This window comes from Leucobacter chironomi DSM 19883, from assembly GCF_000421845.1.
In the GTDB taxonomy this organism is placed as follows: Bacteria; Actinomycetota; Actinomycetes; order Actinomycetales; family Microbacteriaceae; genus Leucobacter; species Leucobacter chironomi.
The window spans coordinates 1-81,325 of record NZ_ATXU01000011.1 but is presented as its reverse complement, the minus strand read 5'-3'; the positions used below and the strand labels follow the sequence as shown (position 1 = coordinate 81,325).

Sequence of the window (81,325 nt, the reverse complement as noted above, 5' to 3'; positions counted from 1 at the left end):
GTCCATAGCGACAGGGGATCTCAATTCCGAAGCAGGAAGTTCCTGCGCACGCTGAACCGTCACCGCGTGGTTGGGAGCATGGGAAGAGTGGGCTCGAGCGGGGACAACGCGGCTATGGAGAGTTTCTTCGCGCTTCTGCAGAAGAACGTCCTCGACCGCCGGTCCTGGACCACCCGCGAGCAACTGCGCATAGCGATCGTCACCTGGATCGAGCGAACCTACCACCGCCGACGTCGCCAGGCCCGTCTGGGGCGCTTGACGCCCATCGAGTTCGAGACCATCATGAACACGACCGTCGCACTGGCGGCGTGACTAGGAACTGTCACCTATTCGTGCAGCAGACCCCTTCGTGGTTCTGGGGCTCGATCCGGTTCTCACGCTCTTCTCGTGGTTCAGCGGGCTCGCAGTTGCCGCACTGCTGTCTCTCTATGTGCTCGCGTCAATCGGCACCCTGCGATACCTCCGGCGTTCGGCTGACGCCGTGCCGATCTGGCAGTCCACGATCGCGCCGCTCCTGGCGGCGATCGGCTTCGGCGGGTTCCTCCTGCTCGTCATCGGGAATTTCACCGAACTCATCGGGGACTCCGTCGTTGTCGCCGCCGTTCTACTCGCCGCTGTCCCCGTAGCTTTTGTGGTCGGAATGCTCGCGGATCGTGGGGCGTCAGAGCGATCGTCATCTCGATCTCGCACCGAAGTCGTCGGCTGATGGCGCGGCGGCGGCGCGCTCCTTTGCGGATCGAGCTCCTCGCTCAGCGCCGTCATCCGCCACCGCGCGGAGCCCGCTCCGCCCGTAGCTCCGCTATTCCACGCGGAGAAGCGCCTGAACGCGCTGCACGCCCTCGAGCAGCGCCGCGTCGGCGAGCGCATAGCTGAAGCGGAGATAGCCCGACTGTCCGAAGGCCTCGCCGGGGATTGCCGCCACCTCGGCCTCGGAGAGTATGAGATCGGCCAGCTCGAGCGAGGTGGTCGGAGTGGTGTCGCGAATCTCGCGCCCGAGAGCCGCCGAGACGTCCACGTACGCGTAGAACGCCCCCTCGGGAGTGGGGCAGTGGAAACCGTCGATCTTGTTGAGCTCCTCGACGATCACGCGACGGCGTCGATCGAAGGCTCTGCGCATCTCCTCGACGGGCTCCTGGGTGCCGGTCAGCGCCTCGATCACGGCGCGCTGAGCGATGTTGTTCACATTCGAGGTGAGGTGCGACTGGAGGTTGGCCGTAAGTTTGATGGCTGCGGGCGGACCGACCATCCAGCCGAGGCGCCAGCCGGTCATGGCATAGCTCTTCGCCACGCCGTTGACGAGGATCGTGCGATCCCGCAGTGCCGGGACGGCCTCAGCGATCGACACGGCGCGCACGCCGTCGTAGACGAGGTTCTGATAGATCTCGTCCGAGACCACCCAGAGGCCGTTTCGTTCGGCCCACTCGCCGATCGCCCGCGTCTCCTCGGGCGAGTACACGGCGCCAGTGGGGTTGGAGGGCGAGACGAAGAGCAGTACCTTGGTGCGCTCCGTGCGCGCGGCCTCAAGCTGCTCCACGGTGACTTTATATCCCTGGTCGGCGCCCGCGAAGACATCGACGGGAACCCCGTCTGCGAGTTGGATCGCCTCCGGGTAGGTGGTCCAGTAGGGGGAGGGAACGATGACCTCGTCTCCCGGGTTGAGCAGCACCTGGAATGCTTGGTAGACCGCCTGCTTGCCGCCGTTCGTGACGATGACCTGCGAGGGTTCCGCGTGCCAGCCCGAATCCCGGGCGGTCTTGGCTGCGATCGCTCCACGGAGCTCCGGAAGCCCGGTCGCGGGGGTGTAGCGGAAGTTTGCAGGGTTATCGAGTGCAGTGCGTGCGGCCTCCACGATGTGGGGAGGAGTCGCGAAGTTTGGCTCGCCCGCAGCGTAGCTGATGACGGGGCGCCCTGCGGCTTGGAGTTGTTTGGCTTTCGCATCGACCTTGAGGGTGGCCGATTCGGCGATTCGACTGATCTTCCGGGACAGAGAGAAGTTGCTGCTCACACCTTGATCCTAGGCGCCGAGGAGTGGGCTTGGAGCCCCAAAATCACAAAAATGAACCGCTGGACCACTGATTCACAGGAGGGGTTCAGGAACCGATGCCGATGCTGCTCGCGGAGACGGGATCGTTCAGCCCTTGCAGCTCGCGCGCTGCCGTTAGCAGGGTTGCCACTTTCGTGGCTGCGGCTATCGCGAGCTGGCCGAGCTGCCGCGCGTTCTCGGGAGTGATGCGGTAAGTGGGTCCGCCGATCCACAGCGCGTACTTCGGCACTTCGTCGATGAGTACCGGCGCCGCCACGGATGCGGCGTCTCGCTCGAGCGCGCCGTAGAGCCAGGCGTAGCCGTGCACGCGAGCGGGTTCGAGCGACTCGATGAACAGGTCGAGCTGATTCAGATTGTCCTGCGGGTAGTGCGGAAGCAGGAGTGCCCGCACCTCATCGGGGCCCCGGTAGGAGAGCAGTGACTTGCCTGTCGAGGTGAGCCAGGGCGGTTGTATCCGCGGCGTCTGCTTGAGCGTCTGCCCGATGATCGAGGGCCCCGCGTTCTGCATGAGTACGACGACATCGCTGCCCTGGAGCATGTCGAAGCCGGTGGTTTCGCCAGTGGCCTCGGAGAGGTCGGAGAGGATGTCCCGGATAGCGCGGATCGTGCCACCCTCGGTGAGCAGTCCGCCCACGATCGAGAGAGCTCCGATCGAAATGCGTGTGCGCTTGGTGTCCTCGTCGGTGAACAGGATCCCCTCGTCTTCGAGCGTGCTGATGATGCGGAAGCACGAGGCCTTGGGCACCTCAGCCAAGCGCGCGAGTTCGCTGAGGCCGATGCCGTTGGGGTAGGTCGAGACGACGCGGAGCACCTTCACGGCGCGGTTGAGTAGACCGTCGCCCTTCTTCAGGTCTCGATCGCTTGCATGGGGGCTTGAGGTGGCCATTTTTGAACTATATCCCAGAATGCGGTAAATCAAGACGTCGGTTCACTTTCGCCTCGTCCGGTGGCTCCGCGTTCTGCGTCGAACTCCAGGCGAGGGTGAGCAGGGCCTCTGCGATGCGGGCATCCTCCCGGCCGCCGGTGAACCTCAGCGGCACGGATCGAGTGACGATCGTCCTCTCCGATCCGTGCTCGCCGGATCCGCCGGGCTCGTCCGATTCGCGGTCGAGGTCGTCGACGGGATCGACGAGCCACCCGTCGAGCAAGCCGCCCGAACCCCTGGCGCCGTAGAATTCGCGCACCCCGAGCGCCGAGCACTCGACTCCCGCTGCGGCTAGACAGCGATCTGCCCAGCCGCGCACCGGCCTGCCCCCGATGATGGGGGAGACGCCGACGATGGGCGCACGAGCCCCGACCACCGCCTCGCGCACTCCCGGCACCTCGAGTATCGGCGTGATCGACACGATGGGGTTGGACGGCGCGACGATGATGAGGTCGGCCTCCTCGATAGCCGCGATCACGCCCGGGGCCGGTCGCGCGGCGGCGGCTCGCGGATACTCGAAGCGCTCCGGAACGGGGTCCGCTCGGAGGCGTACCCACCATTCCTGAAACGAGAGCGGTCCGTCCGGAAGCCGAACGATTGTGGGTGAATCGTCATCCGTGACCGGAAACACTCGGGCCGAGATGCCGAAGTCGTCGAGGAAGCGCTGGGTGACCCGGCTGAGAGGCATGCCGGAGGCGAGCATCTCGGTACGGATGAGACTGTGGCCGAGATCAAGGTCGCCGAGGTGGAACCACGCCGCTTCGGGGAGATGGCGCTCGATCTGGTTCGCGATCCGCGCGGAGTCCCCCGCCCGGCCCCACCCTCGATCGGCGTCGCCGAGCTCGCCCAGGTGATAGGTCACCGAATCGATATCCGGTGAGACGCGAAGCCCGAGATGGGAGAAGTCGTCACCCACGTTCACGATCGCGGTGAGCTGGAGCGAGGGGTCGGCGGTGCGGCGCCAGGAGTCTATTGCGCGAGCGCATCGGGCCCCGCCGACTCCGCCGGAGAGCAGCACGATTCTCATGAGCTCGCCTCCAGACGAGCTGCGGCGCCACCCGCTCCGCGGTACTCGAACCCCCACGAAGCCGGGGCGTCGCCGAACGGAGCGAAGGGCACGCCCTCCACGTCCCCGTGTTCGCTCGTCCAGGTGAAGGCATCAGCAGACGGGGCCGCATCGGGGTAGCGGAGCGAGAAGGAGAGCCCTCCGTCGGATCGCTCCGTCGCGTCGACGGCCACATCGAGGTGCCGCATGATCGATTCCCTGGTGAGCGTCTCCGCGGTGGTTCCGACTTCGCGCACCGTCCCGTTCTCGAGGAAGCCGATATGGGTGGTGACGTAGCTCGCGATGTCGAGGTTGTGCAGGCTCGCGACGAATGCGGTGCCGTCAGATGCCAGCTCCTTGATCAGCAGCGCGATGTCGCGGATCGCGGACAGGTCGAGGTGATTCGTGGGCTCGTCGAGAATGAGCAGGCGAGAGCCCTGTGCGAGCGCGCGAGCGATGCGCGCCCGCTGGCGCTGCCCTCCGGAGAGCTGGGGGAGTGGAACGGCGATGAGCTGATCGAGACCGCAGCGCTCGATGGCGGATCTCACTGAGTCGGTATCGCTGGGGGTGAACGACTGCAGCAGACCGCGGAAGGGTACCCGGCCGAGCCGTACGTACTCGAAGACGGTGAGCGGCGGCGTCGTGCCCGCCTCCTGGGGCACGATGGCCACAAGCTTCGCCCACTCGGCGCGGGAATGTGCGGCGAGAGGCTTGCCGTTCCAGCTCACTCGCCCGCTGTCCGGGGTGAGATAGCCGGACAGCACGCGCAGCAGCGTGCTCTTTCCGGACCCGTTGCGCCCGAGCAGGCCGAGCACTTCACCGGGTTGCACCTTGAGTGCCGGCGCATCGAGCCCGAATCCGCGATCCCGGGCAAGACGCAGGCGTGTGGTGGTGAGCGTCATGCGCCGACCTCCCGTTTCCGAAGCATGAGCACGGCAAAGATTGCGGCGCCGAGAATGGATGTGGTGATGCCGACCGGCAGCTCTTGGGGCGCGACCACGGTGCGGGAGAAGGTGTCTGCGAGCACCAGCAGGAGCGCGCCGGTGATCGCCGAGAGCACGAGCAGACTGCGCTGCGAGAGGCGCAGGACGCTGCGCACGATGTGCGGGACGATGAGACCGACGAACCCGATGGCTCCTGAGACCGAGACCATGCCGGCCGCGAGCAGTGAGGCGGCGATGAGTACGCCGGCTCGCACGCGTCGAACGTCGAGACCGAGAGAGTGGATTTCCTCATCGCCGAGGAGCAGTATGTCGAGCAGCCGGGCGACGATCACCAGCGCGCCGCCGAAGATCAGGAGGGAACCCGATGCGACTCCGGCGCTTTCCCACGTGACGCTGCTCAGCGATCCGAGCAGCCAGTGCAGCACCTGACGGTAGCTGTCGTTATCGCGGGACAGGAAGATGGTGAGGGAAGTGAAGGCGCTGAAGATGGCCGTGACGGCGACTCCGGCGAGAATCACGCGGGTGGCTTGCGCGTCGCCCCGCATCCTCCCGAGCACGAGCGTCGCGGTCAGCGCGAGCAGGCCGCCCGCGAAGGCCGCGAAGGGGAGGGCCACTGCGAGCCCGCTGAGGATCACGCAGACCGCGCCGAAGGATGCTCCCGAGGAGATGCCGAGCAGATACGGTTCGGCGAGCGGGTTGCGCAGCGCGGTCTGCATCGCGACGCCCGCCATGGCAAGCCCGGCTCCGACGAGCGCTGCGGTGAGCACTCTCGGGATGCGCACCTGGACCAGGATCGTCTCATCGGGCCCCCAGTCGGCGATCGGCGTCGACATCGCCGAGGGGAGTGCGCTCATCGGGATCTGCACGGCTCCGACAAGCGTGCCCAATACGAGTGCGCCGAGCAGCAGGATGACGAGGATCGCGCCGTGCATGAGTGCACTGCGGGTCGAGGCGGCTTCGGAAGGTGCGGAGCCCGTCCGTTCACTCGTCATCGCGCCGGGTGCGCGCGCTGCTCGGCGGATCCTCATCCGCGTCGCGCGATCTCGATTGCGCCGGCGGCGATCGTCTCCACGGCGTCGACGTTGCGCACGCCGGCCTCCGTCGTCGCGAAGTCGACCGAGATGTAGTTCCCCTCTCTGACCGCTCGCATGCTCTGCGCAGCCGGATGCGCTTCGATGCGCTGACGCTTCGCCTCGGCGCTGTTCCAGGGGCTGTTGACGAGGACGATGACATCGGGATCGCTCGAGACGAAGGCCTCCCACGACATGCTCAGCCAGCTCTCCGCCTGATCGCCTGCTGCGTTGTCGAGACCCGCTGCCTCCATGATCATGTTGGGCGTTCCTGTGCCACCGCCCACGAAGGGGGTGTCCTCGCCGGAGCTGTACCAGAGAGCGGTGAGCGGCTCGGCGACGCGCTCGATCCCCGTCAGCTGCTCGCGCTGCTCGGCGATGAGCGATTCCGCGCGCTCGGGAACCTCGAAGATGTCGCCGATCTCGGTGAACATCTCGAAGACATCGTCGAAGGTCACCGCGGCAGGCGTCTCCTCTCCGAAATCGCAGGCAGCGGGTGAGATGTAGCTGCGAATGCCCATCTCCTCGAGCTGGTCGCGGGTTCCCGGCCCCTCGGCCGATAGGTTGGACGCCCAACCTGCAAAGACGAAGTCGGGTTGGACGCTGAGCAGCAGCTCCCGACCGGGAACCTGATCGGAGAGCTCGGTGACGGACCACCCCGCGGGAGCGAGCGATTCGGGCACCGTTCCGTCGAGGAACGCCGAGCCGACGATGCGATCTTCGAGACCGAGCGAGAGAAGCAGTTCGAGCGGTGTCGACTTGATCGTCACGACGCGTTCGGGCGTCGGATCGGTCTCGAGGGTCGTGTCACAGTTCTCCAGCGAACTCGCGGCCTCGGAACCGCTCTGTCTCGCAGGCTCGCCGGGCGCCGCTCCGCCGGCGCAGCCGCCGAGTGCGGCGACGGAGACCAGCGCGAAGATCAAACCTAAACTGAACCGATGGTTTACTTTTTTCAAACCGTGCCGCCAATCATCAACTAAAACGATTATTCATTGATTGTTCAGCAGTGTGCCGAGGCAGTCAACCCCCTGATACTCTGCGAAATATGCCCATGAGGCGGCTGTAGTGAAGGGGTGGCCCGAAAGTGACCCCTCGGTTTATTTTCAGATAAGGCTTGATTTTTTTCCGGACCACGGGTTCACTTATGCGTATACCCACTCGCATCGAGACCACTAGGAGAAGTACATGGAGCTGCAGGTTCGCAAAATCGTTCGCCACGTCGAGGAGCTTCGCGAGGAAAACGGGATCGCGCTCGAGCGGCCTCATCGCATTGCGTACGTGGCTGCCATCATCAAGAATCCGTTCGGCACGGACGGCTACGTCGAAGACCTGGTCTCGATTGCCGACGAGCTCGGAGAGAAGATCGGCGAACTCGTGGGCCCGGCTTGCGTCGAGCTGCTCGACGATGAGGTGGAGGTGTTCGGCAAGGCCGCGCTCGTCGGCATCGCGGGCGAGACCGAGCACGGATCGGCGCTGATCCACAATCTGCGCTTCGGCAATGTCTTCAGGCAGGCGGCCCAGGGCACCGAGCTGCTGCCCGCAGCCGAGAAGACCGGCCTCATCGCGACCCCCATCGACGTGCCGCTCAAGCACAAGACCGACGCGAAGACCCGCTCGCATCATCAGAGCTTCACGCTGCGGATCGAGGACGCGCCGAGGCCCGACGAGATCGTGGTCGCGTGCGTCGCCGGAAACCAGGGTCGCCCGCTCCAGCGGCTGGCGACTTTCGGTGCCGAGGCGCCGGTGGAGATCGGACAGCAGTGACACCCGCGAACCAGCGGCGACAGAACGAGAGGACAGAGGCGTGAACGCAGCAGCGTGGAGCAAGGACGAGGTCGTCGAGGCGGATCGCGAGTACGTGATCCACTCCTGGTCGAAGCAGGGCGGGCTGAATTCCCGGGCCATCGCCGGCGCACAGGGATCGTGGTTCTGGGATTACGACGGCAACAAGTTTCTCGACTTCCAATCGCAGTTGGTGAACAGCAATCTCGGTCACCAGCACCCGAAACTCGTCGCCGCGATCCAGGAGCAGGCGGGAAAGCTCTGCTACATCGGCCCGAACTTCGCGGAGGAGTCGCGTGCGCGCCTCGCCCAGAAGCTCGCCGAGATCACCCCGGGCGACCTCAAGATGAGCTTCTTCACCACCGGAGGCGCGGCGGCGAACGAGAATGCGCTGCGTCTCGCCCGTCACGTCACCGGCCGCAGCAAGGTCGTCGCACGCTACCGCTCCTACCACGGGGCGACGGCCGGTGCGATCTCCGTGACCGGTGATCCCCGCCGCTGGCAAGCCGAGCCGGGGATCTCGGGCGTCGTGCGCATGCTCGACCCCTACTCCTACCGCTACCCGGATCGGGGCGAGGGTTCGGCCGTCTACGAGGGCGGGCCGCATCTCGAGGAGATTCTGCAGTACGAAGACCCCTACAGCGTTGCGGCGGTGATCCTCGAACCGGTCACCGGCACCAACGGCCTAATCTATCCCGGGGAGAACTATCTCCGATCCATCCGCGAGGTGTGCGACAAGTACGGGATCATCCTCATCTTCGACGAGGTCATGGCCGGCTTCGGTCGCACGGGAGAACTCTTCGCCTGCAACCACTGGGGAGTCGTGCCCGACATCCTCATCACGGCGAAGGGCTTGAACTCCGGGTACGTACCGCTCGGCGCGATGACCGTGTCGGCGAAGATCTCGGACTGGTTGCAGAACAACAAGTTCTGGGGCGGCCTCACCTATGCGGGCCATCCCCTCGCGTGCGCCTCGGCCCTCGCCTCGCTGCAGATCATGGAGGAGGAGGACATCGTGGCGAACTCGAAGCGCCAGGGCGAACGTCTCGGCGCGGGGCTCGCCGAGCTCGCGAAGCGGCACGAGTCGATCGGAGACATTCGCGGGCGCGGACTGTTCTACGGCCTCGAGCTGGTGCGCAACCGTGAGACGCGCGAGCCGCTCGTGCCCTTCAACGCGGTCGGCGAGGCCGCGGCCCCGATGCAGCGGATCGTGAAGGCGGGCATGCAGAAGGGGCTCTACCTCTCCGCGAACTTCAACGTCATGCGTCTCACCCCTCCGCTCGTCATCAAGGATGACGAGATCGATTTCGCTCTCGAGGTGCTCGACGATGTGCTCACGCTCGCGGATGAGGAAGTGACGCCATGACCGGCGGGGCGCCGGGGCACCGCACGATCCTCATCTCGGGCGGCACCGTGGTGAATGCCGAGGGCTTCGTCCGCGCCGATGTGCTCATCTCCGGTGAGCGCATCGTCGGGATCGGTGTCGACCAGGGCTGGCAGGCGGATGAGGTGATCGATGCGACGGGGAAGTACATCATGCCCGGCGGGATCGATGCCCATACCCACCTCGAGTACCCGATCGACGGCTTCACCACGCGCACCTCCGATGATTTCGCCACCGGTTCGGTAGCGGCGGCCTTCGGCGGGACGACGATGTTCATCGACTTCGTGAAGAAGCACCCCGAGCAGTCGCTGTTCGAGACCTTCGTGGATCGTCGGGCAACCGCCGAGCAGAAGAGCATCATCGACTTCGGTCTGCACGCGATCGTGCCCCCGCTCGCGCAGCAGCCGGATGTGCACGAGGACCTGCGCCGCCTGCACGCGACGCAGGGCGTGAGCAGCTGGAAGTTCTTCATGGCCTACCCCGGCACTCAGATGGTGGAGGACGACGAACTCCTCGCGGGCATGGACCTCGCGCGCGCACTCGGCGCCCTGCCCATGGTGCACGCCGAGAACGGGCACATGATCAACCGGGCCGTGCAGCGCCTGCTGGACGACGGCAACACCGCCGAGGTGTTCCACGCCGAGGCTCACGGCCACGCCTCCGAGGCCGAGGCCGTGCACCGGGCGATCGTGCTCGCAGAGGAAGTGGGTACGCCGCTCTACGTGGTGCACGTGTCGAGTCGGCTCGCTGCGGCGGAGATCGCGAGCGCGCGGTCCGAGGGCCTGGAGATCTGGGGCGAGACCTGCCCGCAATACCTGCTCACCGCCCGCGAGGACTACGAGCATCTCGGGGATGAAGCCGCAGGCTACATCTGCTCGCCTCCGATTCGAGAGCGGGAGAACCAGGACGACCTGTGGCGCTACCTCTGCGCCGACGGCCTGTCGACGCTCGCGACCGACCACGCGGCATTCTGCATGCATCAGACCGAGGATCTGCCCCCGCAGAAACTGCGATCTCCCGGGTACTTCCCGAAGACCCCGAACGGTGTCCCGGGCCTCGAAGATCGCCTCATGGTGGTCTGGGAAGCGGGTGTCGCGAGCGGTCGCATGGATATGTGCCGCTTCGTCGAGGTGACCTCAGCCCGACCCGCGAAGCTCTTCGGGCTCTACCCGCAGAAAGGCACCGTCTCCGTCGGCGCCGATGCCGACCTCATCGTCTGGGATCCCGCAGCGGATCACGTGATCACCTCGGACGGATCGCACTCCCGCACCGACTACAACCTGTACGAAGGCATGCGCGTCACAGGCCTGCCCGTCACGGTACTCAGTCGAGGCCGGATCCTGATCCGCGATCGTGAGCTCCAGCCCGAAGCGCGGCAGACGCGCGGACGGTATCTCGAGCGAGGCCCGGCGCAACTCTACTGACCCCTACGTTTCTCAGTGCTCGCACTGAACCCTGGACGCGAGTCGGCGTCCACCAGAGAAAGGCACAGCATGAAAATCCCACTTGGCATCCACGTCGGCGACCGTATGACGCTCCCCGAGACCTGGGAGGTCGCGGAGTACACCGACGCGAAGGGCTTCGACTCGTTCTGGGTCGCCGAGGGCCGCATGGCTCGAGACGGCATCGTTCCCGCAGCGATCGCGGCGGCGCGCACCAAGCAGATCCGCATCGGCACCGGCGTCGTGAACAACAAGAGCCGCAACGTGGCGCTCATGGGCGTGACCTTCAAAACGCTCGACGAGGTGGCACCCGGACGTGCGATCCTCGGCATCGGCGCGTGGTGGGAGCCGCTCGCGACGAAGCTCGGGTCCCCGATCCGCAAACCCGTCGCTTCGATGCGCGAGTACATCACCATTCTCAAGCAGCTCTTCAACAATGAGACCGTGACCTTCGACGGCGAGTTCTACAGCGTCGACGGCATTCGCTTCGACAGCATGTACCGCGAGAACACCGAGGTGCCGGTGCCGGTCTACGTCGGTGCCGTCGGTCCGCGCATGCTCGAGCTCTCGGGAGAGATCGCCGACGGCGTGCACATGGACTTCCTCCTGCCGCCCTCCTACCTCGTGGGAGCCAAGCAGGCCATTGACGCGGGCATCGCGAAGCGCACGGACGGCAAGACCGAAATCGATCTCACCCAGATCATCGCCTGCAGCGTGGACGACAAGGATCCGCAAGAGGCCATCGACGCGTGCAAGGCCTTCCTCACGCTCTACCTCATGCAGCAGCCGCACATTGCAGCGCACTCGGGCGTCGAGCCCGAGCTGGTCGAGCGCATTCAGGAAATCGCCGGTTGGCCCGCGACGAAGGCGGACATCAAGCGGGCGATGCAGCTGGTGCCCAACGAGCTCGTGCAGAACGTCACCGCGTGCGGCTCAACCGACACGGTGGTGCAGAAGCTGCTCGAGTACCGCGAGGCCGGAGTGCGCGTTCCGGTGATCTCGACTCACGGCGATCACCACCAGACCCTCGTGAACATCACCGAAGCGCTCTCCTAGGAGGTACTCATGACGATCGCGATCGTAGGGGGCACCGGCCCTCAGGGAAGCGGAATCGGGTTGCGTCTCGCGCTGGCGGGCGAGGAGGTCATCCTCGGCTCGCGCGACGCGGCCAAAGCCCAGGCGGAGGCGGATCGCCTCACCGCGGAGCACTCGCCGGAGGGGCGCCTGTCAGGCGCGGGCAACGCCGAGGCGGCGGAACGGGCGGAGACGGTGATTCTCGCCGTACCCTACCGGGGTCACGACGAACTCGTGACCGCGCTCGCCCCCGTGCTCGCGGGCAAGCTCGTCATCAGCTGCGTGAATCCGCTGTCATTCGACAAGCTCGGACCCGTCGGCGCCGAGATCCCGGACAAGAGCGCGGCCGAGGAGGCGGCGCGGATCCTTCCGGAGAGCACTCTGGCCGGAGCCTTCCATCACCTCTCCGCCGTCACCCTGCACCGGGTCGACCATGATCTCAGCCACGAGGACGTCCTCGTGTGCGGCGACGATACCGCCGCGAAAACCGAGGTCATGAGGCTGGCTGAGAAGGTCACCGGCGGCCGTGGGATCGACGTCGGAGCACTGCGTCTCGCAAGGCACCTCGAACCGTTCACCGCGGTGCTCATCTCGGTGAACAAGAGATACAAGACCAACGCCAGCGTCTCACTGACCGGAATACGGAAGGACTGAACATGAAACTTGCGGCACTTCAGTTGCGCGCCACCGGAGATCGCGACGAGACGATCCGGCGAGCGGCAGAGCTCATCGACGAAGCGGCGGCTCGGGGAGCGCGGGTGGTGCTCATGCCCGAGTTCTTCGCCATTCCCTTCGTCCAGCCCGAGCCCGACCCCGGCTACGTGAAATGGGCCGAGCCGGTGGGTGGCCCGTCGAACGAGATGTGCGCGCGCAAGTCGGCGGAGCACGGCATCACGATCGTCTCCTCCTTCTTCGAGGGCACGAACGTTCCCGGCATCTACCACAACACCTCGGTCACCTTCGTGCGCGGCGAGGCCCGCCAGGTCTATCGCAAGTCGCACCTGCCCTTCTCCAACGGCTTCCCGGAGAAGTTCTACTTCCGGCCCGGCCAGGAGCCGCCGTCGGTCGTCGATGCGGGCGACGTGAAGCTCGGCACCATCATCTGCTACGAACGGCACTTCCCTGAGCTCTCGAGAACGGTCGCCCTCGACGGCGGCGAGGTGCTCTGCGTGCCGGTCGCGTCGGCTTCGGCGCCGATGAAGGAGGTGTTCCAGCTCGAACTGCGAGCCCACGCCGCCTTCAACCAGTTCTTCGTGATCTGCTCGAATCGTGTGGGGCTGGAGGGAAGCAAGGACTACTTCGGTCTGAGCGCCGTATACGGCCCCGACGGCACCGTGCTCGCGCAGGTGCCCGATGGTGAGGAGGGTGTCGCGGTCGCCGAGGCCGATGTCGAGGGCATGCGCGCCTCGCGCATGCGACGCCCCTTCTTCCGCGATCGTCGCCCCGAGCTGTACGGCGCGATAATCGAAGAGCGAACAGAGGGAGCGAAATGATGAAGACGCAAGCGGCGGCGATGCTCGAAGCCGGAAATGACTGGCAGATCGTGGAACTCGATCTGCAAGAGCCGCGGGCCGGAGAGGTGCTCGTCGAATTCACGCACGCCGGGCTCTGCTTCTCCGACGAGCATCTGCGGCACGGCGGTCTCGGCGACATTCCCGTCATCGGCGGCCATGAGGGGGCCGGTATCGTTCGCGGTCTCGGCGACGGCGTGACGAGCGTGCAGCTCGGGGATCACGTCGCGGCCTCGTTCATCCCGACCTGCGGCAAGTGCTACTGGTGCTCGAACGGGCGCGCGAACCTCTGCGCCGAGGCGGCGAACAGCCCGGGCCAGGCGGATCCCGACAGTTTCCGGTTCTCGCTCGACGGGGACGCGATCCCCGCCAACTGCGGGCTCGGAACCTTCGCCCGCTACGCGGTCGTATCCGAGAACTCGCTGATCCGCGTGGATCCGGAGATCCCTCTCGCGGCGGTCGCCGTGGCGAGTTGCGGTGTGCTCACCGGCTGGGGCGCCGCAGTGCACGCCGCGAAGGTGCAGCCCGGCTCCGTGGTGCTGGTCCTCGGGGCCGGCGGTGTCGGCGTGAACGCGATCCAGGGCGCGAAGCTCGCCGGGGCTCGCGAGATCGTCATCGTCGACACCAACCCGACGAAGCTCGAGTTCGCCGAACAGTTCGGGGCGACCCGCATGTTCACCTCGATGGACGACGCGAAGGCCTTCCTCCTCGAGGCGAACCCCGAGGTCGCCGGAGCCGATTACGTCATCGTGGCGACCGGCAACACGACGGCCGGGATTGTCGGCGCGGCCTACGACGTGCTCGGAACTCGGGGCACCCTGGTGCTCGCCGGGATGTCGCAGGATGTGAACGACAAGAACGTGCAGCTTCCGGGCACCCAGATGATCTTCCGCGAGCAGACCGTGAAGGGCACCATCTACGGCTCCTGCAATCCCCGCAGGGACGTGCCGATGATCATGGATCTGTACCAGCGCGGGCTCATCAAGCTGGATGAGCTCGTGTCGCAGACCTACACGCTCGAGGACATCGAGCAGGGTTTCTCCGACCTGAAATCCGGAGTGAACCTGCGCGGAGTGGTCGAGCATGCGCCGATCGACGCGCAGCGAGCAGAGAGTTGAGACTGAAAGATGCATAAACAGACACTCTTCATCGGCGGCAAATGGCAGGACGCCGCCGATCGGGAACGATTCTCCGTGCACGACTCGAACACCGAGCAGGTCTTCGGCTCCTTCCCCCTCGCCACCGAGAGCGACATCGATGCGGCGGTCGCCGCCGCACGAGGCTCGCTCGATGACGCCGGGAGCTGGGGCGGGTACTCCGCATATCAGCGCGCAGCGGTGATGCGCAGATTCGCCGACGCCATCGAGCGCCGCCGGGAGGAGGTCGGCCAGCTCATCAGTCGCGAGGTCGGCACCCCCATCGCGCGCTCGACCTACAGCAACGCCGACACGGCCGCGTCGCTTCTGCGCTTCTACGCGAGCGTCATCGAGGACACCTCGATCGAGGATCTCCGGCCCGCCGCGACCGGATACTCGATCGTTCGTCGCGAGGCCATCGGCGTGGTGGGCATGATCGCTCCGTGGAACTATCCACTGAGCACGCTCTTCTTCAAACTCGCCCCTGCGCTGGCTGCCGGCTGCACCGCCGTCATCAAGCCTGCGAGCTTCACCGCGCTCGATTCGTACATCATCGCCGAAGCGGTGATCGAGGCGGACATGCCGCCCGGCGTCATCAACATCGTCCCCTGCTCGCGCGATACGGGCGACTACCTCGTCGCGCACCCCGGGATCCAGAAGATCGCGTTCACGGGGTCGACCCCGGTCGGGCGGAAGATCGGCCGCACCTGCGGCGAGACCCTCAAGCCCGTGACGCTCGAGCTCGGAGGCAAATCGGCCGCGCTGCTTCTCGAGGACGTGCCGCTCGAAACCTTCATCTCTGATCTCGCCGACCTCAGCTTCTCGAACAACGGTCAGACCTGCACGAACAATTCGCGTCTCATCGTGCCGGAATCCCGCTACGACGAGATCGTCGACGCGATCGCGACGGAAGTCGCTTCGTGGCGAGTGGGGGATTCGCTCGACCCGGCGGTCGAGATAGGTCCCGTGGTGAGCGCGGCCCATCAGCAGTCGCTCGAGAACTACTACGAGATCGCGAAGCGCGAGGGCGGCCGTGCGATCGTCGGAGGATCTCCGCTGGACCGAACCGGGTTCTTCGTGGCGCCATCGGTATTCGCCGACGTGACGCCCGAGATGACGCTGTTCCGCGAGGAGCTCTTCGGCCCCGCCATCTCCATCACCCGGTACAGCGGAGACCCGGACGAGGGGGTTCGGCTCGTGAACGATTCGGAGTACGGTCTGTCGGGCGCCGTGTACACGGCGGACGAGACAGTCGGCCTTGAACTCGCTCGGAGGCTCGAAACGGGGACAGTGTGCTTCAACATGTACAACTTCGACATCGGGGCTCCCTTCGGGGGCAGGAAGAACTCGGGCATCGGCTTCGAGCTCGGTGCCGAGGCGATCATGGCCTACCTGCACTTCAAGACGATCTTCGCTCCGACCGTCCCGGCCGGTTTCTGATGCGCGTCCGAGCCGGACGGCACGAGGCTCTCGGCGAGGCGTGGTGATGCCCCGGCCGCTGCTGATCCACCCGGTCGAGGGTCTTCCCGAGTTCGCGCCGGGCATGTCGATCGCGGCAGAGATCGTGAGAGCTCTCGACGGGTGCGAGCAGCTCTCCGGTCTCTGCGACGGCGATGTGCTCGTCGTGACGAGCAAGATCGTCTCCAAGGTCGAGGATCGATTCCTGCCGGCTTCGGAGAAAGCCGCCGCGATCGCGGCCGAGACGGTGAGGGTGGTGGCGAAGCTGCCCGGCTCGGGCGCTTCGGCGATCGTCGAGAACCGCCTCGGTCTCGTCATGGCGGCTGCGGGCATCGACGAGAGCAACGTCGCGGGCGAGCGTCTGCTGCTGCTGCCCGAGGACCCGGATCGCTCTGCCGCACGCATCGCGGAGGAGCTCGAAGGACTCACGGGCAGGATTGTCGGCGTTGTCGTCAGCGATACCGCGGGCCGGGCGTGGCGCATCGGGCAGACCGATATGGCGATCGGCGCGGCTCGGGTGCAGATGATCGACGATGTGCGAGGCGGAGTCGATGCGAACGGGAAACCGCTCGTCGTGACGCAGCGCTGCGTCGGGGATGAGATGGCCGCAGCCGCGGATCTCGTCAAGGGGAAGGCTTCGAATCTCCCGGTGGCGGTCATTCGTGGGCTCTCCCAGCACGTCGGTGTGCGGTTCGTCGAAGGAGCGCGTTCGATCGTTCGCGCTCCGGAGGAAGATCTCTTCCGCATGGGTGCGAACGAGGCGATCGCGGAGGGAGAACGTCGCGCGCGGGCAGTGCGCGACGTGTGATGCGCGATGGGCGGCGGGGGGAGCTGGCGGGCGGTGGTGCCCCTGCGCGCGTTCGAGCAGGGGAAGACCCGCCTGCGCAGCTCCGGCCACGATCCGGCGGTGACCGAGCTCGCCCGGCTGCTCGCGCTGCGGACGATAGCCGTGCTCGAGTCGGTGCCGGAGATCTCCTCGGTGCTCGTCGTCACCGATGAGACGGGCGAATCCTTCGCGGCGTCGACGAAGACGTCGGTGCTGCGCGAGTCGCGGCCTGCGGGGCTCAACACCGCAGTCGAACGGGGGCTTCTCGAGCTGGGATACGGCGCGAGGAGGGCGTCCGCGGATCCGGTGAGGATCCTCGTGCTCCACGCCGATCTTCCGCTCGTCGAACGGGGAGAGGTCTCGGACGCCCTGCTCGCAGTCGAGGAGCTCGGAGCGGATGCGTTCGTCGCCGACGAATCCGGTGCGGGCACCACCGCGCTCGCGTTCTTCGGCGGCGCATTCCGCGCCCCGAGATTCGGCCCGGGCTCCGCGCTGCTGCATCGACTCCATGGATTCGCCTCGCTGGATCTTCCGCGCGAGCACGGGATGCGACGCGATCTCGATACCTGGGAACAGGTTTCGACCTACCTGCGCTCGCCACAGCAGGCGGCGGTCGGCGAGCTGCTCGCGAGAGCCGAGCGGAGCGCTCTCGCTCACGAAACACGCTCCGAGGCGTCTCCGGCGCACCTCGAACTCAGCAGCCGATCCTAAGTGAACCGATAGTTCTGTTCTCTTGGGTGGCGCCGTGTTTCGGTCTTGTTACTAATGAATAAAAGATATTCCGTTGCGCCGACAAAGGCGCTATTGTAAACAGAACCAACGGTTCAACTACGGGAGTTGTAATGACGCAATCAGTTACGCAGACGATGTCTGTGTCGCTTGAGCAGGGAAAACCCCGCAGCTCCGCTGCCGGGCTGCGGAGAGCATTGAGACCGATCTACCGTTTCGTTTTGATCACACTCGGTGTGCTCATCGGCTTCTCACTGCTCTGGGAGGGCTACAAGGCCCTCGGGCAGCTGACCGGAGATCGGATTCCGTTCACCGGTATCCCGCTTCCGATCTCTTCGAGTGATGCGGCAATGCCGCACATCTCCACGATCATCGGAGCGCTCTTCGCGCCCGTGTCCGGCGCCGGCAGCGCCACGCTGCTGAGCTATCTTCTCACCGAGCTCTCCGTGACGCTCCGCGAGTCCGCTATCGGCGTCCTCATCGCCACGGTCATCGGATGCCTGCTCGCCGTGGTGCTGCGAGAGGTGAAGATCATCGAGCGGGGCGTCCTGCCCTGGCTGGTGATCTCCCAGACGATCCCCCTGGTCGCCCTCGCTCCGATCATCGTCGTCTGGATGGGGTCCGCGGGTCTCCCGAGCTGGGTGGCGGTCTCCGTCATCGCGGCCTATCTCTCCTTCTTCCCGATCGTCATCAACATGATCACCGGACTGAACAGTCCCGATCCGGTGCAGGTGGAGCTCATGCGATCGGTCTCCGCGTCGCGGACCCAGGTGCTCTGGTGGCTCCGATTCCCATCGGCACTACCGTATCTGTTCATCGGCCTGAGGCTCGCGGCGATCTCCTCGGTCGTCGGCGCGATCGTCGGCGAGCTCTCTGCGGGAACGGGCCTCGGCATCGGCCGGGCGATCCTCACGGCCGCCTATTACTTCACCAACGCACCCGAGAATCTCTTCGCTGCGGTTCTCGTCGCATCGCTCGGAGGCATTCTCTTCGTGCAGATCGTCGCATTGATCGAGTTCATTGTATTGAGGAAGAGGAACACGAATGGCTAGCGCAATCTCCATCCAGAACGTCAGCAAGACGTTCCACGTATCGGGAAAAACGATCCCCGCGCTTTCGGACGTCAGTCTCGACATCGAGCAGGGCGCCTTCGTCTCACTGCTCGGACCCTCGGGGTGCGGCAAGAGCACGCTGCTGCGCGTGATCGGCGACCTCCTCGACGGTGACGAGGGATCGGTGCAGGTTCTCGGCAAGGAAGCCAGGAGGAGCCGAAAGGATCGCGATTACGGCATGGTATTCCAGCAGCCGGGTCTCATGGATTGGCGCACGATTCAGAAGAACGTCGAACTGCCGATGCAGGTGGCGGGAGTGGGGAAGGCCGAGCGCGCGGCGCGGGCGAAGGATCTGCTCAAGCTCGTGCGTCTCGACGGCTTCGAAGAGCACCGGCCGAGGCAGCTCTCGGGCGGCATGCAGCAGCGGGCCGCCATTGCGCGCGCGCTCTCGTTCGAGCCGAAGATCCTGCTCATGGACGAGCCCCTCGGCGCCCTCGACGAGATGAACCGCGAGCACATGCAGCGAGAGCTGCTCCGCATCTGGCGGGAGACCAGCACCACCATCGTCTTCGTCACCCACAGTGTGTCGGAAGCGACGTTCCTCTCCACCGAGGTGGTCGTGATGTCGCCCCGACCCGGCCGCATCGCGACGCGGATTCCGATCGATCTCCCCTTCCCTCGCACCGACGATACCCGTTCGACCGAGAGGTTCTACGAGGTCGAAACCCAGGTGCGCGAGGCGCTCCACGCAGTGCTCGAGCCGACGGTTACGGGTGTGTGATGAGCACCGCAACTCAAGTCATCGGCCTCAGGCCGACCTCGCGTGGACGCGCGCGTCCGGGAAAGTTCGTCTCCACCATCGCACCGCCCCTCGTCGTCGGAGTCATCGTGCTGCTCGGGTGGGAGCTGATCGTTCGACTGGCCGAGATCCCGCAGTTCATCCTTCCTGCGCCGAGCGTGATCTTCGCGCGGTTCGTGAGCGATTTCGGCATCATCATCTCCGCGTCCCGGGTAACCGCCATCGCGGTGGTCGGCGGCATTCTGCTCGGCTCGGTGCTCGCGGTGATCACCGCGTTCATCGTGAGCATCTTCGAGCGATCCTCCAAGGTCGTGCTCGTGATCGTGTCGGTGATCAGCTGTGCTCCGATCGTGGCTCTCGCCCCGATCTTCAACGCCTGGTTCGGTGCGACCAACCTCTTCTCGAAGATCGCGATCGCCGCGATCATGGTCTTCTTCCCCGTCATGGTGAACACGACGAGCGGTCTGCTCTCGGTGAATCCGCTGCACGCGGAGCTCATGCAGTCGCTCGGAGCGAGCCGCTGGCAGACCCTGCTCTTCGTGCGGATCCCCGGCGCCCTTCCCTCGCTCGTGGACGGGCTGAAGGTCGGTGCGTCGCTCGCGGTCATCGGCATCATCGTGGCTGAGTACTTCGGCGGCACCGCGAACGCCCTCGGTGTGATGATCGCGAACTCCGCCGCCATCTCCCAGTTCGCGCTGACGTGGGCGGCGGTCTTCGCCGCGAGTGCGCTCGGCATCCTCGTCTATCTCGGAGTGCTGCTCCTCGAGCGCCTCATCATCCCCTGGAAATCCTCCCAATGATTCGACACACACACTCAATGCAGTTCCCTCTGTGAAAGGACTCTCTTATGAAGTTCACGAATGGGCTCAGAACGCTCACCACCATGGGCGCGGTCGCCGCGCTCGCCATCGGACTCGCTGGTTGCAGCGGGATGTCGGATACGGGCTCGGGCGGGCAGTCCAAGCCCGCCAACGAGAACTGCGAGAGCGTGGACAAGGTCACGGTCGTGCTGCAGTGGCTGACCCAGGCTCAGTTCGCCGGCTACTTCGCCGCCGATGACAAGGGCTACTACGCGGATCAGTGCCTCGAAGTCACCATCCAGGAGGGCGGCACGAACGTCGTCCCGAACCAGGTGGTCGCCTCGGGCAACGCCGAGTTCGGTGTCAGCCTGCTGCCGCGCAGCCTGGCGTCGCGCGAGGAGGGCGCGGACATCAAGCTCATCAGCCAGATCTACCAGAACAACAGCTACCTGCAGGTCGCCTGGGCGGATTCCGGGTTCACCGAGCTCGCCGATCTCAAGGGCACGACCCTCGGCGCCTGGGGCGGCGGAAACGACCTCACCCTCCGCGCCGCGCTCGCGGGGTCGGGCATCAACATGGACACCGACGTCAATGTGGTGCAGCAGCCGTTCGACATGTCCCTGCTTCTGAACCGTGAAGCGGATTCGGTGCAGGCCCTGACCATCAACGAGTACGCGCAGCTGCTCGAGACGGTGAATCCCGAGACCGGTGAGCTCTACACCGAGGACGACTTCACCATGTTCAACCTGCAGGAGCTCGGCTACAACACCCTCGCCGACGGAGTGTACGCCCAGGGCGCCTGGCTCGAGGACGAGGCGAATCAGGACATCGCGGCCCGGTTCCTGGCTGCGAGCTACGAGGGTTGGGCCTTCTGCCGCGACAACGCGCAGGAGTGCGTCGACATCGTGCTCCAGCGGGGCAGTGCGCTGGGTGCGACGCACCAGCTCTGGATGATGAACGAGGTGAACAAGCTGATCTGGACCGACAACGGTACGCCGATCGGCACCGTGAACCCCGAGGACTTCGAGCGCACCGTGGAGATCGCGATCGACGGCGGCACGTTGAAGAACCCGGCGAGCGAGAGCGACGTGGTCGACAGCTCAGCCCATGATGCCGCGCTCAAGTTGCTCGCCGACACCGACGTCGACGTCATCGGGGCAGGGTTCAAGCCGATCAAGGTCACCCTCACCGAGGGTGGCAAGTAGCAGTAATCAATCCGAGTCCGGCAGCCCATCGGCTGCCGGACTCGGAAGGGAGGACGACCCATGAGTCAGCGTCGAGCGTCGACCGGGATCACTGTCGCGTGCGCGCAGATGGATCCCGAGCTCGGAGACATCGAGGGCAACATCGATCGCACCGAGCGGGGCATTCGCGAGGCGGCTGCTCGCGGTGCCGAGCTGGTCGTGCTCCCCGAGTGCGCAAGCGGAGGCTGGGCCTTCGCTGACAGAGGCGAGTCGGAGCGGGCGGCGCAGCCGCTCGTCGGCGGCCCGACGATCACGGCGTGGCAGAAGCTGTCGGCCGAACTCGGCATCTGGGTCTGCGGTGGGTTCGGGGAATCCACCGCAGACGGCGCCCTCTACAACAGCTCGGTACTCATCGCCCCGGACGGGGTGAAGAGCCTGTACCGGAAGGTGCACCTCTGGAACACCGAGAACCTCGCCTTCGATTCCGGCGATCTCGGCTATCCGGTTGTGGAGACGCCCTTCGGTCGCGTCGGTATGCTCATCTGCTACGACGCCTGGATTCCCGAGAGCTTCCGGAGTCTCGCGGTGCAGGGCGCCGACCTCGCGCTCGCGCCGAGCGACTGGGTTCCGAACCCCCACCAGCCCGCCGACATGCCGCCGCTCGCCCACGTCATGGTCACCGCAGGGGCGCACAGCAATCAGATGTACGTCGCCGCTTCGAGCCGGTTCGGAGTGGAGCGCGGGCAGGAATTCATCGGCCGGAGCGCGATCGCCGATCACACGGGGTGGCTCCTCGCAACGGCCGGCGATGCGGAAGAGGTCATCACCGCGAGCATCGATCCCGTCGGCTCGCGGGAGCAGCGGCGCAACGATCCGTTCAACCGTCCGCTCGGGGATCGCAGGATCTCCCAGTACTCCCTCGGCGAGGTCGAGACCGGTCTCGCCTGACCAGCCCCCGAGCTCTTGCCGCGACACCGGGGCTGACGCGCGGCGCTATGTCGAGGCCGATGGTTCAGAGTCGGGAGAAGAAACCTCTCTGGTGTCCCGTGAGCCGCTCACCCCCGATCAGAACAGAGCTCGAGAGCCGAGCACGCGCAGCTCGGCTCACCAAGAGCTGAGACATCCTCCCTGCTCGCGATCATGTCGGAGTGTGCGCCCGGTGCGTCTTCGGATGCTCGCCCGTCTTCGCTCCGGCGATCGAGCCCGGGGCGGGGCGGAAGGTCTTGCGGTACTCACCCGGGCTGACGCCCACGGACTGCCCGAACTGCGCGCGGAAGTTGCTCGTGGAGGAGAAGCCGCACTGGGCGGCGATGCGGTCGATGGTGTGATCGGTGGTTTCGAGAAGTTCCTGCGCGTGGCGCAGTCGCACCCCGGTCACCCACTGCATGGGAGACTGCCCGGTTTCGTCCGTGAAATGTCGCGCCAGCGTGCGCGTGCTCAATCCCGCGACTCGGGCGACATCGGTGAGCGTGAGATCCTCGTGGGCATGATGCTCGATCCAGGCGAGCACGGGCTCCAGGGTTGCGGTCTGGTAACTGGGGCGGTTGCGGAGAATGTATTGCGCCTGCCCGCCGGAGCGGTGCAAGGGGGCGACTGCCAGACGGGCGGCATCCGCCGCAACAGCCATGCCGTAGTCCTGCTGCACGATGTGCAGACACAGGTCGATGCCCGACGATGCGCCCGCTGATGTGATTGTCGGCGTACAGCAGATCGGGCAGCAGCTTGACCGCGGGGAATCGTTTGGCGAACCAATCCGCCCCGAGCCAGTGCGTGGTTGCTTCCAAGCCGTCGAGCAGTCCCGTCTCCGCCAGCGTGAACGCGCCGACGCAGATCGAAGCGATCTTCGTCCTGCGTTCATGCGCGCGGCGAAGCGCTGCCAGCACCTCCGGTGGGGACGGTGGTGCAGGATCATTGCGCCGGGGCACGACGATCAGATCAGCCCGATCTAGCGCGTCGAGTCCATGATCCACTCGGAGTGTCATGGCGCCCGCAGCAACCTCACCCGCGTGACCTGCGACGATGACCCGGTAGCCCGGCCTTCCGTCGGGTAGTCGAACGCGTCCGAACGTCTCCACGGGGATGGCCATATCGTACGCAATGGCATCTGGAAGCGCGAGCACGGCGACGGTGTACATTCCAGCATCCTAGGGCCGATAGGTGTTGGCGAGATGCAGGCGATAGCTGTCTAAATTGCCGCTGTGGGGCGCGGTGTCGGCGGGAAGACTGGAACCAGCACTGTTCAAGACCGATGTCAGCGAGGTACGTGTCCCCATGTCCACGATTCATGCACAGTTCGTGCTCTTCGACGGATTCGATCCACTCGATGTGCTCCTTCCGCTCGAGGCGTTCTCAGCCGCAAACGACTTCCTGGGTGGGCCGATAACGATCGAACTCGTCAGTGTGGACGGGGCCGGCGCTGTGCGATCAGGCGTCGCCGGCATCTCGCTCACCGCGACGCGGACACTCGATCCTGACGCTCCGGGATACGTGTTCGTGCCCGGAGTTGCAGGACCGGTCGACGGCGACCCGGATGCGGGAGACGAAACAATCCCTGTGCTCCTCGGGAAGTTCGCCGGAAGCGACGCCATGTCGCTCGTGGCACGAGCACTCGCTCACCCGAGCATCACCGTCGTCGCGCACTGCGGAGGATCTCTCGCGCTCGCGATGGCCGGCCTCATCGAAGGCCGTGCCGCCACAACTCATGTGCTGGGTCTCGATTTGCTCGACGCCACGGGTTCAGAGGTCGTGCGCGCGCGTGTCGTCGACGATGGCGACCTCGTCACCGGTGGCGGGGTCACCTCCGGCATCGATGTAGCGCTCTATCTGCTCGAGCGCGACTTCGGGGCCCCAGCTGCGCTCGCCGTCGAGGAACTCTTCGAATACGAACGTCGCGGCACCCCGTGGAAATCAGCCCAGCGAACCGCTGCCTGACCCCCATCTACTGAACGGAACACGCATGAATACGATCATTGGCTCCTGGCACCTGCGTATGAAGACGCCCCTCGGCACCATCGAGGCCGATTACCAGTTCGCAGAGACCGACGGAGAGCTCGTGGGCACCGCTGCGGAAGAAGACCACGACCTTGCCGCCCCGCGCATACCCGGGCTGGCCGTAGTAGAGCTTCGGCGCCAGGTCGGGGGCCCCCGACGCGACGATCGAGTGCACCCGCTGCGCCATCTGCCGGTCGCCGTCGGGCATCTGCTCGATCTTGGCGAGCAGCTCCGCCTCCTCGGCTGCAGCCTTCTTCGCGCCCTTCTCGCGTTTGGCCTCGGCCCTCAACTCGGCGGCCCGCTCTTTCATCGCGGCCCGCTCCTGCGCCGAGAACCCGGCCTTCTCCTTCTCAGCCATCTTCCGCCCTCATTCCTCGCGTCGATTCGTGTTCGGCCCAGGCTAACCGGCGGGCCGATGGGGGCACTTCTCGATTCCTGATCGAGATGCGGTGCTCGGCGTCCCGCGCAGCGCGGTGCCCCTCGCGGCCGAGGCGTCACGGTGCGATGACGAAGCGCTGCTCCTCCTCGTTCCAGCCGGTCCAGTCCCCGAAGTAGAGGATCGTGGTCTCCTCCTCTTCCTCGTCCTCGGGGATGTCGGCTCCGGGGTCCGGCTCGGCGGCGACGCTCGGATCCGCAGGCCGGTCGCCCGATCCCGGCTCCGAACCCACGGTGCGGCCGTCCGCGCCGGACGTCCCCGAGCCGGTTCGAGCGGGCGACTCGTCGACCTCAACGGGCGCGGGGCCCGGCGCCGGCCCGAGGGGTGCCGGGTCGATCGTGGCGGTGATCGAGAACGAGGCGACCACGGTCGCGGAGGTGGCCAGGGCGGGGATGAGCTTCTGCCGCCACTCGCGGGTGAGCGCGAGCAGGCCGGCGATCCCCAGGCCGACGGTGGTGGCCTGCTCGATGAACTGCGCGTACCGTGAGCGGCACGAGTCGCAGGTGGCGAGGTGACGCTCGGCCGCGGTTCTCCGCCGCGCGCCCGGCTTGCCCCAGCGTATGATGCCGAAGTGCTCGACCGCGCTCGCGCAGTCGTCGGGCAACGCGGAGGCCGGCCGGTGCAGGCGCTGGATCCACGCCTTGCGCAGCCCGCCGCGAGCCCGCTTGAGCAGCGCGGAGGTGGAGTTCGGGGAGAGACCGAGCGATCTGGCGACGTCCTGCACCGGTCGCCCCTCGACATCGACGGCCACGATCACGTCGCGCCACCGCTCGGGCAGCTCCAGCAGCGCTGCGGCGGCGGCGCGCTGCTCCTGAGCGTCGCCGAGCGCTTCCGGCGAGCTCTCGACGTCATCGGCGGGCAAGCCCCCGAGGCCGTCGAGCTGATGTATACGCCGCTGCGAACTCCAGTGCGTGGCGAGCAGCGAGTTCATCGTCTTGTAGAGGTATCCGCGGAACGACGCGGAGGGGCCTCCGCCCCCGACCAGCGCTTGGAACACCGAGGCGAACGCCTCGGCGACGATGTCCTCGGCGGCCCCCGGATCCTTCTTCGCCGCCCAGAATCGCGCGACCGCGCTGTGGCGCTGCCAGAGCGTCTCGAGCGGCCACGCCTCCCCGTCGCGTACGAGTCGGCACAGCTCCTCGTCGGTGAGCTCGGGGCCGGGGCCGGGCGCTTCTCTGACGCGGTCGTCATGGACGCGGTCGTCACGGACGCGGTCGTCGCCGCGCGCCGTCGTCTCAGGAGTGGGATCCGACATCAGGACCCGATTCCCGCCCGCGTTCTGCGTGTCTGCCGCGAGAGGCCGACGTGGGCGAACACGATCCCGAGGGCGACGAGCACGTGCACCCCGAGCATCGACGTTCTGAGGGGGTCGGAGCCGGTGACGCTCAGGGGGCCCCGCTCGCCCGAGGGCGCCTGCGCCGGTGCGGGGGCGAGGGGCCGTTCTCGCGTGGCCGACGCCGACTGCTCGGTGTGGATCGGGCTGAGCTCGGCCGGGGCTTCCCTCGGAGTCGGAGGGACGCCGAGGAGGGGCGGATCCTCCCGCGTCTCGACGGGCGCGAGGTCACTCGAGAGGGGCGCGGATCGGATCACGACCTCGTCGAGGGTCTCGGCCGGCGCGCCGATGACCTCGTGCTTCACGGCCCCGTTCTGCTCGCCGTCGATCCCCTCCGGGTTCGGCGCCGCGTAGGGGCCGATCAGCATCAGCGTGCCGCTCCACGTGCTGACGGTGGCCCCGACCGCGCGGGCGGTGACGTTGGCCTCGACACCGCTCGACGCGTCCGCGCCGAGGTCTGGCACGGTGGCATCGAACCGCACCGTCATCTCCTCGCCTGGGGCGATCGTCTGCGGCAGGCGCCGGTGGTCCCAGACGGCGCCGGTGACGGCGACGAGCGGCTCTTCGAGCTCGTACTCGCTGGTGTTGGCGAAGTAGACGTAGACCTCCATCGGTTCGCCGGGGGTCGCGCGACCGTCGCCGTCGGTGTCGTCGACCCGCGTCTTGATGTCGGCTTCGAGTCGCACGAATGTGGAGTCGGGCAGTTCGAACCCCGCTCGGTCGTCGTGCTCGACCGCATCGGGCTCGGCACCCGTCACCGCCGCAGTCCAGAACGGGGGCCAGGCCTCGACCGCTGCGGGCAGCGAGAAGCGGAAGTCGTACGACCGGCTCTCGCCCGGCTGCAGCGCGCCGCCGACGCAGCGGAATCCGCTCATGGGCGAGCCGGTGCAGTCCGCATCGACCAGAACCTGCCGGTCGCTGCCCTCCTGCGGTGCGAAGCCGAGGGTGTGGCCGGTCGAGGTGCCGGCCCCGTCGTTGTGCACGATCACCGTGACCTGCACGGGGTTGCCCGGCCCCAACCAGCCGAGCATGAGGGAGACCTGCAGGTTCGGAGCGGTCGTCGTGCCGGGCGGAGGGCCGCCCTGCCCGCCCTCGGTCGGTGCCTCCGAAGGACCTGCGGGCGGCTCTTCTGCCGAGAGGAGCCTCGTGTGGCCCGCCTCGACCGAGGGGGTCGCTCGAGCAGGAATGAAGGCGGGCTCGAGCGCCTGAGCCGGCGGCTGCCCCACGACCGAACCGAGACCGATGACGACCGCGAATAGGGCGGGGAGCGCGCGTTTCATGTATCGCCGCTCGCGATGTGCGATCCCCTGCCCGGCATGACACCCCCCAATGTCCGAAGCCAGCTTAGGCGATTTCTCTGCACGGGAGCGGTTTCCGGGCTGCCAGGTGCGGAGGCGGTCGCCGCCTGCAACGACACGATCGAGCACAACCACCGAGTGGCCGAGGCCGCCGAGCACTACGCGTTTTCGTCGGCGGGCTGAGGTGCGCTCCGCGCGCGGGGCGCACCGCGCCGCCGCCGCTCCGTGCCTACCGGTTCTCGCGTGCGAGCGGCTCGCCCTCCTGCGCCCTAGTCTCGCGCGGCTCGTTCATCGCGAGCAGCACGGCGAAGCCGGCCCACAGCGTGACGATGCCCATCGCGGTGTCCTTGCCGTTCCACGTGTCGGACTGCCACATCGCGAACCACTCCGAGCCGACCACGATGAAGCCGATGAACCAGATCGCGAAACCGAGCGCGTAGGCCGCGTAGCCCCACTTACGCGCCGCGTCGTACTCGGCGGCCCCGGCCGCGCGCCGCATGAACAGCTTCACCGCGCCCACGATCGCGAGCGCCGCGAACGCGCCCTCGGCCACGATGATGCCGATATAGCCGAGGGTCCACACCCAGGGCGCCGTGATCGCGCGCCACATGAGCGCGTTGCCCTCGAAGGTGGTGTCCATCGAGAGCACGTGCTTCACGAACTGGTGGTTCGAGTCGTAGTCCATGAGGTTGCCGGCGAAGACGAACAGGCCGAACAGTCCGGCCGAGAACAGTGTGAACGCCTGCAGCAGGCGCAGCGGATGCTTCATCGTGGCCCCTTCCGGGTGAAGACGAGATCGAGACGCGGATCGGCGTGCGCGTCGAATGGGATCGCCTGGACGAACTCCCAGCCGTGCTCGGCCCGCTCGCGGATCACGTCGCGGTAGTCGACTTCGAGCGCCGCGCCCTCGCGGCGGCGCGTGATCGGAATGCTGACGAACGAGTACTCGCGCATGGCGCACCTCCATCTCCACCCTGGCACCGCGGCGCGGGGGAGTCAACGCCTCCGAACGCATTCCCCGGGCTTCCACCTCCGCTCCGTACAATCGCCGCGTGAACGAACTGCAGCACGCCGTCGTCGTCACGGCGCCAGAACCTCCGGAGCACCGCCCCGCCTTCGCCCGTGCGCTCGACCGTGCGCTCGCGGTGCAGCGCCCGGTGGTGCTCGCGCACATCCGCAGCGTGCGCCTGCGCCACCCGCAGGCCGCACCGGATCAGGTGATCCGCATCCTGGAGCGCCGCTACCTGCTCGCGATCACGAGCGGTGGTGCCGCGGTCGGTGCGACGGCCGTCATCCCCGCGATCAGCACACCGGCGACGCTCGCGCTCTCGGGCGTCGAGACGGTGGGCTTCCTGGAGAGCACCGCCCTGTTCGCGCAGTCGGTCGCGGAGGTGCACGGCATTCCGGTCGAGAACCCGGACCGCGCCCGGATGCTCGTGATGACGCTCATGCTCGGGCAGGAGGCGGGGGAGCTGCTCGGGCAGTTCACGAAGCAGGTCGCGGGCGGCGGCATCGGACGATCGGGGTTCTGGGGCGAGGTGGTGACGAAGTCACTGCCGCGCGGCGCGGTGCGGCCGGTGCTCGACAAGCTGCAGCGCTCCTTCGTGCACCACTTCGCGAAGATCGGCGGCGGCTCGATCGTGGGCAAGGCGCTGCCGTTCGGCATCGGAGCCGCGGTGGGCGGCGCGGGCAATCACATCCTGGGGCGCCGCGTGGTCGCGGCCTCGCGCCGCTCCTTCGGCCCGGCGCCCGCTGGCTTCGCCCCGGAGCTCGCACCCCGCGAGGGTGCGGAGCGGATCGAGCGCCGCATCCTGCGCGGCGCGCGCACCGCGGGCGGTTCGATCGCGGCGGGCGCGGGCGCGGTGGGGCGCTCGGCGAAGCGCGCGGCGGGCTCGGTGCGGCGCGGATCGCGGCGCACGCCCGATCTCGCGGTCTCCGATCAGGCGTCGGAGACCGCGGCTGCGAGCAGGTTCAGCGACTCTTCGAGCTGCGCCTCCGAGACGCCCGGGAAGATCGATACGAGCTGCGGATCGGTCACCCGCGACCAGTCGTAGCTGAGGGTGACCAGGGTCGATCCCGAGTCGATCGCCTCGAGCTCGTAGAGCCACTCCCAGCCGTCGGGCTCGTCGGGGTTGTGGGCCTGGGCGGGCTGCCAGCCGACCATCTTGTTCTCGTCGTAGGCGGTGACATGGTTGTGCATCTGGTACTCGCCCACGGATTCGCGGTGCATGTTCATGACGAAGACGTCGCCCACGCCCTGGATGCGCTGCGACTTCTCGTCGGAGCGCACCATGCCCGAGCCGTCGAACTCGGGATGCCGGGCCGGCAGTGTCAGCAGATTGAAGATGGCCTTCGTAGGCGCGTCGATGGTGCGGGTGACGACGGTGCGGGTCTCGGTGGGAGTCATGCCTCCACCCTGCCGCAGCGCCGGCGCGCAGTCACGGGAGTTCGGTGGCAGCGAAATGCCCTTGCCACAAGCCCCTCGTCATGCTTCGCGCGCGAACCTAGGATCGGCGGTGAGGCGCAGAGGCGAGGGGGCGGCGGTCGCTCCCGACGCCGGGCGGTGCGAACGGGGTGAGGCGGCATGGGGCACGGGATCGGCTTCGCGCGGTGGCGCAGCGACGTGGCGAGCGGCGGCAACCGCTACGACGACGAGGTCTCGGCCGAGCTGCGAAGGCGCGGGATCGAGCTGCGCGAGCACCCCGTCGTCGGGGCGTGGCCGGTGCCCGGCCCCGGCGACCGCGAGCGCTTCGCGACGCTTCTCCAGGCCGAACGTCTCTGGCTGGTCGACAACATCGTGGCCGCGGCGGCACCCGAGGCGATCGAGGCCGCGACGGGGGAGGGACGCACCGTGGTCGTGCTGATGCACTACTTCCCCGCCGACGACCTCTCCCTGCCGAGCGATGATCGTGACGCGCTCGCCGCGTCGGAGGGGCGGGCCGTGCGGGCGGCGAGCGCCGTCGTCGCGACGAGCGCGTGGACCGCGCGCGAGGTGGCGCGGCGGTACGGCCGGCGCGACGCGCTGGTCGCGGTGCCCGGGGTCGCGATGGCGGATCCGGCGCCGGGTTCTGAGCGCGACGGTCGGGCGCCCGCGCTGCTCTGGCTGGCGCGCGTCACCGAGACGAAGGATCCGCTCACCCTCGTCGCGGCGCTCGTCGCGCTGCGCGGGCTGCCGTGGACGGCGCGGCTGGTGGGCCCGCTCGCTGACGCCGATCTCGGCGATGAGCTGCGGCGGCGCGTCGCCGGGGCGGGGCTCGCGGATCGCATCGAGATCACGGGCCCGCGCGCGGGGGCCGAGCTCGACGAGATCTGGCGTCGCACTGATCTGCTGGTGCACACTGCGCGCGCCGAGGCCTACGGCATGGTCGTCAGCGAGGCGCTGGGTCGGGGCATCCCCTCGATCGTGCCCCTCGGCACCGGCGCGACCGAGGCGCAGCAGGGCGCGGGCGCCGTGTTCCCGCCGGGGGAGGCCGGTCGGCTGACGCGGGTGCTGCACGACTGGCTCGCCGATCCCGCGCTCCGCGAGCGGTGGCGGGATCGGGCGGCCGCGCAGCGGACGCGGCTGCCCGCCTGGGAGGCCGCAGCGCGGATCATCGCGGGGGCGTTCGACGGGGCGGATCCGCACCCCTGACGCTGCACGCCGCCCTCACCACCGGGTCTGCTCCGGCGCGACCCGGGCCAGCACGCGCGCCTCGACGAACTCGACGAGCGCGTACGCGACGAGGGAGAGCAGGGTGACCACCACCACCGTCGCCCACAGCGAGGTGTAGCGGCTCGTCGCCGCATCGACCGCCATCAGGTTGCCGAGCCCCGTGCCGGTGGCGAGCCACTCGGCCACCGTGGCGGCGAGCAGCGCGGTGGGTGCCGCGATGCGGGCGGCCGAGAAGAACGCGGGCGCCATCGCGGGCAGCCGGCCGAGCAGCAGCACCCGCGGCGAGGACGCCGCATAACTCGCGAAGACGTCGGCGACCTGGCCCGGGAGCTGCCGCAGACCGTAGAGGCACGAGACGAGGGTGGGGAAGAACGTCATGATGGCGACCACCACGGCGGTGCCGAAGGGGCCGCGGCCGAGGGCGGCGACCAGCAGGGGAGCGATCGCGATGATGGGCACGCACCGCACCGCAGCGCGACCGCGACCGGGGTGAGTGCGCGGCGCACCCGCGACGACAGCGAGAACGCGACCGCGAGCAGCAGCCCCGTCGCGAGGCCCGCGAAGTAGCCCGGGATCGCCACGGCCACGGTCTCGCCCGTGGCCGCGAGCAGTTCGGCGCGGTGCTCGCCCGCGTCGCCCGAGGCGACGAGCCAGTCCCAGACATCCCACGGCCGTTTCGCGAAGTACGGGTTGAGGTCGAGCGCTTCGAAGAGGGCGACCCACACGACGAGCACGAGCGCGGTCGTCGCGAGCACCCCTCCGACGGCCCGCCCCCAGCGCGCCAGCGGGGACCGGCGCGGGGCCGAGCCGGGCGGCGCGAGCAGCACCGTCGGCCGATCGGGCGCGACGCGACGCGCGACCGCCGACACGACGCCGTAGCCGATGAGCGACACGGCCGCGCTCAGCAGCATCAGCGCCCACAGGCCGTCGGTGTCGAGGCTGCGCAGGGCGAGGATCGACAGCACGCCGAGCCCCCGCTCGGCACCCGTGAACTCGCCGACGAGCGCGCCGAGGAACGCCGCGGGAACCGAGGCCTGCAGACCCGCCATCAGGTAGGGCAGCGCCGCCCGTGCCCGCACCGTGACGAGAGTGGTCCAGCGTCCGCGGCCGTAGGAGGCGGTGAGGTCGAGCCACGAGCGGGGCACCGCGCGCAGCCCCACGAGCAGTGGCACGAGCGTGAGGTAGAAGACCGCCAGCGCGGCGAGCGTGATCTGCGGCCCGTCGCCGAAGCCGTACACGAGCCGCAGCAGCGGGCCCAGCGCCACGAGGGGCAGGCAGTAGACCACGAGGGCGAAGCGCAGCACGAGGCGCTCCACGCCCGGCAGCAGCACGACCAGCAGCGCGAGCGCGACCGCGGCGAGGTTGCCGAGCAGGTAGCCGGCCAGCGCCTCGCGCGAGGTGAACAGCAGCCCGCGGCCGTAGACCTCGGCGTTCTCGACCAGCTTGACCGCGATGCCCGACGGGGTGCCGATGAGGTGCCGCCCGGCGAGCAGCGTGCGCCCCAGCAGCTCCCACACGCCGATCACCACGAGCCAGCCGAGCACGGTGCGCAGCACCGCTGCCCAGCGCCGTGCTCGGCGGCGCGGGCCGCGGGCGTCATCGCCGGGCCCGGCTCCGTCGCCGGGCCCGGTCCCGCGGCGCTCGGCCCGGGTCGCGGTCAGCACCATCGTTCAGCCCCGTGCGCCGGCAGGTTCGTCGACGCCGAGCAGTGCGCCGATGCGCTCGGTGAGCTCGGCGAACCGAGCGCTGTGGACGTGTTCGAGGCTGCGCGGGCGTTCGAGATCGACGGGGATGTCCGCCACCACCGAGCCCGGTCGCGGCGACATCACGAGCACCCGATCGGCCAGCAGCACCGCCTCCGAGATCGAGTGGGTCACGAGCAGGGTGGTGGTCTGCGCGCCCGACCACAGCGGCGGCAGCTCGATGTTGAGCCGCCTGCGGGTGAGCTCGTCGACGGCGCCGAAGGGCTCGTCGAGCAGCAGCAGGCGCGGTTCGGTGATGAGGCAGCGGGCGATCGCCGCGCGCTGCCGCATGCCGCCGGACAGCTGCGCCGGTCGCACCTGCTCGAAGCCCTCCAGGCCGACCAGTCGCAGCAGCTCGGCGATGCGCTCGCGGTCGACGGGCCGCCTCGCGAGGCGCTGCGCGAGCGCCACATTGCCCGCGGTCGTGCGCCAGGGCAGCAGCGATGCGTCCTGGAAGGCGATCGCGAGTTCGCCCCGGCGGCGCACCGCAGCCGGATCGTCGCCGCCGATCCGCACCGATCCGCCGGTATCGGGCCGTTCGAGGCCCGCGATGATGCGCAGCAGCGTCGACTTGCCGCAGCCCGACGGGCCGACGAGCGCCGTCACCGAGCCCGCTTCGAGAGTCAGGTCCAGGGGGTCGAGCACGCGCAGGGCCTCGCGCCCGGCGGGGAAGGTCTTGGCGAGCGCCGTGCACACCACCTGCGGGGCCGCGCTCGCGGCCCCGGCGCCCGAACCGACGTCGGCCGCGGCCTCGGCGGCACTCACGCGGTGGGACCGTTCTCGTAGACCTCTTCGAGGATCGAGTGATCCCACAGCTGTTCCGTCGCGCCCTCGATGCCGAGCACCTCGAACAGGCGCAGGTTCTGATCCACCTGCTCTCCGGTGAACCAGCCGAAGCCGAACTCGTCGGTCGCCTCCGAGAACATGATGTCGAGCTGCACCTCCGCCTGTTTCCGCTGGGTGGCGAGATCGAGCCCCGCGTCGGGGTACATCTCCACGACGAGCTCGGCCGCGGCCGCCGGATCCTGCTGATACAGCTGCCACCCCTGGGCATCGCCGCGCATCAGCCGCACGATCCGGTCGCGCTGCTCCTCGTCGTCGAGGCTCGACCGCAGCACCGTGTAGGTCTGGCTCATCGGGTTGTATCCGAAGTCGGCCAGCAGCATCGAGTGCGCCTCGACCCCCTGCACGGCGAGAGCGACCGGCAGGTCGTTGTAGAAGCAGAAGAGGCCGTCGACCTGGCCTGCGGTGAGCACAGCGGGATCGTACTGGCTCGGCACGAACTCCACGTCGTCGGCGTCGAGGTCGTTCAGCGCCAGGAAGGCGTCGAGCGCGGGGGTGTCGGTGCCCGCCACGCCGATCCGGGCGCCCGCGAGATCGCCGGGCTGCTGCAGCGGCGCGTCGGCGAGCGACAGGATCGTACCCGGGCTCTTCTGGTACTGGGCGCCGATGATGACGAGGTCGGCGCCCTCGGCGTTCGAGCGCGCCACCCCGTCGGCGGCGGAGATGTTCATGAGCGCGGCGCCGCTCACCGTGCTCGTGTCGCCAGCCACGTTCGGGCCGCCCGCCGCGAGCCGCACCGAGAGGTCGAGCTGGTCGAACAGCCCGCGATCCTGCGCGAGATACGTGCCGCCGAACTGCACCGAGTGCGTCCACGACAGCTGGTAGGTGACCTCCGCCGGGCCGCCGGCGGGGGCGGAGCCGCGGGCGCATCCCACGAGACCGCCGAGAGCGAGCGCGCCCGCGCTCCCCAGCAGTGCGCGGCGGGTGAGAGCTGGTGCTGACATGCGGCCTCCGAAGATCGACTCCTGCGCGCTCGGGGCCACATCGCGCCCGGCGCGTGCCCACAGTCTAAGTGCGCGATCGCGCACCCCTCAGGGGGTTGCGGCGGCCTCCCGAGCTGTGGCAACCCCTGGTCAGGCGTGTCCGGGAAGCGTAGCCTCGGCGGCATGGACGGGTTCGTGGCGATCGATTTCGGGTTCGCGCGGGAGGTGCTGCAGCGGGGGATCGCCGCGCTCTACCTCGTGGCCTTCGTCTCGACGCTGTGCCAGTTCAGGCCCCTGCTCGGGGAGCGCGGCCTGCTGCCCGTCCCGCGTCTGCTCGAGTGGGCGGCGTCGTCGCCGTCGCGGGCGAAGCTGCTGCGCCCCACGTTGTTCCGGCGCATCCGGTACAGCGATCGGCGTCTCGCGATCCTCTGCTGGATCGGCATCGCCCTCGCGGCGCTGCTCATCGCGGGCGTGCCCCAGCTGACGGTGCCCTGGGCGCCGATGCTGTGCTTCCTGCTGCTGTGGTCCGGCTACCTCTCCATCACGAGCATCGGCCAGACCTTCTACGGCTTCGGGTGGGAGATGCTGCTGCTCGAAGCGGGGTTCCTCGCGGCGTTCCTGGGGTCGCGGGATCAGCCGCCGCCGGCCGTCGTGATCGTGCTGTTCTGGTGGCTCGTGTTCCGTCTCGAATTCGGCGCCGGCATGATCAAGATGCGCGGCGGGCGGGAATGGCGCGATCTGACGGCCCTCATGTATCACCATGAGACGCAGCCGATGCCGGGGCCGCTCAGCCGGCAGGCGCATCTGCTGCCCGGCTGGTTTCACCGCGCAGAGGCGATCGGCAGCCATTTCGCGCAGCTGGTGGTGCCGTTCTTCCTGTTCGCGCCGATCCTCGGCCTCTGGCTCCCGGGCCCCGCGCCCGCACTCGTCGGCACCGCTGCCGCCGCCATCATCATCGCGACGCAGCTCTGGCTCGTGATCACCGGCAACTTCGCGTGGCTCAACTGGGCGACCATCGTGCTGGCCTGCTCCGCGGTCTCGGTGCCGGGGAGCGGGGTGCCAGGCGGTGCCGGGGCGGGCGGCGGATCCGGTGCGCCCGCCTGGCTCGGAGGTCTCCCGCCCGTCTGGTTCGGGCTCACCTCGGCGGTCGCGCTGCTCATCGTGGTGCTGAGCCGGCAGGCGCTGCGCAACCTCTTCGCGAGCCGCCAGCTCATGAACGCGAGCTTCAACCGCTGGCAGCTCGCAAACGCGTACGGCGCGTTCGGCACCGTCACGAAGGAACGCGTCGAATACGTGATCGAGGGCACCGTCGGCGATGATGCCGAGACCGCGGAGTGGCGCGAGTACGGCTTCAAGGGCAAACCGGGCGATGTGCGGCGCGTGCCGCGGCAGTTCGCGCCCTATCACCTGCGGCTCGACTGGCTGATGTGGTTCCTGCCGCTCGGCCGCTCGCTCGATGACTGGTTCGTCGCGCTGGTGGCGCGGTTGCTGGAGGCCGATGCGCCGACGCTCGCACTGCTCGCCGACGACCCGTTCCGGGGCGAGCGCCCGCGGTGGGTGCGCGTGGTGTCGTACCGCTACCGCTTCGCGTCCCGTGCCGAGCACCGGGCTGCCGGCGTAGTGTGGGTGCGGGATCGCCGCAGCGTGCTGGTGCGTCCGGTGCGGCTGGGTGACCTCGTCTGAGGCGGCCCGGTCGGCGATCGGGGGTGCCGCGGCGGCTTCAGGCAGGGGTCGTATCGTCGTCCGGCACCCACTCCAGCAGGTCGCCCGGCTGGCAGCCGAGTACCCGGCACATCGCGTCGAGGGTGGTGAAGCGCACGGCTTTCGCGCGGCCGTTCTTCAGTACGGCGATGTTGGCCGGCGTCAGGCCGACGCGCTCGGCGAACTCGCCCACGCTCATCTTGCGCTTCGCGAGCTCGACGTCGATGCGCACCACGATGGCCATCAGATGACCTCTTCGAGTTCGGCGCGATAGTCCGTCGCCTGGCGGAGCAGCCCCCGCATCACGAGCATCAGCAGTACGGGCACGGCCGCGAGCACCACGATCCCGAACAGCACCATGGGGACGCCGGGGTCGCGCAGCTCCGGAGTGAAGTAGATGATCGACGTCGCTGTGATCGCGAGCACCGCGAGCACCGACCAGCCGATGCCGAGCGCCCACACGATCGCGTCGACCCAGCGGCGCGACGCCCCGCTGAAGATGCGGTCGCGACGCAGCAGCGTGAGCAGTCGCCAGATGCAGACGATCACCGCCAGCACGCAGAGGATCACCGCAGAGAGCGCGATCTGCACTGGAATCCGCATGGGTGCCGGCTCGTCGGAGAGCCCGCCGGGCATGGACAGGGTGAGGATCACGACGAGCCAGAGCGCGGCGACGACGAGCACGGCGCGAAGCAGGAAGACGATCAATCGTGAGTGCAGCATAAGCTGATTATCGCTCACTATCTATCGAAATTCAATAGATTCTGGTCTGGCGGTCTGAGCCACCGCTGCCCCCGCCGGCTCCGCATGCCCTGTGAGCCCCGCCGCGGACGCGCGAAGCCTCCCCTCGCCTGGCAGACTGAGACCGTGGCGAATACTCAGAACGGCCGCGTGGCCGTCTACCTCGACTTCGACAACATCGTGCTCTCCTGGTACGACCGGGTGCACGGTCGCAACTCCTACGCCCGCGATCGGCAGCGCATCGCGGAAGATCCATCCGACGCCGAGATCGCGGCCCGCCTGCGGGCGGCCGTCGTCGACGTCGGCGCGGTCATCGACTACGCCTCCTCCTTCGGCACGCTCGTGCTCACCCGCGCCTACGCCGACTGGTCGTCGCCCATCAACGCCGACTACCGCGCACAGCTCGTCGCCCGCGCCGTCGACCTCGTGCAGCTCTTCCCGGCCGCGGCCTACGCCAAGAACGGTGCCGACATCCGGCTCGCCGTCGACGCCGTCGAGGACATGTTCCGCCTCGACGACCTCACCCACGTGGTGATCGTCGCGGGCGACTCCGACTACGTGCCGCTCGCGCAGCGCTGCAAGCGGCTCGGCCGTTACGTCGTGGGCATCGGCGTCGCGGGCTCCACTGCGAAGGCGCTCACCGCCGCCTGCGACGAGTTCGCGTCGTACGACTCGCTGCCCGGCGTCGAACTGCCCCGACGCGAGCAGGAGCAGCCATCCAAGCGCCAGAAGCGCGGCAAGGCCGTGGCCGCCTCGCGCGATTCCGCCGTGATCGATGCTGTCGATGCTGCGGATCCGAGCGCCGAGACCCCCGCGACCGGCCGGCGCGCTTCCTCGCGGAGCGGCCGTGAGCCGCTGGTCGAGGCCGATCCCGAACTCCACGACGACCTCGCCGACGAGCACGACGACGATGCCGACATCGCCGTGACCGGCCTCCTCATCCGGGCGCTCTGGCTCGGGCAGGAGCAGGACGACTCCGGGTGGCTGCACAGCTCGGCCGTGAAGCAGCAGATGCGCCGGATGGATCCGTCGTTCAACGAGAAGGCGCTCGGGTTCCGATCCTTCTCGGACTTCCTGAAGTCGCGCTCCGACGTCGCCGAGCTCGAGGAGACCGGGCACGAGCGCCTCGTGCGCCTGCGGGATCAGACCCCGTGACGGCCCGCCCGCTCGGCTGCGCCGCCGAGCGGGCCGCCTCGCTCAGCGACCGAGCTGCGAGAAAAGCGCCGTGAACTTCTGCGCGATCGCGTCGTTGTTCCACGACCACACGTCCTCACCGCGCAGCACGGCCTCCGCGCCGCCGTCGCAGTAGATCGTCTGCCCGCAGCAGTGCGTGTTGTCGACCGAGGTGAGCCAGATCAGCAGCTTCGCGATGCTCTCCGGTTCCTGGTGGTAGCCCAGCGGCATCGGCACCACGGCGTCGATCAGGGCCGTGCCGCCCGGCGTTGCGCGCAGCTCGGCCGTCATCGGGGTGTTCACGACGCCGGGCGCGACCGCGTTCAGCGGGATGCCCGCCCCGGCCCAGCGCTCGGTCACCGCCTCGCGATGCACCCAGCGCGAGATCGCCTGCTTCGAGGACGCGTAGATGAGTCCGCCGGTCTGCTCGTTCTGGGCGAGCTCCTCGGCGATGCCGACCGCAGCTGCCTCGTCGTCGCGCAGGAATGCGTCGACGAGCGGCGGGAACACCGGCTGCACTGACGAGAGCGACGACACCAGGGCCGCGCGCGGCGCGGGCGATTGCGCGAGGGCGGGCCGCATCGCCTCCAGGAACTCGGTCATGCCGAAGTAGTTGACCGACGCGGTGACGGCCTTCGGCAGCGACAGGCCCGCGCAGGCGATCACCGCGTCGACGGCGCCCCCCGCTTGCTGCGTCGCCGTTTCGGCCGCGGCACGACGACCCGCGCCCGTCGAGAGGTCGCCGTCGACCTCGACGCCCGCGAGGTCGACGCCGATCACGGTGTGCCCCTCGGCTCGCAGCAGCTCGGCCGTGGTCTTGCCGATGCCGGAGGCGGCGCCGGTGATGACGTAGGTGCGTGACATGGTGGTTCCTTTCCGGGGAATCGCCCCGCGCGCGAGGCGCCGGGCCGCACCGGAGTGCCGGTGCGCGCCGGTGGAACGGCCTGGCCCGGGTGCACGTCGACGCCGTCCACGGCTCCAGTATCACGCCGGCCGGCGGATCGGACAACCGCCGCGCGTGCGGGCCGAACGCGAGGGCCGGGCGTCGGGCGTGCAACGAGACGCCGGGCTCGGTGCGCCGGGCATGAAAGAACCGGACCGCAGAAACGCCTCTCGGCGGAAGGCCGCTCGGAGCGGCAAAAATTGGAGCCCGGGGTTACTGCGGCCCGGCGGCACCAGTCTAACGCAGCGGATTCGGTCAGGCGAGGGAGCCGTCGCGCCAGCGGCGGGCCCCGGCGTGGAGCTCCTGCGCCATCTTCGAGTAGCGCAGCGCGCGGGTGGTGAGCTGCCCGGCGTGGGTCTCGTCGTGGGTGTCGCGCGTGTCGGCGAGGTCGGCAGCGCCGAGCGCCATCACGCGGCAGTAGCTCGCGGCCCGGTCGAGGGCGGCCCCGAGATCACCCACGAACGCCCCGCGCAGGATCGTGTCGCAGAGTTCGCCGATCGACACCGGGGTGACGGGCTCGGCCGCCCCGGCGACCACGGGGTCGATGGTCGCCGCCGCGGCCGATCCGCGTCGGAAGAGGTCCGCCGAGCCCTCGGCGTCGCCGGCCACCACCCGCCGCAGCAGGTAAAGCCGCCACAGCACGCCCGCGAGGGAGTGCGTGCCCTCCTGCGCCCACAGCTCGGCGATGTCGTCGATGCCCGGGCCGGAGGACGCCAGCCCCACCACGCGCTCGACCACGGAGGGGTCTGCGCCCGCTCGCACCCGGTCGAGCAGCGCCCACGAGGTCTGCTGGGCGATGCGGTGCGCGGCGCCGGGTTCGTCGGATCCGATGATCCAGTCGAAGTCAGCGGTGGGCTGCAGCACGGGGCGCTGGTGGTCTCGGGTCACGTATCTCCTCGGGTCGAGGCGCGCGGTATCCGGGCTGCGGATCCCGCGCGCCTCGCGAGTCTACGCCGCGGGCGGTGCCCGCACGTGGATCCTGCGCTCGGGAATGCCCGGTAAAATCGTTGCTTACGGGGTTCTTGCGAGAGAACCTGCGCTGGTACACTCCTCGGGATCGCCGCGCCCGCCCAGGCTGTGTCGCCCGCGGCCCGACCATCGACCTCGGCCCCCCGCGAACGCCGTGCCCAACAGCATCGAGTCGGTGCGGATCCTCGCCACCGACAAGTACGGTCAGTCGGGCGAGACGTTTCAGCCGCTGACCTTCACGATCAAGGGCACCGCGGAGGCCGACACCTTCAGTGTCGACATCCCCTACGGCGACGGGAGCACGAGCACTCGCGCGGAGGTTCTCCCGGACCATGCCCGAGGCGTGAACCCGCGCCTCACCAGTGTGTCCGCGAACCCCGGCAACGCCGCGGTCTCGTTCGACGCCACAGGCGCCACCTTCACTCCTCCCGTGAAGATCTGGACAGCTACAGACAACGGCTACAGCTTCCCCGCCCCCTACACGGTCACCGACGACAACGGTCCCGCAACGGCGCAGATCAACGTCCGGGTGCTGCGGGCTCCGGTCATCACCGCGCCGACGCTCGTGCGCGACGTGCCGGTCGGCGGGAGCGCGACGTCGGCGGTACAGGTCTTGAACAATCTGGCGATCCCGGCCACCGGCGGCTACAGCATCGTCGCACCGCCGAGCCTCGGCACGGCGACAGTGAGCGAGCAGGGAGTGGTCACCTACACCGCCCCGGCCGGCATGCCGCTCGGCACGATCGACAGCGTCACCGTGCAGGTCACCGACAAGGTCGGGCAGTCAGAGACTGTCGATGTCCGCTTCGAAGCGTACGCGGGTGCAGTGGCCCCCGACATCGCGATGGAACAGCCCGACGCGGCGTTCGTGCTGGACCTGCTCGGCGGCTCGGGCGGCGAGGGCAAGGGGCGGCACCGACACGGGCACCGCGACGATCACAGTGCTGCCGAAGCCGGTCTTCGCTCACACCGAGCCGAACGTCGTCAGCAGGGCCGCCAGAGTCGGCGACCTGCTGCGGTTCGACGCCGGAGCGCTCCTCCCGGGCAATCTGCCCGAGACCGGCGCCTCCATCGTGCTGCAGCAGCCGACGGCGCTCCCGAAGACGGTTGCACCGAGCCCCGCCGGCGCGGGGCCGCAGTTCTCGGCATTCTCGATGCTGCTCGCGACGGGCCCGGCCACCGTCGACGACGCCGGGATCGTCACCGTCGACACGCGAGGGCTGGCGGTGAACACGCAGTACGAGCTCATCGTGAGGGCCACCGACAGGGTCGGGCAGTTCGCCGATCAGGCGTTCAGGATCGACCTGACCGTGCCGACGGCGAGCACTGACGAGCCCGGTGGCCCCGCGGCCGGTGGCCCCGGGGCCGCCTCCGGCAGTGCGCGGCTCGCCAGCACCGGCGCGGACTCGTCGGGGCTGCTGCTCGCGGCCGGAGCGCTGCTCATCGGTGGCCTGCTGCTGGTGCGTCGCCGAACTCGGCGAAGCGTCTGATGCGGTGGTGCCCCCAGTAGGGATCGAACCTACGACCTGCGGATTAAAAGTCCGTAGCTCTACCGCTGAGCTATAGGGGCGGACTCGGATAGCCTATCGGATCGCCGTGGGGTGCCGTTGCGAGGTGTGCCGAGGTGCTGGTGCATGTGGGGCCTCGCTCAGAGGCGGCTCCGGCCGCTCAGGTTCTCGATGTGATGCAGTTGCATCTGTGTACACAATTGCTAAAGTTGAGGTATGGAAACAATCTCGCGTGAAGTCAGCACCCGTGAGCTGCGGGGGCAACTCTCAGACGTTCTCGGCCGTGCCATGTACGCGCACGAGCGAATCGGCGTGACCCGGAACGGGAAGCTCGCCGCCGTCGTCGTCAGTGTCGAAGATCTTGAACTGCTCGAAGCGCTTGAGATGAGCCAGGATGTTGCCGCGTACCGTGATGCGAAGGCAGCCGATGACGGCGCGCGTGTGACCCTCGCCGAGCTTCGCAGTGGGCTCTCTGCGTGAGCTACGAGGTCGAGTTCACCTCGGCGGCCGCGAAGCAGATTCGGAAGCTGCAGCGCCCCGCGCGTGAGCGGTTGCTCGACGCGATCGAAGATCTGCAAGACGACCCGCGCCCGCACGGGGCGAAGAAACTCGTCGGTGAAGATCTGGCGTGGCGTATTCGCGTCGGAGACTACCGAGTCATCTACGAGGTGATCGACTCTCAGCTGCTTGTCACAGTAGTCCGTGCGGCGCATCGGCGTGAGGTATAACGCTGACCGCCCCTGGCTCCCCGTGGCCCGGTGTCACGCGCTGGCCGAGCGCGGCTTACCCGAAGCGGCCCGAGACGTAGTCCTCGGTGGCCTTCACAGAGGGGGTCGAGAAGATCTTCGAGGTGTCGTCGTACTCGATGAGCTTGCCCGGCTTGCCGGTGCCGGCGATGTTGAAGAAGGCGGTGCGATCCGAGACGCGAGACGCCTGCTGCATGTTGTGGGTCACGATCACGATCGTGTACTCCTGCTTCAGCTCGTCGATCAGATCCTCGATGGCGAGCGTCGAGATCGGGTCGAGCGCCGAGCAGGGCTCGTCCATGAGCAGTACCTCGGGGGAGACCGCGATGGCGCGGGCGATGCAGAGACGCTGCTGCTGACCGCCCGACAACCCCGAGCCGGGCTTGTCGAGGCGATCCTTCACCTCGTTCCACAGGTTGGCGCCCTGCAGCGAGCGCTCCACCAGGTCGTCGGCATCGCTCTTCGAGATGCGGCGGTTGTTGAGATTCACGCCGGCCAGCACATTCTCGCGGATCGACATCGTGGGGAACGGGTTGGGGCGCTGGAACACCATGCCCACCTGGCGCCGCACCAGCACCGGATCGACGCCCGGGCCGTAGAGATCGTCGCCGTCGAGCAGCACCTCTCCCTCGACGCGGGCGCCCGGGATCACCTCGTGCATGCGGTTGAGAGTGCGCAGGAAGGTCGACTTGCCGCAGCCCGAGGGGCCGATGAATGCGGTGACGCTGCGCGGCTCGATGTTGATGGAGACGCCCTCGACAGCGAGGAAGCTGCCGTAGTAGACGTTGAGATCGTTGACTTCGATGCGCTTGGACATTGCGTTCCCTTGGTTCTGAGACGGTGGAGTAAGACTGGGGCGGGTGCCGGTCAGCGCCCGGTGCTGGGCGAGAACTTCTTCGCGACGAAGCGGGCCACGAGGTTGAGCGCCATGACGATGAGGATGAGCACGAGGGCCGCGGCCCACGCCCGCTCCAGGAAGGCCCACGCCGGGTTGCCCTGGTTGGCGAACTGCGTGTACACGTACACCGGCAGCGACTGCATACGGTCGTTGAAGAGGTTGTAGTTCATGCTCGCCGTGAATCCGGCGGTGATGAGCAGCGGCGCGGTCTCGCCGATGACTCGGGAGATCGACAGCATGATGCCGGTGGTGATGCCCGCGATGGAGGTGGGCAGCACCACCTTCATGATCGTCAGCCACTTCGAGACGCCGAGCGCGTACGACGCCTCGCGCAGCTCGTTGGGCACGAGCCGCAGCATCTCCTCGCTCGATCGCACGACGACCGGGATCATCAGCACCGCCAGCGACACGGCGCCGATGATGCCCATGCGCACGCCCGGCCCGAAGAAGAGCGCGAAGGCGGCGTAGGCGAAGAGGCCGGCGACGATCGAGGGGATGCCCGTCATCACGTCGACGAGGAAGGTGATGGTCTTCGCGAGCCGACCGCGGCCGTACTCGACCAGGTAGATGGAGGTCATGAGCCCGAGCGGCACCGAGATGATGGTCGCCGCGAGGGTGATCAGCAGCGTGCCCACCATCGCGTGCAGCGCGCCGCCGCCCTCACCCGTGACGTTGCGCATCGAGGAGTTGAAGAACTCGGGGTCGAGGCGCGCGACGCCGTTGCCCACCACCGTGATCGCCACGGAGATGAGCGGCACCATGGCGAGCAGGAACGCGCCCGTGACGAGGTTCGTGATGAAACGGTCGGTGGCCTGACGGCGGCCCTCGACGGTGGCGGAGATCGTGGTCGTCACCGCGAGATGCAGGATCAGGCCGACGAGCACGGCGCCGACGAGGTTGAACTCGGTGCCGTTCGCGACGGCCAGCAGCCCGAAGAGCGCGAGCGACACGACGAGGCTCGCCAAGAGGATGAACCAGGGCGCGGCCTTCGGCAGCCGGTTGCCGGTGAGCACGGCGCCGGACGAGACGGGGCGGACGGTGAGTGCCATGATCAGTTGGCTCCAGAGAACTCGGCGCGGCGGCTCACGATCCAGCGGGCGACCGCGTTGACGAGGAACGTGACGATGAAGAGGATGAGGCCGGTGGCGATGAGCACGTTGACGTTCTCGCCGTAGGCCTCGGGGAAGGAGAGCGCGATGTTCGCGGCGATCGTCGATGGGTTCTCGCTGGTGAGCAGGCGGAAGCTCACGAGGCCGGTCGCTGAGAGCACCATCGCGACCGCCATCGTCTCGCCGAGGGCGCGGCCGAGGCCGAGCATCGCGGCCGACACGATGCCGGGGCGGCCGAAGGGCAGCACGGCGAGGCGGATCATCTCCCAGCGGGTCGCGCCGAGCGCGAGCGCCGCCTCCTCGTGCAGCACGGGGGCCTGCAGGAAGATCTCGCGGCAGATCGCCGTCATGATCGGCAGCACCATGACGCCCAGCACGAGCGCCGCGGTGAGGATCGTGCGGCCCGTGCCCGAGACGGTGCCGCCGAAGAAGGGGATCCAGCCCAGGTAGGTGTTGAGCCAGACGAAGACGGGCTGCGCTGCGGGGGCGAGCACGCCGATGCCCCACAGGCCGAAGACGACGCTCGGCACGGCGGCGAGCAGGTCGACGATGTAGCCGAGCACCGCGGAGACCTTGCGGGGCGCGTAGTGGGAGATGAAGAGCGCGATCCCGATCGCCAGCGGCAGCGAGATGAGCAGTGCCAGCACCGCGGCCCAGACCGTGCCGAAGATGAGCGGCCACACGTACGACCAGAAGTTGTCGGGCAGCAGCGAGGCGGACTCGTTCGTCGCGACGAAGGCGGGCAGGCTCTGCACGATCAGGAAGATCGCGACCGCCGCCAGGGTGACGAGGATCATGCTGCCGGCGAAGACCGCGGAGCGCGAGAAGATGCGGTCGCCGAGGCTCAGCACAGGCTTGGACGTGGCGGAGGTGGAGGTCACTCGGGCTCCTGGATCGGGGTGTGCGGGAGAGGGATCGGGCCGGGGAGCACCGGCCGCGCGAGGAGCGAGTCGCAGGATCACGCGGATCCTGCGACTCGCCGGTGTTCGCGCAGGCCGACGACTCCCTCCAGCCTGACACGGGGAGAGCGTTACTTGATGGCCGCGATCGCCGGCTCGATCTTGCTGCGCAGATCCGCCGAGATGGGGGCGCTGCCGGCGGCCTCGGCCGCGAGCTTCTGGCCCTCCTCGCTGACGATGTAGCCGAAGTACTCCTTGACGAGCTCGGCGTTGGCCGAGTCCTGGTACTCCTCGCAGCCGATGAGGTAGCTGACGAGCACGATCGGGTAGACGCCCTCGGCGGTGCTGGTGCGGTCGAGCTTGATCGCGATGTCGTGCTCGCCACGGCCCTCCTCGACGGTGGAGGCGTCGACGATCGCGGCGGCGGCCTCGGGGGAGTACTCGACGTACTCCTCGCCGACCTTGATCGCGACGGTGCCGAGGCCCTCGGCGCGCGACGCGTCGGCGTAGCCGATGGTGCCGACGCCGTTGGAGACGGCCTCCACGACGCCCGAGGTGCCCTGGGCGCCCTCGCCGCCGAACTCGGTCGGCCAGCTCTCGATCGAGCCCACGGTCCAGTCGGCGGACGCCGCTGCGGCGAGATACTCGGTGAAGTTGCCGGTCGTGCCCGACTCGTCGGAGCGGTGCACGGCGGTGATGTTCAGATCCGGCAGCGTCGCGTCCGGGTTCTGGCCGGCGATGGCGGGATCGTTCCACTTGGTGATCGAGCCGTTGAAGATCTGCGCGACGGTGGCCGCGTCGAGGTTCAGCGAGTCGACGCCGTCGACGTTGAAGATGATCGCGATGGGCGAGATGTAGGCGGGGAACTCTACGAGCGCGTCGGTGGCGCAGCTGTCGAAGGGGCCGGCGGTGATCTCGTCGGTCTTGAAGGCACGATCGCTGCCCGCGAAGGCGGAGGCGCCCTGCTGGAAGGTCTCGCGGCCCGCGCCGGACCCGGCGGGGTCATAGTTCACGGTGACGTCGGCGTGCGCGGTCTGGAAGCCGGCGACCCAGGCCTCCTGGGCCGAGCCCTGCGACGAGGCGCCGCCGCCCACAAGGGTGCCGGAGAGCGACGAGGCCTGGGCATCGCCCTCGGCCGGTGCGCCCTCGTTCGCGGCGCACGAGGTGAGGGTGAGCGCGGCGATGCCGCCGATGGCGGCGACCTTTGCGAATGCTGAAAGCTTCACGGCGAGTAGGTTCCAATCTCGATCTGACGTGAGGGGATGACCGCGAGCGGCCACAACCTCTACGCTAGGGACGCTTCGTGTCCCGGGGTCTGCCAGCAGGTGAACAGCGGGTGAACTCGCAGTGCTCCCGGCCGGACGCGTCGCGCGATGTAGCATGGTGCGCGTGATTGGGATGAGACGGATCGCGGTGTTCGGGGCGGCGCTTGCGGTGATCGCGGGCGGCATCGGAATGGTGGGGTGCGCCCCCGAGCCGGAGGAGGCCCCGGTCGCGGCCCCCGAGCCGACGGCGACGCCTGAGCCCGAACCGACCCCCGAGCCGCAGCCCGGCGTCGGCCCCGTCTGCCCCACCGACCACTGCGTCAGCGTGGCGGTGTCGGGCGACCTGCTCTTCCACGAGGGCCTCTGGAGCCAGTACGCGATCCCCACCAACGAGGCGGGGCAGAACTTCGACTTCGTGCCGCTGCTCGAAGGGCAGCGCGCCTATCTCGATCGTTCCGACCTGGCGATCTGCCAGATGGAGACTCCGCTGGCGCCGGTCGGCGGCCCCTACGCCGGCTACCCGGCGTTCAGCACACCGCCCGAGCTCGCGGCCGCGGTGAAGAACATCGGCTACGACGTGTGCACGACGGCGTCGAACCACACCGTCGACCAGGGCACCGAGGGTCTCGTGCGCACGCTCGACGTGCTCGACCAGGCGGGCATCGCCCACACCGGCTCGTACCGGGCCGAGGGGGAGCGCGACGTGCCGCTCATCGTCGAGGCGAACGGCGTGAAGATCGCGATCATCACCTCGACGTTCTCGCTCAACGGGCTCTACGCCGACTACGAGTGGCAGGTCGACTACCGGGAGCAGGAGCCGCGGGTCGACCCCGAGCGCGCCATCGCGAAAGCCCAGAAGGCCCGCGAGATGGGCGCGGAGATCGTGATCGGCGTGCAGCACATCGGCGAGGAGTACTGGTCGGAGCCCACGGGGGGTCAGATCGAACTCGCGCACCAGCTGCACGACAGCGGCCAGTTCGACTTCGTCTACCAGCATCACTCCCACTCGGTGCAGCCCTTCGAGAGCTACAACGGCAAGTGGATCCTGTACGGCACCGGCAACACCATCAGCGAGTCGGCGCCGCCCGCGCAACGGGTGAACAACGAGTTCCTGATGGCGCGCGTGCAGTTCGCGAAGCAGGCCGACGGCACGTGGGTCACCAACGATCTCGCCTGGAATGCCGCCACGAACATGCAGGACGGCCGCTACAAGTGGTGCTCGGTGATGCCGGATCAGCCGCAGGGCGTGTGCCAGTCGCCCGAGATCGACGCGGGGGTGCTGGAGCGCACGCGCGCCACGGCCAACGCGATGGGCGCGGCCGACTTCGGTGCCCGGGAGTGGCTGATCACCCAGGAGTGAGCCCGGCGGCCCCTTGCGCCGAGGGCGACGCTTTCAGCGAGCCTGACTGTTCCAGGGGCGCTGAAAGCGTCGTTCTCGCCGGAATCGTCGCTCTCGCCGGGCCGGGCTGGGCCAGGCCTCGCCGGGCCGCGCCCCGCGGCTTCAGTGCTTGATGGGGTAGGTCTCGACCGCCACGATGCCGGCTTCGGGGCGGCTGCGCGAGAAGTGCAGCACCGAGAACCCGGCGGGGGGCAGCGCGGCCGCCTCCGCGAGGTAGCGGCCCTGCGGGCTGCCGGTGGCGAGGGCCAGCTCGCGCGCCAGATCGGGCAGCACGGGCCGGTGGCTGCAGAGGATCGTGTTGCGGCCGCGCCCGACTACCTTCGCGACGAGCTTGCGCAGCGAGCCGAGGTCGCCCTCGTCCCAGCGGTCCTGGCTGAGCGAGCGCTTCGCGCGCACCCGCTTGCCGAGGCGCTCGGCGAGCGGCGCCACGGTCGACAGGCACCGCACCGCGGTGGACGAGTAGATGCGGCGGGGGCCGAAGGCCTGCAGCATCGGCACCAGGGTCTCGGCCTGCGCCTCGCCGATATCGGCGAGCGGGCGCAGGTGATCGACGGGGAAGGCCTCGCCGCGGGGTTCGGCCTTCGCGTGCCGCAGCAGCGTGACCGAGAAGGTGTCGACGAGGTCGTGGTCGGCGAGCTGCAGGAACACGTCGTACAGCTCGCGGTCGGCGGCGTAGCTCAGGCGCTCGCGCGCCTCCTCGGCCGGCACCCACTCGATGGCCTGCACCTCGTCGCCCGGCACGAACTTCGCGCTCGCCTCGGCCTTCGCGGTGACCTTCGCCGCCCAGTACTGCACCGTCTTCGAACGGCCGCCGCTGAGCGCGTAGTGGATCGTGCCGAGGTTGACGCCGAGGCGCACCCGGTAGCCCGTCTCCTCGTGGGTTTCCCGCACGGCCGCCTGCGGCATGCTCTCGCCGGGGTCGAGCTTGCCCTTGGGGAACGACACGTCGCGCTGCTTGGCGCGGTGGATGAGCAGCACGAGGATGCGCGGATCGCCGTGCTCGTCGTACACCCGCCGCCAGCAGACGGTGCCCGCCGCCAGCACCTCGGTCGGCCGGCCGGTCGCGTCGACGGGGGCCGGGTTCTTCCTCGGGCGTTTCTTCGTGGCCGTCGGGCTCACCGGCTTCTCCGGGAACGGGCTTCGGTGCGGTCGATCATCACGAGGTCTTGCAGATCGGGCAGCGGTTCGCCCTCCTCGCTCACCACCCGGCGCTGCCAGCTGCCGTCGGGCAGCATGCGCCACGACGACACGTCGTCGCTGAACGCGAAGGCGAAGAATCGGTCGATGCGGGCTAGGTGCTCGCGATCTTCGAGGCGCACGAGCACCTCGATGCGGCGGTCGAGGTTGCGGTGCATGAGGTCGGCGCTGCCGATGAACACCTCGCGCTCGCCCGCGTTCTCGAAGGCGTAGATGCGGGAGTGCTCGAGGTAGCGGCCGAGCACCGAGCGCACCCTGATGTTCTCGGAGAGCCCCGGCACACCGGCGCGGATCGAGCAGATGCCGCGCACCCAGACCTCGATGGGCACACCGTCCTGGCCGGCGCGGTAGAGCGCGTCGATGATGGCCTCGTCGACCATCGAGTTGGCCTTCAGCTTGATGCCGCTCGGACGGCCTGCGCGGGCGTGCTCGGCCTCGCGCTCGATGCGTTCAAGCAGACCGCTGCGCAGCTGCAGCGGCGCGACGAGCAGTCGGTCGTAGTCGGTCTCGATGGCGTAGCCCGACAGCACGTTGAACAGCTTGGTCACGTCGCGGCCCACCTCGGGCGACGAGGTGAACAGACCGAAGTCTTCGTAGATGCGGCTGGTCTTCGGGTTGTAGTTGCCGGTGCCGATGTGGCAGTAGTGGGCGAGGCGGCCCTGCTCTTCGCGGATCACGTGCACGAGCTTGCAGTGGGTCTTGAAGCCGACGAGGCCGTAGACGACGTGCACGCCGGCCTGCTCCAGCTTGCGGGCCCACGTGATGTTGGCCTCCTCATCGAAGCGGGCCTTCACCTCGACGAGCGCGAGCACCTGCTTGCCGGCCTCGGCCGCCTTGATGAGCGAGGCGACGATGGGGCTGTCGCCGGAGGTGCGGTAGAGGGTCTGCTTGATGGCGAGCACGTCCGGGTCGGTCGCGGCCTGCTCGACGAAGGCCTGCACGCTCGTCGAGAACGACTCGTAGGGGTGGTGCACGAGCACCTCGCGCCGGGCGATCGCCCCGAACACGTCGGGCTTCTCGCTGGGCGAGTTGGTGCGGAACTGCGGGTGCGTGACCGGGATGTGCGGCTTGAACTTGAGGTCGGGGCGGCGGATGCCCGAGAGCGCGAAGAGCCCGCTGAGATCGAGCGGCGCTGGCAGCGTGTAGACCTGCTCCTCGTCGATGTCGAACTCGGTGACGAGCAGCCCCAGGGTGGCTTCGTCCATGTCGTCGGAGATCTCGAGGCGGATCGGCGGGCCGAAACGGCGGCGCAGCAGCTCCTTCTCGAGCGCCTGGATGAGGTTCTCGGTTTCGTCCTCCTCGATCTCCATGTCTTCGTTGCGGGTGACGCGGAAGACGTGGTGGTCGAGCACCTTCATGCCGGGGAACAGGCCGTCGAGCTGGTTGGCGATCAGTTCTTCGAGCGCGATGAAGCGCACGTCGTCGATGCTCTCGCGCTGATCCACCCGCACGTAGCGCGGGATCATCTGCGGCACCTTGAGCCTCGCGAACTCGACCTTGTCGGTGCGCGGGTTGAGCACCCGGATCGAGAGGTTGAGGGCGCGACCCGAGATGTAGGGGAACGGGTGCGCCGGATCGACCGCGAGCGGCATGAGGATCGGGTAGATGCGCTGCTCGTAGTAGTCGGTGAGGTGGGCGCGGTCGGCGGCGTCGAGCTGCTCCCAGTCGACCACGCGCACGCCGGCCTCGGCGAGTCCCGGCTGCACCTGGTCGCGGAAGCAGCGCGCGTGGCGCAGCTGCAGCTCGTAGGCGGTGCGGTTGATGTCGGAGAGCACGTCGGTGGGGGCGCGGCCCACATTGGTGGGCAGCGCGAGGCCCGTCACGATGCGGCGCTTGAGACCCGCGACGCGTACCATGAAGAACTCGTCGAGGTTCGACGCGAAGATGGCGAGGAAGTTGGCGCGCTCGAGCAGCGGCACCCCGGGATCCTCGGCGAGTTCGAGCACGCGCTGGTTGAAGGCGAGCCAGCTCAGCTCGCGATCGATGTAGCGGTCGGCGGGCAGCTCTGCTCGATCGACGGCGATCTCTCGGGTGTCTTCGGTCATGCGTCCATTGTGTCATCGACCCCTGACGAAGCCGGCCTCGCCCACTGACGGCTGCGTGAATCGACGGTGAACGACGCGTGCTCGTACAGGCGCACCGCGCGCTCGTTCTCGCCGTCGACGTAGAGCGTGACACGGTCGGGCGAGTGCTGCGCCATGCGCGCGAGCGTCACGTCGAGCAGCAGCCGGCCGAGTCCGCGGCCGGCGTGCTCGGGCCGCACCCCCACCGCGTAGAGCTCGCACTCGACCTCGTCGTCGCCGCGCACCGTCTTGATCCAGGTGGATCCGGCGAGCTCTGCGCCGGGGTCCTCGGCGAGCAGGATCAGGTCGCTCGGCTCGAACCACGGCTCTTGACGCATGAGCGCGAAGTCGGCCTCCGTGATCCGCCCCTGCTCCGGATGCGTCGCGAACGCGGCCGCGTTCGCCCGCACCCAAGCGCCGGCGTCGGCGGGCCGCTCGGGGTCGAAGGCCCGCAGCCGCAGCCCCGACGGCGCGGGCACGGCGAGCGGATCGCGCCCATCGGAGGGCAGCAGCGCCGGATCGAGCGCCATGCGGAACAGCGAGCGGACCGGGGCGAACCCCGCGCGCGAGAGCAGCGCCTCGGCCGCCGGGTTCTCGCCGTGGGCCCAGGCGCGCAGCTCGCCGTCCGCGCGCGCGAGCGTCTGCGCGAGCGCGGCCGAGCCGATGCCGCGCCCCCGCTCGGAGGGGCGCACCGCGAGGTCGATCTCGCCCTGCCCGATGATCCCGATCGCAACGGGTGCGGCCGCTTCGCCCGCGGCGCCCCCCGCCTCCGAGAACCGGAGCAGCGCCCGCTGGCCCTGCGCCGCTGCCAGCACCGCCTGGTCCGACACCGGCGAGGAACCGTCGTGGGCCTCCGCCTCGGCGATCAGCGCGCGAGCCTCCGCGAGCGCCCGATCCGATGCGCCTTCAGCGGCCTCGAGACGTGCAGACATCTACTCCTCCTCTGCTGCGGCGCGGGCCCGCGCGAAGCCGTACCCCACGCCTCGCACCGTGCTGATGAGCCCCTCGTGCTCACCCAGTTTCGCCCGCAGGCGGCGCACGTGAACGTCGACCGTGCGCGTGCCGCCGAAGTAGTCGGTGCCCCACACCTCGCCGAGCAGCTGCTCGCGGGTGAACACCCGTCCCGGATGCCCCGCGAGGAAGTGCAGCAGCTCGAACTCCTTGTAGGTGAGGTCGAGCGGGCGGCCGAACAGCCGCGCGGTGAAGTTGGACTCGTCAATGACAACGCCCGCGGCCTGGACCGCGGGCGGGGGAGCGGCGGAGGCCGAAGCCGGCCGGCCGAGGAGGCGCAGGCGCAACTCGACCTCGGCGGGGCTGGCGGTCGGCAGCAGCAGCTCGCTGACGCCCCACTCGCGGGTCAGGGCGGTGAGCGCGAGCTCGGGCAGGATCACGACGCGCGGCGTCTCGACGCCCTCGGCGAGCGCCAGGCAGGCCGTGCGGGCGCGGCGCGCATCGAGCGTGCCGTCGACGAGGATCGCATCGAAGCGGGCCGCCATCGTCTCTGGCACGCGCAGCGACAGCGGCGAGGTGCGCACCTCGTGCGGCAGCAGGTCGAGGGCCGGCAGGGCGTCGGCGGGATCGCGATCGGCGAGGCAGAGCAGCTGCATGGACCGTCTCCCTCCGCTGTGCATTCAACCCGAGGCCATATTACTGCGGGCACTGTTTCGCCGTCGTTTCGCTCGCGTTTCGGCGGTGACGATGCGGGCGTGACGCCGCTCGACCCCCGCCGGCGGGCGCTGTGGAAGAATGGGGGTGTGATCGATCCCGTGCAGCCCGATGCCCCGGAGATGCCCGACGTGCAGTCGTGGCACCTCCCGCGCATGATCGTCGCGTGGGCCGTGGCGGCCGTCATCGGCACGCTGGTGACGCTGCTCGTTCCGCAGGAGGGCCGCTTCGCCTGGCTGGCGTTCGCCGTCGGGGCGAGCACGCTCGTGACCTTCGCGCTGCAGCTGGGCACCGCGCAGCGGGAGGGCTTCATCACCCGGGTCTCGTTCAGCGTGGCCGGATCGGTGGTGCTGATCGCGGTGATCGACGTGATCGGGATGCTGCTCGGCTAGTCGCTGGCAGTTGTCGGTGTCGTTGTCGTTGTCGCTGCCTTGGCCGATCGGGCGCCGCCGCCGCGCCGCCGCCGGCCCGGTGTAATAGACTGGCGGCATGCTTCTCGCTCTCGAACTCTTCTTTCTCGGCCTCCTCGGTCTCGCCGGCGTCGCGATCGCGTGGATCTCGGGCACCGTCGTCTACAAGCTCTTCAAGGGGCAGCGCTAATCACCTGCTCGCTGCTCGTATCGTGAGCGGGAGGTACTGATGTCCTCGTTCCTGGAGCTTCCGGGCGCGGTCGCGGATCCGGCGGGTGTGGCCGCCCACTACGGCGAGCCGCTGCCCGAGCAGCGCGCGCTCGAGGCCGGCGCTGCGATCGTCGATCTGTCGCACCGCGGCGTCGTCACCGTTTCAGGGCCCGACCGTCTGAGCTGGCTGCACTCGATGACGAGTCAGCAGCTGGTGGGTCTGCGTCCCGGCGAGAGCACCGAGACGCTGCTGCTCGACCCGAACGGGCGGATCGAGCGAGCGATCCGCGTGGTCGACGATGGTGAGCGCAGCTGGTTGCTCGTCGACGAGGGATCGGCAGAGCCGCTCACCGCCTTCCTGCAGCGTATGCGCTTCGCGCTGCGCGTCGAGGTGCACGACGTCTCGGCCGAGTACGCGACGGTGCTCGCGTTCACCGGCGGCGGGCCTGCGGCGGAAGCGCTGCGCGGACTGTCGCCCGCTGCGGAATGGCAGGACCCCTGGGCGGCCGTGACCGTCGGCGGCGTGCAGTACGCGAGAGCGCACGGGCACGCCTCGGAGGGCTGGGCGGTGTCGCAGTTCGTGTTCGCGCGCGAGGATCTGCCGGCCATCGCTGCGCTGGTGGGCGAGGGCGCGCTGCGCGCGGCGGGCCTGCTCGCGCTTGAAGCGCTGGAGGTGCGCGCCTGGCGCCCGGCGCAGCACGCCGACGTGGACGAGCGCGCGATCCCCCACGAGTTCGACTGGCTGCGCACGGCGGTGCACCTGACGAAGGGCTGCTACCGCGGGCAGGAGACCGTGGCGAAGGTGCACAACCTGGGGCATCCGCCGCGGCGCCTCGCCATGCTGCACCTCGACGGCTCGGGCGGTGAGCTGCCCGTAGCCGGTGCGCTCGTCTACCGCGCGTCCGCGCCGGGGGAGGCCCGCGACCCCGAGGCCCGCCCGGTGGGGCGCGTCACCCGCGCCGCGCTGCACCACGAGTGGGGCGGGATCGCGCTCGCGCTGCTCAAGCGCGCACTCCCGGAGGACGCCGCGCTCGAGGTCGAGCTGGCCGACTCCGCGGAACGGGTCGCCGCCGCGCAGGAGCCGATCGTTCCCGCCGATGCGGGGGCGACGCGCGACATACCGCGGCTCAAGCGCCTCTGACCGGGCCGCCGCGGACGCCGCCGCTGACCTCATAGACTGGAGCCATGACGAACAAGCTGATCCTGCTCCGTCACGGGCAGAGCGACTGGAACCAGAAGAACCTGTTCACCGGTTGGGTGGACGTGCGACTGACCGAGCAGGGGCGCGGCGAGGCGGCTCGCGCGGGCGAGCTGCTCGCCGAGTCGGGCGTGCTGCCGGACGTGCTGCACACCTCGGTGCTGAGCCGGGCCATTCAGACGGCCAACCTCGCTCTCGACAGCGCTGATCGGCTGTGGATCCCGGTGCGTCGCTCCTGGCGTCTGAACGAGCGCCACTACGGCGCGCTGCAGGGGCTCGACAAGTCCGAGACTCTGCAGAAGTACGGAGAGGAGCAGTTCATGGAGTGGCGCCGTTCCTTCGATACGCCGCCGCCCGTGCTCGACGACTCGAGCGAGTGGTCGCAGGCGAACGACCCGCGCTACGCGGGCATCGACGGCGAGCAGCCGCGCACGGAGTGCCTGAAGGACGTCGTCGAGCGGCTGGTGCCCTATTGGGAGGGTGAGATCCTGCCCGATCTGAACGCGGGCAGGACCGTGCTCGTGACCGCTCACGGCAACTCGCTGCGCGCGCTCGTGAAGCACCTCGAGGGCATCTCGGATGCTGACATCGCGGGCCTCAACATCCCCACCGGCATGCCGCTCGTCTACGACATCAACGAAGACGGGACGCCCGTCGGCGCGGGTCGCTACCTCGATCCCGAGGCCGCTGCGGCCGGTGCGGCCGCGGTCGCCGCGCAGGGCAAGCACTGACGGTCGAATCCCGGCCCGAACGCGAAAGGGCCCCTCGTGAGAGGGGCCCTTTCGCGTATTCCGAGTGCGAGTCGGATCAGCGCTCGGTGCGGTCGTCGGACGAGTCGTCCTCGTCGTCGGCGTTGTACTTGCTGGCGTACTCTTCCCACGCATCCTCGTCGGAGCCGTGGTGCGAACTCTGAGCGAGTTCGCGTTGGAGCTGTGAAAGGTCGGTATTGGGACTGAAATACTTCAGCTCCCTGGCGACCTTGGTGTGCTTTGCCTTCTGACGGCCGCGCCCCATGCGTGACCCCCTTACACATTCAGGCCTCGCGGGCGATCTTCCGCGAGGCAGGTACTTATACAAATAGACGTATGGAGCAGATTCTAGCAGATCGCGCGGCCCGCAAGGTGCGCCCATTACGATGAAGGCATGACCTCCCGACGCCCCCGCACCACCAGGATTCTGCTCGTCGCGGTTCTGGCGATCGCGGTCCTCGTCCTGGCGGGCGCGCTCGCCGTGCTGCTGCCGATCCTCACCCATCAGAGCGCGGGCGGGTCGGGGCAGCAGGTGCCCGAGACCTTCGTCTCGCAGACGACCGCAGAAGGAGCGGACGGTCGCGAGCGCGAGCTGAGCGTCGAATCGGCCGACGGGAAGCCGGTCGCCCTCGACGCCCTGCGCCCCGGAGACGAGCTCGTGGTGCGGGGCAGCGGCTTTGATGCCGGTATCGGCATATATGTGGCGATCTGTGCGATTCCGCAGCAGGAGGGCGGCAAGCCGGGACCGTGCCTCGGCGGGATCCCCGAGGGCGCGCAGGAGGGCACGGCCGACACCTCCGCGCTGTCGAGCGTGTGGATCACCGACGACTGGGCGTGGCAAGCCTTCGCGACGCAGCGCTACGACGACCCGCGGACGGGCGCCTTCACCGCCGAGCTCACTGTTCCGGAAGCGGCAGTCGACGGCCTCGACTGCCGCGAGACCCGATGCGCGATCGCGACCCGCGCCGACCACACCGCCGCACGGGACCGGGTGCAGGACATGCTCCTGCCGGTGGCCTTCGCGAAGTAGCCGGCCTCAGTGCGCGAGCGGCGCGATCACCAGGGTCGCGACCGTGTAGATGGCGAGACCCGCGAGCGCGCCGACGACCGTGCCGTTGATGCGGATGAACTGCAGATCCTTGCCCACCTGCAGCTCGATCTTCTCGGCGGCCTCCTGCGCATCCCAGCGCTGCACGGTCTCGGTGATGACGCCCGCGATATCGCTGCGGTAGTTGCGCACGAGGTGCTCGACCACTCCCATCACCCACACGTCGATCTTGTACTGGAGGGTCGGGTCGTCGAGCAGTTTGCGGCCGAAGTCCTGCACGGCCGAGTCGATCCGCGTCCGCAGCTCGCTCCGCGGATCCTCGAGCATCGAAACGAGCGCGGCGCGGGCGGTCTCCCAGGTGCTCGCGGCGACGGCCCGGATGCGCGGACTGTCGAAGACCTCGTGCTTGAAGGCCTCGAGCTGCTCCTGCAGCCGCGGCTGCTGCTGCAGGTCTCGGGCGAGATCCGCGAGGAACCGCGCGATCGCGAGACGGAACGGGTGCTCGGGATCGGCGCCGACCCGCTGGGCGAACTTCACGGTCTCGGCGTGCAGACGGTCGTCGACGAAGCGGTCCACGATGCTCGGCACCCAGGAGGGGAGGCGCGAGGACACCACGCGGTCGAACGCCTCGGGGTGCGAGACCAGCCACTCCTCGATGCGCGAGGCGGCGATGTCGATGAGCGCCTGCTGGTGACCGCCGGCCACGAACGACTCCGCCGTGCGCCCGAGCAGCGGCCCCCATTCGGGTTCGACGACGTGCCGGCGCACGAGCAGCTCGATGAGCTCCTGCACGTCGTTGTCGTCGAGCACCGTCAGGGCGCCGAGCCCCGCGCTCGTCACCATGTCGCCCACGCGCTCCGCGTTGGGGCGCTGCGACAGCCACTCGCCGGCGTGCCGCGCCCCGCTGATGCCCGCGAGCTTGTCGTGCACGACGTCGTCGGCGAGGAAGTTCTCCTCGACGAAACCGCCGAGGCCGGCGCCGATGTCGTCCTTCTTGCTCGAGATGAGGTTGGTGTGCGGAATCTTCAGGCCGAGCGGATGCCGGAAGAGCGCCGTCACCGCGAACCAGTCGGCGAGCGCACCCACCATGCCGCCCTCGCTCGCCGCCCGCACGAACCCGAGCCACGGGTAGCGGGTCTGCAATGCGAACGAGATCACGAACACGACCGCCATGCCGATGAGCAGGGCCACGGCGAGGCGCTGCATGCGGCGCAGCTCGGCGAGCCGTTCGAAGTCTGCGGGGGAGACGGCCCCCAGGGTGCGGTGGGTGCGAGGCGACGGCATCTCAGTATTATCCTCCACGGCGGGCTCCCGGACGCCGCGTGAAATAATCGACGCCATGCACCTTCTCACGGCGCTCAGCCTGAAGAACCGCGCGTTGATCGCGCTCGTCACCATCGTCGCCGCGGTATTCGGGCTCATCGGCGTCGGCTCCCTCAAGCAGGAGCTGATGCCATCCGTGCAGTTCCCCGCGATCGCGGTCGTGACCACCTACCCCGGGGCGTCCCCCGAGGTGGTCAACAACGATGTCTCCGGCCCCATCGAGACGGCGCTGCGCGGGGTGCCGCAGCTCGAGACCTCGACGGCGACGTCGAGCACGGGCGCGTCCATGGTCGTCGCCCAGTTCACCTACGGCGTCGACCTCACCGCGACCGAGCAGAAGGTCGAGCGCGCGATCAGCCGCATCTCGCAGCTGCTGCCCGAGGCCGCCGACACGCAGGTGATGTCCGGCAGCATCGACGACTTCCCCGTGATCCAGATCGCGGTGACGCCGACCGGCGGGCAGACGCCCGAGGAGGCCGCGCAGCTGATCGAACGCGTGGCGATCCCCGAGCTCAGCGACATCGACGGGGTGCGCGACGCGCAGCTCACCGGCGCCCGCGAGGAGCGGATCGCGATCGCCCCGTACGCGGGAGCGCTCGCCGAGAACGGGCTGACGTCCCAAGCGATCTCCGACGCTCTGCAGCAGAGCGGCGTGCTCATGGCCGCGGGCACCGTCACCGAGGGGGATCGCACGCTCGCCGTGCAGGCGGGCACTTCGCTCGGCTCGGTCGAGGACATCGCCGCGATCCCGCTGCCGGGCACCGGCGGATTCGACGCCGCCACCGAGCAGTCCACGCCCCTCACCATCGGCGACGTCGCAGAGGTTCGCCTCGAACCCGCACCCGAGCAGAGCATCTCCCGGATCAACGGGGAGCCGGCCCTCACCATCGCCGTCACCAAGATGTCGGCCGCGAACACCGTCGACGTCTCGCACGCGGTGCAGCAGCAGCTCGACGAACTGCAGGACCAGCTCGGCGGAGTGCAGCTCACCGTCGTCTTCGACCAGGCGCCCTACGTGGAGCAGTCGATCCACACCCTCACCACCGAGGGCCTGCTGGGACTCGTGTTCGCGGTGCTCGTGATCCTCGTCTTCCTCATGTCGGTGCGGGCGACCCTCGTCACCGCGATCTCCATCCCCACCTCGGTGCTGCTCACCTTCGTGGGCCTCAACTTCGCCGAGTACACGCTCAACATGCTCACGCTGGGTGCGCTCACCATCTCGATCGGCCGCGTGGTCGACGACTCGATCGTGGTGATCGAGAACATCAAGCGGCACCTCGTGCCCGGCACCGACAAGGCGAAGACGATCATCGAGGCCGTGCGCGAGGTCGCCGGGGCGATCACCGCGTCGACCGTCACGACCGTCGCGGTGTTCCTGCCGATGGCGTTCGTCGACGGCATGGTGGGCGAGCTGTTCCGCCCCTTCGCGTTCACCGTGACCATCGCTCTCGCCGCGTCGCTGCTGGTCTCCCTGACGATCGTGCCGGTGCTGGCCTACTGGTTCCTGCGACCGGATCGCCGGCGCCGCACCGCCGGATCCCCGGCGAGCCGCGATCCCGAGCCCGCCGCAGAGCCCCTCACCGCGCTGCAGCGCTGGTACCGCCCCGTCATCGACTGGACGCTGAAGCGCCCCGCAGCGACCTTGCTCACCGCGGTGCTGGTGTTCGGCCTGACCGTCGCGCTGAGCCCGCTCATGAAGACGAATTTCATGGGCGACGACGAGCAGAACTCGATCGGGCTCGTGCAAACCCTCGCCCCGGGCACCAGCCTCGACGCGCAGCTCGTGCAGGCCGAACGCGTCGAGGGCGCGCTCGCGGAACTCGCCGACATCGAGACCGTGCAGGTGACCATCGGCAGCAGCGGCAGCGGCATGAGCGCGATCTTCGGGGGCGGCGGTGACGGCTCGGTCAGCTACTCGATCACCACCGACGCCGACGCCGACCAGGCGCAGGCGCAGGACGACATCCTCGCAGCGGTCGACGGCCTCGACGAGGCGGGCGAGTTCTCGCTCGGGCAGTCGGGCGGCGGTGTGACGACGTCGAGCGCCATCGAGGTCAACGTCTCGGCACCCGACCAGGAGACCCTCGCCCAGGCGAGCGACGCCGTGCTCGCAGAACTGGAGCAGCGCCCCGGCCTGCGCCAGGTCGAGAGCGACCTGGGCGCCTCGCGCCCCTTCCTGCGCGTGGCCGTGGATCGCAGCTCCGCGGCAGCCGTGGGCCTCACCGAGGCTGCGGTGGCGGGCCAGGTGGCCCAGCAGATGCAGCCGCGCCCCGTCGGCCAGATCACCATGGACGCCGACAGCGTGTCGATCTACCTCGTCGAGGGCGTCGCTCCCGCCGACCAGGCGGGGGTCGCCGCTCTGCCGATCATGACCGCCGTCGGCCCGCAGCGGCTCGACGCCCTCGCCACGATCGAGGTCGCCGACGGCCCGGTGACGGTGCGCACCGAGGACGGCGTGCGCATGGTCACCGTCTCGGCGCTGCCCGAGGGCGATGACCTGAACGTGGCGAGCGCGGCGGTCAACGCCGCCCTCGAAGCCGTGGATCTGCCCGCTGGCGCCACCGCCTCCATCGGCGGCGTGATGTCGCAGCAGGCCGAGGCCTTCGAGCAGCTCGGGCTGGCCCTGCTGGCCGCGATCCTCATCGTCTACGTGGTGATGGTCGCGACCTTCCGCAGCCTGCTGCAGCCGCTGCTGCTGCTCGTATCGGTGCCGTTCGCGGCGACCGGCGCGATCCTGCTGCTCATCGCGACCGGCATTCCGCTCGGCGTCGCCTCGCTGATCGGCGTGCTCATGCTCGTCGGCATCGTGGTGACGAATGCGATCGTGCTCATCGACCTCGTCAATCAGTACCGCGAGCGCGGGGATGCGCTGCTCGACGCCGTCGAGCACGGCGCCCTGCAGCGTCTGCGTCCCATCGTGATGACGGCACTCGCGACCATCCTCGCCCTCACCCCGATGGCGCTCGGCATCACCGGCAAGGGCGGGTTCATCTCGCAGCCGCTCGCGGTCGTGGTGATCGGCGGCCTGCTGTCGTCGACGGTGCTCACGCTCATCGTGCTGCCCACGCTGTACTACGCGGTGGAGCGGCGTCGGGAGGGACGCCCCGGCCGCGGCCCGAAGCGACGCGGGCCGAAGCGCACCCCGTCGGCTGGCGCCGCAGCGCCCGTGCCCGCGGCGCCCATGCCCGCTGCATCCGATGCGCTCGCCTTCGCCGGCGCGGTCGGATCGGTGGGCACCGTGGGCGTGCTCGGCGCCGAGGCCACGCGCGAGGCCACGACGGGGTACCCGGCGGAGTCGCCCGATGATCTCATCGAACTGTTCTCGGATCCGGAAGCGGAATCCGGTCCCGCGCCCGATGCCGCGGTCGCGGTGGAGGAGACCCCGGTCGAGGGGCTTCCCGACGCCGATGGGCACGCGGACGCAGACGCTTCCGCGCCCAGCGCCCCCGAGGTCGAGCAGCTCGAGGTGCCCGAGCCCGTGCCGGCTCCGGTGCCGGCGCCCGCCCAGGCCGACGCGGAGACGCAGCGCGCGATCCTCAGCGAGCTCATGCGCGTGGGGCTCTCGGCGCCCGAGCTGACCGAGCGCGGTTCTGCGGCGGCCGAGCGCGAAACTGCTGAGCCTGAGGTCGACCACGCTGCCGGTGCCGCTGATGCCGCCGACATGGGTCCTGCGACCGCGCAGATGTCGCTCGCGCTCTCCGACCTCGGATTCACCGGGGATGACAACCCCCTGGAAACCGGTGACGAGCCCGCAGACGATGCGGCGCCCGAGGTCGAGGTCGCCGAGATCGAGACCGGGCCCGAGGCCGATGCGGCCCCGGCCGACGATCTCGACCCGGGCGAGCAGATCGTCCCTCGGCACGCGGGCGCCGACGCGATCGCGGCCGAGCACGCCGACGACTCGGCCGCCCCGGCTGAGACGCCGCTCGTGCTGCCCGGCGCGCCCGCAGAGAGCCCGGACGGCGCCGACGCCTCCGAGCCGAACCGGGGCGGCGCCGCGCCCGCGGCCCCGCCGGTCACCGGCGAGCTCGACTGGGAGCAGCTCATGTGGGAGGCCACGCAGGAGGTCGAGGCCGCCGAGCAGAGCGCCGGTGCCGATGTCGAGGCCGACGCCGGACGCCGCGCGGCCGACGTGCCGGATCAGACCGGTGCCGCCGACGAGCAGCCCGACGACGAGAGCGGGCGATAGTCATGGCGCAGAAGGGCCGTCGCGGCTTCAAGCCCCCGTCGAATTACGAGCCGGGCCGGAAGCCTGCCCGTGCCGGCAAGCGCTGGGTCGGGGGGCGCGACGCGGCCGCCGAGGAGGGGCAAGCGACGCGCGGCGCCCGTGGCGCCGGCCGCGACAGCGGGGCCGGGCACCCGCGCAGCGCCCGGAGCTCGAAACGGCAGCCGGAGGCGCCGGGCCGGTCGGAACGTCAGCAGTCCCCGGCGAACGTCGAGCGCGTGCCGGCGACGGGCGGATCCGCCCCCGTCGCGCCCGTCGTGCTCGAACGGCTCGACGCCCGCATCACCACCGCGGCCGAGGTGCAGGGCATCGCCTTCGGAGACCTCGGTCTCGGTGCGAACATCGTGCGCGTGCTCGGCGAGCTCGGGGCGGAGCAGCCGTTTCCGATCCAGGCCGCGACGATCCCGGACGCGCTCGCCGGCCGTGACGTGCTGGGACGGGCGCGCACCGGATCGGGCAAGACCATCGCCTTCGGTGCGGCCCTGGTTGAGCGGCTGCTGCAGCTCAAAGCCGAGGGTGCCTTCGCGGGCGATGGGAAGCCGGCCCGCGACCGGCCCCGGCGGGGCGAGCGTCAGCGCGCGCCGAAGCGGGCGCCGCGCAATCCGAAGGCGCTGATCCTCGCTCCCACCCGCGAGCTGGCGCTGCAGATCGACCGCACCGTGCAGCCGATCGCCCGCTCCGTCGGGTTCTTCACCGCGCAGCTCGTGGGCGGTGTGCCCCTCGACCCGCAGGTGCACGCGCTCGAACGCGGTGTCGACATCGTCATCGGCACGCCCGGCCGCGTGCGCGACCTCGTCAACCGGCGCAAGCTCGACCTGCGCGAGGTGATCGTCTCGGTGATCGACGAGGCCGACCACATGTGCGAACTCGGTTTCCTCGAACCCGTGCAGCGGGTGCTGCGCGACACGGTGCGCGGCGGGCAGCGGCTGCTGTTCTCGGCCACGCTCGACAGCGGCGTCTCGGATCTCGTGTCGGAGTTCCTGCGCGATCCCGCCGTGCACGAGGTCGCGGGGGAGGCCGTGAGCGAGGCCGAGCACCGGGTGCTGGTGGTGCTGCGGGAGCACAAGGATCGCGTGCTCGTCGAACTCGCCTCGCGTCCCGGGCGCACCATGGTGTTCTGCCGCACCCGCGCCTACGCCGAGCGCCTCGCCGAGCTGTTCGAGGCGGACGGGCTGCGGGTGACCGCGCTGCACGGCAACCTCAGCCAGGCCCGGCGCGAGCGCAATCTCGAGCGCTTCGCCTCGGGCAAGGCATCGGTGCTGGTGGCGACCGACGTCGCCGCGCGCGGCCTCCACGTCGACGACGTCGACCTCGTGGTGCAGGCGGACCCGCCCGACGATTACAAGACCTACCTGCACCGCGCCGGCCGCACCGCCCGCGCCGGCCGCGACGGGCTCGTGCTCACGGTGATCCCGCGCACCAGGCAGAAGCGCACCCGTGAACTGCTTGAACAGGCCGAGATCGTGCCCGCCTCCTTCGGCGACCACGAGCCGGGCGACGACCCGACCGCCGCGTAGCCGGCGGCTGGAGGCCGGGCCGGAGTGCTGGCGGCCGGAGCAGAGCGCCGGGCGTCGGTGGAGGTGTTCTCCAGCTACCCGAGCCTCGTTTTGGAGATCTCGCACAAGAGGATGCGGGATCGCCCGCGGCTCCGGTTGTGGGGAGCGCGGCGTGCGGTTGTCGGTGTCAGGGGTGCCCCCTAGCCTGTGAGCAGGTCAGCGGATCGCCGGCGCGCAGCGCGGCGGATCCGCGCATCACGTCGAAGGAGCATCGATGAGCGACACCATCGCGCAGTCCACCGCACGCATCGACATCGACCGGGTGGGCGACGCCCTGCTCGGCCGATGGAAGCAGGAGCGCCTCGAATCGCGCCGTCTCGCGACCGAGTCCCGTCTGCACACCATTCCGGGCCAGTCGATGCCCGAGCACCGCGCCCGCGTGCTCGAACAGCTCGGCATCCTGGTCGAGGAGGGAGCGATCCAGCGCGCCTTCCCCAGCGACCTCGGCGGCAGCGACAACCACGGCGGCAACATCGCCGCCTTCCAGGAGCTCGTGCTCGCCGATCCGTCGCTGCAGATCAAGAGCGGCGTGCAGTGGGGCCTCTTCGGCGCCGCGATCCTGCACCTCGGCACCCGCGAGCACCACGAGAAGTGGCTGCCCGCGGTGATGAGCCTCGAACTGCCCGGCGCGTTCGCCATGACCGAGATCGGCCACGGCTCCGACGTCGCGTCGATCGGCACCACCGCCACCTACGACCCCGAGACCGAAGAATTCGAGATCCACACCCCCTTCACGGGCGCGTGGAAGGACTACCTCGGCAACGCGGCCCTGCACGGCCGGGCAGCGGTCGTGTTCGCCCAGCTCATCACGGGCGGCGTCAACCACGGCGTGCACGCCTTCTTCGTGCCGATCCGCACCCCCGAGGGCGAGCTGCTGCCGGGCGTCGGCAGCGAAGACGACGGCGTGAAAGGCGGCCTCAACGGCATCGACAACGGCCGCCTCCATTTCACCCGCGTGCGGGTGCCCCGCACCAATCTGCTCAACCGCTACGGCGACGTCGCCGCCGACGGCAGCTACACCTCGCCCATCGAGAGCCCCGGTCGGCGCTTCTTCACCATGATCGGCACGCTCGTGCAGGGCCGGGTCTCGCTCGACGGCTCGGCCGTGCGCGCCATGCAGGCCGCGCTCGCCATCGCCGTGCGCTACGGCAGCGAGCGGCGCCAGTTCCCCGGCGCCTCCGGCCGCGAGACCGTGCTGCTCGACTACGGCCTGCACCAGCGCCGGCTCATCCCGCGCATCGCGCAGAGCTACGCGATGGCCTTCGCCGACGAGCGCCTGCTCACCGTCTTCGACGAGGTGTTCTCGGGGGCGGGCGACACCCCCGAGAACCGGGAGGACCTCGAGACGCTCGCGGCGGCGCTGAAGCCGCTCTCGACCTGGGCCGCCCTCGACACGCTCCAGGAGTCGCGCGAGGCCTGCGGCGGCGCCGGCTTCATGGCGAAGAACCGGGTGACCGGGCTGCGCGCCGACCTCGACATCTACGTCACCTTCGAGGGCGACAACCACGTGCTGCTGCAGCTCGTGGGCAAGCGCCTGCTCACCGACTACGCCGAGCAGTTCAAGGGGGCCGACCGCGCCGCCCTCATCAAGGCGGCGGCGAGCCAGCTGGGCGGTCGGGTGAGCCGCTTCGGCCTGCGCCAGGTGGGCCAGAGCATCGCCGATCTCGGCCAGGTCGCCCGCTCGGTCGAGAGCCTGCGCAGCCCCGAGGCGCAGCGCGAGCTGCTGGCCGATCGCGTGCAGACCATGATCTCGGAGATCGCGCTGGCGCTGCGCGAGGCCACCAAGGACGTGCCGAAGGGCGACAAGCGGGCCCGAGCGATCGCCGCGGAGGACGCTTTCAACGCTCAGCAGCACAAGCTCATCTCCGCGGCCCGCGCGCACGCCGAGCTGCTGCAGTGGGAGGCCTTCACCGAGGCGCTCGCCCAGATCGACGACGAGGGGTCGCGCCAGGTGCTCACCTGGCTGCGCGACCTCTTCGGCTTCGGGCTCATCGAGAGCAACGCCGCCTGGTATCTCGTGAACGGTCGGATCTCGGGGCAGCGCGCTGAGGCCGTGACGGCCTACATCGACCGACTCATCGGCCGGCTGCGGCCGCACGCGCTCGACCTGGTCGATGCGTTCGGCCTCGGCCCCGAGCTGCTGCGGGCCGAGATCGCCACGGGCATCGAGGCCGAGCGCCAGGAGGAGGCGCACGCCTATGTCGAGGCGCAGCGCGCCGCGGGCACCTGGCCCACTCACGAGAAGGATCTCTACCGGGCGAAGAAGCAGGCGCGCTAGCCGCGCGGAGGCTCGTTCCGGGCCGGTTCGCCGCGTAGAGTTGCAAGCGCGACGGATAGGCCCGGCGCAGGGCAGGTGGAGAAATGACCTTCAACGACAACGCGCGGATCGACACGGGACGGGTGTCGAAGCGCAGCGGTGCCCGGCGCGGCGGGCTGATCGCGGGCGGCGGCGTGGGCGTCGCGCTGCTGCTCGCGCTCGGATCCCAGTTGCTCGGGGTGAACCTGCTGCCCTTCGCGCCCGTGGTCGACCAGCTCATCAGCGGCAGCTCCCTCTCGGGTGAACGGTCCGAGGCGCTGCCCGGCTGCGAGACCGGGGCCGATGCGAACGCCGACGCGGAGTGCCGCATGGCGGCGACGGCGGACTCCCTCGACCGCTACTGGGCGGGCGAGGTCGACGGCTACCGGGCACCCGCAGAGGTGGTGCTCTTCGAAGGGCAGACGCAGTCCGGCTGCGGCACCGCCACCGCGGCGACGGGGCCGTTCTACTGCCCGCCCGACGAGTCGATCTACCTCGACGTCGCCTTCTTCGACACACTGAGCAGCGACTACGGCGCGTCCGACGGCTCGCTCGCGCAGATGTACGTGCTCGCCCACGAGTGGGGCCACCACATCTCGAACCTCATCGGCACGCTCCAGCAGACCGGCCGCGAATCCGGGCCCGCCTCGGGGTCGGTGCGGCTCGAACTGCAGGCCGACTGCTTCGCGGGTGCGTGGGTGCAGAACGCGTCGACCGTGACCGACAGTGCGGGCGTGCCGTTCCTGCAGCCGGTCACCTCCGAGCAGATCGCCGATGCGATGAGCGCGGCGGCGGCCGTGGGCGACGACCACATCATGGAGTCGGCGGGCGCCCCCGTGAACCCCGAGCGCTTCACGCACGGCACCTCCGAGCAGCGGCAGCGCTGGTTCCAGGAAGGCTACCGCGGCGGGCCCGGCGCCTGCGGCACCTTCGACGTGCCCGCCTCTGAGCTGTAGACGCCGCTCGGCGTACCCGCCGCGCTCAGCGGCGCTTGCGCTTCTTCTCGGCGCGACGCAGCGCCTTCGCGCGCTCTGCTTTCTCTTTGGCTGCCGCGAGCTGCGCGCCGCGCGATCCCGGCTTGGGTCCCTTCTTCGCGGGTGGTTTCGGCTGTGCCTGCTTCGTGGACTTCCTCGCGATGGCATCCGCGCGGTCGGCTGTGCCCGCCGCCGTTGGTCGCGAGCTGCGGGCGGTGCGACCGCGCATGATGCCCACGAGCTGCTGCACATCGGCGGCGTCGCGATCCACCTCCCAACTCGCCCAGATCTCGCTGCCCGCGGGCTCCCCGGTCACAGGGAGTACGGAGTGGGCTCGCTTGTCACTCAGATGCCTGGCGAGGGGGAGGGGAAGCAGGATCGCGCCGGCTCCGGTCGCCACGAGTTCGAGGGCTGCCTTTACCCCGGTCGGCATCCAAGCGGGATCGTCCCACGGCTGCGCAGCTGGCCACTGAGGGAAGTGGTATGGGTGATCGAGCAGCGTTACCAGCACAAGGTCGGCGACGGGGATCCCGTTGCTCTTGGCGAGTTCGTGGTCGGCAGGCAGCACGAGCGCCACAGTCTCCGTGTAGAGCAGCATGGCGTGGCGGCTGCGGTCGGGCTCCGACGAACCCTCCGGCCGCTCGCCCGCGCGAGTGCGTTCGAGCATCACGTCGATCTCGGGCGTCCCGGATCCCCGCCCGAATGGGGTTTCGATGGGCACGAGTTCGAGGGGGGAGCCACTCGCCCGCTCCCAGCGCTTCGCCCACTTGCCGGGGGTCGTTCCACGCGTGAAGCCCAGGCGAAGGGCACTCGTATTGGTGGTGGAAGACAGGGGAAGTTCGGCGTCGCTCACAGCGCTATTTTCGCGTAAATCTCGTGAGTGTACGGGAGCCGTGCCGTGGAGAGCGCGATGCGATAGTGATCCGGCGAATCGACATGTCTGAGCGGGGTACCCTCTTCAAGGTAGTGCGGGTGGGCGAGTCGGGCGTGCCCCTGCGGCGGTAACCCGCTGGCGGGCACCACCCGCCACCACGGCACGGCATGCCCGTACAGCGCCATTACCCGCCCAACGGCGCGAGGTGCTCCCGAGCCGATCGCGATCCCAACGTCGCCGTAGGTCATCACCCGGCCGACAGGGATGCGATCGACCACTTCGAGCACGGCTTCGACGAACTCTGCGCTGGGCATGACACCAGGGTACGCGCTCATGGGGGTGCGGCACCTTGTGCTCACCGAGTCGGCCCATTTGTGCCGAGTCGGCCTGCGATTCGCGCGAAATCTGTGTCGGGTCGATACGGGCAGGCCGGCTCGAAAAGACGGAGGCGGCGCCGAGATCGGGGCTAGGATCCCAGGCTGCTATTGGAGCGCGGAGACCCCCAGCAGCGAGCCGATCAGGTAGGTCGCCGCCACGGCCACGCCGCCGAACACCAGCTGCCGCGCCGCCCCCGAGAAGGGGTTGCGATCGGTGAACCGCGCCGCGATGAAGCCCGCAGCGAGCAGCCCCGCCCCGCCGAACGCCAGCCCCCACCACAGCGTGCCGAAGCCCAGCAGGAAGGGCAGCACCGGAATGATCGCACCCACGCTGAACGCCACGAACGACGACCCCGCAGCCACCAGCGGCGACGGCCGATCGTCGGGGCTGAGCCCCAGCTCGTGCGCCAGGTGCACCTTCAGAGCCTGCTCGTTGTTCGCGTGCACCTGCGTCGCCGCATCGCTCGCGGTCTGCGGCGACATGCCCAGGTGCTCGAACATCACCGTGAGCTCCGCCTGCTCGCCCACGGGGTTGCGGTCGAGGGCATCGCGCTCGGTCTGCACCTCCACCGCCAGCTGCTCGTTCTGGGTGCGCACCGAGGTGTACTCGCCGAGCGCCATCGAGATCGCACCCGAGATCAGGCCCGAGACGCCGGTGATCGCGATGATGCCCGGGCTCGCACCCGCGGCCGCGATGCCCGAGATGAGGCCGATGTTGGAGACCAGCCCGTCCATCGCCCCGAACACCGAGGCGCGCAGCCAGCCCGACCCGGCAGACGACGAGTGCGTGTGATCGTACTCGTGCGGGTTCGCGATGTCGATGGGCCCGTCGTTCATGGTCTCCCCGGTTCGGAGTGCGGTGCCGCGCCGGGTGCGGCGCGCCGGCAGCAACCGTAGCAAGGTTCGCGCGCGAGGGAGAACCCCTGATCCAAGGTCGATTCGGCGAGGGAACGAGTTCGATGGGGCGAACTCGCGCACCGGTGCGGCCTCCCCGGCGCGCGCACCGGGCGGCACGCCGCATCACACCGCTTCGAGCTCCAGCACCGCCCCCTCCCACCGCGAGCGCAGCCAGCGATCGTGCGTCGCGATCACCAGCCCGGTGCCGGCCTCCGGCGCGGCGGTGAAATCGCGCAGCGCCGTCTCCAGCTCCTCCACGAGCGTGAGCGAGAGGTGATTGGTGGGCTCGTCCAGCAGCAGCACCTCGGGCGGATCGGCGACCAGCGCGGCGAGCGCGAGCCGGCGCCGCTGCCCGACGCTGAGCGCCCCCACCGGGCGGTGCAGGTCTCGCCGAGCCAGCAGACCCGTGTCGGGCAGCGGCACCGCCTCGGCGATCTCCGCGCCGACGGCGTCGCGATACGCGCGCTCGGCCGGGCGATCCGGATCCGCGAACTCCACCTCCTGCGGCAGGAACCCGACGCGGGTGCGGGGCGCGATCTCGAACTCGCCGCGGTCGGGATCGAGGCGGCGGGCGAGGATCGCGAGCAGCGTCGACTTGCCCGAGCCGTTCGGGCCGGAGAGCATGAGGCGCCCGCCCGGCACGAGTTCCAGCGAGGTCGCCCGGAGTCGCCCCTCCAGCGAGATCCGCTCGGCCCGGATGAGCGACGGCGGAGCGGCTGCGGCTTCCCCGGGTACAGCCGCGGCTTCCCCGGGTGCACTCGCGCCGGCCGGAGCGCCCCTGCCGGTGAGCGCGGCCCCGCGTCCGGGTTCGAGCGGCCCGGTATCGCGAGGCGCCCCGAACCCCTCGAAGCGCAGCGGCCGGGGCGGGCGCCGCACCCGCTCGCGCTCGAGCGCGTCGAGCCGCACCCGAGCGTTGCGGGCGCGGCGGGCGGTGACCCGCGCGTCCTTGTCGGCGTAGAACTTGCGCGTGATCTTCGCCTCCGACTTCGACTCGTGCTTGCGATTGACCTCGCGCGAGCCGACCTCGATCTCGTGGATCAGCTCCTCCCGCTCGGCGGTCTCGGCCGCGTACCGCGCCCGCCACCGCTCCATCTCGGCCCCGCGGGCGGCCCGCGCCGCCGAATAGCCGACACCCCACAGGCGCACCCCGAAACCGGAGCCCGGATCGTCGGTCGCGGGATCGGCCGGGAGCGACCCCGGATCGCGGCGCGCGTCCGTTCCACCGCTCCCGGCCGCTGCCTCCGCGGTGCGGGAGGCGCCGGCCTCCTCCGCGTCGGCGAGCACGCGGGCGGGCAGCGGCAGCGCGTCGAGATCGAGGATCCGCGTGCTCACGGCGTCCAGCAGTGCGCGATCGTGACTCGCCACGATCACGATGCCCGGCCAGTCGATCAGCACCCGTTCCAGGTAGGCCGCCGACGCGTCGTCGAGGTGGTTCGACGGCTCGTCGAGCAGCAGCGTCTGCGGGGCCTTCAGCAGCAGCGCCGCGAGCGAGACCCGCAGCCGCTGCCCGCCCGACAGCTCGCCGATCGGCCGCCGCTCAGGGATCCCGCCGAGGCCCAGACCGGCGAGCACCTCGCCGCGCCGCGCCGCCGCCGCCCAGGCGTGCACGCGCTCCGCATCCTCGAGAGCGCGGGCGAAGGCGTCCGCCGCGCCGGGATCGTCGGGCTGCGCCGCCAAGCGCTCGCCGCAGCGCTCCAGCCGGGCGAGGGCGTCGAGCGACCCGCGCTGGGCGTCGTCGAGCACCGACGCGAGGGGCGTCGCGTCCGGGTAGGGCAGCTGCTGGGCGAGCAGGCCGACGGAGCCGGGCAGCGCGACCGTGCCCGCGTCGGGGCGCAGGGCGGTGCCGTGCCCCGTGGGGTGCCCGGCATCGCGCCCGGCATCGCGCTCCGCATCGCGCTCCGCATCGCGCTCTGCATCGCGCCCGGCGGAGCGGAGCGGATCCGCTGTCGGATCCGCGATTTCTGCATCTGCACCCGCCGCGGCGATGATGCCGAGCAGTGTCGACTTGCCGGTGCCGTTCTCGCCGATCAGGCCGATGCGGTCGCCGGGTTTCGCAGTGAACGAGATGTCGCTGAGCACCCGGCGGTCGCCGTAGGCGTGGGAGACGCCGTCGACGGTGAGGTGGGTCGGGCCGGGCGCGGATCCGGAGCCGTCGGCTGCGGGGCGCGCCGCTGCGCGGGCAGCTGCGGCGAGGTCTGGGGTGGTGTTCGATGCGGGCATGGAGACCGCCTCTCGGAATCGGGTGCTCCGCGGGACGGTCGGGGACGCGCGTGCGGCGGGACGCCGATCCTGCGTCGCGAGGCGCGCATGCGGCGGCTCGGCGTACGAGGAGCAGGCACTGCGACCGCGCGCGGCGCGGCGAGCCCGAGGTGATCACGCAGCATCCCGTGGCATCGACCCTGGCGCGATCAGCGCGCGGCGGAACCGGAACGGGGATTTGAGGCTGCGTCAGTTCTTCACGCCCCCGAGTGTACGCCAGACCGGGGGTCAGTGCGCAAGTGCGACTTCGCGCCCGCGCCCCCGCTTTTCGCTTTCCGCACGCGCCGATCGAACGTTACGCATCTCGGTTCGGGCGGATCGGGTGCTCGCGGCTCGATCGGTGCGCGGGCGGCGTACCCTGGAGACCCGGAGACAGGAGAGCGGCATGACGATGGACACCAGCGGGCGGATCGTGGCGACGGCTCGGGGCGCGGATCTCTCGCTCGTGCGATCCCTCGCCCTGCCGCCCGAGGAGACGTGGGCCTACCTCACTGAATCGGAGCTCACCGAGCAGTGGTTCGGGCCGTGGGAGGGCGACGGCCGCGCCGGCGGTGCGGTGCGGGTGCGCATGCGGTTCGAGGATCACGAGCCGGCGATCGGCATCCGCATCCTCGCGTGCGACGCCTTCGAGCGCCTGGTGCTGAAAGCCGAGGACGAGGTCGGCGGCTGGCATCTGGAACTGCTCGTGGAGCGCGACGGCGACGATTCGCTGCTCACACTCGTGCACCACCTCGACGGCGTCGACGAAGTGGGCGAGATCGGCCCGGGCTGGGAGTACTACCTCGATCTGCTCGTCGCCGCCACCGAGGGCACCGAACGCCCGAGCTTCGACAGCTACTACCCGGCGCTGCGCGAGGCGTACCTCGACATGCGCCCGTAGCGGGCTTCGCCGCTACGCCCCGCGATCCGACTCTCCGAGCCGAGCCGGATTCGCTGCGGGCTGCTGCGCGCCGAACGCGTTGCGCAGGGCGGTGAACGCGCCCCGCACTCGCTCTGCGACGACCCCGGGATCGTCGGCGGCGAGCTTGCCGTCGAGGTGGAGGAAGGCGAGGCCGTGGGTGAGTGACCAGAGCGCGGTGGCGAGGGCGTCGTGGTCGGCCGCGGGGAACCGTTCGCGCAGCGACCCCGCGAGCATTGCGCGAAGCTCGCCCGCGGCGCGCACTCGCTCGTCGTCGCGGTCGTCGCACTCGCGGCCGAACATCAGGCGGAACACGGCGGGCCGGTCGAGAGCGAAGCGCACGTATGCGACGGCGAAGTCGAGCAGTTCGTCCTCGGGGCCGGCCGGGCTGCCGTCGAGCGACAGCCGGTGCCGGAGCTCATCGAAACCCCGCACCGCGAGCGCCGACTCGAGTGCGTCGCGATCGGCGAAGTGCCGGTAGGGGGCGGTCTGCGAGACCTCGGCTCGTCGGGCGACGGCTCGCATCGAGAAGCTCTCGCCGGCTTCGAGCATTTCGGTGGCCGCGTCGAGCAGGGCGGATCGAAGGTCGCCGTGGTGGTAGGCCTCGCGGGATGACGCCGGAGCCGGCACGCTGTTCATCATGATGTAAGCAGTGTAAACATTCGGGGTAGGCGGAGGCAAGCGCTCCGAGGGCTGCTCCGCGGCGTCGGTGCGTCGAGAGGCGGATTTCGCATGGAGACCCCGCGCAGGGCATGCGAAATCCGCCTTTCGGCGAGGGCGCCGCCGGGAGAGGTGTGGGGTATGGGGTATGGGCGCGGGTGGGGAGAAGTGCGGGTGGGGTGAGCGGGGCGCGGACGGGGCGGATCAGGCCCGCCTGCGCGGGGTCAGTCGGACCCGGGCGGGTCAGGCGAGCGACCGGGTCAGGTGCAGCAGGGGGTACGGGCGGCCTTCGCCATCGACTTCGCTGCGGCCCGCGACGGTGAAGCCGTGGCGCAGGTAGAACGCCGCCGCCGAGGGGTTTTGCTCGTTCACGTCGACAGCGCGCACCCCGGCGGTGCGGACGACGTGCGCGAGCAACGCACTGCCGATGCCGCGGCCGTGCAGGCCCGCGTCGACGAAGAGCATCTCGAGGCTCTGCCCCGCCACCCCGGCAAAGCCGACCGGGCGCCCTGCGAGCTCGGTCACGGTCAGCGTCACCTGCGGGAAATAGGCTCCCGCGAGCTGCGCCTCGATGGCGTCGCGATCCTGCTCCGAGAGGAAATCATGGGTGGCATCCACCGCGCTCCGCCAGATCGAGACGAGGGCGGGGTGCTCCTGCGAGCCGAGGCAGGCGCGGATGGTCAGATCAGGCGCTTCATGCACCCACCCCAGTGTAGTTGCGGCGGATGTCCGGCTCGCGCACTGCGCTCCCGCCGCCCCGCACCTGCCTCGCTCCGCCGACTCCGACCATCGAGAGGCGAGTTTCGCACCCGGTCCCCGCGATCCCCATGCGAAACCCGCCTTTCGGCGCGCAGGGGTACGGCCTTACACCGCGTACCCCTCCACGGGGCCCTCCGTGTTGGGCTGCCAGCCGAGGGCGGGGGCGACGTGCTCGGCGAAGGCCTGCAGCACGTGCAGGTTGTACTCCGGACCGAGCTGATTCGGGATCGTGAGCATGAGGGTGTCGGCCGCCATCACCGCCTCGTCGGCGCGCAGCTGGTCGATGAGGCGATCGGGGGTGTCGGCGTAGGTCTTGCCGAACGTCGAGCGGAGGCCGTCGATGATCCCGACCTGGTCCTGCCCGTCGCGGCCGCGCGCGCCGAAGAACATCTCGTCCTGCTCGCTCACGAGCGGGAAGACGCTGCGGCTCACCGACACCCGCGGTGCACCCGTGTGGCCGGCCTCGCGGTACGCGGCGCGGAACCGCTCGATCTGCTCGCGCTGCAGCTCGTGGAACGGCTGGCCGGTCGCCTCGGTGAGCAGCGTGGAACTCATGAGGTTGAGGCCCTGCCGGCCCACCCACTCGGCGGTGTCGCGTGATCCGGCGCCCCACCAGATGCGGTCGCGCAGCCCCGGCGAGCGCGGTTCGATCGCGAGGCGGCCGGGCGGGGCCATCTGCGGATCGCTGTCGACGAGCCCCTCCCCGTCGATCGCCTGGATGAAGCGTTCGAACTTGTCGCGCGCCAGGTCGGCGCCGCGCGGATCCGCCGAACCCGTGTACCCGAACGCCTCGTAGCCGCGCAGCGCCGTCTCGGGGGATCCCCGGCTCACGCCGAGCGCGATCCGCCCATCAGCGATGAGATCGAGCGCGGCCGCCTCCTCGGCGAGATACAGCGGGTTCTCGTAGCGCATGTCGATCACGCCGGTGCCCACCTCGATGCGCTCCGTGCGGGCCGCCATCGCGGTGAGCAGCGGGATCGGCGATGCCGCCTGCCGTGCGAAGTGGTGCACGCGCACGTAGGCGCCGTTCACGCCAATCTCATCGGCGCCCTCCGCCAGTTCGATCGTCTGCCTCAGCATGTCGCCCGCGGTGCGCACGCGCGACCCCGGCACCGGTCCGTAATGCCCGAAGGACAGGAATCCGAAAGCTCTCATGGGGGATGCAACGTGCGCATCGCCGAGCTATTCCCGCCGTTCCGCACGCCGGCGAACGGTACCCGGGGACCATGCCGACGGTACTGAAGGGCGATCCGCGATCCGCCGACGCGCCCGTAGCTTCGTGAGCATGGAGATTCACTCGAGCGATATGGGACTGGTGGCGCGCGTCGCCCACCTCGGCAAGCACTACGGATCGGGACCGCAGCGGGTCACTGCGCTCGACGACGTCTCGATCGGGATCAGACGCGGCCAGTTCACCGCGATCATGGGGCCTTCCGGATCCGGCAAGTCCACCCTCATGCACGTGATGGCCGGCCTCGACACCCCCAGCGAGGGGCGGGTCTGGCTGGGCGACGACGAGATCACGAAGCTCGGCGATGCCGCGCTCACGAAGCTGCGCAGGCGCCGCATCGGATTCGTGTTCCAGTCGTTCAACCTCGTGCCCACCCTCGATGTGATGGGCAACCTGCGGCTGCCGTTCGAGCTCGACGGGCGCCGGCCGAACGCCGAGGAGCAGCACCGCATCGGTGCGCTCGTCGAATCACTCGGCCTCGCGAACCGCCTGAAGCACCGCCCGCACGAGCTGTCGGGCGGCCAGCAGCAGCGGGTCGCGATCGCGCGCGCCCTCGCGACGCAGCCCGACGTGATCTTCGCCGACGAGCCCACGGGCGCCCTCGACTCCCGCACCGGGCGCGAGGTGCTCGGCCTGCTGCGATCCGCCACCCGCACCGGCGGCCAGACCATCGCGATGGTCACCCACGACCCCGTCGCGGCGAGCCACGCCGACCGCATCCTGTTCCTCGCGGACGGCCGCATCGTCTCTGATCGCGAGGCGATGACCGCCGAGGAGATCTCCGAGACGATGCTGAACCTCGAGTCGGTCGCCGCCGGGGCCGCCGCATGATCGCCATGCTGCGCGAGCACGCCTCCACGCTCATCGTGTCGGCGCTGTCGGCGCTGTTCGCGGTGACGCTGATCCTGTTCACCGGGATCCTCACCGCCGCGATCGACCCAGCCGTCATCGAAGAGAGCGGCACCTTCCGCGCCGTGCTCATGATGGTCGCGCTCATCTTCATCATGATCGCGCTCTACGTGGGCGCGATCGTCACCGCCAACACCTTCTCGACCATCATCGCGGGCCGCACCCGCACCATCGCCCTGCTGCGCCTGGTCGGCGCGAGCTCGGCTCGCGTCCGGGCCAGGATCGCGGGGGAGGGGCTCGTCGCGGGCCTCGTCGGCGGGGTCGCGGGATTCGGGATCGCCGTGGCGCTCTGCGCGGCGGTCACCGCGTGGGGGCCGCAGCTCGGCTGGCTCCCCGCGGGTCGCGACTACCCCCTCTTCGATCCGCTGGCACTCGTCGCGGTCGGGGTCGTGGCGCTCACGACCTGGGCGGCGGCATGGTCCGGATCGCGACGCGTCGGCCGCGTCTCGCCGATCGCCGCGACCGGTGCCGCCATCGAACTGCCCGCCGAGCAGTCGCGCCGCCGCCCCGCGCGCACGGTGTGGGCGACGATCCTGCTCGTCACCGGCGCCGCGCTGCTCGCGATCGGCATCGTGCTCGGACTGATGACCCCGCTCGCACTGCTGATCTCGTTCCTCGGCGGCATCCTCTCCTTCACCGGGATCGCGCTCGGGGCTCACCTCGTCATGCCGCCGCTGCTGCGGCTCTCGGGGCGCGCACTCGGGCGGGGACCGTCAGGGCGGCTGGCGGTGGCGAACGCCGTGCGCTTCCCGGAGCGCAGCGCACGATCCACCATCGGCCTCGTGATCGGCGTCACCCTCGTCACGATGTTCGCCGTGGCGCTCGCGAGCTACGAGACGATGACGCTGCAGGCGTTCGCGCACTCGCCCGCGCTCAAGGCCGGCCTCGCCGAGACCCTCGCGGTCACCACCGCGGTCTTCACCGGTCTCGTCGGGTTCTCGGCGGTCATCGCCGCCGTCGGTCTCGTGAACACGCTCTCGCTGAGCGTGCTCCAGCGCACCCGCGAACTCGGCCTGCTGCGCGTGCTCGGCTTCACCGGCGCCCAGGTGCGCCGCATGGTGCTCGTCGAGAGCGCGCAGATGACCCTCACCGCCCTCGGATTCGGCCTGCTGCTCGGCGTCTTCTACGGGTGGGCCGCCGCGCAGTCCCTGCTCGGATCGCAGGCCGGCCTCATGGCGCCCACGGTGCCGTGGCCCATCATCGGCGGGGTCGCCGTGTTCGGCCTGGTGCTCGCCCTCGTCGCCGCGGCGGCACCCGCGCGGCGCGCGATCCGCGTCTCGCCCGTGGCTGCGCTCGCGGCGCAGTGACGGCGGGCCTGGGTCTGGGTCCGAGCTGAGCAGGCTCCGGCCCCGGCCCCGGCCCTGACCCCGGCCCCGACCCCGGCCTTGGCCCCCGCCCCTGACCTTGCCCCGGCCTTTCGGGGAATCGAGGTCACTTTTGGCCGCATGTCGTGCTTCGACACGGCTAAAAGTGACCTCGATTCGACTGCGGGTGCGGGCGGGGCTGCGGGTGGGGTTGCGGGTGCGGGCGGGGCTGCCGGTGCGGGCACGGCTGCAACGCCGAGGCGCCGGCAGCGAACGTCTCGGGGGAATGTCGGAGGCCCCGAGTAGGCTGAAGCCATGACCGTTGTGATTGATCCCGCCTTCGATCCCGTCCCTTCTCTCGCGCACGCCACGAGCGTCAGCGTCTCCTCGCAGCCGCCCGCCGACCCCGGCGCGCTGGCCGTGTTCGTGCCGGCCGAGGGCGAGCTGCCCGAGGGCGTCGCCGAGATCGGCCGTGACGCGCTCGCCGCAGCCGGCTTCACCGGTGCCGAGAACCAGACCCTGCTGCTGCCCGGCACCCCGCTGCGGGTGCTCGTGGGCACCGGCAAGGCCGGGATCGACAGCGACGCCCGCCTGCGCGACGCCGTCGCCGCGTTCACGCGCGCGGCGCGCGAGGAGTCGCGGATCGCGGTCGACTTGACCGGGCTGCTGGCCTCGGGCGAGTGGGATGCCGAGGTGGCCGTGCAGGCCGCGATCGAGGGCGCAGTGCTCGCGCGCTACCGCTACGACGCACTGAAGAGCGACCCCAAGACCGTCGCCCTCGAAGAGCTCATGCTGCAGATCGGCGAGGAGCACGCGGAAGACGCCGAGTACGGCGTCGAGCGGGGCCTGGTCCTCGCTCGCACCGCGGCCATCTCGCGCGATCTCGCGAACACCCCGCCCCGCCACCTCAGCGCCGTCAAGTTCGCCGAGGTCGCCCGGCGCCTCGCGCCCGAGTTCGGGCTCGAGGTCGAGGTCTTCGACCGCGAGGCGCTCATGCAGCTCGGCACCGGCGGTCTGCTCGGAGTCAACGCGGGCAGCGTCGAGGAGCCCCGCATGATCAAGGTCTCGTACCGCCCCGAGGGCACCGCGCTCGCCGACGCCGAGGGGCATCTCGCGCTCATCGGCAAGGGCATCATGTACGACTCGGGCGGCATCAGCCTGAAGCCGTCGAACGCGATGCACGCCGCCATGAAGTTCGACATGATGGGCGCCGCCGCAGTGTTCGCGTCGATGACCGCCCTGCGTGATCTCGGAGCCACCACCGCGGTCACCGGCTGGCTCATGTGCACCGACAACATGCCTTCCGGCAGTGCTACCAAGCTGGGCGACGTGCTCACGATCCGCGGCGGCAAGACCGTCGAGGTGAAGAACACCGACGCCGAGGGTCGCCTCGTGATGGCCGACGGCCTCGTGCTCGCCACTGAGGAGGAACGGCGCCCCGACGCGATCGTCGACATCGCCACCCTCACCGGTGCGGCGATGATGGCGCTCGGCACGCGCACCGCCGCGATGCTCGCCAACAACGACTCGGTCGCCGAGCAGTTGCAGGCCGCGGCCGACACCACCGACGAGAACATCTGGCGCTTCCCGCTCGACCACCGCTACCGAGACCAGCTCAAGTCGAACGTCGCCGATCTCTCGAACATCGGCGGGCAGTACGCCGGCGTGATCCTCGCCGCGCTCTTCCTCAACGAGTTCGTCGACGGTCTGCCCTGGGGGCACCTCGACATCGCCGGCACCATGCAGGCCGAAAGCGACGAACTGTGGCGCTCGGTCGGTTCGACCGGATTCGGCGCGCGGCTGCTCGCCGAGTTCGCGACCGCATTCGAGGCGCCCGCGGGGGAGACCGACACTCCCGAGACCGACATCGCCGAGACGGCCGCCGACCATGAGTGACGCGACCCCCTCGGCCTCCCGCCGCGCCCGTCGCGGCGGTCGGTCGGCTCGCGCGCCGCAGCACCTGCTCAAAGACCGCGACGCCTACATCGACTACCTCTCCGAGTTCATCGCCGAGGCCCCGTCGTCGTACCACGCCGCTGTCGCTCTGGAGAAGGCGCTCGACGCGGCCGACTTCGTCGCGCACGACGAGACCGAGGCGTGGCAGTCGATCGCCGACGGCTCGCGAGGTTTCGTGCGCCGCGACGGAGCGCTGATCGCCTGGCGCGCGGGGAAGAAGATCGCGGCGGACAGCCCCGTGCGGGTGCTCGGGTGTCACACCGACTCGCCGGGCTTCACGGTCAAGCCGCAGCCTGACTTCGCCGCGCACGGCTGGAGCCAGGTCGGCGTCGAAGTGTACGGCGGCCCGCTGCTCAACTCATGGCTCGACCGCGATCTCGAGTTCGCCGGCCGCATCGTTACCCGCGACGGGGACGAGCACCTCGTGCGCACCGGAGCCGTGGCTCGAATCCCGCAGCTCGCGATTCACCTCGATCGAGAGGTGAACTCGGGCCTCACCCTCGACCGGCAGCGTCACACGCAGCCCGTGATCGGACTCGTGCCGACCGCGGGAGACGGTTCCGAGTCGTCGTCGGTGCTCGGGATGCTCGCCGCAGCCGCCGGGGTCTCCGCCGATGAGATCGCCGGCACCGATGTGCGCCTGCACGACACCCAGCCTCCCGCGCGCATCGGCGTGCACGGCGAGCTCTACGCCTCGCCCCGGCTCGACAATCTCAGCTCCACCGTCGCGGGGCTCGTGGCACTGCTCGCCGGTGAGCCCGCACCCGGCACCATCGCGGTGCTCGCCGCCTTCGATCATGAAGAGCTCGGATCGGAGACCCGCTCGGGCGCCTGCGGCCCGTTCCTCGAGGAGGTGCTGGGGCGCCTCCGTGCCGGGCTCGACGCCTCGGTGGAGGACTCGGCGCGTGCGCTCGCGCGGTCGTGGTGCCTCTCGGCCGATGCGGGGCACTCGGTGCATCCCAACTACCCCGAGCGGCACGATCCGCGGGTGCAGCCGCTCGCGGGCAGGGGTCCGATGCTCAAGGTGAACGCCAACCAGCGCTACGCCAGCGACGCGCACGGTGCGGCGCTGTGGTTGCGGGTGTGCGAGTCCGCCGGCGTGCAGACCCAGCAGTTCGTGTCGAACAACACCTCGCCGTGCGGATCCACGATCGGCCCGCTCACCGCGACGCGGCTCGGTATTCGCACCGTCGACGTCGGTGTGCCGCTGCTGTCGATGCACTCGGCGCGCGAACTCGCCCACGTCGACGACCTCCACGGCCTCGCGCGAGCGACTGGCGCGTTTTTCTCGGCCCTGTCATAATCGGTGCCCCGTTCGCTAGGATCGTGCTATGAGTGAGATGCAGCAGACGGGACACTCCGGCGTCGCCCTCTCGCACAACGCGCTGATGCCGAGTGTGCAGCGTATCGGGGAGCGCGACATCGAGATCACCTACTTGGGGACGAACGCGCTCGGGCAGCCGACGTGGATCATGTGGAACGCGAGCGAGCCCTATCTGATCGGGATGCTGTCCCGCGGCAAGATGGGGTACCACTTCGAGCAGCGCACCAGTTCGGGTGTCATGCTGCACGAGAACATCTCGCTCAACCGGGTGCAGCGGGCGCTCGGCGGCTGAGTCACCGCCTCGCGACACGCCAGGGATACGCGTTTCTCGGCCCCGATTTGCGCTCCACCCGATTGCCCGCATAAGATCATATCTCGGTAGCCAGCGAGTTAGAAATAAGTCGCAACGGCCCCATCGTTTAGCGGCCTAGGACACCGCCCTTTCACGGCGGCAGCACGGGTTCGAATCCCGTTGGGGTCACTGAATACCGAATACAATTGAATACACCATGGCCCTGTGGCGCAGTTGGTTAGCGCGCCGCCCTGTCACGGCGGAGGTCGCGGGTTCAAGTCCCGTCAGGGTCGCCAGATGAAGAACCCTTCTACGGAAGGGTTTCTTCGTCTCTGGCGGTCGCCATGAAAGTGATTGCCCGGCTCTGTAGCTCAGTTGGTAGAGCGTTCGACTGAAAATCGAAAGGTCACCGGATCGATGCCGGTCGGAGCCACGTAACGGCTATTACACCGTTACTGAACCCTCGCAAGGCTTCTACTTGCGGGGGTTCTCTTATTTTCCGCCGCGGGCGATGCGCGGGGATCTTCCCTCAGGGCCGACGGTTTGTGTGCTCGCGTGCGGGCTGTGCTCGCAAAGGAAAATTTTGGATGGTGGCCAAGTTAAAGGTATTCTGGCGTCCGGGGCGTTTGGCCTCAGTGAGTGGCTATGGCAGCCTCTATAGAATCCGGGTCCACACATGCAACCTCCCGCCCCTCGCCGTTTTCGTCGATGGTCTTTTCTGCTCGCAGCCCTGCTCGGCCTGCTGTCTTTTAATCTCGTTCCGGCGGCCGCTTCAGCAGTGCCGGGCTTCATTGGTGTGAATACACCTGTGGTGAGCGGGTCCGGTGTGATCGGCACCGACTTCTCGGCTTCCCTTGATCTCACCGGCACGACTCCGGTGCCGACCGCCGTGACGTA

General features: G+C 69.5%; 79 protein-coding genes, 4 tRNA genes and 2 pseudogenes. 45 read left to right on the top strand and 40 right to left on the bottom strand.

The window, feature by feature from the left end:
- Window positions 1-312: integrase core domain-containing protein (locus H629_RS14265; RefSeq protein ID WP_036085110.1), on the top strand; the 312-nt coding region annotated here is incomplete at its 5' end.
- A 37-nt stretch (window positions 313-349) separates the two neighbouring features.
- Entirely contained in the window at window positions 350-706 is a 357-nt protein-coding gene (locus H629_RS0112155) for a hypothetical protein (protein WP_024357523.1), read from the top strand.
- 93 nt (window positions 707-799) lie between these two features.
- Here H629_RS0112155 and H629_RS0112150 read toward each other — a convergent pair whose 3' ends face one another.
- The 6 genes from H629_RS0112150 to H629_RS0112125 all read right to left on the bottom strand — a co-directional run bounded on the left by H629_RS0112150 (window position 800) and on the right by H629_RS0112125 (window position 6,951).
- A complete protein-coding gene (locus H629_RS0112150; protein WP_024357522.1) occupies window positions 800-2,005 on the bottom strand; it encodes a pyridoxal phosphate-dependent aminotransferase in 1,206 nt (401 codons plus the stop codon).
- 85 nt (window positions 2,006-2,090) lie between these two features.
- Window positions 2,091-2,930, bottom strand: a complete 840-nt coding sequence (locus tag H629_RS0112145; RefSeq protein ID WP_024357521.1) for an IclR family transcriptional regulator — start codon at window positions 2,928-2,930, stop codon at window positions 2,091-2,093.
- 7 nt (window positions 2,931-2,937) lie between these two features.
- Window positions 2,938-3,996 carry a 2-phospho-L-lactate transferase gene (gene cofD, locus H629_RS0112140; RefSeq protein ID WP_024357520.1) on the bottom strand — a complete coding sequence of 353 codons (1,059 nt, stop codon included), beginning with the start codon at window positions 3,994-3,996 and terminating at the stop codon, window positions 2,938-2,940.
- Window positions 3,993-4,916, bottom strand: a complete 924-nt coding sequence (locus H629_RS14635; RefSeq protein WP_024357519.1) for an ABC transporter ATP-binding protein — start codon at window positions 4,914-4,916, stop codon at window positions 3,993-3,995. Before H629_RS14635 ends, cofD begins: the two co-directional genes overlap by 4 nt.
- A complete protein-coding gene (locus tag H629_RS0112130; RefSeq protein WP_024357518.1) occupies window positions 4,913-5,950 on the bottom strand; it encodes a FecCD family ABC transporter permease in 1,038 nt (345 codons plus the stop codon). Before H629_RS0112130 ends, H629_RS14635 begins: the two co-directional genes overlap by 4 nt.
- Before the next feature lie 32 nt (window positions 5,951-5,982).
- A complete protein-coding gene (locus tag H629_RS0112125) occupies window positions 5,983-6,951 on the bottom strand; it encodes an ABC transporter substrate-binding protein (RefSeq protein WP_024357517.1) in 969 nt (322 codons plus the stop codon).
- 262 nt (window positions 6,952-7,213) lie between these two features.
- Here H629_RS0112125 and H629_RS0112120 point away from each other — a divergent pair, with 262 nt between their 5' ends.
- The 15 genes from H629_RS0112120 to H629_RS0112050 all read left to right on the top strand — a co-directional run bounded on the left by H629_RS0112120 (window position 7,214) and on the right by H629_RS0112050 (window position 22,153).
- The gene (locus H629_RS0112120) at window positions 7,214-7,792 is read left to right on the top strand and encodes an amino acid synthesis family protein (protein WP_205618713.1); all 579 of its coding nucleotides are present in this window, start codon (window positions 7,214-7,216) and stop codon (window positions 7,790-7,792) included.
- Between the two features lie 40 nt (window positions 7,793-7,832).
- Window positions 7,833-9,176, top strand: a complete 1,344-nt coding sequence (locus H629_RS0112115; protein WP_024357515.1) for an aminotransferase class III-fold pyridoxal phosphate-dependent enzyme — start codon at window positions 7,833-7,835, stop codon at window positions 9,174-9,176.
- Entirely contained in the window at window positions 9,173-10,618 is a 1,446-nt protein-coding gene (gene hydA / locus H629_RS0112110; RefSeq protein WP_024357514.1) for a dihydropyrimidinase, read from the top strand. The genes H629_RS0112115 and hydA overlap by 4 nt, the downstream gene beginning before the upstream one ends.
- 69 nt (window positions 10,619-10,687) lie before the next feature.
- Window positions 10,688-11,692 (top strand): LLM class flavin-dependent oxidoreductase, encoded by a 1,005-nt coding sequence (locus H629_RS0112105; RefSeq protein WP_024357513.1) that lies wholly within the window; start codon window positions 10,688-10,690, stop codon window positions 11,690-11,692.
- Between the two features lie 9 nt (window positions 11,693-11,701).
- Complete coding sequence (gene npdG / locus H629_RS0112100; protein ID WP_024357512.1) at window positions 11,702-12,364, top strand: NADPH-dependent F420 reductase; 663 nt, start codon at window positions 11,702-11,704, stop codon at window positions 12,362-12,364.
- 2 nt (window positions 12,365-12,366) lie between these two features.
- Window positions 12,367-13,203, top strand: coding sequence for a carbon-nitrogen hydrolase family protein (locus tag H629_RS0112095; protein ID WP_024357511.1), 837 nt, complete (start codon window positions 12,367-12,369; stop codon window positions 13,201-13,203).
- Window positions 13,203-14,339, top strand: a complete 1,137-nt coding sequence (locus tag H629_RS0112090; RefSeq protein WP_024357510.1) for a Zn-dependent alcohol dehydrogenase — start codon at window positions 13,203-13,205, stop codon at window positions 14,337-14,339. The genes H629_RS0112095 and H629_RS0112090 overlap by 1 nt, the downstream gene beginning before the upstream one ends.
- A 9-nt stretch (window positions 14,340-14,348) precedes the next feature.
- Window positions 14,349-15,797, top strand: a complete 1,449-nt coding sequence (locus H629_RS0112085; RefSeq protein WP_024357509.1) for an aldehyde dehydrogenase — start codon at window positions 14,349-14,351, stop codon at window positions 15,795-15,797.
- Window positions 15,798-15,843: 46 nt separating this feature from the next.
- A complete protein-coding gene (gene cofE, locus H629_RS0112080; RefSeq protein ID WP_029746940.1) occupies window positions 15,844-16,623 on the top strand; it encodes a coenzyme F420-0:L-glutamate ligase in 780 nt (259 codons plus the stop codon).
- Between the two features lie 33 nt (window positions 16,624-16,656).
- Window positions 16,657-17,352 (top strand): glycosyltransferase family protein, encoded by a 696-nt coding sequence (locus H629_RS14630; protein ID WP_161608027.1) that lies wholly within the window; start codon window positions 16,657-16,659, stop codon window positions 17,350-17,352.
- 239 nt (window positions 17,353-17,591) lie between these two features.
- Window positions 17,592-18,422 (top strand): ABC transporter permease, encoded by an 831-nt coding sequence (locus H629_RS0112070; protein ID WP_024357506.1) that lies wholly within the window; start codon window positions 17,592-17,594, stop codon window positions 18,420-18,422.
- Window positions 18,415-19,203, top strand: coding sequence for an ABC transporter ATP-binding protein (locus tag H629_RS0112065; protein WP_024357505.1), 789 nt, complete (start codon window positions 18,415-18,417; stop codon window positions 19,201-19,203). The genes H629_RS0112070 and H629_RS0112065 overlap by 8 nt, the downstream gene beginning before the upstream one ends.
- A complete protein-coding gene (locus H629_RS0112060; RefSeq protein ID WP_024357504.1) occupies window positions 19,203-20,021 on the top strand; it encodes an ABC transporter permease in 819 nt (272 codons plus the stop codon). The genes H629_RS0112065 and H629_RS0112060 overlap by 1 nt, the downstream gene beginning before the upstream one ends.
- A 47-nt stretch (window positions 20,022-20,068) precedes the next feature.
- A complete protein-coding gene (locus tag H629_RS0112055; protein WP_024357503.1) occupies window positions 20,069-21,226 on the top strand; it encodes an ABC transporter substrate-binding protein in 1,158 nt (385 codons plus the stop codon).
- 60 nt (window positions 21,227-21,286) lie between these two features.
- Window positions 21,287-22,153 carry a nitrilase-related carbon-nitrogen hydrolase gene (locus H629_RS0112050; protein WP_024357502.1) on the top strand — a complete coding sequence of 289 codons (867 nt, stop codon included), beginning with the start codon at window positions 21,287-21,289 and terminating at the stop codon, window positions 22,151-22,153.
- 190 nt (window positions 22,154-22,343) lie between these two features.
- Here the strand turns inward: H629_RS0112050 and H629_RS15695 are convergent, their stop codons facing one another.
- A complete protein-coding gene (locus H629_RS15695; RefSeq protein ID WP_240471106.1) occupies window positions 22,344-22,832 on the bottom strand; it encodes a GlxA family transcriptional regulator in 489 nt (162 codons plus the stop codon).
- 193 nt (window positions 22,833-23,025) lie between these two features.
- Window positions 23,026-23,292, bottom strand: a pseudogene (locus H629_RS15690) (AraC family transcriptional regulator); the annotation flags it as partial.
- Between the two features lie 184 nt (window positions 23,293-23,476).
- Between H629_RS15690 and H629_RS0112040 the strand changes: the two are divergent.
- Window positions 23,477-24,136 carry a DJ-1/PfpI family protein gene (locus tag H629_RS0112040; RefSeq protein WP_024357500.1) on the top strand — a complete coding sequence of 220 codons (660 nt, stop codon included), beginning with the start codon at window positions 23,477-23,479 and terminating at the stop codon, window positions 24,134-24,136.
- 7 nt (window positions 24,137-24,143) lie between these two features.
- On the opposite strand, the gene H629_RS0112035 is transcribed toward H629_RS0112040, so the two are convergent.
- The 5 genes from H629_RS0112035 to H629_RS0112015 form a co-directional block, all read right to left on the bottom strand.
- Complete coding sequence (locus H629_RS0112035; RefSeq protein ID WP_024357499.1) at window positions 24,144-24,554, bottom strand: hypothetical protein; 411 nt, start codon at window positions 24,552-24,554, stop codon at window positions 24,144-24,146.
- 136 nt (window positions 24,555-24,690) lie between these two features.
- Window positions 24,691-25,887 (bottom strand): RNA polymerase sigma factor, encoded by a 1,197-nt coding sequence (locus H629_RS0112030; protein WP_024357498.1) that lies wholly within the window; start codon window positions 25,885-25,887, stop codon window positions 24,691-24,693.
- Window positions 25,887-27,245, bottom strand: coding sequence for a COG1361 family protein (locus H629_RS0112025; RefSeq protein ID WP_024357497.1), 1,359 nt, complete (start codon window positions 27,243-27,245; stop codon window positions 25,887-25,889). Before H629_RS0112025 ends, H629_RS0112030 begins: the two co-directional genes overlap by 1 nt.
- A 247-nt stretch (window positions 27,246-27,492) precedes the next feature.
- Complete coding sequence (locus H629_RS0112020) at window positions 27,493-28,032, bottom strand: DUF2165 family protein (protein WP_024357496.1); 540 nt, start codon at window positions 28,030-28,032, stop codon at window positions 27,493-27,495.
- Complete coding sequence (locus H629_RS0112015; RefSeq protein WP_024357495.1) at window positions 28,029-28,217, bottom strand: DUF4177 domain-containing protein; 189 nt, start codon at window positions 28,215-28,217, stop codon at window positions 28,029-28,031. Before H629_RS0112015 ends, H629_RS0112020 begins: the two co-directional genes overlap by 4 nt.
- 98 nt (window positions 28,218-28,315) lie before the next feature.
- Between H629_RS0112015 and H629_RS0112010 the strand changes: the two genes are divergently transcribed.
- A complete protein-coding gene (locus tag H629_RS0112010) occupies window positions 28,316-29,317 on the top strand; it encodes a hypothetical protein (RefSeq protein ID WP_024357494.1) in 1,002 nt (333 codons plus the stop codon).
- Here H629_RS0112010 and H629_RS14870 read toward each other — a convergent pair.
- Complete coding sequence (locus tag H629_RS14870; protein WP_024357493.1) at window positions 29,203-29,670, bottom strand: SRPBCC family protein; 468 nt, start codon at window positions 29,668-29,670, stop codon at window positions 29,203-29,205. The genes H629_RS0112010 and H629_RS14870 overlap by 115 nt on opposite strands.
- A gap of 177 nt (window positions 29,671-29,847) precedes the next feature.
- On the opposite strand from H629_RS14870, the gene H629_RS0112000 reads away from it, so the two are divergent.
- Complete coding sequence (locus H629_RS0112000) at window positions 29,848-30,894, top strand: glycosyltransferase family 4 protein (protein ID WP_024357492.1); 1,047 nt, start codon at window positions 29,848-29,850, stop codon at window positions 30,892-30,894.
- A gap of 15 nt (window positions 30,895-30,909) precedes the next feature.
- Here the strand turns inward: H629_RS0112000 and H629_RS15685 are convergent, their stop codons facing one another.
- Genes H629_RS15685 through H629_RS0111985 form a run of 4 tightly spaced genes read right to left on the bottom strand, consistent with a single transcriptional unit; the run spans window position 30,910 to window position 34,444 of the window.
- Complete coding sequence (locus H629_RS15685) at window positions 30,910-31,374, bottom strand: ABC transporter permease (RefSeq protein WP_240471105.1); 465 nt, start codon at window positions 31,372-31,374, stop codon at window positions 30,910-30,912.
- Entirely contained in the window at window positions 31,290-32,582 is a 1,293-nt protein-coding gene (locus H629_RS14255; protein WP_240471104.1) for an ABC transporter permease subunit, read from the bottom strand. The genes H629_RS15685 and H629_RS14255 overlap by 85 nt, the downstream gene beginning before the upstream one ends.
- Window positions 32,583-32,585: 3 nt before the next feature.
- Window positions 32,586-33,422 carry an ABC transporter ATP-binding protein gene (locus tag H629_RS0111990; RefSeq protein WP_024357491.1) on the bottom strand — a complete coding sequence of 279 codons (837 nt, stop codon included), beginning with the start codon at window positions 33,420-33,422 and terminating at the stop codon, window positions 32,586-32,588.
- Window positions 33,419-34,444, bottom strand: a complete 1,026-nt coding sequence (locus H629_RS0111985) for an ABC transporter substrate-binding protein (RefSeq protein ID WP_024357490.1) — start codon at window positions 34,442-34,444, stop codon at window positions 33,419-33,421. The genes H629_RS0111990 and H629_RS0111985 overlap by 4 nt, the downstream gene beginning before the upstream one ends.
- Before the next feature lie 162 nt (window positions 34,445-34,606).
- On the opposite strand from H629_RS0111985, the gene H629_RS0111980 reads away from it, so the two are divergent.
- Window positions 34,607-36,106 (top strand): lipase maturation factor family protein, encoded by a 1,500-nt coding sequence (locus H629_RS0111980; protein ID WP_024357489.1) that lies wholly within the window; start codon window positions 34,607-34,609, stop codon window positions 36,104-36,106.
- Window positions 36,107-36,143: 37 nt separating this feature from the next.
- On the opposite strand, the gene H629_RS0111975 is transcribed toward H629_RS0111980, so the two are convergent.
- Window positions 36,144-36,368, bottom strand: a complete 225-nt coding sequence (locus tag H629_RS0111975; protein WP_024357488.1) for a helix-turn-helix domain-containing protein — start codon at window positions 36,366-36,368, stop codon at window positions 36,144-36,146.
- A complete protein-coding gene (locus H629_RS0111970; RefSeq protein WP_024357487.1) occupies window positions 36,368-36,847 on the bottom strand; it encodes a DUF2975 domain-containing protein in 480 nt (159 codons plus the stop codon). The genes H629_RS0111975 and H629_RS0111970 overlap by 1 nt, the downstream gene beginning before the upstream one ends.
- Before the next feature lie 144 nt (window positions 36,848-36,991).
- On the opposite strand from H629_RS0111970, the gene H629_RS0111965 reads away from it, so the two are divergent.
- Window positions 36,992-38,020, top strand: coding sequence for an NYN domain-containing protein (locus tag H629_RS0111965; protein ID WP_024357486.1), 1,029 nt, complete (start codon window positions 36,992-36,994; stop codon window positions 38,018-38,020).
- A gap of 42 nt (window positions 38,021-38,062) precedes the next feature.
- Here the strand turns inward: H629_RS0111965 and H629_RS0111960 are convergent, their stop codons facing one another.
- Window positions 38,063-38,902 (bottom strand): SDR family oxidoreductase, encoded by an 840-nt coding sequence (locus tag H629_RS0111960; protein WP_024357485.1) that lies wholly within the window; start codon window positions 38,900-38,902, stop codon window positions 38,063-38,065.
- A 334-nt stretch (window positions 38,903-39,236) separates the two neighbouring features.
- Window positions 39,237-39,869: a hypothetical protein gene (locus tag H629_RS0111955; protein WP_024357484.1), complete on the bottom strand. Its 633-nt coding sequence runs from the start codon at window positions 39,867-39,869 to the stop codon at window positions 39,237-39,239.
- Between H629_RS0111955 and H629_RS15795 the strand changes: the two are divergent.
- Window positions 39,778-40,743, top strand: a pseudogene (locus H629_RS15795) (Ig-like domain-containing protein); the annotation flags it as partial. The gene H629_RS0111955 and the pseudogene H629_RS15795 overlap by 92 nt on opposite strands.
- 148 nt (window positions 40,744-40,891) lie before the next feature.
- Window positions 40,892-41,440 carry an LPXTG cell wall anchor domain-containing protein gene (locus H629_RS15680; RefSeq protein WP_024357483.1) on the top strand — a complete coding sequence of 183 codons (549 nt, stop codon included), beginning with the start codon at window positions 40,892-40,894 and terminating at the stop codon, window positions 41,438-41,440.
- 5 nt (window positions 41,441-41,445) lie between these two features.
- Here H629_RS15680 and H629_RS0111935 read toward each other — a convergent pair.
- Window positions 41,446-41,520 (bottom strand) — tRNA-Lys (locus tag H629_RS0111935).
- Window positions 41,521-41,674: 154 nt separating this feature from the next.
- Here H629_RS0111935 and H629_RS0111930 point away from each other — a divergent pair.
- Both H629_RS0111930 and H629_RS0111925 read left to right on the top strand, forming a co-directional pair.
- Window positions 41,675-41,938, top strand: a complete 264-nt coding sequence (locus tag H629_RS0111930) for a type II toxin-antitoxin system prevent-host-death family antitoxin (protein WP_024357482.1) — start codon at window positions 41,675-41,677, stop codon at window positions 41,936-41,938.
- A complete protein-coding gene (locus H629_RS0111925) occupies window positions 41,935-42,186 on the top strand; it encodes a type II toxin-antitoxin system RelE family toxin (RefSeq protein ID WP_029746929.1) in 252 nt (83 codons plus the stop codon). The genes H629_RS0111930 and H629_RS0111925 overlap by 4 nt, the downstream gene beginning before the upstream one ends.
- Window positions 42,187-42,241: 55 nt before the next feature.
- Here the strand turns inward: H629_RS0111925 and pstB are convergent, their stop codons facing one another.
- The 4 genes from pstB to pstS all read right to left on the bottom strand — a co-directional run bounded on the left by pstB (window position 42,242) and on the right by pstS (window position 46,336).
- Complete coding sequence (gene pstB / locus H629_RS0111920; RefSeq protein WP_024357481.1) at window positions 42,242-43,021, bottom strand: phosphate ABC transporter ATP-binding protein PstB; 780 nt, start codon at window positions 43,019-43,021, stop codon at window positions 42,242-42,244.
- A gap of 50 nt (window positions 43,022-43,071) precedes the next feature.
- Entirely contained in the window at window positions 43,072-44,151 is a 1,080-nt protein-coding gene (gene pstA / locus H629_RS0111915) for a phosphate ABC transporter permease PstA (RefSeq protein ID WP_024357480.1), read from the bottom strand.
- 2 nt (window positions 44,152-44,153) lie between these two features.
- Complete coding sequence (gene pstC / locus H629_RS0111910; protein WP_024357479.1) at window positions 44,154-45,092, bottom strand: phosphate ABC transporter permease subunit PstC; 939 nt, start codon at window positions 45,090-45,092, stop codon at window positions 44,154-44,156.
- Window positions 45,093-45,241: 149 nt separating this feature from the next.
- A complete protein-coding gene (pstS, locus tag H629_RS0111905; RefSeq protein WP_024357478.1) occupies window positions 45,242-46,336 on the bottom strand; it encodes a phosphate ABC transporter substrate-binding protein PstS in 1,095 nt (364 codons plus the stop codon).
- Window positions 46,337-46,508: 172 nt separating this feature from the next.
- On the opposite strand from pstS, the gene H629_RS0111900 reads away from it, so the two are divergent.
- On the top strand, window positions 46,509-47,735 hold the full coding sequence (locus H629_RS0111900; protein WP_029746928.1) for a CapA family protein: 1,227 nt from the start codon (window positions 46,509-46,511) through the stop codon (window positions 47,733-47,735).
- 141 nt (window positions 47,736-47,876) lie between these two features.
- On the opposite strand, the gene H629_RS0111895 is transcribed toward H629_RS0111900, so the two are convergent.
- From H629_RS0111895 to H629_RS0111880, 4 genes are read right to left on the bottom strand one after another with little or no spacing between them, the layout of a single operon-like run.
- Window positions 47,877-48,893 carry an NUDIX hydrolase gene (locus H629_RS0111895; RefSeq protein ID WP_024357476.1) on the bottom strand — a complete coding sequence of 339 codons (1,017 nt, stop codon included), beginning with the start codon at window positions 48,891-48,893 and terminating at the stop codon, window positions 47,877-47,879.
- Window positions 48,890-51,016 (bottom strand): RNA degradosome polyphosphate kinase, encoded by a 2,127-nt coding sequence (locus H629_RS0111890; protein WP_024357475.1) that lies wholly within the window; start codon window positions 51,014-51,016, stop codon window positions 48,890-48,892. The genes H629_RS0111895 and H629_RS0111890 overlap by 4 nt, the downstream gene beginning before the upstream one ends.
- Complete coding sequence (gene mshD / locus H629_RS0111885) at window positions 51,013-51,966, bottom strand: mycothiol synthase (RefSeq protein ID WP_024357474.1); 954 nt, start codon at window positions 51,964-51,966, stop codon at window positions 51,013-51,015. The genes H629_RS0111890 and mshD overlap by 4 nt, the downstream gene beginning before the upstream one ends.
- Window positions 51,967-52,641 (bottom strand): winged helix-turn-helix transcriptional regulator, encoded by a 675-nt coding sequence (locus H629_RS0111880; RefSeq protein WP_024357473.1) that lies wholly within the window; start codon window positions 52,639-52,641, stop codon window positions 51,967-51,969.
- A gap of 147 nt (window positions 52,642-52,788) precedes the next feature.
- On the opposite strand from H629_RS0111880, the gene H629_RS0111875 reads away from it, so the two are divergent.
- From H629_RS0111875 to H629_RS0111860, 3 genes are all read left to right on the top strand, one after another.
- On the top strand, window positions 52,789-53,091 hold the full coding sequence (locus H629_RS0111875) for a hypothetical protein (RefSeq protein WP_024357472.1): 303 nt from the start codon (window positions 52,789-52,791) through the stop codon (window positions 53,089-53,091).
- A 247-nt stretch (window positions 53,092-53,338) separates the two neighbouring features.
- Window positions 53,339-54,460: a CAF17-like 4Fe-4S cluster assembly/insertion protein YgfZ gene (ygfZ, locus tag H629_RS0111865; RefSeq protein WP_024357471.1), complete on the top strand. Its 1,122-nt coding sequence runs from the start codon at window positions 53,339-53,341 to the stop codon at window positions 54,458-54,460.
- Window positions 54,461-54,504: 44 nt separating this feature from the next.
- Window positions 54,505-55,248, top strand: a complete 744-nt coding sequence (locus H629_RS0111860) for a phosphoglyceromutase (protein ID WP_024357470.1) — start codon at window positions 54,505-54,507, stop codon at window positions 55,246-55,248.
- Window positions 55,249-55,324: 76 nt separating this feature from the next.
- On the opposite strand, the gene H629_RS0111855 is transcribed toward H629_RS0111860, so the two are convergent.
- Entirely contained in the window at window positions 55,325-55,531 is a 207-nt protein-coding gene (locus tag H629_RS0111855; RefSeq protein ID WP_024357469.1) for a DUF3073 domain-containing protein, read from the bottom strand.
- A gap of 129 nt (window positions 55,532-55,660) precedes the next feature.
- Here H629_RS0111855 and H629_RS0111850 point away from each other — a divergent pair, with 129 nt between their 5' ends.
- Window positions 55,661-56,296 (top strand): hypothetical protein, encoded by a 636-nt coding sequence (locus H629_RS0111850; RefSeq protein WP_024357468.1) that lies wholly within the window; start codon window positions 55,661-55,663, stop codon window positions 56,294-56,296.
- A 6-nt stretch (window positions 56,297-56,302) separates the two neighbouring features.
- Here H629_RS0111850 and H629_RS0111845 read toward each other — a convergent pair whose 3' ends face one another.
- On the bottom strand, window positions 56,303-57,598 hold the full coding sequence (locus tag H629_RS0111845; protein WP_024357467.1) for a DUF445 domain-containing protein: 1,296 nt from the start codon (window positions 57,596-57,598) through the stop codon (window positions 56,303-56,305).
- A 55-nt stretch (window positions 57,599-57,653) separates the two neighbouring features.
- Here H629_RS0111845 and H629_RS0111840 point away from each other — a divergent pair, with 55 nt between their 5' ends.
- From H629_RS0111840 to ypfJ, 4 genes are all read left to right on the top strand, one after another.
- On the top strand, window positions 57,654-61,826 hold the full coding sequence (locus H629_RS0111840; protein ID WP_024357466.1) for an efflux RND transporter permease subunit: 4,173 nt from the start codon (window positions 57,654-57,656) through the stop codon (window positions 61,824-61,826).
- Window positions 61,827-61,828: 2 nt separating this feature from the next.
- Window positions 61,829-63,379: a DEAD/DEAH box helicase gene (locus tag H629_RS14250; protein ID WP_024357465.1), complete on the top strand. Its 1,551-nt coding sequence runs from the start codon at window positions 61,829-61,831 to the stop codon at window positions 63,377-63,379.
- A gap of 253 nt (window positions 63,380-63,632) precedes the next feature.
- A complete protein-coding gene (locus tag H629_RS0111830) occupies window positions 63,633-65,696 on the top strand; it encodes an acyl-CoA dehydrogenase family protein (RefSeq protein ID WP_024357464.1) in 2,064 nt (687 codons plus the stop codon).
- 83 nt (window positions 65,697-65,779) lie between these two features.
- Window positions 65,780-66,670: a KPN_02809 family neutral zinc metallopeptidase gene (gene ypfJ, locus H629_RS0111825; RefSeq protein ID WP_024357463.1), complete on the top strand. Its 891-nt coding sequence runs from the start codon at window positions 65,780-65,782 to the stop codon at window positions 66,668-66,670.
- Between the two features lie 25 nt (window positions 66,671-66,695).
- On the opposite strand, the gene H629_RS0111820 is transcribed toward ypfJ, so the two are convergent.
- From H629_RS0111820 to H629_RS15580, 4 genes are all read right to left on the bottom strand, one after another.
- Window positions 66,696-67,541 (bottom strand): LysR substrate-binding domain-containing protein, encoded by an 846-nt coding sequence (locus H629_RS0111820; RefSeq protein ID WP_024357462.1) that lies wholly within the window; start codon window positions 67,539-67,541, stop codon window positions 66,696-66,698.
- Entirely contained in the window at window positions 67,538-67,876 is a 339-nt protein-coding gene (locus H629_RS14245) for an MGMT family protein (RefSeq protein ID WP_024357461.1), read from the bottom strand. Before H629_RS14245 ends, H629_RS0111820 begins: the two co-directional genes overlap by 4 nt.
- Window positions 67,877-68,044: 168 nt before the next feature.
- Window positions 68,045-68,776 carry a VIT1/CCC1 transporter family protein gene (locus H629_RS0111810; RefSeq protein WP_024357460.1) on the bottom strand — a complete coding sequence of 244 codons (732 nt, stop codon included), beginning with the start codon at window positions 68,774-68,776 and terminating at the stop codon, window positions 68,045-68,047.
- A gap of 183 nt (window positions 68,777-68,959) precedes the next feature.
- Window positions 68,960-71,056: an ABC-F family ATP-binding cassette domain-containing protein gene (locus H629_RS15580; protein WP_024357459.1), complete on the bottom strand. Its 2,097-nt coding sequence runs from the start codon at window positions 71,054-71,056 to the stop codon at window positions 68,960-68,962.
- 424 nt (window positions 71,057-71,480) lie between these two features.
- Here H629_RS15580 and H629_RS0111800 point away from each other — a divergent pair, with 424 nt between their 5' ends.
- Window positions 71,481-71,975, top strand: a complete 495-nt coding sequence (locus tag H629_RS0111800) for an SRPBCC family protein (RefSeq protein ID WP_024357458.1) — start codon at window positions 71,481-71,483, stop codon at window positions 71,973-71,975.
- A 12-nt stretch (window positions 71,976-71,987) separates the two neighbouring features.
- Here H629_RS0111800 and H629_RS0111795 read toward each other — a convergent pair whose 3' ends face one another.
- The 3 genes from H629_RS0111795 to H629_RS0111785 all read right to left on the bottom strand — a co-directional run bounded on the left by H629_RS0111795 (window position 71,988) and on the right by H629_RS0111785 (window position 74,567).
- A complete protein-coding gene (locus H629_RS0111795) occupies window positions 71,988-72,635 on the bottom strand; it encodes a TetR/AcrR family transcriptional regulator (RefSeq protein ID WP_024357457.1) in 648 nt (215 codons plus the stop codon).
- A 261-nt stretch (window positions 72,636-72,896) separates the two neighbouring features.
- A complete protein-coding gene (locus H629_RS0111790) occupies window positions 72,897-73,355 on the bottom strand; it encodes an acetyltransferase (protein ID WP_084705411.1) in 459 nt (152 codons plus the stop codon).
- A gap of 162 nt (window positions 73,356-73,517) precedes the next feature.
- Entirely contained in the window at window positions 73,518-74,567 is a 1,050-nt protein-coding gene (locus tag H629_RS0111785; protein ID WP_024357455.1) for an LLM class flavin-dependent oxidoreductase, read from the bottom strand.
- A gap of 130 nt (window positions 74,568-74,697) precedes the next feature.
- On the opposite strand from H629_RS0111785, the gene H629_RS0111780 reads away from it, so the two are divergent.
- From H629_RS0111780 to H629_RS15255, 9 genes are all read left to right on the top strand, one after another.
- Entirely contained in the window at window positions 74,698-75,474 is a 777-nt protein-coding gene (locus H629_RS0111780) for an ABC transporter ATP-binding protein (protein WP_024357454.1), read from the top strand.
- Complete coding sequence (locus H629_RS0111775) at window positions 75,471-76,859, top strand: ABC transporter permease (RefSeq protein WP_024357453.1); 1,389 nt, start codon at window positions 75,471-75,473, stop codon at window positions 76,857-76,859. The genes H629_RS0111780 and H629_RS0111775 overlap by 4 nt, the downstream gene beginning before the upstream one ends.
- 312 nt (window positions 76,860-77,171) lie before the next feature.
- Window positions 77,172-78,752 carry a leucyl aminopeptidase gene (locus tag H629_RS0111770; RefSeq protein WP_024357452.1) on the top strand — a complete coding sequence of 527 codons (1,581 nt, stop codon included), beginning with the start codon at window positions 77,172-77,174 and terminating at the stop codon, window positions 78,750-78,752.
- Window positions 78,745-80,115, top strand: coding sequence for a M18 family aminopeptidase (locus tag H629_RS0111765; protein WP_240471103.1), 1,371 nt, complete (start codon window positions 78,745-78,747; stop codon window positions 80,113-80,115). Before H629_RS0111770 ends, H629_RS0111765 begins: the two co-directional genes overlap by 8 nt.
- A gap of 28 nt (window positions 80,116-80,143) precedes the next feature.
- Entirely contained in the window at window positions 80,144-80,428 is a 285-nt protein-coding gene (locus tag H629_RS0111760; protein WP_024357450.1) for a hypothetical protein, read from the top strand.
- A gap of 116 nt (window positions 80,429-80,544) precedes the next feature.
- Window positions 80,545-80,617 (top strand) — tRNA-Glu (locus H629_RS0111755).
- A gap of 30 nt (window positions 80,618-80,647) precedes the next feature.
- A tRNA-Asp gene (locus tag H629_RS0111750) sits at window positions 80,648-80,724 on the top strand.
- Window positions 80,725-80,788: 64 nt separating this feature from the next.
- A tRNA-Phe gene (locus tag H629_RS0111745) sits at window positions 80,789-80,861 on the top strand.
- A 243-nt stretch (window positions 80,862-81,104) separates the two neighbouring features.
- A partial coding sequence (locus tag H629_RS15255; protein WP_205618710.1) for a hypothetical protein occupies window positions 81,105-81,325 on the top strand: 221 nt, incomplete at its 3' end.

Excerpts from the sequence above, each read along its gene's own strand:
- H629_RS0112145 (WP_024357521.1), bottom strand. The coding sequence starts at position 2,930 with ATGGCCACCTCAAGCCCCCATGCAAGCGATCGAGACCTGAAGAAGGGC.
- cofD (WP_024357520.1), bottom strand. The coding sequence starts at position 3,996 with ATGAGAATCGTGCTGCTCTCCGGCGGAGTCGGCGGGGCCCGATGCGCT.
- H629_RS14635 (WP_024357519.1), bottom strand. The coding sequence starts at position 4,916 with ATGACGCTCACCACCACACGCCTGCGTCTTGCCCGGGATCGCGGATTC.
- H629_RS0112130 (WP_024357518.1), bottom strand. The coding sequence starts at position 5,950 with ATGACGAGTGAACGGACGGGCTCCGCACCTTCCGAAGCCGCCTCGACC.
- H629_RS0112120 (WP_205618713.1), top strand. The coding sequence starts at position 7,214 with ATGGAGCTGCAGGTTCGCAAAATCGTTCGCCACGTCGAGGAGCTTCGC.
- hydA (WP_024357514.1), top strand. The coding sequence starts at position 9,173 with ATGACCGGCGGGGCGCCGGGGCACCGCACGATCCTCATCTCGGGCGGC.
- H629_RS0112105 (WP_024357513.1), top strand. The coding sequence starts at position 10,688 with ATGAAAATCCCACTTGGCATCCACGTCGGCGACCGTATGACGCTCCCC.
- npdG (WP_024357512.1), top strand. The coding sequence starts at position 11,702 with ATGACGATCGCGATCGTAGGGGGCACCGGCCCTCAGGGAAGCGGAATC.
- H629_RS0112095 (WP_024357511.1), top strand. The coding sequence starts at position 12,367 with ATGAAACTTGCGGCACTTCAGTTGCGCGCCACCGGAGATCGCGACGAG.
- H629_RS0112090 (WP_024357510.1), top strand. The coding sequence starts at position 13,203 with ATGAAGACGCAAGCGGCGGCGATGCTCGAAGCCGGAAATGACTGGCAG.
- H629_RS0112085 (WP_024357509.1), top strand. The coding sequence starts at position 14,349 with ATGCATAAACAGACACTCTTCATCGGCGGCAAATGGCAGGACGCCGCC.
- cofE (WP_029746940.1), top strand. The coding sequence starts at position 15,844 with ATGCCCCGGCCGCTGCTGATCCACCCGGTCGAGGGTCTTCCCGAGTTC.
- H629_RS0112065 (WP_024357505.1), top strand. The coding sequence starts at position 18,415 with ATGGCTAGCGCAATCTCCATCCAGAACGTCAGCAAGACGTTCCACGTA.
- H629_RS0112060 (WP_024357504.1), top strand. The coding sequence starts at position 19,203 with ATGAGCACCGCAACTCAAGTCATCGGCCTCAGGCCGACCTCGCGTGGA.
- H629_RS0112055 (WP_024357503.1), top strand. The coding sequence starts at position 20,069 with ATGAAGTTCACGAATGGGCTCAGAACGCTCACCACCATGGGCGCGGTC.
- H629_RS0112050 (WP_024357502.1), top strand. The coding sequence starts at position 21,287 with ATGAGTCAGCGTCGAGCGTCGACCGGGATCACTGTCGCGTGCGCGCAG.
- H629_RS15695 (WP_240471106.1), bottom strand. The coding sequence starts at position 22,832 with ATGGCTGTTGCGGCGGATGCCGCCCGTCTGGCAGTCGCCCCCTTGCAC.
- H629_RS0112040 (WP_024357500.1), top strand. The coding sequence starts at position 23,477 with ATGTCCACGATTCATGCACAGTTCGTGCTCTTCGACGGATTCGATCCA.
- H629_RS0112035 (WP_024357499.1), bottom strand. The coding sequence starts at position 24,554 with ATGGCTGAGAAGGAGAAGGCCGGGTTCTCGGCGCAGGAGCGGGCCGCG.
- H629_RS0112030 (WP_024357498.1), bottom strand. The coding sequence starts at position 25,887 with ATGTCGGATCCCACTCCTGAGACGACGGCGCGCGGCGACGACCGCGTC.
- H629_RS0112025 (WP_024357497.1), bottom strand. The coding sequence starts at position 27,245 with ATGAAACGCGCGCTCCCCGCCCTATTCGCGGTCGTCATCGGTCTCGGT.
- H629_RS0112020 (WP_024357496.1), bottom strand. The coding sequence starts at position 28,032 with ATGAAGCATCCGCTGCGCCTGCTGCAGGCGTTCACACTGTTCTCGGCC.
- H629_RS0112015 (WP_024357495.1), bottom strand. The coding sequence starts at position 28,217 with ATGCGCGAGTACTCGTTCGTCAGCATTCCGATCACGCGCCGCCGCGAG.
- H629_RS14870 (WP_024357493.1), bottom strand. The coding sequence starts at position 29,670 with ATGACTCCCACCGAGACCCGCACCGTCGTCACCCGCACCATCGACGCG.
- H629_RS0112000 (WP_024357492.1), top strand. The coding sequence starts at position 29,848 with ATGGGGCACGGGATCGGCTTCGCGCGGTGGCGCAGCGACGTGGCGAGC.
- H629_RS14255 (WP_240471104.1), bottom strand. The coding sequence starts at position 32,582 with ATGGTGCTGACCGCGACCCGGGCCGAGCGCCGCGGGACCGGGCCCGGC.
- H629_RS0111985 (WP_024357490.1), bottom strand. The coding sequence starts at position 34,444 with ATGTCAGCACCAGCTCTCACCCGCCGCGCACTGCTGGGGAGCGCGGGC.
- H629_RS0111980 (WP_024357489.1), top strand. The coding sequence starts at position 34,607 with ATGGACGGGTTCGTGGCGATCGATTTCGGGTTCGCGCGGGAGGTGCTG.
- H629_RS0111975 (WP_024357488.1), bottom strand. The coding sequence starts at position 36,368 with ATGGCCATCGTGGTGCGCATCGACGTCGAGCTCGCGAAGCGCAAGATG.
- H629_RS0111970 (WP_024357487.1), bottom strand. The coding sequence starts at position 36,847 with ATGCTGCACTCACGATTGATCGTCTTCCTGCTTCGCGCCGTGCTCGTC.
- H629_RS0111960 (WP_024357485.1), bottom strand. The coding sequence starts at position 38,902 with ATGTCACGCACCTACGTCATCACCGGCGCCGCCTCCGGCATCGGCAAG.
- H629_RS0111930 (WP_024357482.1), top strand. The coding sequence starts at position 41,675 with ATGGAAACAATCTCGCGTGAAGTCAGCACCCGTGAGCTGCGGGGGCAA.
- pstB (WP_024357481.1), bottom strand. The coding sequence starts at position 43,021 with ATGTCCAAGCGCATCGAAGTCAACGATCTCAACGTCTACTACGGCAGC.
- pstA (WP_024357480.1), bottom strand. The coding sequence starts at position 44,151 with ATGGCACTCACCGTCCGCCCCGTCTCGTCCGGCGCCGTGCTCACCGGC.
- H629_RS0111900 (WP_029746928.1), top strand. The coding sequence starts at position 46,509 with ATGAGACGGATCGCGGTGTTCGGGGCGGCGCTTGCGGTGATCGCGGGC.
- H629_RS0111890 (WP_024357475.1), bottom strand. The coding sequence starts at position 51,016 with ATGACCGAAGACACCCGAGAGATCGCCGTCGATCGAGCAGAGCTGCCC.
- mshD (WP_024357474.1), bottom strand. The coding sequence starts at position 51,966 with ATGTCTGCACGTCTCGAGGCCGCTGAAGGCGCATCGGATCGGGCGCTC.
- H629_RS0111880 (WP_024357473.1), bottom strand. The coding sequence starts at position 52,641 with ATGCAGCTGCTCTGCCTCGCCGATCGCGATCCCGCCGACGCCCTGCCG.
- ygfZ (WP_024357471.1), top strand. The coding sequence starts at position 53,339 with ATGTCCTCGTTCCTGGAGCTTCCGGGCGCGGTCGCGGATCCGGCGGGT.
- H629_RS0111860 (WP_024357470.1), top strand. The coding sequence starts at position 54,505 with ATGACGAACAAGCTGATCCTGCTCCGTCACGGGCAGAGCGACTGGAAC.
- H629_RS0111855 (WP_024357469.1), bottom strand. The coding sequence starts at position 55,531 with ATGGGGCGCGGCCGTCAGAAGGCAAAGCACACCAAGGTCGCCAGGGAG.
- H629_RS0111850 (WP_024357468.1), top strand. The coding sequence starts at position 55,661 with ATGACCTCCCGACGCCCCCGCACCACCAGGATTCTGCTCGTCGCGGTT.
- H629_RS0111845 (WP_024357467.1), bottom strand. The coding sequence starts at position 57,598 with ATGCCGTCGCCTCGCACCCACCGCACCCTGGGGGCCGTCTCCCCCGCA.
- H629_RS0111840 (WP_024357466.1), top strand. The coding sequence starts at position 57,654 with ATGCACCTTCTCACGGCGCTCAGCCTGAAGAACCGCGCGTTGATCGCG.
- H629_RS14250 (WP_024357465.1), top strand. The coding sequence starts at position 61,829 with ATGGCGCAGAAGGGCCGTCGCGGCTTCAAGCCCCCGTCGAATTACGAG.
- H629_RS0111830 (WP_024357464.1), top strand. The coding sequence starts at position 63,633 with ATGAGCGACACCATCGCGCAGTCCACCGCACGCATCGACATCGACCGG.
- ypfJ (WP_024357463.1), top strand. The coding sequence starts at position 65,780 with ATGACCTTCAACGACAACGCGCGGATCGACACGGGACGGGTGTCGAAG.
- H629_RS14245 (WP_024357461.1), bottom strand. The coding sequence starts at position 67,876 with ATGCCCAGCGCAGAGTTCGTCGAAGCCGTGCTCGAAGTGGTCGATCGC.
- H629_RS0111810 (WP_024357460.1), bottom strand. The coding sequence starts at position 68,776 with ATGAACGACGGGCCCATCGACATCGCGAACCCGCACGAGTACGATCAC.
- H629_RS15580 (WP_024357459.1), bottom strand. The coding sequence starts at position 71,056 with ATGCCCGCATCGAACACCACCCCAGACCTCGCCGCAGCTGCCCGCGCA.
- H629_RS0111800 (WP_024357458.1), top strand. The coding sequence starts at position 71,481 with ATGACGATGGACACCAGCGGGCGGATCGTGGCGACGGCTCGGGGCGCG.
- H629_RS0111795 (WP_024357457.1), bottom strand. The coding sequence starts at position 72,635 with ATGATGAACAGCGTGCCGGCTCCGGCGTCATCCCGCGAGGCCTACCAC.
- H629_RS0111785 (WP_024357455.1), bottom strand. The coding sequence starts at position 74,567 with ATGAGAGCTTTCGGATTCCTGTCCTTCGGGCATTACGGACCGGTGCCG.
- H629_RS0111780 (WP_024357454.1), top strand. The coding sequence starts at position 74,698 with ATGGAGATTCACTCGAGCGATATGGGACTGGTGGCGCGCGTCGCCCAC.
- H629_RS0111775 (WP_024357453.1), top strand. The coding sequence starts at position 75,471 with ATGATCGCCATGCTGCGCGAGCACGCCTCCACGCTCATCGTGTCGGCG.
- H629_RS0111770 (WP_024357452.1), top strand. The coding sequence starts at position 77,172 with ATGACCGTTGTGATTGATCCCGCCTTCGATCCCGTCCCTTCTCTCGCG.
- H629_RS0111765 (WP_240471103.1), top strand. The coding sequence starts at position 78,745 with ATGAGTGACGCGACCCCCTCGGCCTCCCGCCGCGCCCGTCGCGGCGGT.
- H629_RS0111760 (WP_024357450.1), top strand. The coding sequence starts at position 80,144 with ATGAGTGAGATGCAGCAGACGGGACACTCCGGCGTCGCCCTCTCGCAC.